This is a genomic window from Novosphingobium sp. NBM11, from assembly GCF_015390225.1.
Lineage (GTDB): Bacteria > Pseudomonadota > Alphaproteobacteria > Sphingomonadales > Sphingomonadaceae > Novosphingobium.
In genome coordinates, this window is the sequence record NZ_VUOG01000001.1 from 567,094 (window position 1) to 680,866 (window position 113,773).

At 64.9% G+C, this 113,773-nt stretch carries 112 protein-coding genes, 1 tRNA gene and 1 pseudogene (2 of these 114 running past the window's edge); 34 read left to right on the forward strand and 80 right to left on the reverse strand.

From position 1 onward, the window contains the following. The 5 genes from F1640_RS02715 to F1640_RS02730 all read right to left on the reverse strand — a co-directional run. Positions 1–145, reverse strand: partial view of a DUF1254 domain-containing protein gene (locus F1640_RS02715; protein WP_206694610.1) — the 5' portion only. Its footprint begins 887 nt before the window's first position; 145 of the gene's 1,032 nt are visible here — the first part of the coding sequence; it begins with the start codon at positions 143–145; its stop codon lies off the left edge, out of view. Continuing rightward, positions 58–522, reverse strand: coding sequence for a DUF1254 domain-containing protein (locus tag F1640_RS24800; protein ID WP_206694611.1), 465 nt, complete (start codon positions 520–522; stop codon positions 58–60). The genes F1640_RS02715 and F1640_RS24800 overlap by 88 nt, the downstream gene beginning before the upstream one ends. A 22-nt stretch (positions 523–544) precedes the next feature. Continuing rightward, positions 545–2,509 (reverse strand): alkyl/aryl-sulfatase, encoded by a 1,965-nt coding sequence (locus F1640_RS02720; RefSeq protein WP_194917599.1) that lies wholly within the window; start codon positions 2,507–2,509, stop codon positions 545–547. Between the two features lie 117 nt (positions 2,510–2,626). Further along, positions 2,627–2,932: a hypothetical protein gene (locus tag F1640_RS02725; protein ID WP_194917601.1), complete on the reverse strand. Its 306-nt coding sequence runs from the start codon at positions 2,930–2,932 to the stop codon at positions 2,627–2,629. A 165-nt stretch (positions 2,933–3,097) separates the two neighbouring features. Continuing rightward, complete coding sequence (locus F1640_RS02730; protein ID WP_194917602.1) at positions 3,098–5,407, reverse strand: TonB-dependent receptor; 2,310 nt, start codon at positions 5,405–5,407, stop codon at positions 3,098–3,100. Positions 5,408–5,615: 208 nt separating this feature from the next. Here F1640_RS02730 and F1640_RS02735 point away from each other — a divergent pair, with 208 nt between their 5' ends. Continuing rightward, entirely contained in the window at positions 5,616–6,593 is a 978-nt protein-coding gene (locus F1640_RS02735; protein WP_223806593.1) for a LacI family DNA-binding transcriptional regulator, read from the forward strand. A gap of 1 nt (position 6,594) precedes the next feature. Here F1640_RS02735 and F1640_RS02740 read toward each other — a convergent pair whose 3' ends face one another. Beyond that, positions 6,595–7,911 carry an MFS transporter gene (locus F1640_RS02740; RefSeq protein WP_309229180.1) on the reverse strand — a complete coding sequence of 439 codons (1,317 nt, stop codon included), beginning with the start codon at positions 7,909–7,911 and terminating at the stop codon, positions 6,595–6,597. 146 nt (positions 7,912–8,057) lie between these two features. Here F1640_RS02740 and F1640_RS02745 point away from each other — a divergent pair, with 146 nt between their 5' ends. Both F1640_RS02745 and pgmB read left to right on the forward strand, forming a co-directional pair. Further along, positions 8,058–10,253 carry a glycoside hydrolase family 65 protein gene (locus tag F1640_RS02745; RefSeq protein WP_194917605.1) on the forward strand — a complete coding sequence of 732 codons (2,196 nt, stop codon included), beginning with the start codon at positions 8,058–8,060 and terminating at the stop codon, positions 10,251–10,253. After that, the gene (gene pgmB / locus F1640_RS02750; RefSeq protein WP_194917607.1) at positions 10,250–10,891 is read left to right on the forward strand and encodes a beta-phosphoglucomutase; all 642 of its coding nucleotides are present in this window, start codon (positions 10,250–10,252) and stop codon (positions 10,889–10,891) included. The genes F1640_RS02745 and pgmB overlap by 4 nt, the downstream gene beginning before the upstream one ends. A gap of 4 nt (positions 10,892–10,895) precedes the next feature. On the opposite strand, the gene F1640_RS02755 is transcribed toward pgmB, so the two are convergent. Genes F1640_RS02755 through F1640_RS02765 form a run of 3 tightly spaced genes read right to left on the reverse strand, consistent with a single transcriptional unit; the run spans position 10,896 to position 13,703 of the window. Then, a complete protein-coding gene (locus F1640_RS02755) occupies positions 10,896–11,861 on the reverse strand; it encodes an AEC family transporter (RefSeq protein ID WP_194917608.1) in 966 nt (321 codons plus the stop codon). Positions 11,862–11,916: 55 nt separating this feature from the next. Further along, a complete protein-coding gene (locus F1640_RS02760; RefSeq protein ID WP_194917610.1) occupies positions 11,917–12,384 on the reverse strand; it encodes a GreA/GreB family elongation factor in 468 nt (155 codons plus the stop codon). Beyond that, a complete protein-coding gene (locus F1640_RS02765) occupies positions 12,381–13,703 on the reverse strand; it encodes an Hsp70 family protein (RefSeq protein WP_194917612.1) in 1,323 nt (440 codons plus the stop codon). Before F1640_RS02765 ends, F1640_RS02760 begins: the two co-directional genes overlap by 4 nt. A gap of 200 nt (positions 13,704–13,903) precedes the next feature. On the opposite strand from F1640_RS02765, the gene F1640_RS02770 reads away from it, so the two are divergent. Next, entirely contained in the window at positions 13,904–15,649 is a 1,746-nt protein-coding gene (locus F1640_RS02770) for an amidohydrolase (RefSeq protein ID WP_194917613.1), read from the forward strand. 37 nt (positions 15,650–15,686) lie between these two features. Next, positions 15,687–17,045, forward strand: a complete 1,359-nt coding sequence (locus F1640_RS02775) for an amino acid permease (protein WP_309229181.1) — start codon at positions 15,687–15,689, stop codon at positions 17,043–17,045. A 10-nt stretch (positions 17,046–17,055) separates the two neighbouring features. On the opposite strand, the gene F1640_RS02780 is transcribed toward F1640_RS02775, so the two are convergent. From F1640_RS02780 to F1640_RS02795, 4 genes are all read right to left on the reverse strand, one after another. Continuing rightward, a complete protein-coding gene (locus F1640_RS02780; RefSeq protein ID WP_194917615.1) occupies positions 17,056–18,444 on the reverse strand; it encodes an aspartate aminotransferase family protein in 1,389 nt (462 codons plus the stop codon). Between the two features lie 78 nt (positions 18,445–18,522). Continuing rightward, a complete protein-coding gene (locus tag F1640_RS02785) occupies positions 18,523–20,007 on the reverse strand; it encodes a bifunctional 3-(3-hydroxy-phenyl)propionate/3-hydroxycinnamic acid hydroxylase (RefSeq protein ID WP_194917617.1) in 1,485 nt (494 codons plus the stop codon). Between the two features lie 4 nt (positions 20,008–20,011). Beyond that, on the reverse strand, positions 20,012–20,854 hold the full coding sequence (locus F1640_RS02790) for a fumarylacetoacetate hydrolase family protein (RefSeq protein WP_194917619.1): 843 nt from the start codon (positions 20,852–20,854) through the stop codon (positions 20,012–20,014). Then, positions 20,851–21,870 carry a VOC family protein gene (locus F1640_RS02795; RefSeq protein ID WP_194917621.1) on the reverse strand — a complete coding sequence of 340 codons (1,020 nt, stop codon included), beginning with the start codon at positions 21,868–21,870 and terminating at the stop codon, positions 20,851–20,853. Before F1640_RS02795 ends, F1640_RS02790 begins: the two co-directional genes overlap by 4 nt. A 118-nt stretch (positions 21,871–21,988) precedes the next feature. Between F1640_RS02795 and F1640_RS02800 the strand changes: the two genes are divergently transcribed. Then, the gene (locus F1640_RS02800) at positions 21,989–22,636 is read left to right on the forward strand and encodes a TetR/AcrR family transcriptional regulator (protein WP_194917623.1); all 648 of its coding nucleotides are present in this window, start codon (positions 21,989–21,991) and stop codon (positions 22,634–22,636) included. Here F1640_RS02800 and F1640_RS02805 read toward each other — a convergent pair whose 3' ends face one another. Genes F1640_RS02805 through F1640_RS02825 form a run of 5 tightly spaced genes read right to left on the reverse strand, consistent with a single transcriptional unit; the run spans position 22,637 to position 27,686 of the window. After that, positions 22,637–24,067 (reverse strand): efflux transporter outer membrane subunit, encoded by a 1,431-nt coding sequence (locus F1640_RS02805; RefSeq protein WP_194917625.1) that lies wholly within the window; start codon positions 24,065–24,067, stop codon positions 22,637–22,639. Further along, positions 24,064–24,993, reverse strand: a complete 930-nt coding sequence (locus F1640_RS02810) for an HlyD family secretion protein (RefSeq protein ID WP_194917627.1) — start codon at positions 24,991–24,993, stop codon at positions 24,064–24,066. Before F1640_RS02810 ends, F1640_RS02805 begins: the two co-directional genes overlap by 4 nt. A 28-nt stretch (positions 24,994–25,021) precedes the next feature. Next, positions 25,022–25,231: a DUF1656 domain-containing protein gene (locus tag F1640_RS02815; protein WP_124809102.1), complete on the reverse strand. Its 210-nt coding sequence runs from the start codon at positions 25,229–25,231 to the stop codon at positions 25,022–25,024. Then, positions 25,228–27,216 carry an FUSC family protein gene (locus F1640_RS02820; protein WP_125956249.1) on the reverse strand — a complete coding sequence of 663 codons (1,989 nt, stop codon included), beginning with the start codon at positions 27,214–27,216 and terminating at the stop codon, positions 25,228–25,230. Before F1640_RS02820 ends, F1640_RS02815 begins: the two co-directional genes overlap by 4 nt. Next, a complete protein-coding gene (locus F1640_RS02825; RefSeq protein ID WP_124809104.1) occupies positions 27,213–27,686 on the reverse strand; it encodes a MarR family winged helix-turn-helix transcriptional regulator in 474 nt (157 codons plus the stop codon). The genes F1640_RS02820 and F1640_RS02825 overlap by 4 nt, the downstream gene beginning before the upstream one ends. A 200-nt stretch (positions 27,687–27,886) precedes the next feature. Between F1640_RS02825 and F1640_RS02830 the strand changes: the two genes are divergently transcribed. Continuing rightward, entirely contained in the window at positions 27,887–28,771 is an 885-nt protein-coding gene (locus tag F1640_RS02830) for an alpha/beta fold hydrolase (protein WP_194917628.1), read from the forward strand. On the opposite strand, the gene queA is transcribed toward F1640_RS02830, so the two are convergent. The 5 genes from queA to F1640_RS02855 all read right to left on the reverse strand — a co-directional run bounded on the left by queA (position 28,735) and on the right by F1640_RS02855 (position 32,317). After that, a complete protein-coding gene (queA, locus tag F1640_RS02835) occupies positions 28,735–29,769 on the reverse strand; it encodes a tRNA preQ1(34) S-adenosylmethionine ribosyltransferase-isomerase QueA (protein ID WP_124809106.1) in 1,035 nt (344 codons plus the stop codon). The genes F1640_RS02830 and queA overlap by 37 nt on opposite strands. 16 nt (positions 29,770–29,785) lie before the next feature. After that, positions 29,786–30,463, reverse strand: a complete 678-nt coding sequence (locus F1640_RS02840) for a peptidylprolyl isomerase (protein WP_194917630.1) — start codon at positions 30,461–30,463, stop codon at positions 29,786–29,788. A gap of 142 nt (positions 30,464–30,605) precedes the next feature. Then, on the reverse strand, positions 30,606–31,118 hold the full coding sequence (gene coaD, locus F1640_RS02845) for a pantetheine-phosphate adenylyltransferase (RefSeq protein WP_124809108.1): 513 nt from the start codon (positions 31,116–31,118) through the stop codon (positions 30,606–30,608). Next, positions 31,119–32,006, reverse strand: a complete 888-nt coding sequence (locus tag F1640_RS02850) for a polyprenyl synthetase family protein (protein WP_194921087.1) — start codon at positions 32,004–32,006, stop codon at positions 31,119–31,121. It lies immediately after the preceding gene. Between the two features lie 56 nt (positions 32,007–32,062). After that, positions 32,063–32,317: an exodeoxyribonuclease VII small subunit gene (locus F1640_RS02855; RefSeq protein ID WP_124809109.1), complete on the reverse strand. Its 255-nt coding sequence runs from the start codon at positions 32,315–32,317 to the stop codon at positions 32,063–32,065. 137 nt (positions 32,318–32,454) lie between these two features. On the opposite strand from F1640_RS02855, the gene purL reads away from it, so the two are divergent. Then, complete coding sequence (purL, locus tag F1640_RS02860) at positions 32,455–34,611, forward strand: phosphoribosylformylglycinamidine synthase subunit PurL (protein ID WP_194917631.1); 2,157 nt, start codon at positions 32,455–32,457, stop codon at positions 34,609–34,611. 30 nt (positions 34,612–34,641) lie between these two features. Here the strand turns inward: purL and F1640_RS02865 are convergent, their stop codons facing one another. After that, positions 34,642–35,223 (reverse strand): GNAT family N-acetyltransferase, encoded by a 582-nt coding sequence (locus F1640_RS02865; RefSeq protein WP_255530180.1) that lies wholly within the window; start codon positions 35,221–35,223, stop codon positions 34,642–34,644. Positions 35,224–35,243: 20 nt separating this feature from the next. Beyond that, entirely contained in the window at positions 35,244–36,077 is an 834-nt protein-coding gene (locus F1640_RS02870) for a ubiquinone biosynthesis protein COQ4 (protein ID WP_255504634.1), read from the reverse strand. Between the two features lie 111 nt (positions 36,078–36,188). Here F1640_RS02870 and F1640_RS02875 point away from each other — a divergent pair, with 111 nt between their 5' ends. After that, the gene (locus F1640_RS02875; RefSeq protein ID WP_194917633.1) at positions 36,189–36,779 is read left to right on the forward strand and encodes a hypothetical protein; all 591 of its coding nucleotides are present in this window, start codon (positions 36,189–36,191) and stop codon (positions 36,777–36,779) included. Here the strand turns inward: F1640_RS02875 and serB are convergent. After that, complete coding sequence (gene serB / locus F1640_RS02880; protein WP_309229182.1) at positions 36,769–37,653, reverse strand: phosphoserine phosphatase SerB; 885 nt, start codon at positions 37,651–37,653, stop codon at positions 36,769–36,771. The genes F1640_RS02875 and serB overlap by 11 nt on opposite strands. Before the next feature lie 31 nt (positions 37,654–37,684). On the opposite strand from serB, the gene miaA reads away from it, so the two are divergent. From miaA to F1640_RS02905, 5 genes are all read left to right on the forward strand, one after another. Beyond that, complete coding sequence (miaA, locus tag F1640_RS02885; RefSeq protein ID WP_255530181.1) at positions 37,685–38,635, forward strand: tRNA (adenosine(37)-N6)-dimethylallyltransferase MiaA; 951 nt, start codon at positions 37,685–37,687, stop codon at positions 38,633–38,635. Between the two features lie 258 nt (positions 38,636–38,893). Beyond that, entirely contained in the window at positions 38,894–40,642 is a 1,749-nt protein-coding gene (locus F1640_RS02890; protein WP_194917637.1) for an acetolactate synthase 3 large subunit, read from the forward strand. A gap of 43 nt (positions 40,643–40,685) precedes the next feature. Beyond that, complete coding sequence (gene ilvN / locus F1640_RS02895) at positions 40,686–41,201, forward strand: acetolactate synthase small subunit (protein WP_194921094.1); 516 nt, start codon at positions 40,686–40,688, stop codon at positions 41,199–41,201. 149 nt (positions 41,202–41,350) lie between these two features. Continuing rightward, positions 41,351–42,370 carry a ketol-acid reductoisomerase gene (gene ilvC, locus F1640_RS02900; protein ID WP_124809116.1) on the forward strand — a complete coding sequence of 340 codons (1,020 nt, stop codon included), beginning with the start codon at positions 41,351–41,353 and terminating at the stop codon, positions 42,368–42,370. A gap of 204 nt (positions 42,371–42,574) precedes the next feature. Next, positions 42,575–42,964: an I78 family peptidase inhibitor gene (locus F1640_RS02905; protein ID WP_194917639.1), complete on the forward strand. Its 390-nt coding sequence runs from the start codon at positions 42,575–42,577 to the stop codon at positions 42,962–42,964. Positions 42,965–42,982: 18 nt separating this feature from the next. On the opposite strand, the gene F1640_RS02910 is transcribed toward F1640_RS02905, so the two are convergent. Further along, complete coding sequence (locus F1640_RS02910) at positions 42,983–44,116, reverse strand: epoxide hydrolase family protein (protein ID WP_194917641.1); 1,134 nt, start codon at positions 44,114–44,116, stop codon at positions 42,983–42,985. 254 nt (positions 44,117–44,370) lie between these two features. On the opposite strand from F1640_RS02910, the gene leuA reads away from it, so the two are divergent. The 3 genes from leuA (at position 44,371) to F1640_RS02925 (ending at position 48,285) form a co-directional block, all read left to right on the forward strand. After that, on the forward strand, positions 44,371–46,041 hold the full coding sequence (gene leuA / locus F1640_RS02915) for a 2-isopropylmalate synthase (RefSeq protein WP_194917643.1): 1,671 nt from the start codon (positions 44,371–44,373) through the stop codon (positions 46,039–46,041). A 120-nt stretch (positions 46,042–46,161) separates the two neighbouring features. Beyond that, positions 46,162–47,211 carry an amidohydrolase gene (locus F1640_RS02920; RefSeq protein WP_194917644.1) on the forward strand — a complete coding sequence of 350 codons (1,050 nt, stop codon included), beginning with the start codon at positions 46,162–46,164 and terminating at the stop codon, positions 47,209–47,211. 93 nt (positions 47,212–47,304) lie between these two features. Beyond that, positions 47,305–48,285: a nitronate monooxygenase family protein gene (locus F1640_RS02925; RefSeq protein ID WP_194917646.1), complete on the forward strand. Its 981-nt coding sequence runs from the start codon at positions 47,305–47,307 to the stop codon at positions 48,283–48,285. A 48-nt stretch (positions 48,286–48,333) separates the two neighbouring features. On the opposite strand, the gene F1640_RS02930 is transcribed toward F1640_RS02925, so the two are convergent. The 3 genes from F1640_RS02930 to F1640_RS02940 form a co-directional block, all read right to left on the reverse strand. Beyond that, positions 48,334–49,071 carry a hypothetical protein gene (locus F1640_RS02930; RefSeq protein WP_194917648.1) on the reverse strand — a complete coding sequence of 246 codons (738 nt, stop codon included), beginning with the start codon at positions 49,069–49,071 and terminating at the stop codon, positions 48,334–48,336. A gap of 108 nt (positions 49,072–49,179) precedes the next feature. Continuing rightward, positions 49,180–49,659, reverse strand: a complete 480-nt coding sequence (locus tag F1640_RS02935; RefSeq protein WP_194917651.1) for a flavodoxin family protein — start codon at positions 49,657–49,659, stop codon at positions 49,180–49,182. Between the two features lie 6 nt (positions 49,660–49,665). After that, complete coding sequence (locus F1640_RS02940; protein ID WP_255530182.1) at positions 49,666–50,898, reverse strand: hypothetical protein; 1,233 nt, start codon at positions 50,896–50,898, stop codon at positions 49,666–49,668. A 200-nt stretch (positions 50,899–51,098) separates the two neighbouring features. Between F1640_RS02940 and recJ the strand changes: the two genes are divergently transcribed. Together recJ and F1640_RS02950 are read left to right on the forward strand one after the other, a co-directional pair. After that, the gene (gene recJ, locus F1640_RS02945; RefSeq protein ID WP_194917652.1) at positions 51,099–52,874 is read left to right on the forward strand and encodes a single-stranded-DNA-specific exonuclease RecJ; all 1,776 of its coding nucleotides are present in this window, start codon (positions 51,099–51,101) and stop codon (positions 52,872–52,874) included. An 80-nt stretch (positions 52,875–52,954) separates the two neighbouring features. Beyond that, positions 52,955–53,029: transfer RNA gene (locus tag F1640_RS02950), tRNA-Glu, on the forward strand. Here the strand turns inward: F1640_RS02950 and F1640_RS02955 are convergent. The 7 genes from F1640_RS02955 to F1640_RS02985 all read right to left on the reverse strand — a co-directional run bounded on the left by F1640_RS02955 (position 52,989) and on the right by F1640_RS02985 (position 62,604). Then, entirely contained in the window at positions 52,989–54,590 is a 1,602-nt protein-coding gene (locus tag F1640_RS02955; RefSeq protein WP_194921097.1) for a recombinase family protein, read from the reverse strand. The genes F1640_RS02950 and F1640_RS02955 overlap by 41 nt on opposite strands. A gap of 871 nt (positions 54,591–55,461) precedes the next feature. After that, on the reverse strand, positions 55,462–55,926 hold the full coding sequence (locus tag F1640_RS02960) for an SRPBCC domain-containing protein (RefSeq protein WP_194917655.1): 465 nt from the start codon (positions 55,924–55,926) through the stop codon (positions 55,462–55,464). 193 nt (positions 55,927–56,119) lie between these two features. Continuing rightward, positions 56,120–56,395: an HU family DNA-binding protein gene (locus F1640_RS02965; protein WP_119748262.1), complete on the reverse strand. Its 276-nt coding sequence runs from the start codon at positions 56,393–56,395 to the stop codon at positions 56,120–56,122. 75 nt (positions 56,396–56,470) lie between these two features. Further along, entirely contained in the window at positions 56,471–57,142 is a 672-nt protein-coding gene (locus F1640_RS24805; protein ID WP_206694612.1) for a lytic transglycosylase domain-containing protein, read from the reverse strand. 17 nt (positions 57,143–57,159) lie between these two features. After that, positions 57,160–60,120 carry a MobF family relaxase gene (gene mobF / locus F1640_RS02975; RefSeq protein ID WP_194917657.1) on the reverse strand — a complete coding sequence of 987 codons (2,961 nt, stop codon included), beginning with the start codon at positions 60,118–60,120 and terminating at the stop codon, positions 57,160–57,162. Beyond that, on the reverse strand, positions 60,117–62,162 hold the full coding sequence (locus F1640_RS02980; RefSeq protein ID WP_194917659.1) for a type IV secretion system DNA-binding domain-containing protein: 2,046 nt from the start codon (positions 62,160–62,162) through the stop codon (positions 60,117–60,119). The genes mobF and F1640_RS02980 overlap by 4 nt, the downstream gene beginning before the upstream one ends. A 157-nt stretch (positions 62,163–62,319) precedes the next feature. After that, the gene (locus F1640_RS02985; protein WP_375336174.1) at positions 62,320–62,604 is read right to left on the reverse strand and encodes a CopG family transcriptional regulator; all 285 of its coding nucleotides are present in this window, start codon (positions 62,602–62,604) and stop codon (positions 62,320–62,322) included. A gap of 527 nt (positions 62,605–63,131) precedes the next feature. Between F1640_RS02985 and F1640_RS02990 the strand changes: the two genes are divergently transcribed. Beyond that, positions 63,132–63,416, forward strand: coding sequence for a hypothetical protein (locus tag F1640_RS02990; protein WP_255530183.1), 285 nt, complete (start codon positions 63,132–63,134; stop codon positions 63,414–63,416). A gap of 145 nt (positions 63,417–63,561) precedes the next feature. Here F1640_RS02990 and F1640_RS02995 read toward each other — a convergent pair whose 3' ends face one another. The 7 genes from F1640_RS02995 to F1640_RS03025 form a co-directional block, all read right to left on the reverse strand. Next, on the reverse strand, positions 63,562–64,545 hold the full coding sequence (locus tag F1640_RS02995; RefSeq protein WP_194917664.1) for a DUF2493 domain-containing protein: 984 nt from the start codon (positions 64,543–64,545) through the stop codon (positions 63,562–63,564). A 462-nt stretch (positions 64,546–65,007) separates the two neighbouring features. Beyond that, on the reverse strand, positions 65,008–65,205 hold the full coding sequence (locus F1640_RS03000; RefSeq protein ID WP_194917665.1) for a hypothetical protein: 198 nt from the start codon (positions 65,203–65,205) through the stop codon (positions 65,008–65,010). Continuing rightward, positions 65,202–65,438 carry a DUF6117 family protein gene (locus F1640_RS03005; protein ID WP_194917667.1) on the reverse strand — a complete coding sequence of 79 codons (237 nt, stop codon included), beginning with the start codon at positions 65,436–65,438 and terminating at the stop codon, positions 65,202–65,204. Before F1640_RS03005 ends, F1640_RS03000 begins: the two co-directional genes overlap by 4 nt. Positions 65,439–65,497: 59 nt before the next feature. After that, on the reverse strand, positions 65,498–66,490 hold the full coding sequence (locus tag F1640_RS03010) for a DUF2493 domain-containing protein (protein WP_194917669.1): 993 nt from the start codon (positions 66,488–66,490) through the stop codon (positions 65,498–65,500). Between the two features lie 83 nt (positions 66,491–66,573). Then, positions 66,574–67,056: a DUF736 domain-containing protein gene (locus F1640_RS03015; protein ID WP_194917671.1), complete on the reverse strand. Its 483-nt coding sequence runs from the start codon at positions 67,054–67,056 to the stop codon at positions 66,574–66,576. A gap of 375 nt (positions 67,057–67,431) precedes the next feature. Then, positions 67,432–67,878 (reverse strand): hypothetical protein, encoded by a 447-nt coding sequence (locus tag F1640_RS03020; RefSeq protein ID WP_255530184.1) that lies wholly within the window; start codon positions 67,876–67,878, stop codon positions 67,432–67,434. Between the two features lie 214 nt (positions 67,879–68,092). Next, complete coding sequence (locus F1640_RS03025; RefSeq protein ID WP_194917672.1) at positions 68,093–68,743, reverse strand: cation transporter; 651 nt, start codon at positions 68,741–68,743, stop codon at positions 68,093–68,095. Positions 68,744–68,806: 63 nt separating this feature from the next. Here F1640_RS03025 and F1640_RS03030 point away from each other — a divergent pair, with 63 nt between their 5' ends. Beyond that, positions 68,807–69,211 (forward strand): helix-turn-helix domain-containing protein, encoded by a 405-nt coding sequence (locus F1640_RS03030; RefSeq protein ID WP_194917673.1) that lies wholly within the window; start codon positions 68,807–68,809, stop codon positions 69,209–69,211. 74 nt (positions 69,212–69,285) lie between these two features. Here the strand turns inward: F1640_RS03030 and F1640_RS03035 are convergent. Beyond that, positions 69,286–70,121: pseudogene (locus tag F1640_RS03035) on the reverse strand (hypothetical protein). Positions 70,122–70,200: 79 nt separating this feature from the next. Here F1640_RS03035 and F1640_RS03040 point away from each other — a divergent pair. Then, positions 70,201–70,926 (forward strand): ISAs1 family transposase, encoded by a 726-nt coding sequence (locus F1640_RS03040; protein WP_206694613.1) that lies wholly within the window; start codon positions 70,201–70,203, stop codon positions 70,924–70,926. A 12-nt stretch (positions 70,927–70,938) separates the two neighbouring features. Here the strand turns inward: F1640_RS03040 and F1640_RS03045 are convergent, their stop codons facing one another. From F1640_RS03045 to F1640_RS03065, 5 genes are read right to left on the reverse strand one after another with little or no spacing between them, the layout of a single operon-like run. Beyond that, a complete protein-coding gene (locus tag F1640_RS03045; protein ID WP_194917675.1) occupies positions 70,939–73,386 on the reverse strand; it encodes a DEAD/DEAH box helicase family protein in 2,448 nt (815 codons plus the stop codon). Beyond that, the gene (locus F1640_RS03050) at positions 73,383–75,290 is read right to left on the reverse strand and encodes a TniQ family protein (protein ID WP_194917677.1); all 1,908 of its coding nucleotides are present in this window, start codon (positions 75,288–75,290) and stop codon (positions 73,383–73,385) included. Before F1640_RS03050 ends, F1640_RS03045 begins: the two co-directional genes overlap by 4 nt. Continuing rightward, positions 75,287–76,417, reverse strand: coding sequence for a TniB family NTP-binding protein (locus F1640_RS03055; protein ID WP_194917679.1), 1,131 nt, complete (start codon positions 76,415–76,417; stop codon positions 75,287–75,289). Before F1640_RS03055 ends, F1640_RS03050 begins: the two co-directional genes overlap by 4 nt. Beyond that, complete coding sequence (locus tag F1640_RS03060) at positions 76,414–78,531, reverse strand: DDE-type integrase/transposase/recombinase (RefSeq protein WP_194917681.1); 2,118 nt, start codon at positions 78,529–78,531, stop codon at positions 76,414–76,416. The genes F1640_RS03055 and F1640_RS03060 overlap by 4 nt, the downstream gene beginning before the upstream one ends. After that, the gene (locus tag F1640_RS03065) at positions 78,528–78,812 is read right to left on the reverse strand and encodes a hypothetical protein (protein ID WP_194917683.1); all 285 of its coding nucleotides are present in this window, start codon (positions 78,810–78,812) and stop codon (positions 78,528–78,530) included. The genes F1640_RS03060 and F1640_RS03065 overlap by 4 nt, the downstream gene beginning before the upstream one ends. 181 nt (positions 78,813–78,993) lie before the next feature. On the opposite strand from F1640_RS03065, the gene F1640_RS03070 reads away from it, so the two are divergent. The 3 genes from F1640_RS03070 to F1640_RS03080 are packed head-to-tail and all read left to right on the forward strand — an operon-like array spanning position 78,994 to position 81,533. Beyond that, positions 78,994–80,556, forward strand: a complete 1,563-nt coding sequence (locus tag F1640_RS03070) for an ISL3 family transposase (RefSeq protein ID WP_194917272.1) — start codon at positions 78,994–78,996, stop codon at positions 80,554–80,556. Beyond that, positions 80,553–80,771 (forward strand): hypothetical protein, encoded by a 219-nt coding sequence (locus tag F1640_RS03075; protein ID WP_194917685.1) that lies wholly within the window; start codon positions 80,553–80,555, stop codon positions 80,769–80,771. The genes F1640_RS03070 and F1640_RS03075 overlap by 4 nt, the downstream gene beginning before the upstream one ends. A 45-nt stretch (positions 80,772–80,816) precedes the next feature. After that, a complete protein-coding gene (locus tag F1640_RS03080) occupies positions 80,817–81,533 on the forward strand; it encodes an ISAs1 family transposase (protein ID WP_206694614.1) in 717 nt (238 codons plus the stop codon). A gap of 134 nt (positions 81,534–81,667) precedes the next feature. On the opposite strand, the gene F1640_RS03085 is transcribed toward F1640_RS03080, so the two are convergent. Both F1640_RS03085 and F1640_RS03090 read right to left on the reverse strand, forming a co-directional pair. Then, the gene (locus F1640_RS03085; protein WP_033965283.1) at positions 81,668–81,856 is read right to left on the reverse strand and encodes a hypothetical protein; all 189 of its coding nucleotides are present in this window, start codon (positions 81,854–81,856) and stop codon (positions 81,668–81,670) included. Between the two features lie 31 nt (positions 81,857–81,887). Beyond that, the gene (locus tag F1640_RS03090) at positions 81,888–82,211 is read right to left on the reverse strand and encodes a hypothetical protein (RefSeq protein ID WP_194917686.1); all 324 of its coding nucleotides are present in this window, start codon (positions 82,209–82,211) and stop codon (positions 81,888–81,890) included. A gap of 203 nt (positions 82,212–82,414) precedes the next feature. On the opposite strand from F1640_RS03090, the gene F1640_RS03095 reads away from it, so the two are divergent. Further along, on the forward strand, positions 82,415–82,552 hold the full coding sequence (locus tag F1640_RS03095; protein WP_194917688.1) for a hypothetical protein: 138 nt from the start codon (positions 82,415–82,417) through the stop codon (positions 82,550–82,552). A gap of 88 nt (positions 82,553–82,640) precedes the next feature. Here the strand turns inward: F1640_RS03095 and F1640_RS03100 are convergent, their stop codons facing one another. The 5 genes from F1640_RS03100 to F1640_RS03120 form a co-directional block, all read right to left on the reverse strand. After that, positions 82,641–84,095 (reverse strand): ATP-binding protein, encoded by a 1,455-nt coding sequence (locus F1640_RS03100; RefSeq protein ID WP_255530187.1) that lies wholly within the window; start codon positions 84,093–84,095, stop codon positions 82,641–82,643. A gap of 421 nt (positions 84,096–84,516) precedes the next feature. Next, complete coding sequence (locus F1640_RS03105) at positions 84,517–84,717, reverse strand: hypothetical protein (protein ID WP_194917690.1); 201 nt, start codon at positions 84,715–84,717, stop codon at positions 84,517–84,519. A 55-nt stretch (positions 84,718–84,772) separates the two neighbouring features. Next, positions 84,773–85,420: a hypothetical protein gene (locus F1640_RS03110; protein WP_194917692.1), complete on the reverse strand. Its 648-nt coding sequence runs from the start codon at positions 85,418–85,420 to the stop codon at positions 84,773–84,775. An 82-nt stretch (positions 85,421–85,502) separates the two neighbouring features. Next, complete coding sequence (locus tag F1640_RS03115; RefSeq protein ID WP_194917694.1) at positions 85,503–86,636, reverse strand: phosphoadenosine phosphosulfate reductase family protein; 1,134 nt, start codon at positions 86,634–86,636, stop codon at positions 85,503–85,505. Positions 86,637–86,658: 22 nt separating this feature from the next. Beyond that, positions 86,659–87,135, reverse strand: a complete 477-nt coding sequence (locus F1640_RS03120; protein ID WP_194917695.1) for a hypothetical protein — start codon at positions 87,133–87,135, stop codon at positions 86,659–86,661. Between the two features lie 206 nt (positions 87,136–87,341). On the opposite strand from F1640_RS03120, the gene F1640_RS03125 reads away from it, so the two are divergent. After that, complete coding sequence (locus F1640_RS03125; protein WP_194917697.1) at positions 87,342–87,533, forward strand: hypothetical protein; 192 nt, start codon at positions 87,342–87,344, stop codon at positions 87,531–87,533. 58 nt (positions 87,534–87,591) lie between these two features. Here F1640_RS03125 and F1640_RS03130 read toward each other — a convergent pair whose 3' ends face one another. From F1640_RS03130 to F1640_RS03225, 21 genes are all read right to left on the reverse strand, one after another. Further along, entirely contained in the window at positions 87,592–88,290 is a 699-nt protein-coding gene (locus F1640_RS03130; RefSeq protein WP_194917699.1) for a hypothetical protein, read from the reverse strand. Between the two features lie 65 nt (positions 88,291–88,355). Beyond that, positions 88,356–89,228: a hypothetical protein gene (locus tag F1640_RS03135; protein WP_194917702.1), complete on the reverse strand. Its 873-nt coding sequence runs from the start codon at positions 89,226–89,228 to the stop codon at positions 88,356–88,358. A 54-nt stretch (positions 89,229–89,282) separates the two neighbouring features. Beyond that, positions 89,283–90,062 (reverse strand): PRTRC system ThiF family protein, encoded by a 780-nt coding sequence (locus F1640_RS03140; RefSeq protein WP_194917703.1) that lies wholly within the window; start codon positions 90,060–90,062, stop codon positions 89,283–89,285. Continuing rightward, positions 90,052–90,711 (reverse strand): PRTRC system protein A, encoded by a 660-nt coding sequence (locus tag F1640_RS03145; RefSeq protein ID WP_194917705.1) that lies wholly within the window; start codon positions 90,709–90,711, stop codon positions 90,052–90,054. Before F1640_RS03145 ends, F1640_RS03140 begins: the two co-directional genes overlap by 11 nt. Then, complete coding sequence (locus F1640_RS03150) at positions 90,708–91,544, reverse strand: PRTRC system protein B (RefSeq protein ID WP_194917707.1); 837 nt, start codon at positions 91,542–91,544, stop codon at positions 90,708–90,710. The genes F1640_RS03145 and F1640_RS03150 overlap by 4 nt, the downstream gene beginning before the upstream one ends. Then, positions 91,531–92,397, reverse strand: a complete 867-nt coding sequence (locus F1640_RS03155) for a hypothetical protein (RefSeq protein ID WP_309229183.1) — start codon at positions 92,395–92,397, stop codon at positions 91,531–91,533. The genes F1640_RS03150 and F1640_RS03155 overlap by 14 nt, the downstream gene beginning before the upstream one ends. Positions 92,398–92,491: 94 nt before the next feature. Further along, positions 92,492–92,716 (reverse strand): hypothetical protein, encoded by a 225-nt coding sequence (locus F1640_RS25070; protein WP_194917709.1) that lies wholly within the window; start codon positions 92,714–92,716, stop codon positions 92,492–92,494. Between the two features lie 2 nt (positions 92,717–92,718). After that, positions 92,719–92,925 carry a PRTRC system protein C gene (locus F1640_RS03165; RefSeq protein WP_194921100.1) on the reverse strand — a complete coding sequence of 69 codons (207 nt, stop codon included), beginning with the start codon at positions 92,923–92,925 and terminating at the stop codon, positions 92,719–92,721. A gap of 44 nt (positions 92,926–92,969) precedes the next feature. After that, entirely contained in the window at positions 92,970–93,389 is a 420-nt protein-coding gene (locus F1640_RS03170; protein ID WP_194917711.1) for a PRTRC system protein E, read from the reverse strand. Positions 93,390–93,422: 33 nt separating this feature from the next. Then, positions 93,423–95,060, reverse strand: a complete 1,638-nt coding sequence (locus F1640_RS03175; protein ID WP_194917713.1) for a PRTRC system ParB family protein — start codon at positions 95,058–95,060, stop codon at positions 93,423–93,425. A 123-nt stretch (positions 95,061–95,183) separates the two neighbouring features. Next, a complete protein-coding gene (locus F1640_RS03180; protein ID WP_033965418.1) occupies positions 95,184–95,450 on the reverse strand; it encodes a hypothetical protein in 267 nt (88 codons plus the stop codon). A gap of 59 nt (positions 95,451–95,509) precedes the next feature. After that, positions 95,510–96,703: a DUF932 domain-containing protein gene (locus tag F1640_RS03185; RefSeq protein WP_194917715.1), complete on the reverse strand. Its 1,194-nt coding sequence runs from the start codon at positions 96,701–96,703 to the stop codon at positions 95,510–95,512. A 90-nt stretch (positions 96,704–96,793) separates the two neighbouring features. After that, positions 96,794–97,069 carry a hypothetical protein gene (locus F1640_RS25765; RefSeq protein WP_309229184.1) on the reverse strand — a complete coding sequence of 92 codons (276 nt, stop codon included), beginning with the start codon at positions 97,067–97,069 and terminating at the stop codon, positions 96,794–96,796. Positions 97,070–97,102: 33 nt separating this feature from the next. Further along, the gene (locus F1640_RS03190) at positions 97,103–97,798 is read right to left on the reverse strand and encodes a hypothetical protein (RefSeq protein ID WP_309229185.1); all 696 of its coding nucleotides are present in this window, start codon (positions 97,796–97,798) and stop codon (positions 97,103–97,105) included. Positions 97,799–97,803: 5 nt separating this feature from the next. After that, complete coding sequence (locus F1640_RS03195; protein ID WP_194917716.1) at positions 97,804–98,277, reverse strand: hypothetical protein; 474 nt, start codon at positions 98,275–98,277, stop codon at positions 97,804–97,806. A gap of 236 nt (positions 98,278–98,513) precedes the next feature. After that, positions 98,514–99,215, reverse strand: a complete 702-nt coding sequence (locus F1640_RS03200; RefSeq protein WP_194917718.1) for a hypothetical protein — start codon at positions 99,213–99,215, stop codon at positions 98,514–98,516. A gap of 21 nt (positions 99,216–99,236) precedes the next feature. Then, positions 99,237–99,473 carry a hypothetical protein gene (locus F1640_RS03205; RefSeq protein ID WP_194917719.1) on the reverse strand — a complete coding sequence of 79 codons (237 nt, stop codon included), beginning with the start codon at positions 99,471–99,473 and terminating at the stop codon, positions 99,237–99,239. 1 nt (position 99,474) lies between these two features. Further along, complete coding sequence (locus tag F1640_RS03210; RefSeq protein WP_194917720.1) at positions 99,475–99,936, reverse strand: hypothetical protein; 462 nt, start codon at positions 99,934–99,936, stop codon at positions 99,475–99,477. A 115-nt stretch (positions 99,937–100,051) separates the two neighbouring features. Then, positions 100,052–100,219: a hypothetical protein gene (locus F1640_RS03215; RefSeq protein ID WP_194917721.1), complete on the reverse strand. Its 168-nt coding sequence runs from the start codon at positions 100,217–100,219 to the stop codon at positions 100,052–100,054. Further along, positions 100,219–100,722, reverse strand: coding sequence for a hypothetical protein (locus F1640_RS03220; protein ID WP_194917722.1), 504 nt, complete (start codon positions 100,720–100,722; stop codon positions 100,219–100,221). The genes F1640_RS03215 and F1640_RS03220 overlap by 1 nt, the downstream gene beginning before the upstream one ends. Next, complete coding sequence (locus tag F1640_RS03225) at positions 100,715–101,185, reverse strand: hypothetical protein (protein WP_194917723.1); 471 nt, start codon at positions 101,183–101,185, stop codon at positions 100,715–100,717. Before F1640_RS03225 ends, F1640_RS03220 begins: the two co-directional genes overlap by 8 nt. 175 nt (positions 101,186–101,360) lie before the next feature. On the opposite strand from F1640_RS03225, the gene F1640_RS03230 reads away from it, so the two are divergent. The 7 genes from F1640_RS03230 (at position 101,361) to F1640_RS03260 (ending at position 110,285) form a co-directional block, all read left to right on the forward strand. After that, positions 101,361–102,092, forward strand: a complete 732-nt coding sequence (locus F1640_RS03230; RefSeq protein WP_194917724.1) for a MucR family transcriptional regulator — start codon at positions 101,361–101,363, stop codon at positions 102,090–102,092. A gap of 140 nt (positions 102,093–102,232) precedes the next feature. Further along, a complete protein-coding gene (locus F1640_RS03235) occupies positions 102,233–102,595 on the forward strand; it encodes a hypothetical protein (protein ID WP_255530188.1) in 363 nt (120 codons plus the stop codon). Positions 102,596–102,875: 280 nt separating this feature from the next. Beyond that, entirely contained in the window at positions 102,876–104,123 is a 1,248-nt protein-coding gene (locus tag F1640_RS03240; protein ID WP_194917725.1) for a DUF6361 family protein, read from the forward strand. Between the two features lie 74 nt (positions 104,124–104,197). Further along, a complete protein-coding gene (locus tag F1640_RS03245; protein WP_194917726.1) occupies positions 104,198–105,898 on the forward strand; it encodes a phospholipase D family protein in 1,701 nt (566 codons plus the stop codon). Further along, positions 105,895–109,047, forward strand: coding sequence for a helicase-related protein (locus F1640_RS03250; RefSeq protein ID WP_194917727.1), 3,153 nt, complete (start codon positions 105,895–105,897; stop codon positions 109,045–109,047). The genes F1640_RS03245 and F1640_RS03250 overlap by 4 nt, the downstream gene beginning before the upstream one ends. A gap of 366 nt (positions 109,048–109,413) precedes the next feature. After that, entirely contained in the window at positions 109,414–109,698 is a 285-nt protein-coding gene (locus F1640_RS03255) for a hypothetical protein (RefSeq protein ID WP_194917729.1), read from the forward strand. Further along, positions 109,695–110,285, forward strand: coding sequence for a hypothetical protein (locus F1640_RS03260; protein WP_194917731.1), 591 nt, complete (start codon positions 109,695–109,697; stop codon positions 110,283–110,285). The genes F1640_RS03255 and F1640_RS03260 overlap by 4 nt, the downstream gene beginning before the upstream one ends. Here the strand turns inward: F1640_RS03260 and F1640_RS03265 are convergent. Next, the gene (locus F1640_RS03265; RefSeq protein ID WP_194917733.1) at positions 110,282–111,925 is read right to left on the reverse strand and encodes a hypothetical protein; all 1,644 of its coding nucleotides are present in this window, start codon (positions 111,923–111,925) and stop codon (positions 110,282–110,284) included. The two genes, F1640_RS03260 and F1640_RS03265, sit on opposite strands and share 4 nt — an antisense overlap. A gap of 1,609 nt (positions 111,926–113,534) precedes the next feature. After that, positions 113,535–113,773: the end of a tyrosine-type recombinase/integrase gene (locus tag F1640_RS03270; RefSeq protein WP_194917584.1), read on the reverse strand. It continues 766 nt past the right edge of the window; the window shows 239 of its 1,005 coding nt (coding positions 767–1,005); its start codon lies off the right edge, out of view; the stop codon is at positions 113,535–113,537.

Sequence of the window (113,773 nt, forward strand, 5' to 3'; positions counted from 1 at the left end):
TGGGGGAATCGATCCGCTCCACGCCCTTGGGCAACGCGCCCTTCCAGCCGGGCGCGACTACGGCAAACCGGCCGCCTTCCGGTGCCAGCGTCTCGCTGCCCGGCACCGCGAAGGTATCGGTCCACATGTCGTAGAGCGGTAGCATGTAGTACCGCCCCTGCGTGTTCCGATCGTCAGCAGGATCGGGCCGTCCGCCAGATCCAGCCAGGCGCTCGAATAGAGCGTATCGAAATTGGGCCGCACCACCGCGCGGAAATCGCCCGGCGGGAACGCCTGGTTATGATGGAACGTGTTGACCGGTGCGCCCATGCCGGTCGCGCCCTTCTGCGTCGCCTGCCGCCGCGTCACGTCCATCACCACCAGCGGGTAAAGGTAGCTGTAGGCTTCCCGCGCGATCTCCGCCTCGCGCGTGGGCGCAGCCGTAGCGGCCGGCGCGGCCTGCGCGAGCACGGCGGCGGAGGGAAGCGCGAAGGCCAGCGCGGCGGCACATGCTCCAACGGCACTCTTTCTGCGAACAGTCATCATCCTTCTCCTTCCGGTGCCGTCATGGCGTGACGATCGCGAACGGCGGCGTCGGTTTGTCTATCCAGCTCACCAATTGCGCGAACGCGGCCATTTGCCCTTCGATCCTGGCTTCGCCCGAGGCGATCTTGGGCGCGAGCGGCTGGCCGCGGAGCAGCGCCGCGACGAGATCGGCGTACTTGATCGTGAGCGTTGCATCGGGCGTACCGACCACGCCCGGCCGGTGGACCAGCACGCCGTTGGCGACCGTGACCGTCACTTGCGCATTCCGGTCGGGGAACACGAACGCCAGACGCAGCTTCGCATCGCCGGCCTTCTCGGCCGCAAAGCGGACCGAGAGCACATCGAACAACTGGTCCGGCGTCAGCGAGCCGGCGATTCCGGGCGAGATGGCGGATGCGGCCGGAGGCTGCGCCCCGCGCAATTCGTTCGCGCCCGTCAGGTACATGTTGCGCCACAGCGAGTTCTCGCTCTGCCAGGCAAGCTGCTGATAGCAGCGCGCCAGCAAATCGCGCGCGGCGGTGTCACCGGCATCGGCAAAGACCGCGCGGTTGAGCAGTTCCGCTGCCCAGGCATAGTCACCCTTGTCATAGGCCGCCTGCGCCAGCTGCCGCACCCGCGCCGCGCCGCCCAGCGCCTCGACATAACGGCGGCCGCCTTCCTCGGGCGGCAACGGAGCGAGATGCACCGGGTTGCCATCGTACCAGCCCATGTAGAATTGATAGACCGCGCGCGCGTTGAAGCTGAGCGAACCGTAGTAGGGCCGGTCGTACCATTCCTGCTGCAACGCCTTCGGCAGCGTCAGCTTCGCGGCGATCTCATCGCCCGTCAGGCCTTGATTCATCAGCCGCACGGTCTGGTCGTGCAGGTAAGCATAGGCATCGCGGTGCTTGCCGAGAAAGTCGGTGATTTCCGCCGCCCCGAAGCGCGGCCAGCCGTGGCTGGTAATCATCACGTCGGCACCGGCGAAGAAATCGATTGCCTCTGTCAGCCCCTGTGCCCACGCCTTGGCGTTGCGCACCACCGCCCCGCGCGGGGTCAGGATGTTGTGCTGGGTGACATTGGCGTTTTCGGCAAGATCGGCCACTTTCCAGTCCGGGAAGCCGATGTTCATTTCGGCCGGGGCTTCCGTGCCGGGCGTGACCTGAAAGCGCAGCTTCACCCCGTCGAGCACGATCTCCGTGCCGGTCTTCGCGATTTCGCGATTGGGCGGAACAAGCCCCTGCGTGCCGGGTGCCACGGCCATGCCGATCCCCGAGCCCATGTTGCCGGTGGGTCCCTTGGGCAGCGTCAGCCCGAACTGATAGATCGCGCGGCGCGCCATGGCCGGGCCGGCGATCACGTTTTCACCCACGGCGGCATCGGTGAAGCCTTGCGGCGCCAGGATCGGCACGTCTGGCACCGCGAAAGGCAGAATGCCGCCCGCGCCGCCGAAGTGGTCGATATGCGAATGGGTATAGATGATCGCGCTGACTGGCCGCTTGCCGAGATGTTCGGTCACGAGGTCATAGGCCGCACGGGCGGTTTCGTCGGCGGTCAGCGGATCGATCACGATCCAGCCCTTGTCGCCCTTCACGAAGGTCACGTTGGCGATATCGAACCCGCGCACCTGCCAGATGCGGTCGGAAACCTTGAACAGCCCAGCGCGCGAAAGCACCTGTGCATGGCGCCACAGGCTGGGGTTGACCGTATCCGGCGCCGGGGCTTCGACGAAGCTGAAGGTATTGAGATCCCACACCACACGCCCGTCGGCGGCGCGGATCAGCGGGTCCTTGCGCGTCGCCACGAAACCGCGCGCGGCGAAGTCGTAATCACGCCGGTCCTGAAACGGCGCGGCGGCGCGCGCGGCCTCATTGACCGCCCGTGTCGTCGCGCTGGGCGGATCGGCAGCCCGGGCGGCGGCCGTCTGAGCGAATGCCGCCGAACCACTCGAACAGCACCCAGCCGCCAGCACCACGGCCAGCCCTTTCAGCATCCTGCGCCCCATACTCTCCACCTGCGTCTTGTTATCGCATGTCGAGCCTAGAGCACAGGTTATGGCAATGAAAGCGCCAATTGTTTCCGCACCCGATGGGGGCCATCATCAATGGGCTGTCGGACGCCCTTACTGGATCGCGGCGAGTTCGCTTTGCGTCTTGGCCAGCATTTCGTCGGTGATCTTGCCGCTGGAATAGGGCTGCAGCGCCTTGAGGCTGATTGCCTTGAACATCTGGTATTCCGGCCGCGCGGTCAGGCCGGGGAAATTCCGCTCGATCACGGCCTTGCCCTGCTCGTTGGCCACGATGTCCTGAATCGGCGTATCGATCGTGAACTTCGCCGCCGTCGTCGCCGCAACCGCACCCGTATCGGCGGCATTTGCCGCAACCGGCGCCACCAGCGCCAGAATCATAGCCAACGCAACCTGCTTCATCGCAAACTTCCTTGCTTCGAATGCGCCCCCTGCGGGGCATAACCGGGCGGCGGCTGGCTGGCTATCCGCATCTCCGTCAAAAAAGCACGCCACAAAAGAAACGGGGCCGGAACCGAGGGAGGTTCCAGCCCCGAGAGGGGAGGGAATTGATGGCCAGGGCTTACGTCAGAAATCGTAACCCAGGCTGAACAGCACCGAACGCCCCAGGATCGGGCGGCCATTCGGCGTCGCCGGATTGCGCGGATCGCCTTCCGTCAGGCCATGGCTGTTATTGAGGTTGTCCGCCCGCACCGAGAAGAACAGGCCGGAATCGAGCTTCGCCTGCGCCCCGAGGTCCAGCTTCGTGTAGGCTGGCAGGCGCGAGGAGTTGGCCAGATCGCTCCAGCGCGCCCCGATGAACGACGCCGCGCCGAACAGGCTGACCTTCACCGCGCCGACGGTCACGTCATAGCTGGGCGAAAGGCGGACCTGGTACTTCGGCTGGCGGAGCACTTCGTTGCCCACCTGTCCGGGGGTCGACGAAGCGGTGACCTTGGCGTTCTGCAAGGTCGCGAGGGTTGCGAACCCGAAGGCGCCGAGGCGCAGGTTGCCGTCCAGTTCGAGGCCATAGGCCCGCGTCTTGAACTGCGAATTCGCCACCACCGAACCGACGGTGGAGTCGAAATTGTTGTTCTTGTTATAGAAAACCGTGGCGTAGAGCGACAGGAGCTGGCTGGAATACTTCACCCCGCCTTCCAGCTGGCTGACACCGAACACGTTCGGATTGCCGTTCCGCAGATCATCGAAGTTCGGGTAGCGATAGCCCTTGGAATAGCGCAGGAACACGCCAAGGTGCGGGTCGAACGCATAGTTGGCCGCCGCCGAATAGGCGAACTTCTTCGCGGTGACGTGGTTGCGCTGGTTCACCGTGCCGTCCGGATAGCCGTAGGTTCCGGAGTCGTTGGAATCGATCACGTAATCGAGCGCCAGCCACTGGTGCCGCACGCCCAGATCGATCCGCAGCTTGTCCGTCACCTGCACGCTGTCGGCCAGGTAGATGGCGTTGACCTGCGCATCGCCCGACGAGCGGATGCCATAGTGGAAACAGCTCGATCCCGATCCCGCGCTGGCCAGCATCCCGCAGGTGATGCCGCTTTGCAGCAGATCGCCGTTCTGCACGTTCTGGACCGGCACGGCGTTGCCCAGCGTCCAGAAATCATCGGCAGACCAGTCCGCGCGATAGTAACCCGCGGTGAAGTTGTTGATGCCGGAATGGAAATTGACGCTGAGATCGTTGGTGAAGGATTCGATCTTCTTCTCGACCACCCAGTGCCCGTAGTTCTGGATCCAGTCGTTGGCGTTCAGCGTCACGCCGCCGGCCGTCTTGATCGTGCCCAGGCCCGGATTGGCGGCCTGCAGGGCGCTAACGCGGATGGGCGAGCCGTCCGGCACGAAGCCGAGCGTATCGGCATTGCCGTTAGTGTAGGACAGGTTGTCGCGCACCGACCAGCCGCCGCCCAGATCGAACTTCAGGTTCAGGCCCGAAAGGCTGCCCTTCCAGCCGCGACCGCGCGCGAAGTCATAGGTCTTCGTCTCGTTCGGCCCGACCTGCAAGGTGGCATAGCGCGTGGCGTTGCCGAGCTGCGAGAACGTGCCCAGATCGTTGCCGGTGTTGAGCGCCATCGGCAGGTACCACTGGCCGTGATCGTCCGTCACGCGGGTCCAGATGCTGATTTCGCCGTTGTCGAACTTCTTGGTCAGCTGCGCGCTGATCTGGCGCCCCTTCTCCGACTTGAACTGCGCATCGCGGATGCCCGGCGATTGCTGCACATAGCCGCCGATCATGTAATAGAGATCGTGGCCCAGCGGACCGGAAATGACCGCGTCGGCCCGCGCCGAGCCGTAGTCCGTGGCCGAAAGCTTGACTCGGCCCTCGGTGGTTTCGCCGCCCTTCTTCAGGTTGAAATTGAGCGTAACGCCGACTTCGCCGTTGGAGAACACCGCGTTCGGTCCGCCGTGCGCGGCTTCGGTGGAGGCGATCGTTTCGTCGGTGCGGAAGATCGAGCTGTTGTCCATGAACGACAGCGATTCCGTGCCGTAGATCGGCGCGCCATTGAGCGACATCGTCACCCACGGCGCATCGCTGCCGCCCGGCAGACCGCGCACGTCGATGTTCGCACCGGCCACGCCGCTGGAGCTTTCGGCCCAGACGCCGGGAACGAGCGTGAAGACTTCGGCCGTGCTCTTGGGCGAAATGCGTTCGAGCGCGGCTTCGTTGATGGTGGTAATGGCGTAGGAAGCATCCTGCTTGCGCACGCCCGCGCCGCCGGGGGTACCGATCACGACGATGGCGTTGGCATCGTCAACGGTTTCGGAAGCGGCCGCGTCCTGCGGGGCTGCGGCGTCCTGGGCCTGCACGGCATTCGCCGCGAGCGCCAGCGCGATCGCGCCTGCCGCCACACCGGAACGCACCATGCCATTCATGGAAAGTCTCATGCACCTCTCTCCCTTGATCATCGCCTTTGCGGCGAGTGCAATGACAGCCCTTTAACGAGTCATGAAATGCATTTCAAGGGCAAGTTGCAGCTGTTCATTTTTAACCGGAACCCTGCAATAACGCGCGCGCAACACAAAAGGGCGGGAGCAACGGGTGGCGGACGAAGCGGGTATCCGGAAAAAACGGTCACGATCGATGGGGGTCAGCATGGCAGACATCGCCCGCATCGCGAACGTATCGAAGCCCACCGTCTCGCGCGTGCTTAGCGGCAGTCCTCTGGTGACCCAGGCCACGCGCGATCACGTGCTCGAGGTGGCCCGCGCGCACGGCTATGCGGTGAACCGCAACGCGCAGAAACTGCGGCAGACCCGCACCGACACGATCAGCGTGGTGCTCGACTTCGGCTCGCACCGGGGCGGCCGAATCGCCGACCCGTTCATCTTCGAACTGCTGGCCGGCGTTGCCGAAGCGCTGGCCGTCCGGAAGCTCGATCTTCTGCTTTCCCCGCCCGCGGCGCAGGACGAACGCGCCTATCAGGACCAAGTCAACGCACGCGTGGTCGACGGCTTCATTTTCCTGGGCCAGGGCGAACGCGATCCGATGCTGCGCGATCTGGCCAAGCTGGGCGTGCCGTTCGTGGTGTGGGGCGCGGTCGATCCGACCGAGCCCTATTGCGCCGTGGGCAGCGATAATCGCCTGGGCGGACGGCTGGCGGGCGAATACTTCCTGCGGTCGGGGCGCAAGGACTGGCTGTTCATCGGCGATACCAACCATGCCGAAATCGCGATGCGCCACGATGGGCTGAGCGAGGCGACGCACGGCAAATCCGCGTCCATCCGGGTGCTGCGCACGGGCGACATGTCGTACACCTCCACGCTCAACGATACCGCCGCCTACCTCGCCACGCATCCCGCGCCCGATGCCGTCTTCGCCTTTTCCGACACCGCGGCCATGGCGGTGATCGCCGCATTCAAGGAACGGGGATTGCGCGCGCCGGAGGATTTCGCGCTGGTCGGGTACAACAACATTCCGCCGGCGGCAGCCTTCACCCCGGCGATCACCACGGTGGAGCAGGAAACCCACATCGCCGGCGCGATTCTGGTCGAAAAGCTGATGCAGAAGATCGAAGGCGGCCGCGCCGCGTCCACCGTGCTGCCCACGCGCCTGATCGTGCGCGAGACCTAGGTCAGTCGACAGACACCCCTTCCTCGGCCAGCCTCTTCAGCACGATCACGCCGGCTGCGAGCAGCGCGATCGGCACCAGCAGGCTGTACAGAACGCGCGCGTCCGGAATAGCGGAGAACAACTCGGCGACAATCCGCGATCCGGTGGTACCGCCTAGCGCAGAGAACACCACGATCAGGCCGATCAATCCCGGCTGCCGCGCCTTGGGCACGCTGCTCAGGATCACCGAGTTGAGCGTGGGATAGATCGGCGCCATGAAGAACCCGATCGCGGGCAATAATAGCGCCGGAAGCGGGATATCGCGCCATGACGTGACCAGCGCATGGGCATCCGCCCCCACCATGCCTGGCACCGCCAGCAGGATCGCCGCCATGCCCGCCAGGCAACCGAGCATGAGCGGAAACCATCCTACTCGCGTCACCAGCAGGCCCGCAACGAGCCGCCCCAGCGCGATCGACATGGCGAAAGCCGACGCCGCCTGCACCGCGATCTGGCCGTCGAGCCCCAGCACGCGGTGGTTGATCGTGGGTAGCCACGTCCCCACGCCCTGCTCGATGAGCACGTAGAGAAAGATCGCGGCAATGAAGACCTGCGTCAGCCGCAGCCGCAACAGGGCGAGCATGGCCGGAAACGCGCGCGGCGCGGCTGCATCGCCTTCCGGCTTCGCCACCAGCCCCCGCTCATCGATACGCACGAATGCCGCAGCCAGGGCCGCGACCAGGCACAGGCCGGCAAGAAGCCAGTAGGTATTCAGCCACGAAGGCGACGACGGATCCGCGGGATCGATGAAAGCCGCGAAAATCCAGGAGCTGGAGACGACCGCGGCCATGAAGCCGGATTCGATGATCCCCAGCAAGCGCGCATGGCCGGATGCCGATCCGGTCAGCAGGCCGACCGACGAATAGACCGCCACTTTCATGAGCGCGAAGCCAAGCCCGGTGGCGAAGAACATCAGCCGCATCGCCCAGAAGGAATCGCCCAGCGGCACCGCCACGCATCCCAGCCCGGCGATGAGCAGCGCGGCAACCATCGAACGCCGGATGCCAAAGCGCGGCAAGTGCGATGCCAGCGTGAACGAGGCCACGGCGATGGTGATATCCTTGAACGCTTCCAGCGTGCTGGCCGCGCGGTTGTCGACTAGGAAATAGCCCGTCGACTGGAGAATCGCCGTTCCCACGCTGTTCAGGAGAATCGCGAACGTGGCGTAGCCGAGGCACAGCGCGAAGGTCACGAACCAGCCCGCCCGGGCTGCGGCGGCACCGCCGGCATTCCCCGCGGTTTCTTCCGGTTTCTGCGCACTGATCCCCGCAAATGCCACGCCTGCCTCTCCCTTATTGCGCATCATGCCGTCATGCGGCTTGAACGGAAGCTAGCATTTCGGTAATGAAATGCATATCATTAATGTGTTTCGGACCGTGTTCCGGCGCTTTCGTAGGCGCCTCAGGCACCCATGGGAGAGATGGAATGCACCCTGCCGACGGGGCTCGCGCAGACTTTTCGCAGGCCCGGATGATTCGCGACGGCTGGACCCTGGCCGCCCCGCTGGATCTGGGGCCGCAGGTTCCGGCGATCTTCGCGATCGGCAATGGCTTCATCGGCATCCGCGCCGAAACCGGCACGGACGATCTGCCGCGCGTCTATCTCAACGGCGTCTATGACCGGGTGCCGATCGACTACCACGAGGGCGCGCATGGCTTGCCGCGCGGTGGCGACGTGCGCCTTTCCGTTACCGACGGAACGAAGATCGCGATCGGCATCGACGGCACGCCGATCGCAATCGACGCGCCGCTCGAACTCGACATGAAGCGGGGCGTGCTGCGCCAGACGGTGCGGCACGGCGATGCGACGATCACGCTCACCCGTTTCGCCAGCATGGTGGAGCAGGCGCTGGCGGGCTGCGTCGTGGATGTCGTCGCCGGCGGGCGTGCCATCGACCTGACGATCGGCGGCGGGATCGAGGCCCCCCGGCTGGCCACGCCGCCGGCGGATATCGACGATCCGCGCATCACGCAGGCGATGGCCGACCCCTGGCACGAAGTGGCCGTGCCCGCCGATCCCCTCCCCTGCCGCGCCGACCGGCTCGAACGGAGCGGCTTCACCGTGGTCGTGGCCCGCAGCACGCCATTGCAGGTCCGCATCCCGGCGGGCGAGGCACGGCGCATCCCGGTGCTGACCGCCTATGTCGCCGAACGCGATACGCCCGCCGACGAATTGGCTGCGCGCGCGCGCGCGCTGGTTAGCGCAGCTACGGCAAACGGCGCCGACGCCCTGCTGGCGGAACAGGAGCAAGCCTGGAGCGCGATCTGGGCAGGAACCCGCTTTGCCCTGGCCGATCCGGTGGCCGAAGGTGCGCTGCGGCATGGGCTGTTCCAGATCGCCCAGGCGGTCCGGCGCGACGGGCGCGGCTCCATCGCCGCCAAAGGCCAGACCGGCGAAGGCTATGAAGGGCACATCTTCTGGGATGCGGAAACCTATGCCCTGCCCTTCCTGATCCATACCCAGCCCGCCATGGCGCGCGCGGCGCTGGCCTGGCGCGTGGCGGGGCTGGACGCCGCGCGCCAGAACGCGCGCGACCTGGGGCACGAAGCGGGCGCGGTGATGCCTTGGCGCACCATCGGTGGACGCGAATGTTCGTCGTATTTCCTCGCCGGGTCGGCGCAGTATCACATCAACGCCGATGTCGCGCACGCGCTGCGGCTCTACGTGGAATCCACCGGCGACCTCTCGATCCTGCGCGAAGGCGGGGCGGAGCTGCTGGCCGAAACCGCGCGCATCTGGCTGGCGACAGGTTGGCACGATCCGGCGCGCGGTGATGCCTTCGTGATCAACCGCGTGACCGGTCCGGACGAATACACCGCGCTGGTCGACAACAATCTCTACACCAACCTGATGGCGGCCGAGCACATGCGCTATGCCGCCTCGCTCGAACAGCGCCACGGCATCGATCCGGGGCTTTCCCCGGCGGAGCGGCAGGCCATGCTGCGCGCCGCCGACACGATCTTCCTGCCGTTCGACGAAGCCCGGCAGGTCTTCGCGCAGGACGATGCCTTCTTCGGCAAGCAGCCCTGGCCGATCGACAGCACCCCGCCAGGCAAGTTCCCGCTGCTGCTGCACTACCATCCGCTGCACATCTACCGCCATTGCGTGTGCAAGCAGGCGGACGCGGTGCTCGCCGTCGCGACGCTGCCCCACCGCTTCGCCCCGGACATGCGCAAGCGGATGCTGGATGTGTACGAAGCGCTCACCGTCCATGATTCCACGCTCTCCGCCAGCAGTTTCGCGGCGGCAGCAGCGCTGGCCGGCGAAACCGGACGCGCCGCGCGGTACTGGACCGACACGGTGCTGACCGACCTGCTCAACCTCCACGCCAATACCGCGCACGGGCTGCACATGGCCGCGCTGGGCGGTGGCTGGAACGCGCTGGCCTTCGGCTTCGCCGGGCTATCGACGCTCGACGGAGCGCTGGAGTTCTCCCCCCGCGCGCATCCCGTCGCCGGCGATTACGAACTCGGCGTGCGGTTCCACGGCCGCGCGGTTACGCTCACGGTCGCGAACGGCAAGGCCCGCTATGCGATCGAAGGCGAACCGCTGACCTTGTCCCATTGGGGCGAGACGGTGACCGTCGGCGCCACGCCGGTCACGCTGGATCTGCCGGCATGAGCGCGATCAAGGGCCTCGCCTTCGACCTCGATGGCGTGATCGCCGACAGCGCCACCCTGCACTTCGCAGCCTGGAAGCGGCTGGCGGACGAACTCGGCATCCCGTTCACCGCCGAGGACAACGAAGCGCTGAAGGGCGTCGACCGGATCAATTCGCTGCGGCACATCCTGAAGCTGGGGCAGCGCGCGCTGCCGGAAGACGAGATAGCGCGCCTGGCCGCGCGCAAGAACGGCTTCTACGTCGATGCGATCTCCACGCTGACGGCGGACGCCCTGTTGCCCGGCGCGGCCGCGCTGCTCGATGAAGCGGCCACGCGCGGATTGCGCATCGGCCTCGCTTCCGCCAGCCGCAATGCTCCCGCCCTGCTGGAACGGCTGGGCGTGGCCGACGCGTTCGAGTTCATCGCCGACCCTGCCGATCACCTGCCCAAGCCGGCGCCGGACCTGTTCCTGGCCTGTGCCCGGGCCTTCGACTTGCCGCCGCAAGCGATGATCGGCTTCGAGGATGCCCCGGCCGGGATCGAGGCGATCCGCGCGGCCGGCTTCCGCGCGATCGGCATCGGCGAAACACCCCTGCCCCGCGCCGACGTGCAGTTCGCGACGCTGGCCGACATCGACCTCGCCGCCCTGCTCGCCTGACCGTTCACACGGGCGGGAACAGCGCGAACACCACCGGCGTTACCACGACTGAAAGCAGCGTGGTGATCGCCGACGCCTGCGCCGGCCCCATCGGGTCCACGCCGTAGGATCGCGCCAGCAGCGTGGGCACCGCGCCTGTCGGCAGGGCGGAGAGCAGCACCGCGGCGCTGGTCCACACAGGCGGCAATCCGCATAGATGCGCCGCCAGCGCGGTCAGCGCCGGTTGCAGCACCATTTTGCCGGACACCACCATCCAGACCGCCAGCGATCCCGCGATCCGCGCGCCCGCCATCGCCGCACCGACCGAGATCAGCGCGCAAGGCGTCGCCGCGCCGCCCAGCAGCGACAGCATATCGTGCAAGGGCGCCGGCATTGGCAGGCGCAGCAGGGACCAGCCGATCCCCAACACCGCCGAGACGACCAGCGGATTGCGGAACGTCACGCCCGCCAGCTTGGTCGATAGCCCAGCCCTGCCGTCCTGCGATGGCAGCAGCACCAGCGCGGCCGCCACCACCGTCAGCAGAAGCACCATGCTGGCCAGCATCGCGGCGGAAATCCCGATCTGCCCCAGCAAGGCCCCGGCCAGCGGCAGGCCGAGAAACGCGGTGTTGGCATAGGAAGCGCTGAGTGCGCCAACGATCGCGCCCGACCGGTCATGAGGGGACAGGCGCCGCAGCACCATCAGCGACAGGGCGAAGGCCAGCATTGCCGCGCCCCCGAAGGCCAGCAGGAACCCCGGCTCGAACACCGCGCGCCAATCGGTATCCGCCCCCACCTTGAACAGCAGCGCGGGAAAAAACAGGTACATGACCGCCGTGTTGATCGCGGAAAGGCCCTCAATCCCCGGACGCGCGACGTTCCCGAAACCGAACCCGAGAGCGACCAGGCCAAGAATCGGCAGACAGGCGAACAGACTTTGCAGCACGGGAAACTCTCGGCAATCGGGAACGGCCGCGGACGCGTGGGCCATGCGGCGCGGTTAGCCAAGCGCAAAATGATGCCAGCGATTGCCTTTCCGCAGGAGATCAAGCAGCCGGAACGCGGATCTCCTGAATTTCGATCGCATCGGCCTCGCCGCCGAAGTCCGCGAAATCACCTTCCTCTGCGCCCATCATCGCGCGGCTGAGCGGCGCGGAAAACGAGACAAGCCCATCTGCCGGGTCAGCCTCGTCATCGCCGACGATGGTGATCGTCTTCACCTTGCCCCGCAGCGCGAAAGTCACGGTACAACCGAACTCCACCGTGGCGCCACCGGGCTGCGGCGCCAGTTGCGCGGTCGCCTGACGGGTGCTCCAGTACCGCAGTTCCCGCCGCACCTTCTTCACCTCCGCCTCGTCCGTCAGCGGCAGCAGCGCCGCCTCCAGCTCGGCCACCTTGCCGGCAATCAGCGCCAGGCCCCGCGCGGTGACGAGATTGGGACCGGGCGGGATCGGGATCTCGAATGTCGGTTCGAGATGCTCGTCATCGCTTTCCCTGCGAAATGCCACGCTCATGCCGGTTCCTCGACCTTCACCGTCCAGATCGACAGATCGGGCTCCTGCCCGATCAGCGCAAGCCCATGCGCGATCGAGGTCAGCTCCTCGCCGCTATCGATGCGCCCCGCATCGAACCGTTCGGTGAACAGGCGGCGCACGGCGGGAATGAGCGAGGAACCGCCGGTGAGGAACACATGGTCGATGTCCTGCGGCGCCAGCCCGGCGCTGGCGAGGGCCGCATCCACCGTTTCGCCGATCCGGGCCAGATCGGGCGTGATCCATTGCTCGAAATCCGCGCGGCTAACGTCGGCCTGCACTTTCAGGGCCGGGCTGTCGAACCGGAAGGTCGCCTGCTCCTCGCTCGACAACGCGCGCTTGAGCTGGCCGACCGCATCGTACAACGGATAGCCCAGCTCGTTTTCCACCACCGCGATCATCCGCCCGATCGCCTGCGGATCGCTGGCAGCGCGGCGCAGGCGCTCCAGTTCCTCCAGCGTCCGCCGGTTGCGCATCAGCGCCAAGCGCGACCAGTCGCCGAAATCGGTGAAGTGCCCGGCCGGGATTTCCAGCACCTTGTCGAACGAGCGATAGGTGCCGCCCTTGCCCAGCATCGGCAGCACAAGATGGTCCATGATGCGGTAGTCGAACCGGTCCCCGGCGATGCCGATACCGGCCGATCCCAGTGGCACGCACCGCTGCGCCGCGCCCGGCGCTTCCACCCGCACGATGGAAAAGTCGCTGGTGCCGCCGCCGAAGTCCGCCACGAGCAGCGTCGCGGGTTGGGTGAGACGCGCGGCAAAGCTGAAGGCGGCGCCCATCGGCTCGTACACGTAGTGTACCTCGCGCCCCAGCAGCGCGAACATCGCGTCGTACCGAGCGCGCGCCAGCGCGGGATCGGGTCGTGCCCCGACATAGCGCACCGGGCGGCCGACGATGATCCGTTCCGGCAGATCGCGCAGCGCGCCGGCGGAACGGGCGCGCAGGTGTTCCAGGAACACCTTGCCGAGATCCTCGAACCGCAGGCGCTTTTCGAAGATCGTGGCGTGTTCGAACAGGGCGTTGGCGGCAACGGACTTGAACGACTGGATGAAGCGGCTGCCATCGGGCATGTCGAGAAATTCGGCGATGGCCCACGGCCCGGCCTCGTGCGCCAGCCCGCCGCGCATGGCGCTATCTTCCCAGAAGCACAGGGCCGAACGGAAAACCGCGCTGGTCCCGTCGGGCGCGTCGAAGCGGACGAGCCCCGCCTCCCCAGCGCCGGCCGTCGTGGCGATGACCGAATTCGTGGTGCCGAAGTCGATGCCGACAGCGCGCGCGGTGGGCGTGCCAGTGGCCATGGAGGATTCCTTTGCAACGGGGTCGGGAAGCGGCCGGCGCCTATGGCAACGCCTGCTTCTATTGGCAACCATTCGTTCGCGGGCAAACGGGAATGCGGGCGCCGCAAACAAAGGTGGGCGGGGCCGATTGAACGCCGCGCGGATGCTGTTAGCATTCCGGACAGATGTTCAGTTTTTGGCGCAAGCGGGGGTAAGGGGAAATGACCAATACAACGGGGCGGCGGATCCGACTGCTCGGCACGGCTTTGGCGATCACCGCAGCATGGGCTGCGCCGGCCCTGGCAAAGGAGAAAGTCGATCTCCTCCTCCGCCACGGCCACGTGCTCACGGTCGACCCTTCGTTTTCCGTCCGCTCGGCGGTGGCCGTCCGCGATGGCCGCATCGTCGCCGTGGGGGGCGAGGAACTGGCGGATCGCTACACGGCCGATCGCACGATCGACCTGGCCGGTCGCACGCTGATGCCCGGCTTCACCGACACGCACCTGCACCCCAAGCCGATGGCGCCGAACGACATTGCCATCCAGAGCGCACACAGCGTGGCCGAAGTGCAGGACATGCTGCGCAAGAAGGCGGCGCAACTCGGCCCCGGCCAATGGATCACCGGCTATGGCTGGCAGGAATCGAACCTTGCCGAAAAGCGCAACCTGACGCGCGCGGACCTTGACGCGGCCACGCCGAACAACCCGGTGATGCTGGTGCGCGCCGGCGCGCATTCGGCGGTCAGCAATTCCGCCGCACTCAAGATCGCCGGCATCGATCGCGCCACGCCCGATCCCAAGAGCGGTCTGATCGAGCACGACGCGGCCGGCGAACCCAACGGGATCATCCGTGAACGCTTCGATCTGGTCAGCGCATTCATCCCCACGCCCAGCTGGGAATCGATGCGCCCGGCCTATATCGGCTGGCTCAAGAACATCCTCTCGCTCGGCATCACCAGCTTTCATGACGCCAGCGGCACGATCGACGACGAACCCGTCGGCAAGGGCGGCGCGGCCGGCACCGATCCCGGCACCTCGTGGGCCGGCGCCAACATGACGTTCCGCCGCGCGCGCGAAATCTATGCCGAAATGGGCGACCAACTGCCGCGCATCACCATGTACATCATCTATCCCGGCGCGGAGCGGCTGAAGGCCTTTCCCTATCACACCGGCTATGGCGACGAGCACGTCCGGCTCGGCGCGATCGGGGAAAACGCGGTGGACGGCGGCTTCACCGGCCCGACCGCCTGGCTGCTCGCCGACTACAAGGGCCAGCCCGGCTTCCGTGGCAAGGGGCGCTATACCGACGCGGAATTGCAGGAGATGGTGGATACTTCTGCCCGCCTCGGCTGGCAGATGGGCCTGCACTGCATCGGCGATGCTGCCATCGTCCAGACCATCCAGGCCTATGACAAAGCGCTGAACGCCATTCCCGATCCGGCGCACCCGATGGCCGACCGCCGCTGGTTCACCGACCATTTCACGATCATGCCGCCCGACGCGACGATGGCCACGATGAAGCGCGACAGCATCATGATCGCGCAGCAGCCGAACTTCCTCTACAATCTGGAGGACCGCTACATGCAGGTGCTCGACGACTGGCGGCTGGCGCACAACAACCCGCTGACCACGCCGGTCAAGAAGTTCGGCTTGTTCATGGCGTTCGGCAGCGACAATCTGCCGGTCAACCCGTTCGTGGGTCTCTACGCCGCGATCACCCGCAAGGGGCCGAGCGGACAGGTTCACGGCGCGGACGAGGCGATCCCGCGCGAGGACGCGATCCGCATGTACACCGCGAACGGCGCCTACCTTTCGTGGGAGGAGAAGACCAAGGGCACGATCGAGCCGGGCAAGCTGGCCGACCTGATCGTGCTGCCGTTCGATCCGCTGACGGCCAGCCCGGAGACAATCCTGGCGGGGCAGGTTGACATGACGTTCCTGGGCGGCAAGCTCGTGTTCCAGCGCTGACCGGCGCATCCCCCGCCCTGACCCTTCCGGAGACTCCGTGTCCGCCGAAAACCCGCGCAGCCTCAGCACCGCCCTGAAATCCCGCCACGTCTCGATGATCGCCATTGGCGGCATCATCGGGGCGGGCCTGTTCGTCGGCAGCAGCACCTCCATCGCGCGCGTGGGGCCGGCGGTGATCGTCAGCTACGGCATTGCCGGGCTGGTGATCCTGATGGTCATGCGCATGTTGAGCGAGATGGCCAGCCAGCATCCCGGCGCCGGATCGTTCACCGAACTGGTGCGCATCGGTCTGGGCCATCGCGCCGGCTTCGTCTGCGGATGGCTCTACTGGTACTTCTGGGTGGTGGTGGTCGCGATCGAGGCGATCGCGGGGGCGGTCATCCTGCACGGCTGGATAGACTTGCCGGTGTGGACGATCGGCGTGTTCCTTCTCGCCGGGCTGACGGCGGTGAACCTGATGTCCGCGCTATCCTATGGCGAGTTCGAGTTCTGGCTGTCGCTGACCAAGGTCGGCGCAATCATCGCGTTCATCCTGATCGCCGGGCTGTGGGCCAGCGGGATCACCTCGCCCACCGGGCCGACGTTCGCCAACCTCGTCTCGCACGGTGGCTTCGCGCCGAACGGGTGGGGCGCGGTGATCGCGGGCGTGACCAGCGTGATCTTTGCGCTGTGCGGCGCGGAGATCGCCACTGTGGCGGCGGCGGAATCGCAGGAACCGGCCAAGACCATCGCGCGCATCACCGGCAGCGTGGCGCTGCGCATCCTGCTGTTCTACCTGCTCTCGATCGGCCTGATCGTCTCGGTCGTGCCGTGGACCTCGATCGTGCCGGGCAAGTCCCCCTTCGCTGCCGCGCTCGATTACATGCACATCCCGCACGCGGGCGACATGATGAATATGCTGGTGCTGGTGGCCGTGCTGTCGTGCCTCAATTCGGGGCTCTACGTCACCTCGCGCGTGCTGTTCGTGCTGTCGGAAAAGGGCGATGCGCCCCGCGCACTTGTCGCGCTCAACCGGCGCTCGGTGCCCGCGCGCTCGACCATCTTCGCCAGCCTGTTTGCTTATCTCGCGCTCGCCGCCTCGGTGCTTTCGCCGGAACTGGTGTTCAGCTTCCTCGTCAACGCCTCGGGCGCGCTGATGCTGTTCATCTACCTGTTCGTCTGCTTCGCGCAGGTGCGCCTGCGCAACCGCAACCAACAGGAAGGCACGGCACCGCCCATCCGCATGTGGCTGCACCCCTACATCAGCTATGCCACGGCCGGGGCGATCCTCGCGGTGCTGGGCGCGATGGCGTTCAGCCCCAGCGCGCGCATCGAACTGGTCAGCAGCCTGGTGGTGCTGGGCATCGCCACCGCCGCCTCTTTCCGCGGCGATCGGCGGGCCAGGGCCGCTGCCTAGAGCCAGGCGCCTAACGCATCGCCGCGCGAATATCCGGCATCGCCAGCAACTGCTCCAGCGTGCGGTCGATCCGCGCGAAAATCTCGTCCATTTCGCCGTGCGAACAGCACAGCGCCGGCGCGAAGCCGATCGCGCCGTTGGCGAAGCAGCGGACGATCACGCCGTTGTCCCACGTCAGTTGCGCAAGCCGGCCAGCGACATCGAGCTCCGGCGCGAAGTTGGTGCGCGCCTGCTTGTCCGAAACCAGTTCGATCGCGCCGAGAAGCCCGCGCGAACGCACGTCGCCTACCAGCGGATGGTCCTTCAACCGCTCGAAATGGGCGGCGAACGTGCCGCCCACGTCCACCCCGTTCGCCAGCAGCCCGCCTTCCTGATAGAGCCGCAGGCATTCCAGCGCCACCGCCGCGCTGACCGGATGGCCCGAATAGGTATAGCCATGGCCGATCGGCAGGGCTTCGGCGCCACCATCGGCGATCCCCTGATAGACGTGATCGGCCATCATCACCGCGCCCATCGGCACGTAGCCGGAGGTCAGCCCCTTCGCCATGGTCATCAGATCGGGCGAGACGCCTTCCTCCAGACTCGCGAACATCGGCCCGGTGCGGCCGAAGCCGGTGATCACCTCGTCCACCACCATCAGGATGCCCAGCCGCGTGCAGGCTTCCCGCATCGCCTTGAGCCAGCCGCGCGGCGGCACGATCACCCCGCCCGATCCCTGGATCGGCTCGCAGAAGAACGCCGCGACGTTCTCCGCGCCCAGTTCCGCGACCTTGGCCTCCAGCGCACCGACACTGGCGGCGATCAGCGCGGCCGGATCGTGCCCTTCCGGGTGGCGATAGGGGAACGGCGAAGCAATATGGTGCTGCCACGGGCGCGGCAGATCGAAGTTGCGGTGGAAGTGCGGCAGCGCGGTCAGGCCGGAACCGAGGCTACTCGACCCGTGATAACCGTTCACCTGCGCAATGAAGTGCTTCTTTTGCGGCTGCCCCACCGCGTTCCAGTAATGCACGATATAGCGGATGGCGCTGTCGACCGCGTCCGATCCGCCCAGCGTGAAATAGACGTGGTTCAGCCCTTCCGGCGCCAGCGCGCAGAGCTCGCCGGCCAGCCGGATCGCCGGTTCGCAGCCATAGTGGAAGAAGCCCGTGGCATAGGGCAGCTTGCGCAGCTGTTCGGTCGCGGCCGCGACGATGCTTTCCTGCCCGTAGCCGACGTTGACGCACCACAGCCCGGCGAACGCATCGATCATGCGGCGGCCGTCGATATCGGTCAGCCACATGCCCTGCCCGGATTCCAGAATGCGCGGCCCGTGCTTTTCGTGGCCGCGAAACGAAACGACGGGGTGGATCAGGTTGTCGCGATCGATGTCGACAAGCGAGCGGTTGGATAACGAGTTCATGCGCCGGACACTACGTCGACAGGCCCCGCCGATTAAGCGAAATGTGCGAGCCATCCGCTTCCTTTTTTGCGCGTCGGCCTATCCCCCGGCGAAAACCGCGTTCCGCCACGCTTGCGCCAGCACGGCGGCATCGCCGGTGCCGAACACGTAGCGATCCGGCCGCACCAGCACGGCCGGCGCGTCATGCGCATCCAGCCATGTTTCCAGCGCTTGCCGGAACGGGGCGAGCGCAGGATCATCCAGTCCCGCCGAACGGATGCCCTCTTCCCCGGCAGCGTTGCCCCGCACCAGCAGCCACGCCCCGGCTCCCAGCGCATCGTCAAGCCGCGCGCCGTCGGCAATCGCCTGCGGGAAATAGCTGCCGGCACCCGCGCTTCCCGCCAGGACAACGCCGGTATCGAGCGGCGGATAGGCCGGTGCTCCATCGGGCGACTGGCCTGCCGCGCGGGCTGCCAGCATCTGCCGGTCGCGCTCCGCCGCCGCTGCCGAATCGGTGATGCAGACCGTGCGCCCCATCATGATCGCCATGCCGATGGTCGCGCGCAGGTTGGGCTCGCGCTCCGGCTGATAACTGTCGAGCAGGCTGTCCGGCGCTCCCTCGCGCAGGATCGCGCCCAGTTTCCAGGCAAGGTTCGCCGCGTCGCGAATGCCCGAACACAGGCCCTGCCCGGCGAAGGGTGGCGTCTGGTGCGCGGCGTCGCCCGCCAGCAGCAGGCGGCCCTTGCGCCACTGTTCCGCGATCCGGGCGCGGAACGTATAGACCGCCTTGCGCTCCAGCGTGACCGCACCATCCACTTTCCACGGCGCCATCAATCGCGCGATGGTGGCATCCGCGCTGATCTCCTCCGGCGTTTCCCCCGGCTTGATCATGAATTCCCAACGATGCCGCCCCTCGCCCATCAGCACGCAGGTTGTCGGGCGATCCGGATCGCAAATCTGGAGGTTCACCGGCGGCAGGCGCGAAAAGTCCTGCACGATGGTATCGACCACCAGCCAGGGTTCCTCGAACCCAAGATCCTCGAAGCCGATACCCGCCGCCTTGCGCATCGGGCTGCGCGCGCCGTCCGCCCCCACCAGATAGCGCGCGCGCACCTCCTGCTGGCCATCGGGCGTGTCGATATGGGCGATCACTCCATCGGCGTCTTCCTCGAACGACAGCACATCCCAGCGCGTCTCCAGGCGGGCCGCAGGGTAGTCCGCCAGCCTGTCCCGCAACACCCGCTCCACCGATGGCTGGTGGATCATGTTCGCGGCGGGCCAGCCACCCGGCCCGATCCGGTCCGATCCGGTGAACCGCAACAGGATATCTCCCGCCGCGTTGAGGAAATCGTAGCGGCTCGATTGCCGGCTCGACCGGACGATGGCTTCCGCCGCGCCCACTTCCTGAAACACGCGGATGATCTCGTGATCGAGATGCGCGGCGCGCGGCAGCGGATAGACCTCGGCTTCCTTCTCCGCGACAATCACCGAAACGCCCTGCCGGGCCAGAAGCAGGGCCAGGGTCACGCCGGTCGGGCCGCCGCCGGCGATCAGTACGTCACATGCGCGGGCGGCGGCGGTCATCGTCTCAGCCCTCCGCCGCCATTGTGCCCTCGATCGCGCCCAGGCCATCGATCTCGCACCGTACCACATCGCCGGCCTTCAGGAACTGGCGCGGGTCCATCGCCGCGCCCACGCCACCGGGCGTGCCGGTGAAGATCACGTCGCCCGGCTCCAGCGTCATCGCCTGCGAAAGATGCTCGATCTGCTGCCACAGGTTGAACACCAGATTCCGCGTGTTCGAATCCTGCCGCTTCTCGCCATTGACGAAGCAGCGGATGCCCAGCGCGTGCGGATCGGCCACGTCATCGGCGGTGGTCAGCCACGGCCCCATCGGGGCGTGCGTGTCGAAGCTCTTGCCGAGCGACCATTGCGGGCCGGCGTGCTGCCACATGCGCTCGGTCACGTCGTTGCCCACGCAATAGCCAAACACATGCTCCGCCGCCTTGTCCGCCGGGATATGCTTGCCCCCCTTGCCGATCACGGCGACCAGTTCGACCTCGTAGTCGTTGGTGCCCGTGCCCTTCGCTATCAGGATGGGATCGAACGGCCCGTTCACGGACGTCTGCGCCTTGGTGAACCATACCTGCCGTTCGGGCGTGCCCATGTTCGATTCCGCGATATGATCGGCATAGTTGAGGCCGATCGCGAAAATCTTGCCCGGCCGCTGCACAGGCGACGCCAGCCGCACCGAAGCCAGCGGGACGCCACCGCCCGCGGCCGCCTTCGCGGCCAGCCCATCCTTCACCGCATCCCAGTTTGTGATCAGATCGATCATCGATCCGGCGATGCCGGTATCGATCAGCGTTTCGTCCACCACGATCGCGGTACGGATCGCGCCATCGGCGGCGTGATAGCTGGCAAGTTTCATGCGGCTTGTCCTTTCGGGTTGCGGCGGAACAGCCGCCGGATGCGCAATTGCAGGGCCATGACGAAGGCGAGAACACCGGGCTTCGGCGCCATTCGCCCGGCCAGCATCGGATGCGGGCTGCCCCATTGCACCGCCAGCAGGCTCGCGACCGGCATCTTTTGCGGCGGATCGGCCGCCGTCAGCAAGTCGCCATCGGTCCAGTGTTCGAGTTCGTGGCCCCAGGGGTCTTTCCAGTAATCGAAGATCTGGCTCCCCATGATGTGCCGGCCCACGCCCCATGCCGCCGTGCGCTTGCGCGCCTTGAGGTGCTGGTGCCCCAGCATCAGGTCGTCGAAGTTGGAAACCTCGAACGCGGCGTGCAGGAAGCCCGGCTTCTGCGGCAGTTGCGCCAGGAACAGCGTGTGGTGATCGGCCGGCTTGTCGCCCCGGTCGCAGCGCATGAACGCGCCCAGCGGCAGGTTCGGCGCGGCTTCCACCTCGTCCGACGTCAGGAAGCCGAAGCGTTCCTTGTACCACGCCTCCGACGTGCGGAAATCCGCCACGTTGAGCACGCAATGGCCGATGCGCCGGACGTGCGCCGGCCCGCCTTCCAGCCGCACGAGCTGGCGGAAGCGCGGCTTCGCGCTGGCAGTGTTGCGCACGGGATCGGCCATGGCGGGGCTTTCCGATTCCTTCGACTGGCCCGCCACCACTTCCACCATGAAACCATCGGGATCGCGCAGGCGGACGACCGAGCCGCCGCCGGGTTCGTCGAGTGGTTCGGCCGCCACGCCTTCGGCGCGCGCCAGCACTTCCAGATCCTCGATCCGCTCCGCGCGGAAGCCCACGCCGCGAAAGCCCGGCTCGCCCGGTTCGGTCACATGGAGGAACGGCCGACCATCCCCGCCCCGGGCATAGAGCCGCCCATCCTGCTCGAAGCAGGCCAGTCCGAAATCTTCCAGAAAGGCGCGCATGGCTTGCAGATCGGGCGCGGCGAAGCGCACGTGGGCAATATCCTCGATGCGGATGATGCTCATCGCCATCGTCTCCCGGCATCCTCTGTCCGGCCGCGGTCTGAAGGCCGCGACTCAAACTTGACTTTTTAGTCAAATATCATGAATGACCAAACGGTCAAGAGCGCTTATGGACCGAACCATGATCGAACCCACGCTTTCCCCCCGCGCCGCGCGCACCCGCTCCGCCCTGCTCGCCGCCGGGCTGGAACTGCTGGCCGAACGCCCAGTGGACGCGATCGCCATCGACGAAGTGGTCGCCGCAGCCGGCGTCGCCAAGGGATCGTTCTTCAACCATTTCGAGGACAAGCACGATTTCGCCGGAGCGATCTCGCGCGCGATCCGCGTTGACGTGGAAGCCCTGGTGGGGCGCACCAATCGCGACATCGCCGATCCGCTGGAACGGCTGGCCGGAGGCATGATCGCCGCCGCCGCCTTCGCCCTGGCCGAGCCCAAGCGCGCGGCCGTGCTGACCCGGTCCTCCTCCGGCACCGTGGTCGAGGATCACCCGCTCAACCGGGGCCTGCTGGAAGACATGCGCGCCGCGCTGGCCGACGGCGTCGTTTCCCCCGAAGGCGGGCGGGCCGGCGTGCTTTACTGGCTGGGCTGCTGCCAGATCGTCATGGCCAGCAGCGTGGTGCAACGGGCCTCGGTCGATCACGCGGCCGGCTTCGTTGCCGACATGCTGGCGCTGGGCTTGCGCGGCCTTGGTGCATCGGCCAGCGCGGTGGCGCGCATCGCCGATCCGGACCGTGTACGGCAGCACCTCCGCGCGATCACAAGCGCCTGATTACACTGCGTCGGCCTGCCAGCCACCGCCCAGCGCAAGGAACACCGCCACCTGATCGCTGGCAAGCGCGGCATCCGATGTCGCCAGCGTCATTTCCGCCGCCGAAAGCGTGCGCGCGGCGTCCAGACCGGTCAGCGCGTTCTCGCGCCCGGCCGCGCGCATCCGCTGGACCTTGGCCAGCGCCGCCGCCGCCTTGTCGCGCGCCTCGCGCAACGAGGCGTTGCGCTGGAGTTCGTGGGCATAGGTGGTCAGCGCGCTTTCCGTCTCGCGCAGCGCGCCCAGCATCACGCCGTCGAAGCGTGCCAGCGCCGCATCGCGTTCGGCTTCAGCCGCCGCGATTTCGGCATGGGCGATCTTGCGGTTGGGAAAAGTCCACGACAGCAGCGGCCCCAAGCCGAACGAGAAGCCGCGTGGTGTTCCCGGAAACTTGAACGGGCTGACGTCCTCCACGGAAGCGCCGAAGCGCACGGTGGGATAGAGCTCCGATCGCGCCACGCCGATCCGGTCGAGCGAACCCGCGACCGTTCGCTCCGCCGCGCGCACATCGGGCCGGCGCCGCAGCAAGGCGGCACCATCGCCCACCGGCAGCACGCTGGTCACGCGCGGCGGTTGCACGCAGGTCTGGATCTCCCTGGGAAACTCGGCCGGCGGACGCCCCAGCAGCGTCGCCAGCCGGAACAGCGCGTTTTCCTGCGCTGTATCGAATCCCGGCATCTGCGCCTCCAGCTGCGCCACCAGCACTTCGGCGTTGTCGCGATCGAGCGGCGTTCCGCGTCCAGCCGCGATCAGCCGGTTGGTGAAGTCCAGATTGCGCCGCAGCAGACCAAGGCTATGCTGCGCCCGCGCGCGCAGCATTCCCGCAGCACAGGCATCGGCATAGGCCCCGGCCACGCCCGCGGCGACGTTGACGCGCGTCAGGTCATAGGCGGCCTGCGCCGCATCGCGGTCATGCCCGGCCGCCGCCGTCAGGCTGCGGATGCGCCCGCCTACGTCGAAATCATAGGTGAGCGAAGCGCCGCCGCTGACCAGCGGATAGCCCTGAAAACTTTCGAAGGCGACCGGATCGCGGTTGACCGTCGCCCCGGCGTTGAGGTTCGCCAGAACCGTTCCCTGTGCATGGGCCTGCCGGATCATGGCACTGGCGCGGTCGATGTTCGCCGCCGCCACGCGCAAATCGGTGTTCGCCTTGAACGCCTCCTCGATCAGACCGTCGAGCTGGGGGTCGTCGTAGAGCTTCCACCACTGGCCCGGCACGGGATCATCCCGGAATGGTCCCTTGTCCATGCTGACGAACGGCGCATTGGCGGCCGGCGCTTCGGAAAGCGCGGTCTGGGTCCGGTCGCGCTCCATCGGCACATGCACACAAGCGGACAGCACCAGGGTGGGCGCGAGCAGCACCGCCAGGCGAGTCAGGCGACCGATCCGGTTCACGACCGGCCTCCCGCATGGACGGTGCGCCCGGCGCCATCGATCACGTCGACGGTGGCGGTCCTGCCAGCGATCAGGCGGATATCCTGTGGCACCCTGACCAGCGCGATCCGCACCGGCACGCGCTGCGCCAGCCGCACCCAGTTGAACGTGGGATTCACGCTTGCCAGCTGGTTGCTGGCATTGGTCCGCTCGCGATCATCGATGCCCGGTGCGATGCTTTCCACCCGCCCTTCGATCGGGCTGGTTTCGCCCATCAGCAACACCCTTGCGCGATCGCCAACGTGGATACGCGGCAGCTTGGTTTCCTCGAAATAGCCGTCGATCCACATCGTATCGGCATCGACCACGGCCAGCCCCTGCGCGCCGGCTGCCAGATAATCGCCTGGCTTGAGCAGCAGGTTGGCGACGTAGCCGTTCACCGTCGCACGGACGAGCGTGCGCTCCAGGTTGAGGCGCGCCACGTTGACCGCGACCCGCGCCGCCTCAAGGCTGGCGCTCGTTGTCTCCGCCTTGGCTTCCAGCGCCTCGCGCTCCTCTGCGGAGACGAGATCGCCCAGCATCCGTGCGCGGCGCAACTGGGAATGCGCGTCGGCGGCAGTCGCCTGCGCGCTTGCCACGGCGGCCTGCGCCTGGGCCAGCGCCAGCCGGTAGCGGGGCGTGTCCACCTCGAACAGCACCTGCCCCTTCGTCACGCGGTCGTTCTCCCGGACGAGCACGCGTGTGACCAGCCCCGGCACGTCGGACGAGACCTTGACGACATCGGCGCGCACGCGGCCATCGCGCGTCCACGGATCGACCTCGTAGCGCTGCCACATCGCGCGCCCGGCCACGAACGCCAGGACGACCACCGCCAGCGTGATGGCAACGCGCAGGATGCCGATCAGGATCGGCCGGAACGAGGCAGGAGCAAGGGATCGGGGAGACATTTCGGGTTCGCCTGATGGGAAAGGAGTTTCAGTGAATGAAGGTTAGCGGAAGGCCGGAGACGGCGCCGGTCAGCGCCACGAACAGCGCGATCTCGAACAGCGAGCGGTGCCAGACGAAGCGGTAGAGCCGCCACCGCCGCATCGCGATCTGGATGAACAGGAACGGGACCAGCGCCACCGCCGCGGTCGCGAACAGGTGCGGGAAGAACACGCCGTAAAGATGCAGTTCGGGCGTCATGCGGCTTCGGTCCTGACGTCTGCGGGAACAAGCGTGCGGTCCAGCCCGGTCAGCGCCAGCAGCGCCTCGCGCCGGGCAGGCGTGGGTGGCGTGGCGGCCACTTCGCGGATAGCCTCGGCAATCCGGGCGTGCAGATCGCCCTCGCCGCGGCCGCGCCAGTAGCGGCGGAGCGCATCGAGCAGGCGCCCCACGGCCGGCGCATCGGCGCGCGGCGGCCCCACGCGGCGCAGCGTCAACAGGTTCAGACCGACACGCATCGTCCGCAGCGTCTGCGCCACCAGATCGTCCGGATCGCCCCGCACCGCCACGCGCGCGCCCAGCAGGCCCACGCGGTCCACCATCAACCCGGTCCAGGCCGGCACCGCGAGCGGCGGTTCGGTCCGCGTCTGGCTGGCAAGATCCCGTTCGGCGAGGCGGACGATCCGCCGCGCCGAGAAATCGGCCCCCACCGATCGCACCAGCCGAGTCACCAGCGAGGCTGTCAGCACGCCCACGACCGAGGCCAGCGAACTGTTCACGAAACCGGCGAAGCTGGGGGAGAAGCCCTCCTGAATGCCCAGCGTGCCGTTGATCCCCATCGCCAGGGGCACCATCCGCATGGTCCAGCGGGGAATAGCCATAAAATAGCCGATGACTAGGAACGTGGGCGCCAGCACGAGCATCAGCGTGGAGAAATCGTGAACCTGCGGCACGATGCCGAACAGGTAGATGCCGGTGACGACGGTGGCATAGCTCCACCAGATCGCCACCTTGTTGATCTCGCGCGAGGGATCATCCATCCCGGCAAAGAAGCTGGCGAAGATCGACGCCATCATCACCGCCGTACCGCCATCGGGCCAGCTCGTAGCGATCCAGAACCCGCAGAGCAGCAGGATCGCCAAACTCGCGGTGAGACCCGACCACACCGCCATGCCGTAATCGCGGTGCAGCCGGCGCGCGCGCTCGTCGGCGAGCACCGCGCGCAAGGGCGCCGGTGCAGTTCCGCCATCGCGCAAATGCCGCGCCAGCACCGCGCAATCGCGCCAGGCCTCGATCATTTCCGCGAGCCGCGCGTGAAAACTGGCGCGCAGCAATTCATCGTCGGAAGGCATTTCGCCCAGCACCGGCTCCAGCCCGCGCGCGCGCCGGGATAACGCCGCGGCGAGATCGAGCGAAGCCGTGTCCGCCGCAACCACCCATGCCCGGACATCGGCGATCAGCCGGTCGCTGGCGGGCGAGAGCACGCCCCCTCCCTGCCGCAACGCATCGAGCCGGTCCCCTACCGATTGCGCCAGTGGCAGCAGCATCGCCATACGTTCCGCCAGCTTGCCCACCTCAAGGCTGCGATCGTGGTAATGCGACGTGTCGAACGGCAGATGCGTGGCCAGGATGTGCAATTCGGTGATGTCGCCAGCCAGCTTGTGGACATCGCGGTTGTGCGGATCGTGAACGCCGGCCAGCGCATCCAGCACCCAGGCCTGCGCATCGTGCAGGAACCCGTCGATCCGCGCTTCGAGCGTGCCGGCAATGCCGCGCGGCAACACCACGCTGTGGATCAGCGTGGCACAGGTGATGCCAAGGCAGATTTCCTCGACGCGGGCCACGGCGGTGGTGAACACCGTGCCTGGCGCGCTGACCGAAGGGAAGCCGATCAGCGCGGCGGTATAGCCGCTCAGCATGAACACATAGGCGCGGGGCGTGCGGTCGAGCAGCGAGATGGCGAGGCACAGGCCGACCCATACCGCCAGCGTCAGGCTAAGCAGTTCCGGCGCATCCACCAGCAGCGGCACCGCGCCGACCGCAACGGCCGCACCAACCACCGTCCCGATCACGCGATAAAGCGCCTTGGAACGGACCGACCCGGCCTGAGGCTGGCTGACGATATAGACCGTCATCGCCGCCCAGTAGGGGTTCACCAGCCCCAGCCCCAGCGCGATGAACAACGCCAGCACCGCCGCCGCGAAGCTGTTGAGCGAAAAGACCATGCGGGAAGCATGCGCGTTCAAGCGCCAGCTCCCTCATCGTTTGACAGGAAGGCGCTGGCCAGATCGAGCCGGTCGAGCGCGGCACCAACCTTGTCGACCACCGACAGGAACACCGTCACGTCCTCATCCGTCACGTCGGCCATGATCACGTCGCGCAGCCGGTCAAGCGCTTCCTCAAGCTGGAACACCAGCGCCTCGCCCTTGGCCGTGAGATGCAGCCGGCGCAGGCGCTTGTCCTCTTCGTCGATGTGGCGCGTCATCAGGTTCATCGCCACCAGCCGGTCGACCACGCGCACGAGCGCCGGCCCGCCGATCCCGCTGCGCTCGGCCAGCTCGTTCTGACTCAGCCCGCCGCCGGAGCGCCCCAGGTAGATCAGCGGCGCCCCCAGGGATTCGGACAGGCCGAACGGGCGCAACGCATAGTCCACCGCTCTCCGCCAATTGCGGGCAAAGGGCAGCAGGGAGCCGGTCAGGATGCGTCGATGGTTCATGGGAAATCTCGCTCTCGCCAATTAGTTCGTTTGTAAACGAATTACAACGAGTCGGGCCGGCTGACGAGATGCAATGTGAAGCCGGTCAGTTGCAGAAAACGCGCGTGAGGCGATGATCGTGGCCGAGGCCGCCCTTCCATCGGCGAGAAGAGTTGCTACGGCCGCTTCAGCCCGCCCGGGCGGGGTTGGCAGGAGCTGATATGACCACAACGCTGTTTACCGCGTCCGGCGTAAGGCTACGCTGCCGAGGCAGGCAGACAGGCCTCCTCAACTGGCTGTTTCTGCCCGGTGGCCCCGGAATAGGTTCGGAAAGTCTCGAGGAACTGGCGTCGACGCTCGACCTGCCGGGTGCCGTATGGCTGGTGGACCTGCCCGGCGATGGCTCCAACCGGAAACCTCCGGGCGCTCCGGCCGATCCCTATTCGGTATGGCCGCAGGTCCTGCTCGAAGCGGCGATGGCATTGCCGAACGTTGTCTTCGCGGGGCATTCCACCGGCGGCATGTATCTCCTCGCCACGCCGGAGCTTGAACAGCACATATGCGGTCTGGTGCTGCTCGACAGCGCAGCGGACGCGGCATGGCACGCAAGGTTCGTCGGGATGACGCAGCGGAACCCCCTGCCCACGGTGGAGGCAGCAACAGCCGTTTACGAGGCTGATCGCTGCGACGAGAACATCGCCGCCATCGCGGTCGCATCCGCTCCATGGAATTTCACCCCGTCTGCCATTCCCGCCGGACAAGAATTGCTTTCCCGCATGCCATACAACAGCGCCGCGGTTGAGTGGTCCGACGCTCACTTCGATCATACCTATCGCGCGGCATGGTGGCCCCGGACGCTGCCGGTGCTGGTACTCGCGGGTGCGGAAGACCGGATCGTCTGGCAAGGTGGCTGGGATTCCCCGCGTTATCGCGGCGCCAACGTCAGCCACGCCTCGATCCCGTCGGCAGGGCATTTCCCCTGGATCGATAACCCCGATGCCGTCACCGAAGCATTCGGCACTTTTGCGGCAAGGATGACGAAAACGGCCCACGACGATGCGCGGCCTCCTCACCCCTCCGGCAGCAGCAGACTGGAATCGCCGTAGCTGTAGAACCGGTATGCGTTGGCGATGGCATGGGCATAGGCCGCTTGCATCGTCTCCAACCCCATCAGCGCACTGACCAGCATGAACAGCGTGGAGCGCGGCAGGTGGAAGTTGGTCATCAGGCCGTCGATCGCGCGGAAGCGGTAACCGGGGGTGATGAAGATCGAGGTATCGCCTGCGAACGGGCGGATCACGTTGTCTTCGCCCGCCGCGCTTTCCAGCAGGCGCAGGCTGGTCGTGCCCACCGCGATCACCCGGCCGCCGGCGGCGCGCGCGCGGTTCAGGCGATCGGCGGTGTCCGCCTCGATCCGCCCCCATTCGGCGTGCATCCGGTGATCGGCCGTGTCTTCCGCCTTCACGGGCAGGAAGGTTCCCGCGCCGACATGGAGCGTCAGCGTCTCGTGCGCGATGCCCGCCTGCGCCAGCGCGGCCATCAGCCCGTCGGTGAAATGCAGCGCCGCCGTGGGCGCGGCGACCGCGCCATCACGCGCGGCGAACATCGTCTGGTAATCGCGCCGGTCTTCCTCGTCGGTGGGCCGCTTGCCCGCGATATAGGGCGGCAGCGGCATTCGGCCAGCGCGCTCCAGCAGCACCTCCACCGGCTCGTCTCCGGGGAAGAACAGGGTCCAGCTGCCGTCATCATGGCGCTGTTCGGCCGTGCCGGACACATCGGCGCCAAAATCGATGACATCCCCTTCGCGCAGACGCTTGGCATTGCGGACGAAGGCCTGCCAGCGGCGCAGGTCGATCCGCTTGTGCAGCGTCGCCCCGATCTTCGCTTCGCCGCGCCGTCCTTCGAGTTGGGCGGGGATCACGCGCGTATCGTTGAACACCAGCACGTCGCCCGCCCGCAGCAGGGCCGGCAGATCGCGCACGACATGGTCGGCCAGCGTGCCGTCACCCTTGGCCAGCAGCATCCGCGCCGCATCGCGCGGCCGCGCGGGACGCAGCGCTATCCGTTCGGGCGGCAGCTCGAAATCGAAGAGATCGACGCGCATCGCCCGAGGCAGCGGATCAGTTGGACTGCGAGTGGCTCAGCATGTCGGCCGTGATCGCCGGCGCGGCAACGGGCGCGGCAACGGCCGGCCGAGCCTTGTTGTCGGCCGCGATCGAGGCCTGGACGACCTTGGTCGGATTCGACGGCGGTTCGCCGCGCTGGATCGTGTCGACGTATTCCATGCCGGAGATCACGCGACCGAAGTTGGTGTATTTGTGATCGAGGGCGAAACGCGGATAGAACACGATGAAGAACTGGCTGTTGGCCGAGTTCGGCTCGTTGGTGCGGGCCATCGATACGGTGCCGCGCAGATGCGGCGCATCGTTGAACTCCGCCTTGAGGTCCGGCAGCTTGGAACCGCCCTGCCCTGTGCCCGTCGGGTCACCGGTCTGCGCCATGAAGCCATCGATCACGCGGTGGAAGATGACCCCGTTGTAGAAGCCCTGCCGAGCCAGTTCCTTGACCCGCTCGACATGGTGCGGCGCCCACTGCGGCATCAGCCGGATCGCCACGCGGCCACCGTTCGACAAGTCCAGCAGGAGGATATTATCGGGATCGTCGTTCAGCGAGGTATCGACCGCGTACTGCATGGGCGGCGTGTCCGGCTTCACCGACAGTTGCTTCTTCTTGGCCATGGCGGGGGTGGCGAGAACCACGGCGCCAAGCGCGATCGAGGCAAGGAAGCGCGAAACCATCTGCAAGACCACCTTCAGCGTTCATCCGGGCAGAATAGAATGCGGGCCGGAAACCGCATCCGTGGCCGATAGGCCGGGCGCGCTGTCACTGCAATGAACGAATTGCAGTTCCGCACAGGACCAGCCCATCGGAATGGGGCGATCAGTAGTCGCCCAGCCGGCCCGTCGTTTCGATGCGGGCGATCACATCGTCCCGGACATCGGGCGTCACGAAGTCGGAAATGTCGCCGCCAAACATGGCGATTTCCTTGACCAGCTTCGACGCGATCGGCTGGAGGCTCACGTCCGCCATCAGGAAGATCGTCTCGATCTGGTCGTTGAGCTGCTGGTTCATGCCGGCCATCTGGTATTCGTATTCGAAGTCCGCCACGGCGCGCAGGCCGCGCACGATCACGGTGGCGCCCTGCCGTTCGGCGAACTTCATCAGCAGCGCGTTGAAGCCCACCACGGAGACGTTCTCGATCCCCTGTGTCGCCATTTCGCGCTCGACCATGGCGATGCGTTCGTCCGGCGTGAACATGGGGTTCTTCGACGGATTGGTGGTCACCCCGATAATCAGCCGGTCGACCAGCTTGGCACCGCGACGGATGATGTCGAGATGCCCCAGCGTGATCGGATCGAACGTGCCGGGGTATACCCCGATCCTCTCCCCCATTTAATGATCCCTTTCGACGATGAAGCGCGCCACGGCACGAAGCACGTCCGCCTCCGACCCGTAAGACGCAAGGTGCTGCACGGCTTGTTCGACCAGCATTTTCGCCTGTTCGCGCGCGCGCTCCACGCCCAGCAGCGAGACGAAGGTTTCCTTGCCGCGCTCGGCATCCTTGCGCAGCGCCTTGCCGGCCACCGCTTCATCGCCTTCGGTATCGAGCAGGTCGTCCGCGATCTGGAAGGCCAGGCCGATATCGCGGGCATAGCCGCGCAGATGCGTGCGCCCTTCCGGCGGAACGCGCCCGAGAATGGCCCCCATCTCGACACCGGCTGCCAGCAAAGCGCCGGTCTTCAACTGCTGGAGACGGGTAACCGTCGGCAGGTCGAAGCTGGCGGTTTCGGCGGCGATGTCCATCATCTGGCCACCGGCCATGCCGTTCGCGCCGCTCGCCATTGCCAGCGTGCGCACCAGTTCGATGCGCACGAACGGATCGCCGCTCATCGCGGGATCGGACAGCACTTCGAACGCGAAGACATGCAATCCATCGCCAGCAAGCACGGCGGTAGCCTCATCGTAGGCGATATGCACCGTAGGCTTGCCGTGGCGGGTCGCGTCGTTATCCATGCACGGCAGATCGTCGTGGATCAGGGAATAGACGTGGACCGCTTCCAGCGCCGTCCCGGCACGCACCGCGCTGGCGCGATCGACGCCGAACATGCTCGCGGTGGCGGTCAGCAGCAGTGGCCGCAGCCGCTTGCCACCGCCAATCGCGGCATAGCGCATGGCCTCGATCAAGCGATCGCGCGGGTCGCCGGCCACGGCCAGCAGCGCATCGAAGCTCGCATCGATATCCTCGGCGATCTGGACCAGCGCGGGCTTGAGCACCGCCATTGTCGCGTTCGCCTGGCCGGCGTCCTGTTCGCCGGCATCCTGGTCGGAAGTGGTCGTCATGCGGAGGCCGCCTCGTCAAAGGGGCGGGTGCCGGTGGGGCGGCCGTCGCGATCGGTGACGATCGCCTCGATCCGTGCCTGCGCCGCATCGAGCCGGGCCTGGCAATGCGCGCGCAGCTTTTCGCCGCGCTCGTAAAGGTCCATCGATTCGTCGAGCGGTGCCTCACCGCTTTCGAGCCGGCGCACAACGTCTTCCAGCGCCTTCAGCGCCTCCTCGAAACTGAGCGACGCGATATCGGGATTAGTAGCCATCGCACCCAGCTTTGGCGGCGGGAACGGCACCGGTCAAGCTCGGAACGGGACTTGCCCGTCAAGGCAAATGTTTCCGCCGCACGGCAACCGCCACGGCGGGGCTAGCGAGACTCGCCGCGCGCCGCTAAGGGCCGCGCATGGCCGAAAGCACCGCACCGCAGATCACGCCCGATGTCGTCGCCGCGCACGGGTTGTCCGAGGATGAATACCAGCGCGTCCTGAAAGCGCTGGGGCGCGAGCCCAACCTCGTGGAACTGGGCATCTTCTCGGTAATGTGGTCCGAGCACTGCTCCTACAAGTCGAGCCGCCTCCACCTGAAGAAGCTGCCCACAGAAGCGCCATGGGTGATCTGCGGCCCCGGCGAGAACGCCGGCGTGATCGACATCGGCGACGGGCAGGCCGCCATCTTCAAGATGGAGAGCCACAACCACCCGAGCTACATCGAACCCTACCAGGGCGCGGCAACCGGCGTCGGTGGCATCCTGCGCGATGTGTTCACGATGGGCGCGCGGCCCATCGCCAACATGAACGCGCTGCGCTTCGGCCGCCCCGATCACCCGAAGATGAAGCATTTGGTGCAGGGCGTCGTCGCCGGCATCGGCGGCTATGGCAATTGCGTGGGCGTGCCGACGGTGGGCGGCGAAACCAATTTCCACAAGGCTTACGACGGCAACATCCTGGTCAACGCGATGACCGTGGGCGTCGCCGATACCGACCGGATTTTCTATTCGGCCGCCACCGGCATCGGCAACCCGATCGTCTATGTCGGTTCCAAAACCGGCCGTGACGGAATCCACGGCGCTACCATGGCCTCGGCCGATTTCGACGAGAAGTCGGAAGAAAAGCGCCCTACCGTGCAGGTGGGCGATCCGTTCACCGAAAAGCTGCTGATCGAGGCCTGCCTCGAACTGATGGCGACGGACGCGATCGTGGCGATCCAGGACATGGGCGCGGCGGGGCTGACGTCCTCGTCGGTCGAAATGGCCTCCAAGGGCGGCGCGGGCATCCGGCTCGACATGAACAAGGTGCCCTGCCGCGAAGAGGCGATGACGCCCTACGAGATGATGCTTTCGGAAAGCCAGGAGCGCATGCTCATGGTGCTCAAGCCCGGCAAGGAGCCGATGGCCGAAGCGATCTTCCGCAAGTGGGAACTCGATTTCGCGGTGATCGGCGAAGTGACCGATACCGGGCACATGGTGCTGGAATTCGATGGCGAAGTGGTTTGCGACATTCCGCTGGCCCCGCTGGCCGACGAAGCCCCGCTCTATGACCGCCCGCACGTGCCCACGCCCAAGCCGGCGCCATTGGCGAACGTGCCCGAAAGCGCGGACATCGGCGCCGATCTGCTCACGCTGATCGGCTGCGCCGACCTTGCCTCGCGCAAGTGGATCTGGGAACAGTACGACAGCCAGGTGGGCGCGGACACCTTGCAGAAATCCGGCGGCGATGCGGCCGTGGTGCGGGTCCACGGCACCGAAAAGGCGCTGGCGATCAGCACCGACTGCACCCCGCGCTATTGCTTCGCCGACCCTTACGAAGGCGGCAAGCAGGCGGTGGCGGAGACCTTCCGCAACATCTGCGCGGTCGGCGCCACGCCGCTCGCCATCACCAACTGCCTCAACTTCGCCAACCCGCAGCGTCCGGAAATCATGGGCCAGATCGTCGGCTGCCTCGAAGGCATGGGCGATGCCTGCCGCGCGCTCGATTATCCGATCGTGAGCGGCAATGTCTCGCTCTACAACGAATCCAAGGCCACGGGCGGCGGTTCGGCCATTCTGCCCACCCCCGCGATCGGCGGCGTCGGCCTGATGCTGGACCATGAAAAGATGGTCACCGTCCGTTTCAAGGCACACGGCGACGGCATCTGGCTGGTGGGTGGCGAAGGCATGCACCTGGGTCAATCGCTGTGGCTGCGCGAAATCCACGGGCGCGAGGAAGGCGCACCGCCGCCGGTCGATCTGGCCGCCGAGCGCGCCCATGGCGAACTGGTGCGCGAATGGATCAGCGACGGCCGCGTGACAGCGGTGCACGACGTGAGCGATGGCGGCCTGCTTGTCGCGCTGGCGGAAATGGGCATGGGCAGCGGCCTTGGCTGCACGCTCGACATTCCGCTTACCGCCGCATCGGCGTTTGGCGAGGATCAGGGCCGCTACATCGTGACCGCACGCCCCGGCGTGACGCTGGAAGGCGCGGTCCGCATCGGCACGGTCGACGGCAGCACGATCGCGGGCGTGGAAGTGAAAGCGCTGAAAGCCGCCAACGAGGCGTTCTTCCACGACTGGATGGAAGCCTGACGGATTGTCGGCGCGGCCGGTCTTGAACGATCAGCCCGCCGGCCGCAGCATCGACCAGAACCGGGGGCCACCGCCCGACACCGTCCACGTGTCGATGACCTGGAAGCCCAGCCGGTTGTAGATGCCGATGTTCCCTTCGGTCGCGGTTTCGAGATAGCAGTCTTCCGTCCGCCCGACGCGTTCCAGACCCGCGCGGATTGCGCCGCCGCCCAGCCCCTTGCCCTGCGCCGCCGGATCGCAACCGGCGATGTGCAGATACCAGAACCGTCCGCGCGGCATGTGGCTTTCGATCGCGTGCGACACCCGGATCGCGCGCACCACCGCCGGGCCGAGCGCAGCCAGGAAAGCAGGGCCGCCGGCAACCGTTTCCATCAGCGGCACTTTCGATCGCCCCGGCCCGCGCCACAGCGTCGCCGCGCGCGTGCCTTCCGCCGCGAAGACCGTTCCCGCCCGGGCGTCACTGGCATAGAGCAGCCGAAACAGGCGCGGCATCCGGCGCGCACGGACGGCGGCGTCGGGAAAGATGAACGCCATCGCCGGATCGACCGCGAAGGCGCGGGCCAGCATCGCGGCGACGGGATCGCGTTCCGCAAGTCCCGCTTCGTGGAACATGGTCTGGGGCTGGACCGCGATCAGGCCGCCTGCTGGGCCGCCGCCAGCAGATCGTAGGGATCGATTCCGGCCGCGCGCCACTTGGCATGCGCTTCGGGATAGTAGCGCGCCGCGCGAATGCCGAGCATCCGGCGGGCTTCGTCCAGCGGCATCGCCAGGACATCGCGGATCGGCATTTCGGCCAGCCGTGAACACGCCTTGCCCATCTTGTGCCCTTCGCGCACCGCGCGGAAGATAGGCACCTTGACCCGGCCGCGCCGCGAAATCTCCATGGCTCCGGCATAGCCGAGGAACAGGTGCGCCAGGGCCGGCTGCTGACCGTAGGTGAACGCCAGCACGCACTGTTCGCCCAGCGCATCGCGCCCATAGCCGGACAGCACGTGCATCAGATCGTGCGTATCGCGCAGGCGGCGCATGTACCAATCGACCTGATCGTCGAACCGCGAATTGGCCGGGCGGTACTTTTCCAGTTCGTCGACCAGCCCCTGCGCCGACAGCCCCTCGCGCTCCATGAAGTCGCAATAGACCTGCCCGACAGACCCCGCCGGCAGCCTGCGCAGCGCTTCATGATCGTCGAGAATCGTGACCAGCGACGGCTCGCTCGCCCGGATACGCTGACCGCGCTCCGTGGACAGGAACGCGCGCGCGGCATCGTAGACCCCGCGCCAGGGCAGCGCCTCGAAGATGGGGAACACTTCGGCGGTGTTCTCCTTGTCCTTCACCAGTTCCCGGAAATGACGCCACGCCTTCGCGAAATCGTATCGCATTTTCGGGCGGCCGGGCAGCATGAACGGAAGATCGTTGGTCCCGCGCGTCGCGGTATCGGTCATCGAGGCGGTAGCGAGCGTAGCCATTCATGCACCTGCGAGTTACTTACACCACTGTCATTTAGCAATCTTGCCTCGCTATGGCAAATAGGTTTCAAATCGACTACCTAAATTCCGACAAAATACCGGGAGGGATCGATGAAGCAACGCTGGCAGGTGCTGCTTGGCATATCGCTGGGGCTCGTGGCGCTCGCGGCAGGCCTGCTGGCCGGGCGCTCCACCACGGAAGGCTGGCAGCTTGCCGCGCGCTGGACCGCACGCGCCGGCTTTCCGCTGCTGATCCTGACCTACAGCGCATCCTCACTGGCACGGCTGTGGCCCGGCCCGGAAACGCGGGCGCTGCTGCGCGAACGGCGTTACTGGGGCCTTGGCTTCGCCGCCTGCCACATGATCCACCTGGCGGCGCTGATCACGTTCCTGCGCCTGTCGGGCACGCAACGGCCCTTGCCGACCCTGCTGGGCGGAGGTCTGGCCTACCTGCTCCTCATCGCCATGACGCTGACCTCCACCGACGCCGCGATGCGCCGCCTGGGCAGGTGGTGGAAGCGGCTGCACACGTTCGGCATCCACTGGTTGTGGTTCATCTTCGCCTTTTCCTACGTCGGGCGCATCGCCCGGCCGGAAACGCGGATGACCGGGCTGATCGGCGGAGGCATCGCCATCGCCGCGCTGGGCCTGCGGATCGCGGCGCGGGTCAAGACCCGCCGCCCCGCTGCCCTCAGTCGTTGACCCATTCCTCGCGCGGGATGCCGAACAGCAGCAGGATCGCGGTGAGATCGCCGCGATCAATCCAGCCATCGGCCGCCGCGCGCGCCTTGGGCTTGGCGCGATAGGCAAGGCCCCAATGCGCCGCCTCGATCATCGGGATGTCGTTGGCACCGTCCCCGGTCGCGAGGCTGGTAGCCCCCTCGCCCAGCCGCGCGGTTTCCTCCAGCAGCACGGCTTTCTTCACGCCGCTGTCGGTAATCCCGCCGACAAGCCCGCCGGTCAGCGCGCCATCGCGGATTTCCAGCCTGTTCGCCACGACGCGCTCGAACCCAAGTTGTTCGGCCACGGGATCGGCGAAGCTGTGAAAGCCGCCCGTCACCAGCACGGTGTGGCATCCCCGCGCCTTGAGCGTGGATACCAGCGTGCGCGCGCCCGGCATCGGCGCGATCCGTTCGGCAAGGCACTGGTGGATCGCGGCTTCGGGCAGATCACGCAGCAAGCCCACGCGCTCACGCAAGGCGGCCTCGAAATCCAGTTCGCCCTGCATCGCGCGTTCGGTGATCGCGGCGATCTGCTCCTTGATCCCCGCGAAATCGGCCAGTTCGTCGATGCATTCGGCCTGAATCATCGTCGAATCCATATCCGAAACGAACAGGCGCGGCGCCGCGATCGGGTGGAGCGACAGCAGCAGGTCGCTGTCCGGAAAGTGCGCGTCGAGAATGCGGCGGACCTCGGCCGGATCGCCCTCCAGCACTTCGAGTTCGAGCACCTCCTCGCACCCGTCAAGCATTCCCGCGCCGGCCACTTCCCAGCCGCGTTCCTCGATCGCTTCCATCGCGCGCGCAAGATTGTCACCAAGCGTCTCAGGCTCTGCTATCAGGCGGGCGATGAGCACCGATAATTCCCTTTCATTCCACGATACCGGCATGGACGGCGGCACAGGCTCGCCGGTCAAGCCACGGCTGGCGCTCATTGCAGGGCCGACGGCCAGCGGCAAGAGCGATCTGGCGATAAAGCTGGCGCTGCACGAACGCGCACAGGGGCGCAAGGCCGTGGTCATCAATGCCGATAGCGCGCAGGTCTATCGCGATCTCGCCGTGCTGAGCGCGCGGCCAACCGAGCAGGAGATGCAGGGCATACCCCACCGCCTGTTCGGCGCGTGGGACGGCGCGGTGGCCTGCTCCGCCACTGACTGGGCCGACGCGGCACGCGCGGAAATCGCGCAGGCCCATGCCGACGACGCCCTGCCGATCCTGGTCGGCGGGACCGGGCTTTACATCCGCACCCTGCTCGATGGGATCGCGCCCGTGCCACCGATCGATCCCGCCATCCGCGCGTCGGTGCGCGCGATGCCGGTCGCTCAAGCGTGGGAAGCGCTGCGCGCCGAAGACCCCGAACGCGCGGCCCGGCTGGCCCCGGCCGATACCACGCGGGTCGCCCGCGCGCTGGAAGTGGTACGATCGACCGGCCGCCCGCTGGCCGCGTGGCAGGCCGAACGCAGCGGCGGGATCGGCGGCACGGTCACCTTGGCCCCGGTGATCCTGCTGCCAGATCGGCAGTGGCTCTATCACCGGTGTGACCTGCGCTTCCGCCGGATGTGGCAAAGCGGCGCGGTCGAGGAAGTGCAGACCCTGCTCGCGCGCGGGCTGGACCCGGCCCTGCCCGTGATGCGCGCCATCGGCGTGCCGGAGATCGCGGCATTTCTGCGCGGTGAAAGCGATGCCGAGTCGGCCATCGTCGCCGGACAACAAGCCACGCGAAACTACGTCAAACGGCAGTTCACCTGGCTGAAACACCAGAATCCGGCGGAATGGCCGCGCCTTGCGAACGAAAATTACCTTGACAGAGAAGATATAGCAGGATTATTTCAAACATAGCTGCTTGACATGGCATTTTATATCAAGTAGCAGGCCGTCAACTGCCCGACTTGCGTCGGGTGCCCGGAAGGGAGAGACGGCCCGGCGCAGCCAGCTCTGCGCCGGGCCATAATTTTTCGGCCGACAGTGTATTTCCGGCCCCGGTCGGAGCAAGTGCCGTCCTCTTCCGGGGATGGAAAAACGATACGTTGGATTGTTCGCAGAGTTGCAAGACAGGCGAGGCTGGAAACCAGATCGCCCAACAAGGGACGAAGTACCGTGAAAACCGAGCGCAGCGGCGCAGAAATCCTGGTCGAAAGCCTGGTTGCCAAGGGCGTCGAATTCGTGTTCGGCTATCCCGGCGGTGCGGTGCTCCCGATCTATGACGCGCTGTTCGGCGATGAACGCATCCGCCACATCCTCGTCCGGCACGAAGCCGGCGCCGCCCATGCGGCCGAAGGCTATGCCCGCGCCACCGGCAAGCCCGGCGTGGTGCTGGTGACGTCCGGCCCCGGTGCGACCAACGCGGTCACCGGCATCGCCGACGCGTTCATGGATTCGATTCCGCTGGTCGTCATCACCGGCCAGGTCGCCACCGCGCTGATCGGCTCGGATGCCTTCCAGGAAGCCGACACCATCGGCATCACCCGGCACTGCACCAAGCACAACTATCTGGTGAAGGACCCTTCGCAGCTCGCAGCGACGATCGACGAAGCGTTCCGCATCGCCACCGAAGGCCGCCCCGGCCCGGTCGTGATCGACATTCCCAAGGACGTGCAGGTCGCCTCGGCCACGTGGACCGAGGTCGCGCCGCAGCAGCGCAACCGCTATGCCCCGCAAACCGAAGGCAACCGGCAGGACATCGCCGAGGCGATCGCGATGATCGCGGCCGCGGAAGCGCCGATCTTCTACACCGGCGGCGGCGTGATCAATTCCGGTCCCGAAGCCACGCGCCTGCTGCGCGAGCTTCAGGCGCTGACCGGCGCGCCCGTCACCTCCACGCTGATGGGCCTGGGCGCGTTTCCGGCCGATCATCCGGCGTGGCTGGGCATGCTGGGCATGCACGGCACGTACGAGGCCAATCTGGCGATGAACCGGGCCGACCTGATCGTCGCGGTCGGCGCGCGCTTCGATGATCGCGTCACCGGGCGCCTCGATGCCTTCGCGCCCAACAGCAAGAAGATCCACATCGACATCGACCGCGCCTCGATCAACAAGACGGTGCGCGTGGACCTGCCGGTCATCGGCGATTGCGGCAAGGTGCTGGCACAGCTGATCGAGGCCTGGAAGGCTGGCGGCCACCAGAAGGCGGACCTTCAGGAATGGTACGCCCGCATCGACGGCTGGCGCGCGCGCAAGAGCCTGTCCTATCCGAAGCGCAGCAAGGATATCATGCCGCAGTTCGCGATCGAGCGCCTCTATGCGCTGACCCGCGATCGCGATCCGATCATCGCCACCGAAGTGGGCCAGCACCAGATGTGGGCGGCGCAGTACTTCCACTTCATGAAGCCGAACAAGTGGCTGACCTCGGGCGGGCTCGGCACGATGGGCTATGGCCTGCCGGCCGCGATCGGCGCGCAAGTGGGCTTCCCCGATGCGCTGGTGATCGACGTGGCGGGCGATGCCTCGATCCAGATGAACATCCAGGAACTGGGCACCGCCACGCAATACCGCCTGCCGGTCAAGGTCTTCGTGCTCAACAACGAATGGATGGGCATGGTCCGCCAGTGGCAGGAACTGACCTATGAAAGCCGCTATTCCAACTCGTACTCCGACAGCCTTCCCGATTTCGTGAAGCTGGCCGAAGCCTATGGCTGGAAGGGCATCCGCATCGAGGACGAAAGCCAGCTCGACGCCGGCATCCAGGCGATGATCGACCATCCCGGCCCGGTCATCGTCGATTGCCTCGTTGCCAAGGAGGCGAACTGCTTCCCGATGATCCCGAGCGGCGCCGCGCATACCGAGATGCTGCTTTACGGCGATGCGGTGAGCGGCACGATGGACGATGAAGCCAAGGCGCTGGTCTGACGGCGCGGACCGACGATTGCGCCCAGAGGAAAACCTTACAGTGATGAAGATCAAGGAACAGGCGTCCGAACGCCACGTCCTGACCGTCATGGTCGACAACGAAGCCGGCATTCTTGCCAAGATCGCCGGCCTGTTCACCGCACGCGGCTATAACATCGACAGCCTGACGGTGGCGGACATCACCGACGAGCACGACGTGAGCCGTATCACCATCGTGACGCACGGCCCGCCCGAAATCATCGACCAGATCCACGCCCAGCTGGAACGGCTGGTGCCGGTTCACAAGGTGACCGACCTGACCGAGGTGGGGCCTTACGTCGAACGCGAACTGGCGCTGATCAAGGTGGCCGGCACCGGTGACGCGCGCGTGGAAACGCTGCGGCTGGCCGACGTGTTCCGCGCCAAGGTGGTGGACACCACCACGCACAGCTTCGTGTTCGAACTGACCGGCACGCCGGACAAGATCAACACGTTCGTGGGCCTGATGCGCGAACTGGGGCTGGTCGAGGTCGGCCGCACCGGGATCGTCGGCATGATCCGGGGCGCGAACGCCGCCTGAACGTCAAACCGATCCTGCAACGGACATTCTGAAGAACTACGTCACCCCGGCTTGTTTCGGGGTCCATTTTTCCCGATAGGGCGGCGCTGAACGGCCCCGATGGATGCTGAACCCGCTTCAGCATGGCGAACTGGACGAGGGAAAGCACAATGAAGGTTTATTACGACGCCGATACCGACCTGAACCTGATCACGGGCAAGAAGATCGCCATCCTGGGCTATGGCAGCCAGGGCCACGCCCACGCGCAGAACCTGCGCGATTCGGGTGTGAAGGAAGTGGCCATCGCGCTGCGCCCCGGATCGGCCAGCGCCAAGAAGGCCGAAGCCGCCGGCTTCAAGGTGCTGGCGAACGCCGATGCCGCCGCCTGGGCCGACGTGCTCATGATCCTGGCACCGGACGAACACCAGGCCGCGATCTACGCCGCCGACCTGCACGCCAACCTGAAGCCCGGTGCAGCGCTCGCCTTCGCGCACGGCCTCAACATCCACTTCGGCCTGATCGAACCGCGCGCCGACATCGACGTGATCATGATCGCGCCCAAGGGCCCGGGCCACACCGTGCGCGGCGAATACGTGAAGGGCGGCGGCGTGCCCTGCCTTGTCGCCGTGCATCAGGACACCACCGGCAACGCGCACGATATCGCCCTCGCCTATGCCTCGGGCGTTGGCGGCGGCCGTTCGGGCATCATCGAAACCAACTTCCGCGAGGAATGCGAAACCGACCTGTTCGGTGAGCAGGCCGTGCTCTGCGGCGGCGCCACCGCGCTGGTCCAGGCCGGGTTCGAAACGCTGGTGGAAGCCGGCTACGCGCCGGAAATGGCGTACTTCGAATGCCTGCACGAACTGAAGCTGATCGTCGACCTGATGTACGAAGGCGGCATCGCCAACATGCGCTACTCGATCTCGAACACCGCCGAATACGGCGATATCAAGACCGGCCCGCGCATCATCACCGATGAAACCAAGAAGGAAATGAAGCGCGTTCTGGCCGACATCCAGTCGGGCCGCTTCGTCAAGGACTTCGTGCTCGACAACCGCGCCGGCCAGCCCGAACTGAAGGCTTCGCGCATCGCCGCCAAGCGTCACCCGATCGAGGAAACCGGCGCCAAGCTGCGCGCGATGATGCCCTGGATCGGCGCCAACAAGCTGGTCGATCAGACCAAGAACTGATGGCGAGGCACCGGGGCGCCGCCGCTGGCGCGCCCCGGCCCTTCCGGGCTTCGGTGTGCTGCCAATGCACGTATCCCAAGGGTGCGGGCACGGTCCGCACCGTTTTTATTCCACAAACATCTCCTCCATTCGACGAATGGCAATGGACCAGTAACTTCTGTCTGATTATCTCCATTCTGGAGACATCACGAAGGATAACTATCCATGGTTCGCGCACTGGCCGTTTCGGGCGGGCTGGTCCTGTGCAGCGCTCTTGGCGGGTGCGATTCCAAGCCGTCGCAACAAGCCGAGGAATCGGGCGCGAAGGCTTATGAAGCCGTCGGCGCTTTCGAAGACGCTCCCTCAAGCGCGGGCAGCGAAACGGCGGAACTTGTCGACCCACTGCCCGCGGCCAGCTGTGGCGCGGAAAAGGTGCAGGGTGTTCTCGGCAAGCGCGAAACGCTCGATCTCCACCTGGCGGTGCGCAAGGCGGTCAACCACGAAGTGATCCGCTGGGTTCACCCGGGTAACGTCGTGACCGAGGATTTCGCGCCCGAGCGCCTGAACGTGATGGTCAACGAGAACGGCTTGGTGGTCTCCGCGCGCTGCGGCTGAACCGCGCGGTCTGTCCGTTCAGCGCATCTTGCCGAATGCGATCCGCAGTTCGCGTACGAACGCTTCGGGCTGCTCCCATGCCGCGAAGTGCCCGCCCTTCTCCATGTCTCCCCAGTGGACGAGTTTGCGATAGTGCCGTTCCGCCCACTTGCGCGGCGTGGGCAAAATCTCCTTGGGAAACGCGCTGACCGCTACGGGCAGATCGATATCCTTTGCCGCGAAACTGCCAAAACTTTCCCAGTACAGACGGGCGGAGGAAGCACCGGCCGCCGGCAACCAGTACAGCATGATATTGTCCAGAATGGCGTCGCGATCGAGCGCGTCTTCGGCCCGTCCGGCATTGTCCGTCCACGCCCACATCTTCTCGTAGATCCAGCCAGCCAGCCCCACGGGCGAATCCACCAGTCCGTATCCCACCGTCTGCGGGCGGGTCTGCTGCTGCTTCGAATAGCCCGAATCCCAGTCCTGATAGTGCTGGAGCGCGGTCAGCGCGCGGACTTCGGCGGGCGAAGGCGTTGTCAGGTCCTCGGGCTGCGGCCGGGCGATCGGCATGTTGAGGTGGATACCGGCGCATCCCTCGACCTTCTGCAGCGCGATCGCGGTCGTCACCGCCGATCCCCAGTCACCCCCTTGCGCGAACCAGCGCGCATAACCCAGCCCGCGCATCAGTTCGCCCCAGGCCCGCCCGATCTTTTCGACGCCCCAGCCAGCCTGCGTCGGCTTGCCCGAAAAACCGAAGCCCGGCAGCGCGGGAATGACGACATGGAACGCATCCTCCGCCGTGCCGCCGTGCGCTTCAGGATCGGTCAGCGCCGCAATGCAGTTGCGGAACTCCAGGATCGAGCCCGGCCAGCCGTGCGTCAGCACCAGCGGCGTGGCGTTTTCGTGACGCGAACGGACGTGCAGGAAGTGGATCGACAGTCCGTCGATCCGGGCGGTGAACTGGCCGGTCGCGTTCAGCCACGCCTCGCACCGGCGCCAGTCGTACTCTTCGCGCCAGTAGCGGACCAGTTCGCGCAACGCCGCCAGCGGCGTGCCCTGCGACCAGTCGTCCACCGTTTCCCGTTCGGCCCAGCGCGTCATGTCGATCCGCCGGTGAAGGTCGTCGATCTGCGTCTGCGGAACGTGGAGCGTGAACGGTTCGATCTGCATGTGCGCGGGTATCCTCTCCTGATCGCAGGTGCAGCCCGCACCCGTCTTTCGTGCGGCATTCATTCTGGACAAGCGCTTGCGAATTGACCATAGGCTTGTGCCATGATCGCTCGGCTGGACCTTACCCTTCGACTTATTCGCCCTTGGGCGTGAGCTGACGCGTCGGTCCCACGGCGTGCGCGGCGCCCAGGGGACACAAATCGCACGTCACATTACAGGGCCACAGCGGCCTGCAAGCTCCGAGTTTTCCCGAGATGACCATGTTGAAAGACCCTTCGGTCAAGTACCGCCCGTTTCCGCAGATCGACCTGCCCAACCGCCAGTGGCCCAGCCGCACTATCACCAAGGCGCCGCGCTGGCTTTCCACCGACATGCGCGATGGCAACCAGTCGCTGATCGATCCGATGGATGCCGACAAGAAGCAGCGCTTCTTCGATCTGCTGGTGAAGGTGGGCCTCAAGGAAATCGAAGTCGGCTTCCCCAGCGCCGGCGCGACCGAGTACGATTTCATCCGCGGTCTGGTCGACGGCGGCCACATTCCCGATGACGTGTTCGTCCAGGTACTGACCCAATCGCGCGACGACCTGATCAAGACCTCGTTCGAAAGCCTGGCCGGGGCCAAGCAGGCGATCGTCCATGTCTATAACGCGGTATCGCCGTTGTGGCGCACCGTGGTGTTCGGCATGGAACCGGCGCAGATCAAGGATATTGCCATCGCCGGGGCCAAGAACCTGCGCGATCAGGCCGCGCGCTTTCCGCAGACCGACTGGCATTTCGAATACAGCCCGGAAACCTTCTCCACCGCCGAACTCGATTTCAGCATCGCCTGCTGCGAAGCGGTGATGGACGTGCTGAAGCCGACGCCCGAAAAACCGATCATACTCAACCTGCCGGCGACGGTGGAAGCGGCAACGCCGAACATCTACGCCGACCAGATCGAATATTTCTGCCGCAACCTGCCGAACCGCGAAAGCGCGGTGATCTCGCTGCACACCCACAACGATCGCGGCACCGGTGTCGCCGCCGCCGAACTGGGCCTGATGGCCGGCGCAGACCGCGTGGAAGGTTGCCTGTTCGGCAATGGCGAGCGCACCGGCAACTGCTGCCTCGTCACCGTCGCTCTCAACTTGTACACGCAGGGCGTTGATCCGGAACTGGATTTCTCGGACATCGACCAGGTGATCCAGACGGTCGAATATTGCAATCAACTGCCCGTGCCGGCCCGCCATCCCTATGGCGGCGAACTGGTGTTCACGGCCTTTTCCGGATCGCACCAGGATGCGATCAAGAAAGGCTTTGCCGCGCAGGAAGCACGCAACGACCAACTCTGGGCCGTGCCTTACCTGCCGATCGACCCCGCCGATCTCGGCCGCAGCTACGAAGCGGTGATCCGCGTCAACTCGCAATCCGGCAAGGGCGGCTTCGCCTGGGTGCTGGAACAGGACCAGGGCCTCAAGCTGCCCAAGAAGATGCAGGCGCACTTCAGCCGGCACGTGCAGGAACTGGCGGACGAGGTTGGCCGCGAACTGCAGGCGGGCGACATCTGGGACGTGTTCCGCAAGGTCTATCGCCTTGAATCCCCGCAGCACTTCCAGCTTGTCGACTATGAGGAATCGCGCGCGCCTGATGGCACCCGCGTGTTCGCCGGCAAGATCGAGATCGACGGCCAGATCCAGACCGTCAGCGGGCGCGGCAACGGCCTCATTTCCTCGGTGGTGGCGACGCTGCGCGAGGGGTTCGGCGTGGACATCGAGATTCGCGATTATTCCGAACACGCCATGGGCAGCGGCACCAATGCGCGCGCAGCGGCCTATGTGGAATGCGCGCTGCCCGACGGGCGCGTGATCTGGGGTGTGGGCATCGACGAGGACGTGGCGACGGCCAGCGTCCGCGCCATTCTCAGCGCGGCCAACACCGCGCGCTGACCGCGTTTCACCGATCGGTTAAAATTCCGACGACATCCCCCCTTGCCGCTCTTGCTTCTTGTGTGGCCTGCTCCATAGTTCGGTGCAGGCCCGCAAGAGGCCGTGCATTTGGGAGCCGACATGCCTGAAGCGATTCTGGAACCTGATCTTCCGATCATCGACCCGCACCATCACCTGTGGGATCTGTCGCCGCTTCTGGCCGCCTTTCCGGAACCGCATCACCCGTTCATCCAGGCGGCGGCGCTTTCCCCGCTCTACGTGTTCGATCATCTGCGCGCCGATGCGCAGAGCGGGCATCGCGTGGTAGGCACCGTCTATATGGAATGCGGCGCGTTCTATCGCGCCGACGCCCGCGCAGACTTGCGCCCCGTGGGCGAAGTGGAATTCGTGAACGGCGTCGCCGCGCAAAGTGCCAGTGGCATTTATGGCGATCTGCGCGCCTGCGCCGCGATCATCGGCCACGCCGACCTGACGCTGGGCGATGCGGCGCAACCCGTGCTCGAAGCGCTTGCGGCAGCCGGCAACGGCCGCTTTCGCGGCATCCGCCACCAGGGGGCGTGGGATGCCGACCCCGAGGTGCTCGGGCCGCCGTTCCACGCCCCGCCCGGCCTGCTCGCCAGCGATGCCTTCCGCGCCGGTTTCCGCCACCTCGCCCCGATGGGGCTGACGTTCGATGCCTGGGTGCTGGAACCGCAATTGCAGGACGTGATCGATCTGGCGCGCGCCTTTCCCGATACCACCATCGTGCTCGATCACTGCGGCACGCCGCTCAACATTGCCAGCTATCGCGGCAAGCTGCCGGACCGGTTCGATACCTGGCGGTCGGCCATCCGCACGCTGGCCGAATGCCCGAACGTGTCGATCAAGCTCGGCGGCCTTGCCATGGCCTTCTGCGGGATGCCCGAGGAAGGGCCGGCCAAGGGCTTCTCTTCGATCGCGCTCGCCGCGATGTGGCGGCCCTATATCGAAACCTGCATCGATGCGTTCGGGCCGCACCGCGCCATGTTCGAAAGCAACTTCCCGGTCGACAAATGGGGCGCTGACTACGTGACCCTCTGGAACGCGTTCAAGCGCCTGTCCGCCGGTGCTTCGGCGGCGGAAAAGCGCGCGCTCTTTGCCGGAACCGCCGCGCGGGTTTACGGGATCGAAGACGTCCTGCCGACCGGCTGAACGCCACGCCCGCGCGAACCTTTGACTTGACGCGCGCGACTGCATATGCAGCCGTTAATCGATCGATTAAACGAATTGCGAGAGAGCCGATCCATGCCGTTGCCCGCCCTGTTCCAGAACCTGCGCCTCCCCGTCATCGCTTCGCCGCTGTTCATCATTTCCGGGCCGGAGCTGGTGATCGCCCAGTGCAAGGCGGGCGTCGTCGGCAGCTTCCCCTCGCTCAACGCCCGGCCGATCAGCCAGCTTGACGAATGGCTGCACCAGATCACCGAGGAACTGGCCGCGCACAACCGCGCGCATCCGGATCGGCCGGCCGCTCCGTTCGCGGTGAATCAGATCGTCCACCGCACCAACAACCGCCTCGATGAAGACATGGCGTTGTGTGAGAAGTGGCAGGTGCCGATGCTCATCACCTCGCTCGGCGCGCGCGAGGACGTCTATCAGGCGGCGCACCGCTGGGGCGGCATCGTGCTGCATGACGTCATCAACGACATGTTCGCGCGCAAGGCGATCGAAAAAGGCGCGGACGGGCTGATCCCGGTGGCGGCCGGCGCGGGCGGCCATGCCGGCGCGCAGTCCCCCTTTGCGCTGGTGCGGGAAATCCGCAGCTGGTTCGACGGGCTGATCGCGCTGTCGGGCGCCATCGCCCACGGCAATTCGGTGCTGGCCGCGCAGGCGCTGGGCGCCGACTTCGCCTATATCGGCTCCGCGTGGATCGCCACGCACGAAGCACGCGCGATCGATGCCTACAAGCAGGCCATCGTCGACAGTTCGGCCAGCGACATCGTCTATTCCAACCTCTTCACCGGCGTTCACGGCAACTATCTGCGCAGCTCGATCCAGAACGCTGGCCTCGATCCCGACAACCTGCCTGTCAGCGATCCATCGAAGATGAACTTCGGTTCGGGCGGGAACACCGACGCCAAGGCATGGAAGGATATATGGGGTTCGGGCCAGGGCATCGGCGCGGTCAAGGCCGTCGAATCCGTGGCCGAGCGCGTCGCCAGGCTGGAACAGCAATACAAGGCGGCGGCCAGCGCGCTGGCGGCGAATACCGCGCCGTTCCTGCCCTGATTTTCCGGTAGCGCATCGGCCGGGCGGAAAGCCCGGTGCCGGGGCGTGTCAGCGGCTCCGCACCACAAGCCGGTCGCCGTCCGGCTCGATGCGCACGGCGCCGCCACCGCTGGGCAGCAATGCGTCGCACGGCGCATCCACGCGGCCATGCGCGACCAGCCAGTCCGTGAATCGCACCGCCACGCGTGCATCGTCATCCCACGAAGCGCCGGGCCGCGACCGCAGCGCGAATTCCTGCCCGGTCAGGAACGCCATACCCTCGCTGGCAAGACCGCCATCGTCCCCGGCATAGAGCGCCGTCAACGCCAGAGCCGGGAACGGTCCCCCCGCCAGCCACGCGCCACACGCCTCCCGGAACCACGCCGGCGACATCACGTTGCGCGCCGGGCACCACGCCACGGCCCGCAATCCCGGCAGGGCCGTCAGGCTGATCAGCAAGTCCGCCAGACCCCGCAGCACGGGCAACATCGTGGCTCCACCCGCCAGGTGCGGCGCCGGAAACACATCGATGGCGCAGAGCGCATCCACATCAAGGTCGTGCGGCATGTCCACCCGGTGGACCAGGTCATCGAGGTGAAGCGGCGCGGCCGGCTGCAAATGGCCAAGATCGAACGTCAATCCTCCGTGCAGCAATTCCACGGTGCCGGGCTGTTCATCGGACCAGTTGGAAATCGAAAACCGTCCGCTTAGCGCCGAAATGTCCGCGATCTGGCTGGCATCCGGCTGCATTCCCGGCTCGAACAGCAGCGCCGCAAGCCGGGTTCGCCCCTTCGTCCACTCGTCCATCAATACCTGATCTCCGGTAACCAATGCAGCGACTTAGCGTATCATCGCGCTGGCCCGCGTCCATATCGACTTGGACCGAGTTGAACAGCAATTCGGCCTTGGCGGGCTTCAGAATATCCCCATCCCCAGCCCGCGCGACAACGCCTCGCCAAGCGCCTCCGCCGCTGCGAGGTGCTGGTGCGGCACGGTCTTGGGGGCCAGAATGCGTTCGGGCGTCTGCGCTTCCAGCAGCGCCACAAGGGGATCGGCCACGCGGCGCAGCCGCCAGCCGGTGGCGATCCGGTCGATCTGCCGCCGCGCGCCTTCCCCGTCCGATCCGGCGGCGATGATCGTGGCATAGGGCCGCCCCTCGATCCGGCCCAGCAACGGGTAATAGGCGCAATCGAAAAACTCCTTCATCGCGCCGGTCATCGCCCCCAGATTTTCCGGGCAACAGAACAGATAGCCGCCGGCATCCAGCAGCATATCGGGCACGGCGTCGGCTGCGGCGATCAGACGAACCGGCCCGCCGCGCGACGCGCCGCCATACGCGGCGTGCGCCAGCGCCCGCGCCGCGCCGGTCCTGCTATGCCAGATGATCGCCAGCATCCGCAGTCAGCAGCCGTCCTGACCGCCCGTGGGTGCGCCCAGCGCGCCACCGATCAGCCCACCCAGCCCGCCGAGGCCACGCTTCTTCGGCTTGGTTGGGCATTCGCGCTGCGGCTGCGCCCCGTTCGCCGCGCCAAGGCCTTCCATGCCGACGAGGAAGCCGGTCATCGAACGGTGGCGAATGCGCGCGGTCCATTCCGGCTTCCACGCGATTTTGGGATCGGCGGGACGCGGCGGATAGGCGAAATCCTCCTCCGGGCCATAAGCGTAGATCGAGCCGAACATATAGTCGGGCGCGGCCTGCTTGACCTCTGCCGGCACGGTGCAGGTCGTCGTCTGTGGCGACAGCACGGTGCGGTTGGCAACCAGCCGCGCGACGGTGGAGGGCGCCAGCCAGTCCGCCAGGCCGCCGCCGAACTCGCGCGTCGCGCTGGACGACCACCACACGATATCCACCGGCTGGTTCCCACCCCGCGCGCCCTGCTTCCCGCCGATGATAGAGGCATGATAGCCGGTCGCACCGGGCAAGGCGTTCCAGCGCAGCAGCGTGGCCCCGCCCGGCTGCGCGGCGGACGATCCCTGCAAGGCGCCCATGAAGTCCTTGGTCAGCGTGAAGTTGATGTCGGGCGCGTAATTGCCGGCGATACGATGCGCGCCGATCAGCGAGCTGTCGGGCCGGGCCGACTTGCCATCATCCGACGGCCACTGGCCATAGGTCCGGCTGTTGGCCGGCGTGACATAGCGATCGAGCGGCACCGCACTGGACCACAGGCCCGGCGGCATCTGCCCCGCCGCGATCTTGGCGAAATCGATAATGACCGGCTGCCCCTTGGGCGCGTGTTCCCCGCAGCCCCAGAAGATCAGCATCCGTCCGGTGGGCCGCTCGAAATGCGTCTCGCCCGGCGCGGTCGGCGTGCGCTCCGGCGTCTTCAGCGCAACCGATTTGCCCAGCCGCGCGCCGGCCGGCATGAAATGGTCGGCCTTGGGCTTGCCATCGGGCGCGGTGCGGCTGGAGCCGAGTTCCAGCCACAGCTCATGCTGCGCGCCGCCTCCCCCGCCGCCAAAGGCCATGCCCAGCGCGGCGCCCATGCCGCCGCCGCGCATTCCGGCCATGCCGGATATGGTGCCGGCGCGCATCTCGTAGCGCGCGACCGGGGCGGCCGCGTTCTGCGCGGTCAGCACGCCGCCACCGGCGATCAGCAACAGGCCGCCGCAGGCCAGCATCCGCTTCGTCGTCATCAGATTGCCCATGTCATCCCCCGTGGTCATCCCTCGTGGCAGCGCGGGAACCGGAAGCAGGCTCCGGAAGTCCGCGTGTGATCCTGTGCGACCATCATGGCGTTCTTTTGCGCCGAATTATGTGACTCAAGGCATTGTCCGCCATTGATTACAGTCAACCGCTTTGCGGCCCTTTGGCAATAGGCTAGCGCATCCGGATCATGATCCCGATTTCCGCTGTCACCCATTCCTTCTCCGGCCTCGCCTGGCGCTGGCGCGGCGGCAACATGGACCTTGGCGGCTGGCACGGCAGCCTGGCCGATGATCTCGTCAACCAGCTTCTCCTGTCGCGCGGCGTCGCGCGCGAGGATCTGGAACGCCACCGCCGCCCCACGCTGCGCGATTTCATGCCCGACCCCTCGCTGTTCCGCGACATGGACGCCGCGGCGGAACGGCTGGCCTCCGCCGTGGCCGCGCGCGAGGCGATCACCGTTTATGGCGATTACGACGTCGATGGCGCCACCAGCGCCGCGCTGCTGATCCGCCTGCTGCGCGACCTTGGCGTGGAAGCGCGCGCCTATATCCCCGACCGCCTGCTCGAAGGCTATGGCCCCTCGGGCGAGGCCCTGGTCCGGCTCGCGCGCGAAGGCTCCTCGCTGATCGTGACGGTCGATTGCGGGGCGATGGCGCACGAAGCGCTGGCCGCCGCCCATGCCGAAGGCGTGGACGTGATCGTCGTCGATCACCACAAGTGCCCGCCAGAGCTTCCCATCACCGCCGCACTGGTCAATCCCAACCGGCTGGACGAAAGCGACGAGGCGGCCCTTCACGGACACCTTGCTGCTGTCGGCGTCGCATTCCTGCTGGCCGTCGCCACGGTCCGCACGCTGCGCGCGCGCGGCTATTTCGACGGTCGCCCCGCGCCGGACCTGATGGGCCTGCTCGATCTCGTCGCCCTGGGCACCGTGGCCGATGTGGCGCAGTTGAAGGGGCTCAACCGCGCGCTGGTGGCGCAGGGCCTCAAGGTCATGGCCAAGCGCGAGAACACCGGCCTTGCCGCGCTGATCGACGCCAGCCGGCTCAACCGCGCGCCCACCTGCAGCGATCTCGGCTTCGCGCTCGGCCCGCGCATCAACGCGGCGGGGCGCATCGGCGATTCCTCGCTCGGCGTCCGCCTGCTCACCACCAGCGACGCGGAAGAGGCGCGCGACATCGCGACGCGCCTGTCCATGCTCAACGACGAACGCCGCGCGATCGAACAGGCGGTGCAGGAAGCGGCCGAAATGCAGGTCGATGGCCAGCACAACCGCGCGGTCAACGTCCTGGCCGGCGAAGGCTGGCACCCCGGCGTGATCGGCATCGTCGCCGGACGTATCAAGGAAAAGACCGGCAAACCCACGCTGGTCATCGCGCTCGACGCCGACGAAGCCGGCAACGGCAAGGGATCGGGCCGTTCGATCGCGGGGGTGGACCTGGGTGCGGCGATCATCGCCGCGCGCGAGAACGGGCTGCTGGTGGCGGGCGGCGGGCACGCCATGGCCTGCGGCCTCACCGTCGATCCCGCCACCCTCCCCCGGCTGGCCGACTGGCTGGACGAACGGCTGGCGCGCGATGTCGCCTCGGCGCGCGCCACGCAATCGCTGCTGCTGGACCTGTCGCTCAACCCCGGCGGACTGACCCCCGATCTCGTCACCACGCTCGAAGCCGGCGGGCCGTATGGCGTGGGCTGGCCGGGGCCGCGCATCGCCGTGGGGCCGGTGCGGCTGGTCAAGTGCGACCTGGTTGGCACCGATCACGTCCGCATGATGGCAAGCGGGGCCGATGGCCGGTCGTTCAAGGCCATCGCTTTTCGCGCCGCCGCCAGCGAGCTGGGACAGACGCTGCTTCACGGCACCAGGGGCCGTCAACTCTGGCTCGCCGGACGCGCCCGGATCGATGACTGGGGCAGCCGCCCCGCCGCCGAATTGCACGTCGAGGACGCGGCATTCGCCGACTGAGGAAAATGATGAAATCGGCGCTTGACGGACCGCCCTCACCCCCGTAGAGGCGCGGTCCTGCCCAGCGGCGCTAGCCCAGTGGCCCCTTCGTCTAGCGGTCAGGACGCGGCCCTTTCACGGCTGAAACACGGGTTCGATTCCCGTAGGGGTCACCAAACTGTCAAAACCCTCATTTTGGGGTTGGTTTGGCGTGCCGAGAGTGAACGCGGCTCGTGATAATTCTTCAAGCATTCCAAAGGGCTGCCTGAATTCTACGGTCAGCCGATCATTGGCCCAGGTGCAGTTCGAAAGTACCAAATTTAGAGCTCGACGCCGGTATTCCGGGGCCATCTCCGCAAAGCCTTTGTGGGCGTTCCTGACGATATCGAGCAGCGCCACGCCATCATCAACATAGGCCTCGTCCGCATTATTGAGGTGCTCGAGTCCTCGGATCGCCCGCGCTCTCTCCTCCCGCCAGGTGGTAGCGATGCGATCGTGAAATTCCTTGGTGATACGTCCATCGATCTTGTCGAGGTAGATGGTGTCAAGACGCTCCTGGAGCTTGTCTGCCTCGGCAGCCAGCCGCGCCTTGGCTTCATCACGCTCGCGGCTCTCGTCGCCATGGCTCTCGCGGAGCGCTCGCTGTACGAGACCGAAAATTTCGTCGTCGAGGCGAAGCCGCGAAAGCATCTGTTCGAAATGAACGTCAAGCGCCTCCTGCCGGACGTAACGCTCAGGGCATTTTCCCTTAAAGCCGGTGCAATGGTAATAGACGTATTTCTGCTTCTTGATCTCCGCGACTATCGCACAGCCGCAATGGCCGCAGGTCATCAAGCCGGTGTAGACGAAATCTTTGGGACTCGCGCGGACGTTGGACGCGCTGCGGCCATCGATGACCTCCTGAGCTAGTTCCCAGGCCTCCAGCGAAATGATTGGGTCGTGCAGGCCTCGATAAAGCTTGCCGTCCCACTCATAGGAGCCGGTGTAGAGCCGATTTCTGAGTATATAGAAAATCGTACTCGTACTGCTGACGAGCTTGCCGCTTCGACGATACCTCAAACCAAGATTGCGCGCCTTCGCTGCCAGTTCGTTGATCGAGAAATTACCAGTTCCGCACAGCTCGAACAGGCGCGCAATGATCGGTGCGATCTCGGGATCGACCTCGATTACCTTCCGCCCCGCATCGTTGCGAATGTTGCGGTAACCGAGTGGAGCGAGAGTAGGCCAATAACCCTGCGCGGCCTTTTCTGTCATGCCCTTGCGCGCTTCCTCCGATAGATTGTCAATATAGTTCTTGGCCATCAACACCTTGATGCCGTGCATGAACTTCTCGGAAGACCTGGACTCGTTGGAAAGGACAACGCCCTCCTTGGCGAGGTGGATCTCGATATCCAATTCGTCGAGCGTCACCCAGTCCTTGAGGTTGCGGTACAGCCGATCGGTCTTTTCGACCAGGATCATTCGGACAGACGGATGGCGTCGTAGATAAGCCAGCATCGCTTCAAATTCGGTGCGGCCAGCCTTCCGTGCAGTTTCTACATCGACATGTTCGGCTACGATATCGATGTCGTGGATCGCTGCGTAGTCTCGGAGAAGTTTGAGCTGGGCAGGAATCGAGAATCCCTCGCGCTCCTGCTCCGACGTCGAGACGCGAGCGTAGAGAACCGCTTTCTTTAATGCGTGGCGGACCGACGCACGTGCCACCGTCCGTCTCAGCTTCGCTCTGGGTTTCACCATTGTTCCACACTTCCTTCTCTGCTCTCAATCACGATCCTTCCCCACTTCCAACCGCGAAACGCGCCTATCGCTGGGGAATTGTGGCTGTGCCGCCGTCCCGTTCTGTTCCCTATTTATTCCGCGACAGCACTGAACCGTCAAGCCGCCGATTCGGCGTAGGCAAAGCGCCTGGCTGGGTTATCGGGCATTCGGGTCGTCATCGCACTGTCTTGAGTCTTGACGGTTGTCGATCGACAATGGTCCGACGTCGGGCGATGGCGAGCTCATAATAGTCGGTCAGGTCGCCTAGCAGAATCCTCGCTTCGTCCTGAGAAACTGGCCGGCCCATCCGTCGTGCGAAGATCGCACTGGCATCCTCAATCAGCTGGCGTGAGAATTTGTCGCGTCTCGCAATGCGAGGTTCCCGTGGATCGTTCTGCGGAGACTTGCCCGCTGAGAATTCACACGCAGACTGAGTAGGCTCCTGATCCGTAGCCTGAGCCTTGGGGTGCAAAGGCGGGTTGGACTCACTACCAAGCGTTCGTGGCGCGGCCGAGGCATCAGCGGCGGTCCCGTACCTCGTGTTCGGAGATCGGGCACGCCTCATCGCCGGACGATGCGTTCATCGTGTAAGGGACATTCGCACTGTCTGAGGTGCCAAAGCAAGGCGCAACCGAGGCGCACGCCCATCGTTAACACGTCGCTGCTCCAATCGATGGAGCTCGGCGGGATGTCTTGAAGCAAGGTTATCGTACCTCGCGTGCCGTCGTTTATCAACAGTTCCCGCGCTCGAACCGACGCACAATGCTCAGCGTGTCGATGATGTCGCGGGCGGTCAGGCGCCATCTTCTTCGCTAACACCCATAGAAAGGCTCAAGCGGCGCCTGCGGGCCTATTCAACGAGATTGGCGAGGTTCTTCAATGATGAATCCATGCCGGCGCGATGGTCAACTTCGCTGATCCCTATAGGGACGTTTTCCGCGGTGAAAGTCACTTTCGTGCCGTTTGCGACCGCCGTGAATATCGCTGTCATCTTCATGGTGCCGGCAAAGGCTGGATCGGCGGACGCGAACTCGACGGCCTCGACAATTTTTTCATTCGGTATCAGTTCGATGAAGCGTGCCTCGACAACGTCGGTATCCTCCGTTGATTTGCCTCGGCCACGCTCGGTCTCGGAATAGACGAGTGTCATCCGATAGCCGCCCCCAACACGGGGGTCGAAAGAGAGGATCTTTGCAGTCATGCCCTTGGGCGCGCGCCATGACTCAACGGCCTCGGCGTCAAGAAAAGCCCGAAAAATGACTCGTGGTGGCGCAATGATGGTGCGAGAAGTGGTGTGAGTTCGAGGGTCTGTCATGAAACCTATTTGATAGAGGGCCGTCGCGTAGCAGCGCCAGCGGACGCTTGAGACACAAGGGACTTGAACCCGTCACTGCCGAACGCTGGTGTGGGAAACATCCGAAACCGGCCTCCGAGCGAGGAAAAACGACGGCCGGCTTTCTTGGTCCAGGCGCGATCGTTGGGGGAGGTGCCTGGGACCAAGAGTCGGTTCAACCGTTCAGCTTGTCCTTCACCGCTTTAGCGGGCGTGAATGTCAGCTTCTTCGAGGCCGCAATCGTGATGGTCGCGCCAGTCGAGGGATTGCGACCTTCGCGCTCCGCGCTGGCCTTCACTTTGAACTTGCCGAAGCCGTTGAGCGAAATCTCCTCGCCCTTCGCCGCCGCGTCCGCAATCGCCGCGAATACGGTATCGACGATTTTCTTGGCGTCGGCCTTGCTCGAGCCGGTGGCGCTGGAAAGATGGTCGGCGAGGTCGCTGTTGTTCATGATTCACTCCTGGTTGTTCCCCTGCTGATCTATCGAGGAGCGGATAGAGCGACAAGCCTGCTGCCACCGCGCCGCTTAATCTTGCACCTCTGACGATACGGAGCGCGCTACCACGCCGAACCCGAGCATTCGCTCCCGCTTGGCCTCGTTGGTGGGCGAGTCGGGCGATTGCGGGGTCGTCGCGACCGAAGCACCGCCAAGCCTAACAGGCCTTTCGGAGAAAATCGCAGGACCAAAACGCCGCGTGAGGTGGTCTGCGACGCTTAGGGCATAGTGCCTTTGGCGCCACGCTGTTGGGCTGTGATAGACCCCGATCGCGGCCCAATAGTCGCCGGTCGACCGCAACGCCGTGAGAAAGATCCAGCGGGCGACGTCGGCATTGAAGCAGGCATCAGATTTGAGCCACGTGCGAACGTCCCGTTCGGGCTGCCGCAGCACGGCCGCGATCTTCGGCACCCACCAGCTGTTGATCTGAAGCGGCCCCAGGTCATGCGACCCGTTCGTGTTGAGGATCTCGGCGCCGACCCAGCCCCCTTCCTGGTCGCGCAACCCCCAAAGCGTTTTTTCCAGCCAACTCTTGCCGCCGGCGGCGCGCGCAATGCAGCGTGCGATCTCGGTGTCCGGAGGTTTCGCCTCCGCTGACAGTGGAGTTGCGGCGGATGCCGCGAACACCACGCCAAGGCAGCCGGCGCGCAGAACCGATTTGAGGCGGCATTGGGCGAAGAATGAGGAGCCGGTGTGGTTCATCGAAATAGTCTCCGTGATCAATGTTCGGGACCGTGGGCGGGGTCGGCATCACGGGTGTCATGTACAGGGGCCGGTGTGGGGTCGGGTCGGGCGTCCGCGCGATCGGCGTCGGCAGGCGCGCGATCGACGACGGATTGCAGGAAGCGGTCGAGGACGTTGGCGATCCCGCGCGCATTTTCGGCAATCCGCTCTGGCAGTCCCCGTGGCGCATTGCCGCGCTGATCGAGTTGTCGGCCAAGGATCATGTCGCGCCGCTCGGAACGCTCCCGATCCTGGTCCGCGCGTGCTCGCTCTATGGGGTCTGCATGGCGCGCCGCGAGACTGTCGCGATTATCCCGGTCCAGCCTTCCCAGCCCTTCCAACGCGGATGTCTTTTCGCCCGAATGGGTCTCGAGCTTCTCGGCGAGGCGCTTCTCATCCTCGGTCCAGAGCTTCACGCCGAAGCGCGCGCGGGTGATCGCCGTATAATAATTCTGGCCGTTCACGAGCCCGGAATTGACCGGCGCCAGCACATACACCCGGGCGTAGGTCTTGGACTGCGCGGAATATACCGTCTCTGCGTATCCGTGATCCCAGTGCTTGTGCTCGGACAGGTCGATCTGCTGCACGCGCTCGCCTCGGTCCCAACGGATCGTGGCAACGGTTCCATCCATCTTTTCGACCGTGCCACGCTCGGCATTCTTGAGATCGAGCGCCTTGTTCACAAGGCGCCACTGGATCCGATCGCCCTCGGCGAGGTCGCGATTCTCGGTGTTGAAGACATTGATCTGCTTGACCTGGCTCTGCCGCGGATCCCAGCGGATGATGCGGCCATTTTCGTCGACCAGTCGCACGACCTGCCGCCCGTTCTCGGCGCGCCCGATACCGACAACGCGATACTGGACGTCGCGCGCGATCCCCGCTCCAAGCTGATCCTTTGTGAAGGTCACCACCTGCCCGCCGGAATAAAAGCGGGCATAATGTTTCTCCTGGTCGGACATGCCGCTCGGCGTCAGGACCTGGAGCCGAGCGTCTTCGGCCGCGATCGCGCTTTCCGATTTCAGGGTTTCGCGAATCTTTGAGTTCACGATCAGCCGGGTGGCATTGTCGAGTACGAGGATGTTGGTGGTTGCGCGGTTTTCAGGTTTCAACCGGGTCCATTCCGCGACCAGCCCTTTCGCTAGGGCCTCGGCCCCCTCCCCGCTCACGACCTTGTCGAGGTGCGACAGCGAGGCGGCATATTCCGCCGCCCGCGCATGCGTGACCGCGGCTTTCATGCTTTTCGTTTGCTGACGCATGGACTCGGTAAGTTGCGCGGTGGCGAGACCGAACCGCTGCATGAGCCAGAAGGGCTTGCCCTGTTCGATCGCGCCGGTCTGCTTGTCATCGCCAAGCAGGATCAACCGCGCTCCGGTCATCCGGCTGATCTCGAGGATCCGGATGGCCTGGCGCGTACCGAGCTGACCGGCTTCATCGAGAAGAAGGACATGACGGTCGGTGATGCCACGGCCGCCGCTGGTGAGGATGCTTTCGACCGTCCTCGATTCAACACCTGCGATCTGACCCGTGGTCGCGGCCGCTGACGATGTGGGGGCCAGCGCCACGAGCACCGTGCCAGGTTCAGCCGCCTGTCTCAGGGTATTCATCAACGTCGATTTGCCGGCGCCGCCGACGCCGTGGATGCCAGTGACCCGGTCCCGCGACAAGGCCGATTGAACGAGGGCCTGCTCCTGATGGGGCGTGAGGCCAGCGGTCTCCAGCGCGACCAGGAGGCGGTCGGCGGTGGCGATAGGTCGGGCATCATCCAGGGCCAAAGCGAGGTGCTGCGACAGCGCCATTTCCTGACGCGCGCTGCGCCTGCTGGTCCGGCCGCGGGTCAGAGTCTGATCGCCCGTCGGCGCACGGGTGACGAGGAGCTTGCGCTTCGACTCATGCTCGGCAAGCAACGGCCGGACATCGGCAAGCCTCACCTCTCCGACATGGCTGGCCAGCGCCAGCCTGTACATGCGGCCGAGATTGTTCACGGCTTCGCGGGTCTCCGCCTGCCGCAGACCGAACAGACTCGCGCGACCGGCGGTTCGGCGGTCGACATCGATGATCGACGTGCCCCGGTCCTCGACCTGCGCGGTGAGTTTGGCGAGGTCCGCCTCATAGGGTTTCGCGCGCGCGGCCCACTGGCTATGGAGCTCGTCGAGTGTCGCCTTCACCTTGGGACCGCGCGTCTGGTAGAAGGATTGGCGGCGCGCTGCCTGGCCGGTTAGCCCGTGTTCTTTAGCGTGGGCATCGATCTGCTCGGCGCGCTGGGAGGTGTCCTTGATGAAATCCTTGGGAACACCGACGATCTCGAACAGGCCGCGCCTCGGATCGAACTCGACTTCGTATCCGATCTGCCGAAGCTCGTGGGCGAGGTCGTTGCGATAGACCTGCCCTGCAACCATCTGCTCGGCGAACATCGCTCGTGTCTCGAGGCTAGCCAAGGACGAACCGTCCTCCCGGTTCGTGATGTTCATCACCACGACATGGGTATGGAGATGCGGATCGAGTTCGCGGCTGGCATGCTCGGTGAAGCGGGCGAAGACCAGGCGGCCGGTGGTCTCGTGAACGATCTGGCCATTGTCGCGTCGGCGCAGCGACGCATGTTCTTCAAGATAATCGAGTGCCGTCCCGACCGCTTTTTCATGCGCCGCGATGATCCGCTCATCGCCCATCACCAGCGCCATGATCGACACCGATTTGGGCGCGTTGACCGCGAAGTCCCAGCCGGGATGATGCTCAATCTCGCCATTGGCGCGGTGACGACCGAGTTGCTGGCCGCCGATTCTTCCGGCCAGCAACTCCTGAAAGATTTGGGGATCGACCGGACCGGATAGCCCTAGCTCATCCGCAATCCGGCCACCCCATTCCGAGTGTTCGTCGCTCCCTTTGGTGTAGTAATCGCCCACGGTATAATATCTGGCGATATTGCCGGGCGTGCCCTTCAGGCGGCGAGGATGGATCATGCCGGGTTAGCCGGACGGGCCGGCCCATTCTCGCGGTCATAGACATCAAGCTCGATCCGGATCCGTCCGCGCTGCGGGGCAAGCGTGAAGGCCGGAGCAGGTGCGACAGGGTCTGTCGGCGGGTTTTCGGCGAGTTTCGGTTCAACCCCCTCCCCCTCGGCGGCCCCAGTGCTGCCGCCCTCGAACAGGTCAGGCGATGTCGGCGGTGGCGGTGGCGGCACCGGTCGTGCAGCCTTCTTGCGTCGCGGCGGTGATGGCGGCTCGGTTGGCGTGGCTTCGGCATGGATAGCGGCGATCAGGGCCTCGCCATCCCGGTCGCGCACCGGCGGCGTATCGCGTTCGACAAAGGCGTCGGCGATGGTCGCGACGGTGTTGAAACGGTCCTGGAAATGCACCACCGGCAAGTTGCGGCCGAACCGCAGGAAACCCGACAGGTTTGGTAGATTGGTCACTTCGGTGTGCATGACCAGCGGGCGGGTCACCTGCATGCGCGACAGGTTCACGCCGTCGCGCATGTCGTTGACGCCGTAGGACATGCCCTCGTTCGCCTCGACCTGCTCGACCTGGCCCAGATTTTCCGAAACATGCTTGGCGGTGGGGGTGTCGTTGGCGCGCAATGCCACCCAGGTCGAGCAATAGCCGGTGATCGCAGCGGCATCCTGGATACCGTAGGTCGCCTCCAATTGCGGGTAGGACTGGAACCCCAGGATACCGCACCCGCCATATTTGCGGGCGCGCGCCAGGAAGTCGGACAGCGATGGCAGTTTCTGGAGCGTCGGGAGCTCATCGATGACGCAATAGAGACGTCGGCGGCGATCCGGCGCCAGGCTCATGATCGCCGAAATGGCGATATCGAGCCAGACCGTGATCAGGGGCCGAAGCGACGGGAGCTGGTCGGCCTTGACGGTGATGAACAGCCAGCCATCCCCCTTTTCGTTCGCCACCCAGTCCCGGATCGACAGTCCTTTGCGGGTGTCGTCGAGATAGGAGAAGCTGCGCATGACGGAGGCAAGTTCGGCCTGGATGCCGGCAGACGTGCGCTCCCCTTCGAGGCTGATGAAAGCCGCGGCGTCGGTACCAGCGGCGAAGGCTGCAAGATCCTTCAGCTTGGACCGCAACAGGCGATCAAGCAGGATCGAGACCAGCATTTGCTTCTGATGCGCGAGCTTGCGCATGACCGCGACGAGCGTGCCGCGGGCGGCCTTCGCCCAGAATGGATCACCCGCCTTGTCGGGGATCGTCGACTCAGCGATCTGGTCATAATGGTAATCGCGCGGGACGTCGCCCCAGGGCGACCAGCGGCTGGTGCGCTTGTCGAGTGGATTGAGGAGCACATCCTTGCCCGGGCGGTAGAATTTCTCGACGAAGGTGCCGGCAGTATCATAGATGATCGCCCGCTTGCCCTCCTTGCGGATGCCCTCGAGCATCTTGACGATGAGGTTGGTCTTGCCGGTGCCAGGCGCCCCGCAGAGCAGCACGTGTTCGGGTTCATAAGCGTCGGGAATGGGGACGCCGCCGATTGAGAAACTCCCCTTGCGCTGGCGGCGCAGCAGCCGCTTGACCTGCCGGATCGTCCCGAAGCGGGCACCGCGCAGATACTCGTTCGACCCGAGTCCCCTGCCCGTCCGCGTGAAGGTGAACCAGGCGAAGAAAAGAGCGAGCAGGGCAAAGGCACCGGCGATCAACGCGCCATGAATGAGGTCGAGCTCGACCTTGTGCAGGGTCTGCTTGGCAAGCTTGGACGCGAGCAGCCAATCGGCCGATGTCCAATATTGATGTCCCGAGGGCGTCTCGAACAACACCGGATCGTTGGTGCCGGCAGCCGCATCGACCTTGAAGCTCGCCTCGACCAGCTTGCGCAGGATGAACAGCTCATAGTCGGTCGACTTTTCGAGCGCGTACCAGATTGTGCCCATCACCCAGAGAACCAGCCCTGCGATGACGGTCTGGAAAAACACCTGCGTCGTCATCCGGACGTTGTGGACGATGGCCTGACCGCCCCGGGTCCAGGAGCCGAGCGTGTCGTTTCGAAAGATGCTCATCGCGGGTCTCCCGCGTCCAGCTGGGTGGGAAGAACCGAGCTGGGATGCCCGAGATACAGGAGGGGCAGGAAGCCGATGGTCCAGGGGATGGTCGGCAGATGCGGCGACGCCTGAAGCACGGCGGCGGGAACGGGATCAGTCCGTCGTTCGTCCCGGCTCATCGGTCGGCCTCCGGGTCGAGCAGCCCCCTCTCCCGCAAAATGCCGCGCGCCTCCGTCATCCCCTTCTGGAGGACATCGGGCGTGCGCTGGCCGATCGACGTGCCGAGGATGGTGAGGATCTGGATGCAGGTCGCGAGGATCTCATCCTGCGACGAATAGATATACCGACCGCGGGGGTCGGCCGCCTGTTCCAGCACCGATCGGACGAACACGGAAAGGGAAAGATCGGCGCCTGCCGCACGCCGACTGAGGCGGTCATGCAGGACGCTATCGACCCGCACGCTTATTCTGATCATGTCGTAGCTCCAGCACTGGGAGCTCGACGGGCAAGTCTTGAAGCATGGGGATCATAGTCCTGGTTCCCCTGTTTTTCAACGATTTACTGTGTCCGACATGTCCGACACGGAAAGGCACGCAATTCCAGCCGCTTGCGCTTGTGGCCTTCATCCGCGGGTGACATGTCAGACGGCGCCGCTGTTCCGCGTCTGACACGTCGGACAGAGCTATATCGTTGATTCATATGAATTATCGCCTCGCAGCACCCGTGCGTACGGTGCATTACAAACGGCCAAGGCCGTGAGTGCTCCCCTTCGCAGCGCTCTGCGCGCTGCGTTGTCTCGACCGGGCATGGGCGGACAATCCCCGGCAGGGGATTTCTTCTTCTCGCCGGCGGCACGCCGGCAAGCTCATCTCGATCGCGCTACCGTTGGTGTGCATGAGATCGATACCCCAAGTTCGGGATTGAACGCGCGCGAACCCAGCTTACAATCCGGGACGGCGGGCAGACCCATCACAAAGGACGATGGACATGCCCAAGATGACGGAACGTGAGCGACTTGCCGACCTCGAAGCGCGACAGCGCAAGGTCGCCGACGAAGTGGAAAGTGCCCGGCGCGCCCTGCGCGATCGCTATGCGGGGATGGTGACCGAACTCCCAATCGAGGCGCTGACCGAGCGGGATTTCAAAGACCTACTCAACCAGGCGATCCGGGTCGGTGGGAGTCAGGCCCTCGCCGCCCTGAAGGCGCTGCCAGTGGCAGCGGCCGAACCAAAAACTCGCCCGAAGGGTGGCCCAGCGACGAGCATGGCGTAGCCACGCGCAGGAGGCCGACAGCACGCTGTCGCACCGCCCCGCGACGGACCCGATCTCTGATCGGGCTCCCGAGCGGGGCGGTTCTCTACGCCAACAAAAAAAGGGATCGGCCGGGCATCATGCCCAACCGATCCCCATCACGATCTCAGGCGACAGCGCCGGCTGTGCGCTGATCCGAGAGCCGGAAGAAGTGCGCCGGCACCCGCTTGTCGCGGACCATCCGGGCGAGGTGCGACTGAAGTCCTGACCCCTCGCAGACCAGCGCTTCGACGGGGCGCAGTGCCAGCAGCCGCTCGTTGCGGGCGAACCCTGCCCGCTTCCCCAACCGTGCGTCGAGCGTGAAGGCCACCAGCTTCACACCCGACCGCGCCGCCCATGCCGCCGCGATCGCGTCGCATCCCTTGTTCTGGGCGGTCGTCGCCAGCACCATCGCCGGGATCCGGGCGTGGATCGCGTCGAGCTGATCCCACAGGAGCGGATGGTCCTCCCATTGCTGGCCGCCCGAGAAGATCACCACCGGCCCCTGCGGCGCGTGTTCCTCGATGCGGCGCTGGCGGCGTGCGGCGAGGAAGTCGGTGGCGGCGATGACCGAGGCGGTCCGCTTTCCCGACACCAACGTCGCGCGCGGTGCCGACCATGGCCGGCCGGTTTCGGCATGATACATCTGCGCCGCGTGATCGCGCATGCAGGCGACCGCATCCCGGGCTTCGTCCAGCGACTGGCAGAGCGTCTGGGCCTCCTCCAGTTCGCTCGTCGCGACCTCGCTCCCGTCGGCGGAGCGGATCAGTCCGTTGACCTGCTGCGCCGCGCGATCGGCTTCCCCGTCGAGCTGGTCGGCGACCTTGTGGAAGCTGTGAACGATGCCCCAGGCGAGGCGGTCGGCGATGCTCTCCAACCGGGTGTCGCGCAGGACGTCGAACAACGTCGTGATAAGGAGTTCGGTCGCGCGCTCGGCCTCCAGCGGATCGGGCATGCCGGCATCAATGCTGTCCTCGGCGCGGTCGATCCGGAACTCGCCCACCGTCTCGGTGAAGGCGACGGCGAAGCGGTCGCTGGGCTCGGCCGTCTCCTCGGCATAGTGCGCGGCGATGTCGGCGAAGCGGGAAATGGAACGGGGTGAATGCGTCATGATGGCCTCCTGAAATTTAAAGAGGCATTTTTCCCGGCACGGGCTCTGAGCGACGGGGTCAAGGATCGCGAAGCGACCGCGTAGCGGCGATGGGGGTCACGATTTTCTTTGGCGGCCACCGACGTCGACGCTGAGGCGCTGTGTTCGATCCGCAAAAGAAAATGGTGGGGCCCCGTCGTCCTTGAGGCCGGCGCTGTCCCCGTGCCATGCTTGGACTTCTTGATAGATAGAGAGAGGCTGTGATTCGGGGGGCTCGATGCCCCCCGAATCGCATCGGCCGGTGCGGACCCTTTGTCCGCACCGGCCGTCCCGCACGTCTGAGGATTGTGAGACGCTAGCCGCGCGTAACACCCTTCCACGGCGGTCAAGGAGAAGGGCCAAGCCTGTTTGTCACTCGCCGCCCTTGCATAAAAATAGGCCGGCACGCGGGAATGCGTCCGGCCTCACAGGAACTTCAGATCGTCAGGGGTTCAGCCAATCGAACCCTTCATGGTGCCCGCAATGATCGCAGGCGACCGTGCGGTAGATATTGAGCGAGCCTTCCGCGCGCTCGACTTGGCCGTGCTCGGCTGGTTCGCCACAACGTGGACACGGCGCTCCCCATCGCTCGTCGGCAAGCTCCACGCCGCCGGGCTCGATGCAACCTCCATAGCCGATCATGGCTGCTCCGATCTATCGGTGTCGGGAGGTAGATAGGCCTCATACGGGTCTCCATCGTGAAGATGGCCGAACGGCGTCATCACATAAGCACCGTCGTCCCGTCCCACGGCGCAGATAACGTAGCGCGGGACGCCGGTGACCGCGTCGGTGCACTCCATCAGGGCGAGATTACCGTCCTCGGCCGCGCGGCGCAGGGTTGCGAAATTGCGCCGGTACACATCTGGTATGGCCATGTCGGCCTCCTGTGAAACGGTGGGGAAGGAGGCGGGAGCGAAGCCCCCGCCCCCGATGCTCAGGCCCGCATCCGGCGTAACGCGGTATCGGCGATCTGATCGGCCTTGCGGAAGGCATGGATGGGCACGCCCGCCTGTTTCAGAGTCTGATAGAGGTTCGCCTGCAGCCCCGAGCCTTCGCAGAGCACCGCCTCGACGGGCTTCAGTTCGGCGAGCTTGCGGTTTCGGGTGAAGGCGGTTTTCCGACCCGAACCGTAGAGGCCAAACGCCACCAGCGGCACGCTATTGCGGGCCGCCCAGGCCGCCGCGATCGCGTCGGCGCCTTTGCGCTGTCCGGTGGTCACAAGCGACATGTGCGGTACGCGCTGATGGACCTCGTCGAGCCGCGCCCACAGGGTTTCCCAATCGTGCCACTGGGCGGGTCCGGAAAAGACGACGATCGGTCCCTTCGGACTGTGCTTCTCGCGGGCGGCAAGTTCGCGGGCACGCAGGAAATCCTGCGCCGCGATCTGGCTCGCTGACGATGCGGAGGATGCCCGGCTTCCCCGCGCCGGCGACCACGGCCAGCCCGACTGCGCACGGTACATCTCGGCCGCATAGTCGCGCATGCACTCGATCGCCTCGCGGTGCTCGGCGGTCGACTGGCAGAGGAGCTGCTTCTCCTCCAGCTCGTTATTATAGACCTCGCTCATGTCGGGATGTCGCACCAGGTCGCCGATTTCGGCGGCGAGGCTGTCTTCGCGGCGTTCCAGCTTCCCGGCGACGAAATGGAAGCTGTTGACGAAGCCCCAGGCGATCTCGGCGGACAGCGGCTCAAGCCGCGTGCCCGCGAAGAGATCAAAGATGGTGGCGATGATCGCCCCGCATTCGGCCTGAACGGCGAAGGGCTCGGGCATGTCATGCTCGCCGGGTTCATCGCCAAGCTCGACGATGCTGAGCGGCATGGGATCGCCGAACGCCGCCTGAAATTCCGGGGTGGCGATCATTTCGGCATAAAGCGTGGGCAGGTCGGCCAGGCGGCTGATGCTGTTTGAGGATGCGGTTCGAGCCATGATGGCGAACTCCTTGTCGAAAGGGGAAACAAAAAAAGGGCCGGAGGCGCTCGACGCACCCCCGGCCCTCGTTCACTTGGCGGTCAGAACGGGATGTCCTCGTCCACGTCCGCGTCCGTCCGGTCGCCGTTCAGGCTGCCGTCGGCGCCGGCGGTGCTGTCACCGAAGCCGTCCTGGGTCCGTGGCGCATAGTCGCGCTGGCTGGTGCCGAACCCACCGCTGCCGAAGCCGCCGCCGAACCCGCCGCCGAGATTTTCGCGACGCCAGGCGACGGTGAATCCACCCGCCTCGTTCGGGAACAGGGCGACCGGAAGCGGCTCGGGCAGGCTCGGATCGTCGATCTGGCCCGCGAGGAAGACCTCGCCGGTCTTCTTCGACACGGCTTCCCAGAGCGCCCCGATCTGCACCCAGCGCCGCGCGATGTTCAGCGCCACGATCTCGTAGATCGGCGCCTTCTCGCTCTGGCTCTGCACCGGGCGAAGCCCGATCCTCGGCAGGTCGATGGTGCGCGTGAAGACCGAACCCATCAGGCGGCCGTTCTCCTTCTTGAATTCACCAATGTTCATCGCCTCAACTCCTTCGAATGTCGCTCTCGAGACCATCTCGGCGACACTCCTCCAGATCCCCCTTTCCTCTGATCCCCGGCCTCCCCGCCCGCGCTGCCGCCCAAGAACAGCGCCGCGCCGCCACCAACTCCTCCCTCCCCCGCCCCGCCGCGCGCCCAACCGCCGACGCGCGCTCGTTCGCCCGCGCCCGTCGACAACTAGGCAAGGCTTCCGGGGCAAGTTTGGCGTGTGGGTTAGGGGGGCGCGAACGGGAAAGGCCGGCGGGGCACCGACGCGGCGGTGGATTCGAGGAAAGTGTGGGGCGATCGGCATCAGTCGCTGCGGCGCATGGCGCCGTTCGGGTATCCGGAGCTACACGGGCAGAAATGCCGTTGGCTAGGCGTGGCCTGCGGGATGCGCGGTGCCGATCGGTTTGACGATGACTGGGTGGTGTCGGCCGAGCGTAGTGAGAAGCCGGTCTTCGGTCTGATCGAGGGCGTCGATGCTCTCGAACATCTCGGTGGTGTAGCAACCGCGGGCAAAGGAATCGCTCGTTGGCGGCACCATTACAGTAAAGTTGGCGGGCCAATGGCAGAGAAGCAGGAGCGGCCAGCCCGGAGCCGGCGCGGCGTAGCGACAGAAGACAATGTCACCACCATTCAGCGCCGAAGGGCGTCGGTCGAATAAGTCTGGGACGACGGGGAAGTCCCGCTCGGCGGCGAGAAAGGTCTCGATCTCGTCGAGTTCGAAGCGGGTTTCGATGATGATGGGATAGTAGCGGCCGAGCGGTAGGCTGGGGGCCGCGTACCGCGGTGGTATATCAATCACCAGGATATCCGGCATGGTCGGAATCGGCCGACGATACAGTATTCGGCGAACGGCGAGGTCGTGGATCAGGCGCATCGTCACGGTAGAATGACGGCGTGGCTAGACACCGGTCAAGGTGAAGCTGCGCGGCCCGGGCGGGGCGAGAAACGGCTGTTATGCCGCGAGTCGGTCGACACCCTCATTGAACCGGTCGAGCCACTCACGCATCCGTGGGCGACGCTCGATCGGGCTACCGAGCGGTTGCTTGCGCGGTGTTGCCTGACCCTCGGTCCAGTTTGAATTCAGCGAGGGACTGGCGGATGATCTGCGCCCCGCCGGTTATGCCAAGGCCTGCGATGATCGCGGCGACCGCGAGATCCGGCCAGGCCGTACCCGTGCCGATGACGCCGGCGGCCGCGAGCAGCACCGCGAGATTGCCGATCGCGTCGTTGCGCGAGCAGATCCAGACCGAGCGCATGTTCGCATCGCCGCTCCGGTAACGATAGAGCATGAGCGCGACGCCGCCATTGGCAATCAGGGCGATCATGCCGACGATTCCCATCGTCCCGGCCTGCGGCACGCCCCGGCCCATAGCGGCAAGAATCGTCGTGACCAGGACATAGAGGCCGAAGGCGAGGATCGTGCCGCCCTTGAGCAAAGCAGCACGCGACCGCCAGCGCAGCGCCATGCCCGCGACGCCGAGGCTGATCGCATAGTTTGCGGCATCCCCGAGAAAATCGAGCGCATCCGCCTGGAGCGACCGCGATCCCGAGGCGATGCCCGCGCCGATCTCACCGGCGAACATCACGACATTGACGGCCAGCGCGATCCACAGAACGCGCCGCCAGCGTGTGTCTTCGATGCGCTGGGTTTCAGCACAGCATGATCCGCAACCGGCCATGTCGCCTCGCTTCCCTTGAGTCGAGGCGCTATATGCACCCTGTAGCAACTACAGGGTCAAGCGATGAAGATCGGTGAAATGGCGTCAACGACTGCGACCAACATCGAGACGGTGCGCTATTATGAGAAGATCGGCTTGCTGCCTCCGCCGGCGCGCACCGGCGGCAACTATCGCAGCTATGGACCGGAGCATCTGGCACGCCTCTCGTTCATCCGGCGGGCGCGCGATCTTGGCTTTTCGATCGAGCAGGTCCGTGCCCTTCTCGATCTGTCGCAACGGCGTGGCCATGACTGCGCGACAGTCGACGCGCTCGCCACGGCCCATCTTGTCGAGGTGGATCGCAAGATCGCCGACCTGACGGCGCTGCGCCGCGAACTGGGCGCGCTCATCGAGTCCTGCGCCGGCGGCACCGTCGCAGATTGCCGCATCCTCGAGGCGCTCGCGCCGAATTCGTCCGATATGGCGTAGGACAAATGTTTGATCAGGCCGGGGACCGCAGCGCCGTGTAGTTGCGCGGCCCAGGCGGGTCGAGAAAGCGGCAGTCATGCCGCGATTCGGTCGACACCCTCATTGAACCGGTCGATCCATTCACGCATCTGCGGGCGACGCTCGATCGGGATATCGGCGGCAACAAGCTGGAAGTCGACAAGGTCGACGGGAGCCCCGGCGATGATGGCATCGATCTCCGCGGGATCGAGCAGAGCGTTCGCACGAATGAACAGCGTCATGGAGCCGGGTCGAGACTTGGTAGAGCTTCGCCACAATCCCTCGACATTGCGCAGGCGCGGTGCGGCACGCGCCTCCAGGAGCACGATCAGTCGGAGGCACCAGCGCGGGAGTGTTATCAGTTCGTTCGGTTTTTGCGCCGCGCAGAAGAGCAAGCCGATTTGATCGGGATGGGAAGGCCCTCGGCGCGGATCCGTGCGGCACAACGCTGGCGGTCCCACCCCCACTCGCGAAGTGGATAGCGATAGTCATAAAGCGGTGAGACATGACCTTCGCGATGTGCATATCGCCGGGTGTCGGCGGGTGAGCTGTCATAACCGATAAGCTTCACCACACGCTGGCCGTGAGCCCATGCTCGTTGCGCTGGCTCCCAGTTCTCAACCCATTGATCTTGAGGCTGAATTTTCCATTTCGAGCTGCACGAATGGCGCCCGAAACTGATTGACGGCAGGGTCGCGTTAGTCAGGCAGTTCTCAAGTAACGTGAAGTAGGGCGGCCAATGTTTGAAGCGCTTCGGGACGTAACGGACGACATGATGCTCGATGCCGTGATCGTCCATCCATTTCTGGAAGATCGGGAGATACGCATAGGTTTCTTCGCGCTCGACTCCAGTATCGGCCGTCAAGACGACGGACAGGGGGAGGCAGGGCAATCGGGTGAAGAAGTTCGTGACAAAGCGCTGATGTGCTGAATCAGTGGGGCTCCTTTCTACAGGAGGAGCGGCAGGGAGGATGGCGAGCGGACGGGTGGATGAAGGGGCTTTCGCGGAAGCGGGTCTATTTCTGGGGTATTTTGAGGATCTTCCCGACGCGCGACAGCCGGGCAAAGTGCGTTATCCGCTAACCGAGGTTCTTCTGCTGTGCCTGCTGGCGGTGTTGTCGGGGGCGGAGACGATCACGGACATCGCCAATTTTGGAGCTCGCAAGCTGGCGTTCCTACGCCGGTTTCGGTCGTTTGCGGGTGGCACGCCGTCCCATGATCATCTCGGCGACATACTGGCGACCCTCGATGCCGATGCGTTTCAGCACTGTTTTGTCGCCTGGGTATCGTCACTGACCGGCATGGCATCAGAGGTGATTGCCATCGACGGCAAGACGGTGCGGCGATCCAAGGGTGCGAAGGCAGCGATCCACATGGTATCGGCCTTTGCCGCGCGCCAACGATTGGTGCTGGGTCAGGTCAAGGTCGCCGACAAGGCTAACGAGATTGTCGCCATCCCCCGGCTTTTGGAGATGCTGGAGATCGAGGGTGCGATCATCACCATTGATGCCATGGGCTGCCAGCGCGCCATCACGCGGCAGATCATCGATCAGAAGGCCGACTATGTCTGTGGAGAATCGATAAGCGCATATGACATTGGCGGTTGCAGGCAGTATCTGGCGGCCTTCGAGAACCATAAATCTCATTCGCAGAATCGGTTCTCGATTCGCCGGTGGCCCCCGAGAATCGATAAGTGATTCTGCCCCGGATTACTCGATGGTGTAGCCGAGCGCGCGATATCCGGCCTGACGCTTGGCGGCCATGCGTGAGAGCATCGGGACCGCATCGTCGACATAGTCATAGACGAGCACGTCAGTTTTCCCGGCGTGCCGCCGATGCAGGCGCCCGACATACTGCGCGAGCGTCCCTTTCCAGGAGATCGGCATGGTCAGGAACAGCGTGTCGAGACGGTCGTCATCGAACCCTTCGCCGATATAGCGGCCCGTTGCGAGGATGAGCCGCTCCTCGCTGTCAGGCACACGCAGTGCCGAGTCTGCCACCTTGCGTTCCGCTGCGCTCATCCCACCCCGCAGCACCACGAGATTACGCACGAACCGGGATAACCGGCCCTGCAGATATTCGAGATGGTCCTTGCGCTCTGTCAGGATTACTGGCGAGCGCTTCGCCTCCAGGGCACGGAGCACGTCATCGAAGATAAGATCGTTTCGGGCCTCGTCCTGCGCCAGCGCGGCATAAACCGCCGGCATCGGCGGTCTGTCCATGATCGCGAGCGGCTGCGGCAGCCGGAATGCTGTGCGTCGTTGCCGTGTGCGATGGGCGATCCCCCGGCGAGCGGCCTGGGTTCGCGCATCTACCCGATAGCGGATCGGGCCGCATTGCATGAAGATGATCGGCTGATGCCCATCCTTGCGCGCAACCGTGGCGGACAGGCCGAGCACGAACCTGGCCTTGGCGCGCCGGGCTACAAGTTCGAAGCTCGCCGCGGACAGGTGATGGCATTCGTCGACGATGAGGTGACCATAGTCGCCAACCAGATCCGAGACCTCGCCGTGCCTTACGAGGCTCTGTATCAGCGCCACGTCGATCACGCCCGTAGGCTTTCGCTTGCCACCGCCGATCGTCCCGATCAGCTTCGGATCGATATCGAGGAACGTTCGCAGCCGTTCGACCCATTGGCTGACCAGCTCCTTACGATGGACGAGCACGAGTGCATTGACCCGCCGCTTTGCGATAAGGTGTGCGGCCACCACCGTCTTGCCGAACGCCGTCGTCGCGGCCAGCACCCCGTCATCATGTGGATCGAGCGCCTCGACCGCCCTTTGCTGGGGTTCTTCGAGATCACCCTGGAAGGACAGGCCGTCCGGGAGCGGAGTCCCTGCCATTCGCTGGTCGTCGATCCTGACAGTGCTTCCATGAGCAGCTATAAGCGCAACCAGTTCGTCGAGGCATCCTCGCGGCAGCCCGATATGTTTCTGGTGAAGCTCCGCGCAGGAGATGATCCTCGGTTTGCCGAACGTCGGCAGGCGCATCGCCTGCGCCCGATAGAACTCGGGATTCTGGAACGCCGCGAGCCTGACGATCTGCGCGGTTAGCGCCGCCGGCAACCCAGTCCGGTCGATGTAGACCTGATCGCCCAGCACGATCCCAAGTGTCTCGGGCAGCGGTTCGGCCACAGGCAACAAGGGCGGCCGCCGGGACGGTGTCATCCGCCAGGGCTCGGCGGCATGCTCGTCCTCCACCGGCATCCGCACACCCAGCACCCGCCCGCGCATTTCCGCGTCGGCCACCATGCGCGCGGCGTCGTGCGCATCCAGCTGCGACAGCGAAGACAGGAACGCCCATTGATCGGGATAGGGGCGCAACTGCTCATCCACGAACAGGCTGTTTCCACGCCGGCGGGCATGCCCCTGCAGCGGCAGCGCGATCAGATTGCCGAACCCGCCGAGCGGCATGGTGTCCTGGCTCGGGAAGAAGCGATCATAGGAGCCGAACCCGATCTCCGGACGCCGCTCCATCGTGTCGGTCAATAGCGATGCGCCCAGCGCGCGGGCGGTTCGTGCCGGCACGGCGTCGGCGAAGAATATCCAGACATGGCCGCCATTGCCGGATCGGGATCGCTCGAGCGCGGCGGACACCCCTCGCAGGCGGCAGGTTTCCATCATGGCGAGCGCGTCCTCGGCCCAGCTCGCCTTGTCGAAGTCGGCCGCGAGGAACCGGCAGCTCTCGTCCGCAAGCAGCGGGTAAACGCCCGCCACAAAGTCGCCCGCGTCGGATCGCGATACCGCCCGCCCACGCAGATGTTTGTCGATCACCTCGTCCGTCACGGGCAGGAACGCCTGGTGCGCGCACTCGCCGCATTTGACCTGCGGCTTGTCACAGAGTCCGCGTTTCCACTCATTGCCGCAGGCGGGCGCATAGCCGCCGCGCCCGGTCTTGCGATTCTCCCAGCGCAGTGGGAAGACATCTTCACGACCGGCGAACAGCCTGCGGAACAACGCGACCTTCTTGCCTGTCGGCGATGTCGCAGTTACCGGAGGATCGGAGAACAGGGAGATCGCATCAGCTTTTCGGTGCTCGGTCGATTGTTGCGTCGCGACGGCATCCAGCGCTGCGATCACCGCCGCCCGCTCGTCATCCAGGGCCTTGAGCCGGGCCCGCAGCCGCGCCGCTTCATCTGTGCCGGCAGATCCGTTCACATCGCTGCAGTCGTTTCGGGCAACCGATCACGATAGACTCCACGGATCACTTTTTCGGCGCTCTCGCGGTGATAGAAGGGCTGCAGCTTTCGGCTTCCAACGATCGCCGGCACCAGACCGGCGCTTCGCAGATGTTGATGAACCCTGACGGCATGGGTAGCTTTGCTGGGGATACGCGCCAACTCGGCAGCACTGACGAAGCGCGCACCGAACGCTTCGACCTCCGCTCGCCGTAAGGCGGGCACGATCCTGAGCCGTGTCTGTTTCCTGTCGATTGTCAGCCATCCCATTTGTTTGAGCTTTGCAACCGTCGGGATGGTCACGCCGAGGTGGCGCGCGGCTTGCGCCATGAGCATGAACACCGGATCATCCTTATATTCGAGGCCGGCGATCACCGCGTCGGTATCGACCAGTATCTGCGCAATGCCTCGTTCGCTGCGTAAGCGGCCCGTTGCCCTGATCTGGCCGCGCAGCAGCCCGCCGATAATCGCCTCCGAGGACCGATAACAGATGCGCACGGCGCGCAGGATCGTCTCGCTGCCCGGTGGCGGCGCTGTGACGAAGGGCGCATCGCCGTGCAATGCAATGAGGAAGCGGTCGAGATCGGCCAGACGATACTGTGCCGGGATCGACGCTCCACCAAGCGGGAAGGCGCGGGGAAGATAGCGTCGCGTTATGAGCGCCTTGAACAGCCCGAGACCGACGCCGAGATAACGCCGTGCCTCCTCGGGAGAACAGGACTCGCGGAAGAAGGCCGTCAACGGCTCCTCGAGGGATTTCGGCACGACCATACCCCGGGCGTTGCTGGACAGCGAGTCGATCAACCTCAATGCCGCAGCTACGGTCGCGACCCGTTCAGCGGATACGCCGCAGAGCTTCGCCAGACCGCCTAGCGTGGTGAGATCGCCTTCTGTTGCGGGTTGGCGGAACAACATCGTGCCTGCTGTTATCGGCACATTCTTCACCACATGATTCTTGACGGTCTCCCGGATTGGCTCGAGAGCCGGATTGGTGGACAGGCCGAGCCAGTATTGCAGACGCCCATAGACACCCACGGGCGTCAGGCGCTTGAGCGGACATGCTGCCAGCATCCCGTCCAGCATCTTTTCGAACTGGTTGGGGAAGTCCTCGCAGACCGCAAAGCCCGCCGCCATGGTGCGGGCACGCTCCGCAGGCTCCTGCCGGCGCCAGCTGACGATTAATCTGCCCCAGCGTGCGACCGAGCCCACCCATTGCATGATCTCGGCGGCGTCCGCGAACGCCAGGCTGTCGAGGAACGCGTGGGAGATGCAGGGGCCATCGCCAAGCCTGCCGACAAGATAGGCATCGCCGATCTTGCCGTCCGACGTGATCGCTTCAGTACATTCCTGCGTCAGATCGTGCCCACATGTGCAACGCGCTGGTGACAGGTCCGAACGGCGGAACGCGTGCCGACAGGCAGGACATGTCGCCAGCAGCGCCCGACCATGATGAGGACAACTCGATACCTTCGCCAGATCCCACCAGGAGCGCCGCCACGGTCGACAGGCGACCGGCCCGTGACCCTGCTCGATATCCGATCGCATGCAGTCCGGGCAGATACGGGCGAAGTGACAACTATAGCTGATATTGCCGCTGCGGCTCACCAGCTCACCTGCAAGGACGCTCCCACCCTCGGTCTGCATTATCGAGTTACGAAGCAATGTTTCGAGCGGCACGCCGCTGAGCCGCGCGATATCGTGAAAGCGTCGCCCACGCTCCATATCCCGAACGAAGTCGGTCCGGTCGACCAGCGGCACCTGACGCGCAAATTCCAGCTGGGTTTCACAGCCATGCCGCAGGGCAAGCCGGTTGAACAGTGCCCAGCCTGGCTCGAACGCTGCCGGCCGCACCCGCAACGCAAGTCGAGTTGCCGATGCTGTCATAATCCCTCGCGCACGAAGGGCCGCAGGGGTTGCGCGCCGCTTCCGCGCAGCTTTGTGACGCGGCTCATATTCCTGGGCGACGGAGGTACGGTGTCGCGCAGCCAGATCTCGCGTAGGCGTTCGGCCGAACACAGGAAGGGGTTGTCGTGGCGGGCCGGGCCGCCGCTCGGAACTGACGGTTCATCCTCAAGGATCGCATCGAAGTCCAGCATATCCCTGACGTCGGGCTCATAAATCGGATGCCAACCCGCATGAACTTCTCCCAACAGGTTCAGATCGATCGACCGTCGGCCGATCGCCAGTGCCACGCTCAGCGCCTGGCTCAGATATTTGGAGACGATCCCGATCTCGCCGCCCGTCGCGACGTAGATGCGTTTCGCCATCTCATGCTTCGCGAGGCCGGACGCATCCGGCAACCCCATCATCTTCTCCATGACGCCAAGCACGCCAGAGAACATCGTGCGGCCGCTCCGGGTCGCCCAGTCATAGGGCTTGAGGATGATCGTCGGTTGCAACCGACGGCGCAGTTGCATCGTCTTCTCGCCCGGCACGGAGATGTCGAGCAGCCGGGGAAGACCCGCGATCACGATCTGGACTTTCACACGGTTGAGCAATGACTTGATGAACTCGGTCACTTCCGCCGTCATGTCGGGATTATTCTCGTTCACCATGTGATGCCCTTCATCGATGAAGATCATCTCGGTGCCCGTCTCCTCGGCATAGAAGGCGATCTTCTCGATCACCTCGCTGGTGTTCCAATGGTCCCGCGCACGATAGCCGTAGGCGCCGAGGATCGCCCCTACCAGCGCCCGTCGCGTCGTCCGTTCCGGTGCTTCAACATAAACAATGCGGCGGATATCGGCGTCCTCTGTGGCGCTGTCGGGATAGTCGGCCATATAGTCCTCGAGCGCCGTCGTCTTGCCGGACCCAGCAGAGCCGATGATGAGCAGGGCCCGGGCCTTGAAGCGTCGGCTGTCCTCGCGCGGGCGGTATCGGCCATGTAACTCGCGGATCGCCGCCTTCGCTTCCATGTGCCGCGTATGCGGGATCACCGTGGTCTCGAACGCAAGCACGGCGTCGGGCACCGCTGGCCGTGCCGATAACTTCGCGGCGCGATGATGTGTCATCGCCTCGGGTCCGACCATTGTGCAACCAGAGCCTCGATGTCCGCGTCGAGATCTATCACGGGAGGCGACGGCACCGGTGGCTGTTTCGTCGCACGTGGTGCGGTTTCTACCGCCGGTGCCTGCGTTCCTATTTCAGGCGGTCCCTTTTGGCCTTCGATCGGCGTGAAGTAGCGACCGTCGGTCTCGTACCGCGCTGCCCGCGTCTTGCTGCGGACTTTACTCGCCTCACTTTGCAGCTCTCCCGCCGTCTGTTCGGCAAAACCGCGCGCTGCTTCGAGATCGGCGACCGTCACCGGCGCATTCTTCGGCAGGCTTCGCTTTGCGATCGAGCGATGGATCTTGTGCTGATATTTGGAGACGCCCCGCGATATGCTCTGGTCGACACACGGGATCATCAGCCATTCGCCGCGCTCGTCGTCGAGCAGCCAGACCTCACCCAGATCATAGGGATCATAGCGTAACTCCCAGTCTTTTTCCAACCCGCCGCGGCGCGCCAGCAGCGGTTCGAGCTTCTCCCGATCAGCATAGAGCAGCCCCTCATATTGGATGCCGATGTTGGAGATGCGCCGGAAGAAGGTCTCTCCGGTCAGCCGTACAATATGGTCGAAGTCGGGAACTGGGCGCACCGGGTAAAGCGCGCTGAGTTCTCGCCAGCGCTCATAGGGCGTGCATTTCAACGTATCGTGGACGCTGTGATGATAGTCGTCGACGATCCACTTGAGGATACGACTACGCACATCCTCGAGCGACAGCCTTGCCCGCGCCACCGGATCATAGAGATCCATGGTCCGCGACAATGTCGTGCCTTCCTCATGGCTGAACACCTGCACGCCGATGGTCTGGAACACGCGCTCGACCGCGCCCTTCAACCATGGCATTTTCACCGGCAGATTGACGATGCCGATGTCGAGCATCCTGGCGGCCGACTGCAGCGATTGCGACCGGAACTCCTTGCCGTTGTCGCAGATCAGCCATTCGGGCACGCCGTGGCACGGCCAGTCATGCTCAATATCGGCGAGCCCGGAGAGATCCTTCTTCCACAGGGAATGGGCAAGCGCTCTCTGAAGTGAGGCATAGGACGGCGCCTCGAAGCTCAGATGCACCCCTATAATCATGCGGGTGGCGCGATCGAGAAGCGCGGTGAGCCAGGGCCGCCCCAAGGCGCGGCCGCTGTCCGGATGCACCACCACCAGATCGATCAGGCAATGATCCACCTCCACTTCTTCGAGCGGCCGTTCGGGCGGGCTCCGCCGCTCGAAGATGCCGAACTTCAGCCAGGCGGCGCGCCGGCCGAAGCGACGCTCATATTCCTGCCGCTCGGTATAATTGTCGCGGATAAACACGCGGAAGGTCCGGTCGCTGACCGCAGGAACATTCTGTTCGCGGCACAAATCGACATAGCGGCGATAGGCATAGTTCTTCCGCCGCCGCGGCATGCCCAAATACCAGACTTCGACGGCCTGCCGCATGAGCTTGTAGGTATCGGGATGATCGCCGTCCTCGCGCGCATAGCGGGGTTGGCGTGCCCCGCGCCGATGATAATGCGGGATCAGGAGCCGGACATCCCGGCCGTGCCGGCTCCATACGCTATACCACGCCCGCACTGTATAGGGATTGGGCCGGGCCGCTTCCTTGGTGCGGCGCGGCTCGCCGTTCCCTTTTCGCCGCTCCGCGGCCATCCGGGCCGCAAGCGCGGCATCCTCGCGTTCCCATTGTTCATGATGCGCGGCGAAGACAGCCTCAGCGGCAGCGGCATAGGCGCCCATGAGTGTCGGGTGCTCGCCGCGAATCGCGTCGACCATGCGTACATAGGTGTCCCTGCGCTCGGCCTCGCGGCGGATTTCTTCGGGCCAGAACTCCCAGGTTTTCTCCAGCGTCTCGGCGATCACCTTGGGCAGGCCGTCCGCATTGCAAGGATGATGCGCCAGCCGCCGGGCGCCATAGACGATGTCGATTTCATCGTCGCTCCATGTTCGCGCATCGCTGCCGCTCTGCGGTCGCAGAAGATAGCCACGGCGCTTGCGCTCGATCACCAACCAGAGCGCCACCTGACCTTGATCGTCCCGGATCGAGAGCGTGTCGCCTTGCTGGAAGCACATCGGCGTTGCGTTCATTTCGCATTCCTTCCCCGCATGAGGACCGTGTCGTCATCGAGCGGTCGATCGAGATCCACCACAAGCTCGCCGACTGCCACGAGGCCGAGCACAATGTTGACATGCACGGGTCGGCCGCCGAGTGCCTCGGCGGCTGCGCCCAGGTTCGACGGAAAGGGGAGGCGGGTGATTATGGTGTGTATCGCGAGGAGGTTTTCTGCCGCCAGCACCGCCACCGTTGCGCGCAGCCGTCGCGCATTCGATAAGCGTGGCTGTCGCCGGATATCGGTGTCGAGCCACATCTCGTGCCGGGCCCCACGTGCGACGCACTCAGCTTCGATTGCTGGCAACCGTCCGCCCAAGGTCGGATCAGCCGCCAATCGTGTGGCCAGTTTTAGGGTCTGACTCAAATTCCGTGCAGATTTGACATTTCTGCGCTGTGTGCGGCCAACTGGATTGGGGGTCAGCAAGGAGCACACGTCGATGGCCTCGAAAGCATGGGACAGTAGCCTGCAGTTACCGGGATTAATCGTGGAAAGCCGGACTGTGATCGACGGAATCGTCGAGATGTCGGGCCGATTGGCGGCCGTGGGAGCGGATTGCCCGGATTGCGCGATGCCATCGACGTCTCTCCACAGTCGATATGACCGCATGCTTTCGGATTTGCCGGTCAGCGGCAGCATCGTCAGGCTGAGACTGTCGGTTCGACGGTTTCGGTGCACGCATACCCTTTGTCCAAGGCGCACGTTCAGCGAGCCGCTGGCGCCGCCGGTTGGCCGGCGATATGGCCGCAGGGTGGGTCGTTGCGACGCGCTAGTGCGCGCGGTGGCGGTCGCGCTGGGTGGTAGGCCGGGCTCGCGCATGATGGCGCGTCTGTCGGCGCCTTGGTCGCGCGACACGATGCTTCGAGTTCTGAGACGCAGCGATCCTGCCTCCGTGCCGCCGCCACCTGCGCGGGTGGTTGGCATCGACGACTTCGCTTGGCGCCGCGGCCACAGCTACGGGAGCATCGTGGTCGATCTCGAACGACGCGAGGTGATCGACCTGCTTCCCGATCGTCAGCGCGACACGGTCATCGCCTGGCTGCGCCAGAACCCGCAAGTCGAAATCATCTGTCGCGACCGTGGTCCGGGTTATGGTGCGGCCGCAAGCGAGGCGGCGCCGCAGGCACAGCAGGTGGCCGACCGCTGGCACCTGTTCGAGAACGCCTCGGCAGCATTTCTGGCGGCAGTGCGTTCGGAAATGCCATGTTTGCGGCGCGCGCTGGCGCCGACGGGGCCGGTCGATCCGGCGACCCTGACCCGTGCCGAGCGCATCCAGTGGGATGGCTACCAATTGCGCGAGGCCCTCAACCGCCAGATTATCGATCTGGCCGGGCAAGGCGTGCCGATCAGGGTCATGGCACGCACGACCGGCGTGTCGCGCAAGACCATCCGCAAGGTCCTGCGCGGCCAGCGTCACGACACCTTCCGCACGCGCCAGAGTTCGCTCGATGTCTGGTCGCTGACCCTCGAGGCGGAGTGGAATGCAGGCTGCCGGATTGGGGCTGAACTGTGGCGGCGGCTGAAGGCTTCCGGTTTTGGCGGTTCGCTGCGCGTAGTCAGCGAATGGGCGACCCGTCGTCGTCGCGACGAAAAACTTGGCCACACCGGCGGTGCGGGGCTGAGTGCACGGACCATCGCGCGCAGCATGACCACCGAGCGCGACACCGGATCAGCGCAGACCGCCCTGATAAACGCGGTGATCGAAAAGGCCGTGCCAGCGCTAATCAGCGCACGCGAGGCTCTCGATTGCTTCCACGCCATGATGCGCTCAAAGGACAAGGCCCGGCTCGATCCTTGGATCGCCATGGCGGCCGAGACCAAGCTTGCTGGGTTCGCTGCCGGCGTCGAAGCCGACAAGGACGCCGTTGCCGCCGCGATCTCGACGCCGTGGTCCAGCGGTCAAGTCGAGGGCAAAGTCAACCGCCTCAAGGCCATCAAGCGCCAGATGTACGGGCGCGCCAAAATCGACCTTCTCAAAGCCAGAGTTATGGCGCCAGCGTGACCTGGATTGCACGGAATTTGAGTCAGACCCAGTTTTACCTGCCGGTAGATGACTTCGCCGCTCACCGTCTCCAATCGGATATCGGGGGTGTAACGCCGCTGTCGGCCTGCTTCCGTCCAAACGAACGTTGCCGGTTGCACCCCGAACTGCGCAACATCGGGATCGAAGTCGAGAAGCAGCAGCGCATCGCGCTCGAGCAGGCTCTCATAAGGTAGCGCATCGCCAGCCTTGATCGACTGATACCAGCCCGTGCACGATCTTTGCCCCGGCCGTCCTGCCGGATTTCGGGCGAACCGCACCGTTGCGCCAGAACGCAAACGGGCAGATTTGTCGGTCACGCCGGCATCCACTATTCTCCTTGCGGGAACGACTCGAATTGCCGGTTCAGTATAACTGCTTCCGCAAAGGGCGTTAATCGGTTCCGCTCAGACTATGTCCTCGCGCTCAAAGGCAATCAAAGCGCGCTTCACGACGACGTCAGGCTGTTCGCCGCCGAGCAGAAAACCAGGAATTTTGCCGACACCAAAATAAGCCGCCATGAGACGGTCGATGGCGATCACGGCCGGATCGAGACCCGGGTCGCCACGGTCATCCACGACATCATCTGGCTACAAGAGCGCCACAAATGGCCCGGATTGAAGACCATCGTCATTATCGAAAGCATCCGTGAAACCGGCAGCAAGATAGAGCGCGAAACCCGCTTCTATATCAGTTCCCTGAACCTGCCGGCCGACAAACTCGGGCCGATCGTCCGCAGCCATTGGGCCGTCGAAAACAGCCTGCACTGGGTTTTGGATATGGTGTTCCGTGATGACGAATGCCGCGTCAGAACCGACAACGCTCCCGCCAATTTCACCACCATCAAGCACATCGCGACCAATCTCCTGCGACTGCCCAACACCAGCGATTCGCTTCGATCGCGACGCAAAATCGCCGCATGGGACGATGACTTCCTCGCAGGTCTCATCGCCGCTTGATGCCTTCACCCGATTCCCCTGCAGGGGGAGGCTTCGAGCGACCCATTCAATAATGAGGGGTGCCGTAGAATCGAGGCCCATGCCCCAGGCCGCCACGACGGGCTGGTTCGGTGTAAAGCCGCGCGCAGCGTTCATCACGCCACCCAAGCCAATATCAGATCGTCGTCGGCGGGGCGACGGGCTGTTACCCGAAACGGCTGCAGCGGCGTGCCCGTGCGAATGACGAATTGATCGACATGGGTTTCGCGGCGCAATTGGGTTGCGACAGCGTAGCACCGTTCGAACGTGGTCAGTCGGTGGCGCAAGGGGGACAGCGCGGACATGGTCGGCTCCTGTGGCGAATATCGAGAACGGTCAGGCGTCCGGGCAGCGGGCGCGCCATGCGAGAAAGCGCTGGAGCGGTTGTGGCCCGTCCAGGGTTGGTGAAGGCGCGAAATAGCGCCGCGCGAGCTTTTCCCAGGTGCGCCTAGAAAAGGCAGCGCCTGATATGGCGTGCATGGGCGGCGGGTCGGTTTGAACGTCGACGCGCGCTGGACCCGGGTCCGCGTCGGGGTCAAACTCCAGAATGGCTGCCATCGACCGCTCCTCGTCGTTCAACGCGATGTCGAGCGTCGCGAGTTCGAGCTGGACGGTGGTGTCGTCATACGCTGCATGGCGGTCGGCTGGGTGCTGATGCATGGGCACATCCTGTCCTGCGAAAGGGTGATCGGGGGGACGGCTCGCAAGGCATCGTCTTCGAGAGTCGGGAATTTGCTGGAAGGTGGCTCGTCGCAATCAAAGGAGATCCAGCTGGCACCGGAATCATGGGCAGAGGCGAGTAAGCGCCAGAGGTCCGGCGACAGCGTGTCAGGACGTTCGAAAGGGGTATCAAGAAAGCCGAGGTGAACAGAGAAGCCATATTGATGCGGTTCGATCGACAGATCGGGATGATCGACGATTACGCGCCCGCGACGTCGCGGCGACCTCGCGATCAGCGCGTCGATTTCGGCACGTTCGTCAGCCGGAAGATGGGCAGTTGAGCAGATGCAGATGTGCAAGCGGCGCATGGCCATCTCCGCGAATCGGATTGAAACTGGCAAACCCGGTGACGTGCCTGGGTCCGGGCCGTCAGTTGGAGGCGGCTTCGGGAAGGAAGGATAGAGCCACGGCGCCAGCCCCTGCGATCAGGCTGATCGATCGGCCGGCGGGGATCAGCCAGACGATTTCGTCGGCGATCGCATCACGGATTCGTTCGAGCAGCGCCTCTTCTTCGCCAAGGAGGATCTCGTTGGCGATGTGCCGCGCGGCCTGTTCGAATGCGCGATGCTGCGTGTCCCAGCTATCGCTGTCGTGATCCTCGTCATAGCTGAAGCATGAAGCGTCGATCAGCCAGGCCAGCGTTCCGGGCGTGATCGCGGCGGTCCGGCTGACCAGGACCACCGCTTCGTCGAGGCTGCCATAGCCGCCGTTCCGACAGACCAATGCTTCGACCGGCAAGAGATGGTTCTGGCTCGCGTCGGACGCATCGGGGAGTTCGATCGTGACGTCGAGCGTGATCGAATCGACGCGTCCGGAGACAAATTCGGGGGGAAGAACGTCTTCGTCGGCGTAGCGCTGGATTCGGTCGCCCGTATCGATGGCGAACGCTATCTCAGCAACGCGCGGGAGCGCGTCATACCAGCTATAACCAGCGAAGGCGCCCCTGGCGCGAACGGGCCGTCGGCCGAGCGGCGAACCGTTGGAGAACGCCTGGGCGGCGCCCTGGTCAATATCCGGCTCGTAGTTGTCCAAGAGGACCATCGGTTCGTTGACGACAGGTTCGCCAGACGGCAGGCCGTGTCCATCTGCGGTCTGCGGTGCCCAGGCTTCGAGCCAGGCCGCGGCCTCCGGCATCTGGACGCCGAGGTCATTCGCGCGGCGCCACGATGCAAAGGATAACCTGTGGCTTTCGCGGGCAGCGAAGGCGCGGAAAATGGTGCGTTCAGCCACGATTTTGAGCGCCTCAAGGGCCTCATTCTGCACCATTTCCTTGCGGGCCGGGAGAACGAGCTGAAGTGCGGGCGAATCGACGATGTCGACCTTGACGCTCCAGGGCTCGTGATGATCGGCCTCGGAGACAATCGGGAAGTCGCACCCGACGGTGAGGCCGTGGAAATTGATTCGCGGGCAATCCAGCGGTCGATTACCGAGGCCGCTGAAGACGCCGATGCGACATCCCTCCCATTGTTCGACATGGATCGCTCCGCCAAGGAAGTCGGCGCGAGGCTGGACGTTGCCGTGCAAGAACACGGGAAGCGGATAATGCAGTGCGCAATGGGCGGCAGCGCCGTCGAGCGCAGTTTCCCAGCTCTCCGGGAAATCGATGAGGATTTCGGTTCCGGCGCCGATGTCGAACGGCTCGACGGCAAGCGGCGCGCCGGTCTCCCAGGCATCCGGGGTGATGACGACGCGCCAGCCCTGCGCGGCCGAACGGGAATAGGAACGTATCTCGACGCGGTGTCCCGCAAGGCTGAACACGCCCATGCCCGCCGGGTCCTCGCGGTCGGCGATCTCGGCATTCCAGCCTGAGTCGCCGAGCGTCACGAGTTTGACAGGATCGTCGATCCCCGAACCGTCGTCGCGAACGACAAGTGTCGGATGGCCGGCAAGATCATAGGAGCGGATATCGACATAGGTCGCGGCGGCGCGGCGTGAGTTCTGAAGTAGCTCGTGAGAACGTCGGACAGGCTTCCGTTGAATAGTCTCGACACCTTGTGGACCAGGGATTGGCCGACGGCGGCTTGAATGATGGTTGGGAGGGACATGGGCGTGCTCCAGATGGACAACGGACCGATTCCGCCGCCTCGCCCGTCGTCTCCTCCCTCCTCCCAGGCGCGAGCGGTGGCCCGCCGAAACAGGATCGGCCCTGCTTGATGCCGAGCGCAGGGTAGTAGCGGCCGGCGCAAGTTTCGGTCGGCGATCGGACCAGTGAAAGATTCTGGCGCGGGACGTGCGATGCAGCTGTTCACGCGCAGGATGCCGCCTCGGGCAAGTGATCGAGAGAGCGCTCAACGATCGTCGCGTCTGCTTCGCAGTCGGCGCAGAAGGCATAGTCGAAGAGCTCGCCCAAAACCCATGTCTGGGACGTGACGTCCCAGGTCGCCCATGCATCACGCATGATATCTTCGCCACCGCATTGGCCACAGTGCATGCTTTTCTTGGTCATGATATCCTCCAGGTTGAAGTTATGCGGATGTGCAGCGCCCGTGCGCCCATGTTCTTCAGGCGAAGAGGCGGTCAGGTACGGTGGAAGGTGCGGAGAGGCGCAGGTCACGGCGGATGCGCGCGGCGAGGCGCTCGGGCCGGACAAGCGCGTGGACTGACGTCCAGTGATTACGCTCGCCAACATGATCGTGGCGTCCCACGACGCGGCGGTACATGACCTCCTGGCCAGGGCCCATGCAGCCGAGACTCAGACGAACCTGGACCTCGGCACCGTGCAGGACCACGTCGCCGCTGACGGCAACGCCGCCATGATGGGAGCGAACATCATAGCTGTCCGGCACAAGTCCGAGGGCGTCGGCAAGACGTTTGAGTGCCTTGCGCCCATCGGAGTGGAACAGCGTCTTCGCCGGAGGATCGTAGGCGACGCCCTTGTACGCCAAGGCGATAAGGGCAGGATGACGCCTCAGTTCGGCGATGGCGTCCATGCAGGCGCGGCGCAATTGCATGTCGGCGGGTCCGATCCCCTGGGCGACGGCGCCGAGATGGCGCGCGAGGAGCAGGACGGCGGGATCGCTGTCGCGCGGCCTGCCGGCGTTGCGGCAATCCTCGATCGCGGCGGTCAAGGCGTGGAGGCAAGCCGGGAGCGTCGACAGCGCCGAGGGATCGAGGGCCTGGCTGAAGCGGAAGGCGACATCATACGGCATTGGGAAGCTCCGACGGCAAAGCGCACCGTTGCGCGCTCCTCTCGTCCCCCCTCCCTCCTCGACGAGGCCGGGCAATGACGGGTCAGGCGGCTCGGATCCTTTTGTTCGCGAGGAGTTCTGCAAAGCGTCGCTGAACCGACCACGCATCGGGATAGCGATCATCAAGGCCGTGCCGTGCCAATATCGGCGCGCGCGCGGTCGCGATCATGCCTGCCTCTTGCAGCGTCGGCAGTCGCGGCGGCCAGCCTTTGACGAACCGAAGGTCGGCCGGCATCGCACGCTCGATCCGCCACCGTTCGATCGCGTCCCGTTTGGCGTGCGCGACATCCGCTGCGAGAGACAGAGGAAGCAAGTGTGGGGCGACATCCGCCAGCCAGCGTTGCGGCTGGAATGAGAAGGTCGAGTCGGCCTCCATCGAGACGAGATGGCGATAGAGATCGAGATTGTCGGTCGCCTGCGTCGCCGCCTGAAGATCGTGTGCGGACCCGAGCACGCAAAAGGCGCAGGACAATCGTGTCGAGCGATAGCGGCAATAAGCCTCGTGCAAAGCGAGATCGTGACGCGCGTGGTAGGCGAAGATGTCGTCCGATGACCAGTCGACCCCGGGGTGCCAGCTGAGCATTCGCGTGCCGGCGGCATTGCCTGCTTTGGCGAACCGTTTTTCGGCGTGCGACACGGGCGTGAAGCGGCGGCTCGGGCTCTCCTCCCGCCGCAAACCAATGACGGAGACGATCGTCTCGCCTTTGTACCGCCGAGCAAGGTCGGGGCCGATGACCTGTATTTTCAGTTCGCTGGTGCAAAATCTGAGCGACGCCGAGGACCATGGTCCGATGAGATTGTACGTCGAAAGCGCTTCGTACCGGTTCTTGCCCGACGTGAAGCGTTGTCCCCAGCGGTCGACCATATCGCCCGCGCGCCGGCGCAGGATGAGGAGCGGAAGACCCAGCTGCTGCGCAACCCCTTCGACGAAGGACGGCGTGGATCGCCATTCTGCCTTTCCCAGGTCGGCATGGACGGCGATACGCCGCGTGCGGGGATGGCCGTGGTGGTCGAGCCAGGCCATCGCGGCATGACTTGTCGCCGTGGAGTCCTTGCCCCCGGAGAGGTTGAAGACGAACCATGCATTGCGGCGGACGGCGTCGAAGATCGTTGCGTCGGTAGCGACGTCGAATTCGGCGCCATTCGTGTGGCAGGCGGCGGTCATGGCGATGCTCATTTCGCGGTCCGAGGTGCTTTGATCAGCCGACTGCGATCAGGATATCGACCGCCCGGCGGAGGACAGCGTCGTCCGCGCCATCGACGATCACCGCGTCGGGATTGGTTGCGATGACCGCGCGGGTGACGATGGCGAGCGGCCGCTTGCGTAGCGGATATTGAAACACCTGGCCGCGCTCGATCGTCACGAGGTTCGTGCGCAACAGGCGCTTCAGGCGGCGATATTCGAGTTCATGGGCGAGGAGATCGCCGACCTCGGCTTCGAGGTCCGGCTCGAGGGTAAGGCCGTGGACCAGACGCGCCGGACGATTGGCCTTCAGCCATGCGTTGACCTGGGCTTCGGTCCATTGGCCGACCTGATGGTAGAAATCGCATCCGCCATGGCCCTGGTTACGGGCGTGGAAGGCGAGCTTGCCATCGATCCAGATGTCGGCCGTGAAAGCGCTCGTCTCCTGCGAGAGCGCGGCGCTGTAGGTGATGTTGCGCAGTTCGATCTTCATGAGGGAAACTCCAGGCGCACCTGTTCTGAGGAGCGCCCCACACCTCCCGCTCCCCTTCCGGTCGATTGCGGTCTTTGGGATCGTCCGATTCCGGCACGCACGGTCGACCAGATGCTATAATGGGTCCGCCGACTCAGCGTCGGCTGGATCAACTACAGCGCGCTGAACTCATCAGGCTGCGAGCGTCGCGATGGAGCGAGACTGCAATGCGTGAGCTGGACGATGAAGAGAAGTTGCTTTTGCACCAGCTGGATGGCGATATTTCAACCGGCGATCTGATCATCATGGTTCGGGATCTTGGAGAGATCCTGCGTGGGCGAGGCCATGTGATGCAGGCCAACGTCGCTGAACTCGCCGCTGACCGGCTCAGACTGCTCAGCGGCCGCAGGCAGGAGTGATCTCCGCGGCGAAGATTTGAATCTGCTTCTGGCGCGGATGGCGAGACCGCCGACGTTGCTACCAGCTGTGAACCGGTAGTCCGTCGGCGGTGCCGGCGTCGCAGTCGAAGAGGATGTGGTCGAAACCGCGGTCCCGGCCAAAGCAAATGGCTGCAAGCAGGTCGTTCGGAAGTTGGCCTTGTGTGTCCGGGTCGATCTGCCGGGTCGGCACGAACCAGCCATAGATGCTGCTGGCGATATTGAGCGGACGATCGGTCGCCTCTTTTGAACACCAATGGTCGAGCAAATCGGCGGTTGATGTCGAAAGATGCGCGGTGGCGAGAACGCAGTACCAGCCGGTTTCGAGAAGGTACCCGGCGACGGGAGGCGATGCGCCGAGTTCGATCCGATCGGTCGAGAGATGCTCGTTTTCATGGATATCGAAATAGACGCCGGCGACGGCTTCGTCGTCGAGCGTGGCGGGATCGCGAGGGTCACTGATTTCGGTCCAGCCCTCGCGGCAATAGGCTGCGACTGCGCCCATAAGCCCCGCTCGCGTCAGCGCGACATAGTGATTCAGGCCATGCCGATGTTCGACCGAGGCGATGTGAATCTCCAGCGACCACGGCATTGGCGATCCTGCGACGTGGGATTCGGCGCTGGCCAGTGCCCCCAGCAAGGCAGCGCGGTCGTGCTCGACAAGGCTGGCGGGGTCTTCGATGGCGCGACGCGCGCGCGCCAGCAACCGCGCGAGATCGCGTTTCGACGTGTCGGTCATGACAGTTCCTCATCGTATCGGGCGAGCAATCGCCGATTTCGGCCATGGGCGGTGCTCGGCTGAGGTCAGGCAGCCTCGGCAAAAAGCGGTGGAAGCGTCACGTCGCCTTCGAGCGCGCGCCGATCGAGGACAGGATATGCCAAATCGGGCACCTTGCGCGCCGCGAGCTTGGCGGCGCGGGTCAGTGGGAAGAGATAGGCGTGGCAGCCGGGATGGCGCTGTCGGCGAAGGAAGCCGGTCCGTTCAAGATCGGTGAGCCAAGCGGCGCGATCTTCGCCAAATCCTGGTGGTCGGGCGCCGGCGCGAACAAGATCGTCCATGGCGTAGCGTTGTCCGCATTCCGCGTTGCGGATCTTGGAGACCGCGCGCGAGGAGATTGGGCGGCCGTTCGGCAGGATGAGATCGGTGCGCGGGCTTGAGCGCCCGACGTATCGGCTTCCCATGACCGCATAGAGTCCACCCACATGTCCCGGCAGGAACACGTGCCCGCCCTCGTCAACCCTTCGAACGGGGTCGGCGTAGGAGATGACGGAAAGAATCTCCGGTTTCTCGCGGCGCAGGATGCGGAAAGCGCGGGATACGAGGAAAGATTCAGCGTTGCCGCCCTGACTTTGGTCGATCACGAGCCGGCCGAGATCACAGGCGGTGCGCGGATCGGTGAGCCCTGCCGTCTTGGGGACGCTGGCATTGTTCACCGGGTGCGAGAAGACGCAGACCCCGACAAGCTCCGATCGGCCACCCTTGCCATTGGCGAAAAGGCCAATCGAGAGGCGAGCGACCGGCATGGATGCGGCATAATGGTGCGCTTTGACGAAAGGTGCCGCGTGCAAGCGCGTGTCGATCACGTCGACGGAAAGGCGCGCGGGATCGATTTCGCTGGCGTTGGGGATCCAGCGGCAGCGGCGGTCGCGCCACCGCTGCGTGCGGGTGGTGAACATCGGGCGATCTCCTGGATGATCACCGTCTGCGCCCCCCTTCCCTCTCTTGAGCCATCATTGATCGGCGCGAGGGTTTGGAGGTGCGACCGAGGGCAGCGGGATTGGGACGACTTGACCGCTGGCCAGGTTGAGGAAGGCTCCGGCGTGGCCGATGGAACCGCGTCCGAGAAGATCGAACAGCAGCGCGAGAGCATGGCTCGCGAGGACCCGGTTGACGAACAGGGACTGGCGTTCGAGCGCCTCTGCAACCGAGCAGGACGGTGCATCGTCGTCGGCCACCCTCTCGTCGGCAAGTTCCGGAAAGGCCTCGAGCACGGTGGAAAGTCGTCCGGATCGTTCGTCGGCGCGCGACGGACAGCCGATTAGAAATTGCCCGTCGCTGGCGCGGTTTCCGAGATCCATCCAGTAAGCAGGCGCCGCCTTGCTATTCGCGATCGCCGTGCCAAGGGCTCGCCGTGCGGAGGCGGTATCGACGCAACTGATCAGGAGATCGATGCCTTCGAGCCCAATTGCACCAGGCGCGCGGCCATGAACCGCCCCCCAGTCAAGCCCGTGCGCGAGGTTGATCCGTTCGGCGAGTGTGCGCGCCTTCGAGTTGCCGATGTCGCACCGGTAGAATGGCTGGCGGCCAAGATTCGCCTCGGTGACGATATCGTCGTCGACCACAGTGACGTCGAGCGAACGCGAGGAGATCGCGCGCAGCGCCGTATCGAGTGAGGCGAGACCCATCAGCATTTGCCCGCCATTTCCGCCGCAACCGACCAGCAGGATGCGGATTGAGCGATTGTCAAAGGTGGCGGGCAGGTAGTGGCGCTGCCTGGTCTCAGTTTGCATGGGACTCTCCTGCAAATGGGCTGCGCGGCAGGGGCAGGAACATGCCGCCCGCGCAGAGGCGCGATGCCATCACTGGGCCGTCCGGCTGGTCGAGCCGGCCGAAAACCAGCGATATCTTGGTCGCATAGGCATCGTCGGCATCATCGGTCGCGCTGAAGAATGCGGACCCGCGACCATGGCTATGGATGTCGCAGACCATGTGCCAATCGGGCGGCAAGGCCGGCGTGCGGTAGACGAGGCGCGAGGGCGTGGCCTCGTCGATAGCGGGCAGGCTCACCGCGAACGCTCCGCTCGCCTCGTTCCAGAGGACGAACGCTGCCGCCTCGTTGGGCAGCGCCGCGCGAAAGTGGTTGAGGATCTCGTCGAGATGCCCGTGCGGGATGAGGCCGCAGCGCAGGTCGGCCCTGGGCGCGCCGACGCTGCCATAGGGAAGATAGCCGGCGATCGACTGCGTTATGGGCACATCGAGTGCGAGCCAGGGGCGGCGCAGGATGAGCATGACGCCGTCGGCCCCGACGGCAAGACCGTGGCCGGAGCGCGCGCTGCGAAGCGCATCGAGGGCGGGCGATCCTCCGTGCGGCGGGACCGGATGGCAGGGTACGGCGGCGAGCACCGCGGCTGCGGTCGGATCATCGGCGAGCATCGTCATACCCGTGCGCTCATGGAAATGAGGCTTGCCACGGTTATCTTGGCCGCGACCGCCGTTTTCGCCTGTGGTCGATTCTGCTGTCCACCACGCAAACCGAAGGGCTTGAGACGGCTGACCGGAAAGCGGGTCGCCCGGCGCGCTGCTAGGTCATCCCATAGACGGACGAGGCCGCCCTTTCCGCTGACCGTCAGCTCCTGCCCCGGATTGGGGTGCGTCGACCAGGAGTCGAACACCGCGCTCTCATAGGCCGGGATGGACGCGGTGCTGAGCGTTTTCGGCCTCGGGATGTTGCCCCAGCAGAGGCGCCCGTTGACGAAGACATTGAGGACCGGGGAGTGCAGGACCGGCGTCGCGGCGTTCGGACGCTCGCTTGCCGCCAGGGCGTAGACGCCGAGGCCGGAGCGCGTGGCGATGAACAGGTGCGCCGGATACGGAACCGGCAGGGTCGTTCGACCGGAGAGCGCCCTGAGGCCGGCGGGAGGAGCCGACAGGGCGAAATAAGCGTGGCGCACTTGTGCCGGGCTCCACCAAGCCAGCATGTCGGGATGAGCGACCAGGATATTGTCCGGCAGGATTTCGGGCACGACGGTACGGCCGAGCGCCTCGGTCCATTGGCGCAGGTGCGCGCGTGACAGCGGCACGCCCGCGGCGATCGTCGGCCGGCCGTCGCCATCGTGCTCGACCGCGTGAATGCTGGCGAACGCCGGACCGCTCTCGGACGAAGCGCCGTAGGGCTTGAGATTGCGTGGCGCCTGGTTCCTGTAGAGCAGGATGGCATTGGTCAGGACCAGGCCGCCACCGCTGGCCTCGAACTGGGTGCTATGGTCGGGCATGAGAGCCTCGAGGTTTGGGTGGGTCGAACTGGACGAGATCCTGGGCTGCGAGAAGGAATTGCGCGCCGAGACGCAGCGAGACGAACCAGTCGTCGATACGGCTCGCGTCGGGCAGCGGGCAGATGCCGGCGAGGTCCATGAAGCCCATTTCCATGCCCTGGCGCCCGACGTCGTCGAGCTCGCGCGTGAAATGCTCGAAGGGGACCAGCGTCAACGGCGGGAGCGAGGCGCATTCCTCGATGCCGGGAAGATATTCGCAGGCGAGCTGGGAATCGAAGTGCCAGGCGTTGCGTTCGGGCGTCAGGGATCCGAGGGCCTTGTGCGCTTCGCGGAGGCCGGCGAGCTTCCGGCGTAGAGCCGCTGGCAGCCGCGCAGAGGGCGCCACATTCGCCGCGATCATCCAGTCGGGCCGCCGCTCGTTCATCTCGGACGGCAGCGTCATCCCGTCGAGATCGTCCTCGTCCGCGCCGTGATATGCGATCAGGCACTGCCGGGCGGCTTCGTCGTCGGTTGCGCCTTCCCAATAATACATCGCGATCTCGTCGAAGAGATCCTGGTAGCCGAAGACGGGAAGCGCCCGGCCGAGGGTGTGCTCGAGCGCCCTATAGGCAGCAGCGCGCCAGCCGATGGGGGCATCGCTGGTCTCGATCCAGCCAAGGTCGAGCTGCCCCATGCTCTCGCAGACGATGGCGATCGCGGAGGGTCCATCCTCCTCGCTGTGAAGAACGGCGACGCGTAGATCGACAAGTTCGACGGGAGCCAGAATTTCGAGCACCGCGGCGTCGAAGGTGCGCTCGATGTGCCGGCGGGCCGCTACACGCGTATAGGACTGCGCCGAGTTCTCCCCCGACACGACCCATCGACCGATCAGCTTGTGATGCGGCGCGAGCGGGGCATCGAAGATGGTTGGGATGTCGGTTGAGAGCGCGACGGTGCGTCCTGCAAGCTCAGCCCAAGGGCGGAAGGGGAAGACCTGCAGGGGGCTGGAGCGGCTCGCGGGCGTCGCCCTTGCCGTCGTGCGGGTCGAGGACGATCCGCGCGTGAAGGGCTTGGGCCTGCGGGGTGCAGGCAGGATAGGTGAAGCTGGTCGTGTCGCCATCGTCGGTCTCGATCCATTCGAGGAGCGTCTTGCGGATGGTGGGCGCGATGGCCTCGCCAGGACTTCGGGACATGATCAGCCCTTGGTCCCGACGGCGCGCCGGTACTCGATGACGTGGGCTGTGCCCGACACGCCGGCATCGATCGTCTCGGCGTTGAGGATCGCCGGATAGAGCGTGGCATGGTAGGCGCGGAGCGCAGTCGGGTCGTTTGCGAGATGCGGCGGGACCGGAAGGTCGATGCCGTCATAGCGATACGCGCGGGTGAGGTGGTTGATCTGCATAGGAGCCTCGGACTGATGATCGTGAAGAAGGTCGCGGCGGTGCATCACCAGAGGCTGGCGGGCTCCTCGGCCGTTGCGTCGGCGGGCGGACTGGTGGGAGCGTCAACCTTCGCGCCGGCGGTGGCGGGCGTCGGCGTTGGCGCCTTGGCCTTCGCGGCCTCGGCAGCCGCGGTGCGCGCGGCGTCGGCCGCTTGCCGCTGCTCGGCGAGCTGATCGGCGAGTGCCTTGCGGGCCGCGATGAGCTGGCCGAGTGCGCCGTCCTGGCCCTTGGCGAGTTCGGCGTCGATGTCCGCGGCGCTCGCCGTGAGTGAGATCGGGCGGGTCTCGCCGGATTCGAGCTTGTCGGCCGCGCCTTCATGCCTGCGGGGAATGACGGTGAGGGTGACGGTGTCGTCGGGGCCGGCGACGAGATCGAAGCCGAGCGAGTAGCGCGCGAGCAGCGGGAGCAGGGTCGTGATCAGCATGGACGCGTTTCCTTGTATGGAGCGTGCGGGAAATCAGGCGGCGAGTTCAGTGATCGGCGCTTGGGCGAGCGGTGCGGCGTTGACCGGGGGTGGCCCGTATTGGCCGTCGAGGGTCATCGCGCTGGGCAGGCGGCCGGCCCATTCAAAGCCAGTTCGATTGAGCATGCCGGCGACAACATCCGCCTTCTTGGAGCCCAGGAGCTTGGCGAACGCTTTCTCGCCCATGTGCGAGACTAGGCCGGTTTCCTGGGCGATGAACCTGAGTTCGTCTTTGGTGTACCGCTCCAGGAATGCCTTATCGACCTGCCAGACGTCGCGCAGATCGACGTCGAAAGCGCGGGCGAGATCGGCGACGTGCCCGAAGTTCAGCACATCCTTGGCATAGGCTGCGCCGATCGCGGAAAGCACGGTCGCGGCTTGGCCTTCAGGCAGCGTGCGGATCTCGGCAATCTTGGCGCTGTACGTAAGTTCCGGGAAGGACGCGCCGACGAGCAGGCCCGCGCGTCCCTTCAGGGTTTCGCCCTTGATCTGCGAGAGCGTCCCGGACATCGCTGCGACGAGGACGGCAATATGCGCCTGTGCGGCATTGGCCGCGAGCGCCCGGGCGAGCGCGGTTCGCCACGTCGCTTCGCGAAGATCGCTGGTACGGCTTGCGATGGACTTGACGGTGACGGTCGGCTTGTGCGCGGTCGAGACGCCGCTCACGGAAGGGGGCGGCGTCGGGGTCGCTTGTGCGGACACGTGCGCCCCGGTCGTGCCGGGAGACGGGGCTCGCGGGTTCTTGGAATCGGCCCCGCTCTCGTCGATGGCATCGTCCTGCTCGTCATCCTCCGCGTCTTCGTCAGCGTCTTCGTCAGCTCGTGGAGCTGCGGCCCTTGCCGCTTTTTCGGCCCGCTCCTGCTCCTCGAAGCGGATCGCTTCGGCGGTTTGCGTCTTCAAATCGAAGCATCCGGGATTGGTGCAATGCCCGTCATCGACATGAGTCTCGAACAGAGTCCGCTGGGCGGCCGAGTTGAACGGGCAGGTCGTGCACTCGGTCTTGTCGAAACAGGCGGCGCCGAGGTTCTGCGTGACGCGCATGAGGAGGTCACGCGTTTTGTTCACATCGAGGCCCGAGCCGAGGATCGTCTCGAGGGCCTTGTCCTGCTTGTCGGCGGGGATGGCGGCGAGCAGCTCGGCATGGCCGACCTTGATCCGGCGTTCGTCGAGCGCGAGCTTCACGGCGTCGGAAAGTTCGGCGAGCGCCAGACGACGATCAAGCTTGGCCCGGGACCATCCGAGACGCCGTGCCGCCTCGGCGCGATCGTTCTGGCAGGCCGCGAGGTAGCGGACGGCGGCATCGGCCTGCTCGGTTTCCGAAGGATCATCGCGGTCGTCATTTTCAGCGATCGCGGCGTCGAGGGCCTCCTGATCGGTCATCTCGCGAATGATGACGGGCACTTCAGCATCGGGGCCGTAGGCTTCGAGGCCGGCCCTGTAGCGGCGTTCGCCGGCGACGATGGCGTAGACCTCGCCCTTCGGACGCAGCAGGATAGGCTGCAACATTCCGCGGAGGCCGATCGAGGCTACAAGCTCGTCATGCTTTTTCCGATCGAAATAACGGCGGGGGTTATCCCCCTTCGTGATGAGGGAGAGCGGCAGCGTGGAGCGGGTTGAATCTGGTGTGTTCAAGGCTGATCTCCTCAGGGAATGTGGCAGGGCCGTGGCTCGGGTCGTGCGTCCTCATTTTGACGCGCCCGATCCCGCTCCCTCCCCCTCATCTTCATGGCGGTTTGTCGCCGACGCCCGCAGCGGTCAGACCGGTGTCGGTGCGCCGCCGGATGCGGGCGGCGGCCCGGGGTCATCTGAATCGGGCGACGTGATCTCGATCGTGCGGCTGAGATCGGGAACCCGTTCGTCATGGTAGACGCTATGGTCGGCCAGGCCTTCGGCGGCAGCCTGGGGATCCTGGCCTTCGGGAAGGTCGATGATGAAGGTCTCGACGGCGAAGCATTCGCCGTCGGAGAAGAATTGGACGCATATGCGGAACGCGCGCGTCGACGTCGCCGAAATCTCGGTCATGGCTGGGCCTCCAGATAGCAAAGGAAGAAAAGGTGCCGGGCACGCCGGCACCGCACGTTTCAATTGGCGCGTTCGAGCAGTTTCCGCGCCTTGCCCTCGAACTCTAGGCGATCGTTCTGATGCGTCTTTCCGCGCGCGACGGCGGTGATCCCCTGGACGAAGTCGTAGAGCGAGGCTGCCGGATGGCCTTCCTCGTCCAACACCGTCGCGATGATCTTCGCGGTGTCCGACTTGGAAAAGCCACGCTTGCGGAGGAACGCCTCGCGATCGTCATCCTTGCGGGCGACGATACGTTCCCGTGCCGCGCGGACGCCCTGCACGAAGGTCAACGGGGAGGAGTCCGCGAAAGTCTCGAGCGCCGGTGCTGCCTCATGGGCAAATCGATTGGCCGCGAATTTGGAATGGCGGATGGAGATTTCCTCGAAATTCTCGACGCCCCACAAGTTGCGGTTCATGCACACCGCGCGTAGGTAAAAGGTAGCCATTCCCAACGTCTTGGAGCCAACTTCTGAGTTCCAGCAATAAAAACCGCGAAAGTAGAGATCGGGATCGCCATTGGGGAGTTTGCCGGCCTCGATCGGATGCGTGTCGTCAACGAGGAAGAGGAAGACGTCGCGATCGGACGCATAGAGCGTCGTCGTCTCCAGGCTGACATCGACATAGGGATTGTAGCGCATGCTCGACCAGTCGAGAACGCCCGGCACTTTCCAGCGCGTGTCGGATACGCCGTCCCCGGCGATTTTCATGACGGCGCCAACAAGCTCATGATCCCAGATGCGGCCATAATCGGGGCCGGTCACGGCGCGTAGTTCGGTGCGCCCATCTTCGGTCTGAAGCATTTTCACCTGTTCACCGCGGTGGGAGAGCAGGCCATGCTGGAGATTGATGCCGGCGAGCGCCGCCGGGAGCGTCCGCAGATAGGATGCCGGCGCGCCGACGAGGCTCGAGAGCTGGCCGAAGGACCAGTTGGTGGGTGCCACCGGCCGGTCATCGCCGGGGACGATGAGCGAAAGCCGTTCGGGATCTTCGCTGCGCGCTTCGACGCGAACGGACTTGCTCTCGACCACACGCGTCGTGGCGCGTTCCGCGCGGGAACGGACGCTGTCGTACAGCTCGGTCAGCGACAGGAACTTCTCGTCGTCAGGCCGCGAGAACCATTCGGAAGACACGCGCCCGACATTGCGACCGCGAGAAATGTCGACATGGTAGGCGCCGCCGACGGGACGGCCGGCGGCAAGAGCGAGACTGGCCATTTGGGGTTCTCCTGATGGGGACGATGGAGCAGCGGCGACAGGGGTTTCACCCGACCCGCGCCACCACCCCGTTCCCTCCCTCCCCTTCGATCAGGCCTCGTCGGGCAGATTCGCTGCCCATTCGAGTATCCACGCTTCGGTGATTTGCTCGAAGCCGATTTCGCCTTGCTCAATGAGGTCGCGAATTTGCTGGCGTGCGCTGGTAAGGGCCTGTTCCCAGGGACTGGAATTTCGTGGTTGGCCGATTGGCAGATCGAGCGTCTGTTGAACTGCCCGAACGGGTTCGCGCAGGCGATCGAGCTGGCGGCCTGTCCAACGCGCCATATGATCGGCGACGAAGCGGTTGGTTTTCGATTGTCCGGACATGAGTGCGGATTGACGGGCCGCGACCCCATAGGCCTAGCTGTCGATGCTGGCGACGCGATCGCCGAAGGCAGCGAGCGATGGAAGCGCATTTCCCTTCACGCCGAAGAGATGAAGTTGCAATGTCTTTGGGAGGCGGCGATCCAGGAGTTCGATGACGGCGATCATCCCTTCGGGGCCGTGAAGATGGCGGCGGCACATCGAGCCGACGCCGAGAGGTTGGCCGAGTTGGATGAGGTCGGCGATCGCCTCGAAGGATCGGATATAGTCCTCTGGGAGACGACCCTGTACGACCGGCATGAAGCGGTGCGCGATGCCGGCGTCGCATGCGCGTATGTGACAGGCGCGATTGAGCTGGATCGTACGGGCGATCCGGTCGAGGACCTCGTCTCGATCATGCGCGACTGCTTGTTCGACGCACAGATCGAGGCTGGCGAAGCGCCGGAATGGATGGCTTGAGGCAAGCGCAATGTAATCGTCGATGGTCCAGGGGATGCCGCGTTCGCGAACCGCCAGCACGAAGCCGGCGCTGTCGAGATCGATCGATGCCAGGCCGTGTGCGTTGGCGAGTGATCCCAACCGCCATCCGCGCCACTCGCGGGTGCCGTTGCGCCGGTCCCAGCGCGAAAAGCTGTTCGCCGAGACCAGGACGGGCACCTGCATGGCTCGGGCGCGATCGAGCAGCGGACCTTCCGAGAGTCCGGGAAGTCCGACGATCACCTCGATGGCCATGAGGGTCAGACGTCGCGCGACATCGGGCGGCCGTCGTCGTCATAGCGATCGGGGTCAGCGCCCGGTATGTCCCAGCCGAACATTGAGCCGGCTAGCATGGCCGCGAGCTGGGCCGGCTTCGCCTCGAAGGTCGTGTTGATCAGATCGACGGTCATGCCATCCGGTAGCGGCGAATAGCCGGTTTCGCCGCGTTTGATGACGATCGGTTCGCCCGTCTCGGGAAGATGGGTCGCGCACATCTCGGGCAAGCGGTCGAGTACGACCAACCTGCGCGCGGCCGCGTCGAGCGTCGCCTTTTTGAGATCGCATAGCCAGGATGGCCCGAGATGGTTGCGGACCATCCTGAGCGAGCTGCCAAAGGGTTCGTAATCGTCACCGCCGTTCATCCATTTGATCGACAGCGTTTCCTTCCAGCGACGTCCGTGGCGCGCACGGAAATCGACAAGGGCGCGCCACATGGCGTCGTCCGGTTCGATCATGACGATGTTCCGATATAGGCGACATTGCCGAGACGGTCTGTCGCCTTGAAACGAATCGGCTCGGACATCATGGGCTCCCATGGCTGAATTCACCCCCATCGCCCTCCCCTTTGCTCCTCGGGCAATCGTGCGGCGGCCGGGATCGCGGGCCGTCAGAAAGGCGAATGTTGAAGGGTCTGCCGGCCGGACGGGACGGGATCGCTGCGTGAACGCTCGGTCGCGGCACAGCCGAGCGGTCACTGCTCCGCTGGCAGCCACTCGTAGAGAAGATGCCGATCGGGCTCGTGCTCATTCCCATTGGCGAACCGCACGAGCCGGCCATCACAAGCGAAGCCCGCGGCGCGCGGGAAGTCGAGATAGACATCGCCTTCGAAAATGAGATCGCCGGAGCGGACGGCTTTTACGGACCTGGTCGTCCCAAGGGCGCGGTGTCCGTCGGGTGCGGCGATGAGTTGCAGGCGGTCGCCGGGCTTGATCCGCCGTTTGAAGGCCGCGAGCGAAACCAGCGGCTCGACCTTATTGGCGTTGCCGCGTCTTGCGGCGAGTGCCGACCAATAGGTTTTGCCGATCTGCACTTCTGAATGGAACGCGCATTGCTGATAATCCTGGTAGAAATTGGACCGATTGAAGCCGAAACGCTCGATCTGGTCTCGCACCATAAGAGTGAAGGCGCGGTGCTCGGATTCGTCAGTAAGGTCCGCGGGCGAATCGAGAAGCTCGACCGTCACCTTCCGACCGCCGGCATAGCGGTCGCCGCGGCTGGTGAATCGGGCATCCCCGATAAGACTATGGAGGTGGTTTTCGATCCTGGCACAGAGCGCGGGAAGCGCTTCGCCGGGGCGATAGAGATCGCCATCATAGTGGAAATTGCCCCGATCATCATGATCGGTCTGGCTGTAAAGGCGCGGCGGCGCGCTCGCCGGCTGGGCCTGCGTCATGAGCTTGTCCTTTCGAAGAGGTCAGGCGAGGAGCGCCGGATCGAGTCCATCGGTTTCGGAGCCGTCCGTACTCCAGAGGATGCGATCAATCAGCGCGATGCCGGCGGTGATGACATCCGTTTCCGGCAGGATCATGGGGGACGTGTCGCCGTCACGCCGGACAAGGCAGTGGTGGATACCAGTACTGACGTATCGCCCGATTGCTTCGGCCTCGGCGTCTCGTAGCGATCTGCCGGGACCGGCGTGGATGAATGCCATGTCAGGCAGCCGTGGCGACCGGTTCCGGGTCGCCCACGATTTCGACATACGCGCGGCTATAGCCATGACGGCCGAGCCAGGCGGTGGCGGCTGCCTCGCCGGCTGCGACATGGAGGAGCTCGCGGTGACCCTCCCATTCCTGAAGCACAAGCGCGGCGCCGGGTGGAGGTATTCGAACGATCTCGAATGTGCGGGCGTCACTGACCGAGAAGATCTTGTTGACCGAGAGGACGATGGTCTCGCCGCTCCCATAGTCACCCTCGTGCAGCGTGAAGGTCGCTGGGTGGGGATATTGACCGGTGCCAGCGGGCGATCGCTGGGTAAGTTGCCCTTTGCCGTTGCGCGTTTCCCACGCCTGAACCTTGCGCTTGAAGCGGTCCGGCGGCCGCGGTGTCCCGTCGGAATAGCGAATGATGGCGCCCAGCGGCGCTACGTCGAAGATCGATTGGGCGGTGGCGGTCATGGATAGGTCTCCAGGTGTTGAAACCCGGCGTCGGCCGGGCTTGGTTGGGGTCAGGAGAATGATTGCGTCGATCGTTGGGGATCAGCGGAAGCCTGGTCGGCCCGAGCGGCACGTCTCAATTTGGCCGAGGCGTGACCTGGTTTTGCGCATCGTCGGCGCGCGATGCGACCCACGCCCAATAGCCGAGCCGGATATTGTCATTGGCGACCTCGGCCTTCCAGCCATCGACGGGATGATCGGGATGTTCGCCCCAGGGTCCATACAGCTGCAGGAGGCGATCCATCAGATGATCCCTCTGCTGAGTGCGCGGCTGAGCGCCTCGCCGGTGCTTTCGATTTCGATGCGGTCCGCGAAGATGGCACACCATCCGCCGCCAAATTCACCGGCTCTCGGCCTGGAGCAGCTCACTGCCCATTCGAAGCCGATCGGTGCCTTCGTGAGGGTTTCGCGGCAGCACCGATAGATGAGCTGGGCTAACGGGTCCGGCTGGAAGTCGGTGTCGCTGAAGAAGTATATCGTGCAGACAGCAGGTGCTTCGAGACTGTTACCACCCTCGAAGTCGACACCGAAGCTGGGAAAGTTCGGGTCACTGAAAATCGCACGAAAGCCGCTCCAGCAATGGGCCGGATCGGTCGGGGGAAAGATGGCGAGGAATTCGGGCGTGGGATCTGGCGGTTCGCAATCGTCCATGAGATCGGCCGCGGCTTGAAATGCTTCCTCAATCAAAGCCATTTCGGCGTTGCTGCAGGTGAAGGCAAAGCTGCCCTGGATCCAGGTGTCAGCCATGATTGCCTCCGTCAGGCTGGCGGGCCTCGACGATGACGAGCGGCGGCACAGCAAGGTCAGCGGCCGCAAAATGCGTCTCGATGGAAGCGATCGAGCCGAGGCGGCGCACATCGTCGCGCGAGATCATGACCTCGTCGTCATCTGTGACGGCGAACGTCATCTCCTCTATGCCATTGAAGACGAGTCGTTCCGGTCCAAAGCTTCCGGCGCATCCGCCTGCCCAGCGAGCGAATATCAGCTGATTGTCGCGACAGAATTGTTCGATCGCCTCGAAGCTTCCCCAGGCCACTTCGTTGGCCATCAGGGAAAGGGGTTGATCGACCGGCAGTTCGGCGACGGTAAATTCAGAGCCTTGCCAGTCGGTCGAAGCGCCGTCGCTGATGATCGCCGCTTCGAAGTCGGCGATCAAGGACCGCGGAAGCTGTCCGCCAAGCTTGATCGCTACGGAAACGCGGTCTGCCATGTACTTCTCCAGGGAAAGACGGTGGTGCGCGGATATCTCCGGGACGCACCATCCTCCCCACCCTTCCCTTTGACTTCACGATCGGGCCACGGCAGGATTTGTGTTTACCTCTTTGAAAATTGGCGCGGTTAATGCGCTGTGCTGCTCATCTGTTCGCACAATGAAGGAGTATCCCATGGCCGAGGCCGAGACGCCCGATCTCACGACGCTGACAGTCCAGCTTTTGAGCGCTTATGTTTCGAACAATTTGGTGCCGAGCGCGGAGTTGGCCGGCCTTATTCAGTCGACGCGCACGGCGCTGTCGGGCAACGTCGCGGCCGTGGAACCTGCAGTGCCCGAATTTGCGCCGGCGACGACGGCTCGCAAGAGCCTCGCGTCTCGTGATCACATTCTCAGGATGATCGACGGCAAACCGTACAAGACCTTGAAACGCCATCTGTCGACGAACGGACTGACGCCTGCGGAGTATCGGGACCGGTACAAGTTGCCGAAGGATTATCCCATGGTCGCGCCAGGCTATTCAGAGCAGCGACGGGAGGTCGCGAAGCGATTGGGCCTTGGGCGCAAGCCAGCGGCGCCGGCAGTGGTAGTGAGCGAAAGCGAGGAAGCGCCGGCACCGGTGGAGACGGCGCAGAAGGCTCCGACCGTGAGGAAAGCGCGTGTCGCCAAAGCAAAGTCGGCCGTGCCAGCCAAGGATGTGGGACTGAAGGCGGGCCGCAAACCGAAAAAGTCGGCCGCGGCTGTACCAGCGGCTTCCGCTGCCGAGACCAATGAGGCCATCGTGAAACCGACGCGGGGTCGCAAGGCAAAGACAGAGCCCGTCGCGCAGGATGCGGCAGCTAAGCCTGCAGCGAAGCCGCGTCGCGGTCGGAAAGCGGCGGTGGAAGCGGTGTCGGAAGCAAGCTGACCATGGTGGGCGGGATCCTGTTCCCGCCCATCGACCAGGCTTCAGCCTGATGGGGCGGGGTCAGCGGAACAGGTATCGGGGGAGTTGCGCGTCTCGTTGGTTGCTTGCGATGATGATGCCCCACCTTTAGCTGTCGGGATATGCAAGCCCTGCGGAAGACACTGTCGATTCGGCCTCGTAGCGACGACGGTTCCGCAGAATTCGATGCCCTGGCGCTCCTTTCGCAGGCGATCCGCAATCAGTTATGCATTCGTGCCACCTATAATCGCGGCATGGTCATTCTAGCGCCGCACATTCTCTACACACGTCACGATGCGCCCTTCGTGGATGCCATCGTGATCGAACGGAACGGTGGAGCGCCTGAGGAGGCGAAACTGGCAAGTTTCAGGGTAGCTGGGCTCAAATCAATCGCGATGACGATTGAAGGCTTTGTGCCGTTTGCCGGTCTTGATCTAAGCGACGCGCGCTATGCTGAGGGCATCATGGCGCAACTGGAACCCTAGCGGTCTGGTGACGGCGTCGGACGTTTAGTAGGTAAGACCATATAGCCGAGACTGAGCGGACCAGGATGCGACGCGCGGAGTGACGGGACCGAGCCGGCTGGTTCAGAGATAGCCGATATCGGGAGTCTTCGCCTCATCGTCATCAATCCGTGCACACGGGTGGCATCGTGTTTGATGTTTTGCCGGTTGCGCGAATCGATCGATGACGGTGTCTCTTTGAGGTCGACCAGCTGCGTGGAAGACGACATGGTACAGGAGCGTGCGGAATCCGGGGATGTGATTGCGCAACGCCGTTGGGGGATATTTGAATTTTCTCGGATGGGTCGATCACGACAGCGAACATGAACAGTCGGTCCTGCGTGCGCTCGGCGCCGCCAAGGGGCATGACGCGCGTGACGAATTGGGGCTGGGCACAATTCGCGACAGCTTCGCCGACCTGTTCTTTCCGGGGCTCAGCACCATCCAGGAACGGGTCCGCTATTTTCTGTTCGTTCAATGGTGCTGTGAGGTCGCGGCCCGGCAGGGTGATCCTCAGCGGATTATCGACGAGTTGCGCAGGACGGAAGTCCTTCTCATCCAGCGTCTTTCCGTGCTGGGGGCGGGCGAAGGTGTCATCGGTATTCAGAGCCAGGAAGATCTGGAACGGATGCCGAGCGAGATCTATTGGAACGGCCTTGCGGTGCTGGGCATGCGCCGTGCAGGCGGTAGCCGTCTGCGCTGGGCCCGGCAGATTGCCAGTTCTCGGGAGCGCGTAAAACAGGCGGCACCGAGCGAGGATGGCGGCGGCAGCGCGTTCGATATCGGTTTCGACATGGTGCGCCCGCCACCTCCGGCGGGGTTTCCGTCGATCGAGGGTTTGAATTTCGGCCTGGATACCGACGAGGCGGCGTTCCTGCGCAACCGACTTCGCAATGCCTGTGTCGACCCAGTCGGGCGGGGTCATGAATATAATTTGTTCGGTCCCTTCAGCGCTTATCGGCGGAAGACATCGGCGAGCGATGCCTGGGACCATCCGCGGGTCTCGCGGCTCCGACCGGCGGCGCGCGATCTGCTGATGCTGGGTGCGGCGTTCTCGCGGCTGATGCACGGTGCGGTCATCCTCTACAATATTCGAGTGGCCGAGTTGATGTTGCCCGAGGGCGGCAGGCTCGATGTACGCGACGCGCATGTCGCATCGTTCACCACATGGCGCGACCGTCTGTCGCCTGCCGATGTCGATCTCGTGATCAGACGGATCGGCGAGCTGCCGGCGCTCGGTGCGATCACGCGGCACAGCGTGGACCCGCATGCCATCCTATTCGTCCGGCGTTGGGCGGAGAGGTGCCTGGGACCGGATACATTGCTCTCCGATTCCGGGGCGGCGGCGCTCGTGAGCGACAGAGAGGTGTTCCTCAAAGGCGCGTCGGGCACCTCCCGGATCGCATCGCGCAAAGCCCGCGCCCGGTGGCGTGGTGAGTCGGGCAGCACGCTCGATTATCGCTGGCATGTGGCGCGGCGTTGCCTCAACGATCTGGCGGCCGCACCTTGATGCTTGAGCCACAGAAGCGTCTGTCCATCTATGACATCGTGCGGCCACCCGCTGGGTTCGCGATCGATGCGCTTGTGGTCTGCGCCTATTCGGCGTCGCTCGATACCGTGCTTTCCTTGCCGGCAGCGATGCTCGCTGATCTGCCCGGTATGGCGAAACGGAAAGCCGGGATTTTTACGGCGGTCGAGTTGGCGGCGCTCAAGCGCGTATGCGATCGGACGCTGATCTTCTGCCAGCGCGGTGCGATTCATCCCGCTGAATATCTGCCTCCGGCGATTATCGAGGCGGAGCGCATGGTCCACGAGGTGAAGGCACCGATGGGCGGTGCCTTCCATCCGAAACTTTGGGTGATCCGGTTCGTCGATCCAGCGACGGGCCGTTCCATGTTGCGGATCGCCATTCTCAGCCGCAACCTGACCGGTGATCGTTCATGGGATCTAGGTATCGTCATGGACAGCCGCGGCGCTCCCGGATCCGGCAAGGGGAATGATATCGGCGCGCTCTTGCGGGCTATGCCGTCCTGGTGCGCACGGCCGCCCGATCAGGGGCAGCTTCGGCTGATCGCGGAGATGGCTCGGGACGTTGAAAGGGCGCGGTGGCGTTTGCCGGACGGTCTTGGCGCGGTGACCTTCCATGCTTTGGGAACCGGGCCTGGCCGGACATGGGTCCAGCCGAAGAGTGATCGGCTCGTCGTGATCTCGCCGTTCCTGACAGGTCTGGCGCTTCGCCAACTGGCGGGGTCGAGCAAGCAGCCGGTCATCGTCATTTCGCGGAGCGATGCGCTCGATCGGTGCTGGGCTGCCGCACGCGACGGGTTCGCGCGGCAGGCCGTTCTGGCGGTCCCCGACGATCCCCTGCTCGCAGGCAAGGTTGGAGAACTGCACGGCAAAGCCTTGATCTGGGAGTCAGGCCGGCAGGCGCGGATGGCGATCGGTTCGATGAATGCGACCGGCGCGGCGATGGACGGGCGCAATGTCGAGGTCATGGCGACATTCGACTGTGGGAAGGCGCTGGGCGAGTCCGGCGTCGATGCCCTGCTCGACCGCCATAGCCTCGGCGCGGTGATCGAGGATTTCGAACCGGCTCAACCGGTCGACGAGAAGCCCGCGCCTTTCGACGATCGCCCCGCGCGCGCCGCGTTGTGGGACGCGAAGCTCCATATCGCCTGCACGGCATCGGACGATGGCTGGCACATCGCGCTGGTGGCCGATGGCAAGGTCGACCCGGCTTTGCCAGAGCTTCTCCCGGCCCTGCGTTTTCGCCCGGCGACGCTGTCGGCCAACCGCGCCACCCGGTGCGGCCCGGGGCTTATCTCGGGATCGCCGGCAGCCTTTCCCGGCACGCTTGACCTATCAGAGATCACCGGCTTCACGGTGTTCGAGGCGGATGGCGCCGATGGGCTGATTTCGTTCACGCTGAACCTCGAGGTGCGCGGCGTTGACGAAGAGGAGCGACGACACGCGGCGTTACGGGCGCTCCTGCCCGACCGACAGCATTTTGCCGATTTTTTGCGAATCATGCTGGGCGATTTCACGGGCCTTGAAGGGCTGGCCGGGGGTGATGGGATGGACGGCGACCCCACAGCCTGGAGGGCGTCTGGTCAGGCGGGGCTTCTCGAACTGCTCATCCGCTGTGCGACGGACGATCCCGAGCGGCTGGGCTCGATCCGGCAGATGCTCGAGAGCTTTGGTCCCGAGGAGCTGGAGACTGTCGCGTCGGAGGATTTCACGGCCCTGTGGTCGTCGGTCATGCGCGCGGCGGGCCTTGTATTATGAGCGGTCCGACGCGCTTTCAGCAGCGGACTGCTGCTTACGTCGTCAAACGTTTCTGGGAAGATGCGCTGCCGGCACGGCGCTTTCTCGTCGCCGACGAAGTCGGTCTGGGCAAGACCGTCGTCGCACGCGAAGTGATAGCCGAGGCGCTTGGACGCCGCGAGGGCAAGGCGATCGACATCGTCTATCTCTGCTCGAGCCAGCCTGTCGCCAGCCAGAACCTCAAGCGATTAAAGGTCCACGGCCATGGTGGCGCGGTCAGTGCGACACGACTGACATTGCTCGCGACCGAGGCAAGGTCGGCCGACGGCGTGCGCTATTTCGCGTTGACCCCCGATACCTCCTTCAACGTGACCGGTCGGGCCGGCCATGTGCGTGAGCGGGCGCTGCTCTTCTGGTGCCTGCGCCGTCATTTTCGGAGTCCCGGCTTTCGCGTGATAATGCAGCAGGTGAGCGATGTCAGTTGGCAGGGACGGCTGCATGATCTTCACCGGCGCCCGCCCGATCCGCAGATCGTCGACGCCTTCGCGAACGCAGTATCGACGGATGAGGATCTGTCTGCCGAGATTCGGGCGATCGCATCCGAGGCGTCAGAGGCACGCGACGCCCTCGCGGAGCGCGTGTTCCGGCGGAAGCGGAACCAGGTCATTGGCCGGCTGCGCAAGGAACTCGCGATCGGCAGCGCCGAGGCGCTGGCGAGCAATGGATTGATCATCGTCGACGAATTCCAGCGCTTCTCGCATCTTCTCGATGTGAGCAGGATCGAGACCGATCTCGCGGTCCGGCTTGCCGAGCGTTTGCTAACCGACACGCTTCCGGGACGACGCGTGCTTCTTCTGTCGGCGACGCCATATCGCATGCCCGGCGGCGCGCTCGCCCCAGGTGAGAAGCCTTACGATGATTTCGTCGGACTGGTGCGGTTTCTGGCCGGAAGGGATGCGGCCATCGCTCTGGAGAGCGCGCTCGACGCATTTTCGCGTGCGCTCCGGGCGCATCCGCCAGTCGAAGCGGAGGTAATGCAAGCACGCGATGGAGCGCAGGCTATTCTCGGCAAGATCATGAGCCGGACCGAACGTACGGGATCGACGAAGCGGGCGGATGGAATGGTTGCCGAAGACGTGCGGGTTCTGGCGAGCGAGCAGGAAGATTTGGCTGGTGCGATTTCCGCGCGGCGGATCGCGCGGCGGCTGAAAACCCGCGACGGTGTCGAATACTGGAAATCGGCGCCGTACTTTCTCGATTTCATGCGTGAGTATCAGTTTCGGACCGCGTCCGTCGCAGCGACCGGCGGCGATCGACGGTTCGTCGCGAAAGAAGCGAAGCGTGGGAACCTGCTGCTCGATTTGCCCGCATTGCGTCGGCTCGATCCGATTGCGCCGCCGTCGGCGCGCCTGCGTGACTTGATCCGCGACGCGGTGCCGGCCGGTGCGGAGCGGCTTTTGTGGGTGCCCCCCGGCCTGCCCTACATTCATCCCAAGGGCCTGTTCGCCGGGGTCCCCATAGATCTCAAGCGCCTGATCTTCACGGAATGGCGGTTAGCGCCGGACGCGATCTCGGCGATGATCTCCTATGAGATGGAACAACGGCTTGCTGCGAATTTGCGCGGGACGCGGATCACGCGGATTCGTCGAAACAGTCGCGAAGTTGGTCAGCGGCACAAGCGGTTTGGCGAACTCGGCGATACGCTGCGTCTTGGCCGACCGGGTCGGGCTGCGTCGGACCCGACGCTCGGCATGGCACCACTTGCCTTGCTGCTGCCTTGTGCCGCGCTCGCGGCGCTGGGCGATCCGCTGTCTTTCGCGCTGAGCGAGGGGGCTGCGATCGAGCGGAGCGCGTTGCTGGGCGCCGTCCGGAAGCAGATCGTGCCGGTCTTGCGATCGCTCGGAGGCGGCGGCTCGGTCGGGCGAATCGATGAGCGCTGGTATTGGGCGGCGCCGCTATTGATCGAGGACCGGCAAGTGGTTGAAAGCTGGTTGAGCGCTGATCCTCTGCTCAGCGAGGGCGAAACCGGCCCGGCCGACCTCGATCGTGTCCGCGAGGCGATTCAGGCAGTCCTGGACGATCCGGGGCAACTTGGCCGGCGGCCGCGCGATCTGGCGGACATGCTTGCTCGCCTCGCGATCGGATCGCCCGGCATATGCGCCTTCCGCTCGCTGGCGCGAACATTGCGGGGAGAAGTTGCCGGCAGCATGCTCCGGCGGGGCGCTTACCATATCGCCCGTGGGTTTCAGACGCTGTTCAACCAGGGTGAGGCGACCGCTGCGGTTCAGCTGCAATATCCGGGGCGCAAGCGCGTCTATTGGCGTCAGGCCCTTGAGTATTGCATCGATGGCAATCTGCAGGCGCTGCTTGACGAACATCTCCATTTTGAAGCCGATGGGCTGTCCATGTTCGAAGGGACCGCGGAGGAAAAACTCGAGAAAGCTGCGAAGGCGGTCCATGGCGCATTGACGCTGCGCCGGGCTTCCATCGAGGTGCGCGGGCTGGAGCGGCGGCGGCGGCGCGGCAAGAATGGACAGGATGTCGAAGGGGTTCGGCTTCGGTGCCGGCATGCGCTGCGATTTGCCGAGATCAAAGAAGCCGATGGCGCGGTCAGTCGGTTGGATGCGGTCCGGTCCGCGTTCAACTCGCCGTTCCGACCATTTCTGCTGGCATCGACCGCTGTTGGCCAGGAGGGCCTGGACTTCCATCCCTGGTGTCATGCGGTCGTTCACTGGAATTTGCCGGCTTCTCCGGTCGAGCTCGAGCAGCGTGAGGGCCGTGTTCATCGGTATAAGGGTCATGCGGTGCGGCTGAATGTCGCGCGAGGTATTGGCCTGTCCGGCCTGGTTGCGGCTGGGGTCGCGGCTGACGAGGATCCCTGGAGCGGCATGTTCGCGCTTGCTGCGCAGCAAGATATGGAGAGCGATCTCGCGCCATGCTGGGTGTTCGAGCGCTGTGACGAGCCAGTCCAGATCAGAAGGATCGTGCCGGTGCTCGACTGGAGCCGCGAGCATGATGCATGGCCGCGGCTGCGCAACAGGCTGGCCACCTATCGCCTAGTGATGGGAATGCCGCGCCAGGATGATCTGCTCGAAACCCTGGAGCGCAACGGTATCACACCGGATCAAGCCCGGGCTTGGAAGATCGACCTGTCGCCGCCGAGGTGCTGAGCTCAGACTTCCGGCGGTTGCATGGCATATCTCAATGCCGAACTATATCCAGCACGCAATACGCCGTACTTTGAGGGACGTTCTTGCCGAGAAATATAATATGCGGCTTATCGAGCGCGCGGACCGTCGCTCCATGTGGTGTGAATTGTTCGAAATGTCTACGAGCCGAAGCAGACATCCCGCCGCGATCCACAAGACAGGACATTAGGAATTAGCGGCTGCCGCGGCTAAGCTGTCGAGCGATTGCCTGACACTGAAGATCCTGACACTGAAGATAAGGTCTCCCTGCCGATGCGATTGCTGGCCAGCATTGTCCTATCGAGCTGCGCCGTTCTTGCCTCGGGAACGGCGCTGTCGCAGGAGACCATGCCTGAGCGGCCTCTGGTCGTGACCGTTCGACAATTCGAATGCTTGCGCCGTCAGGCCGATACCCTGAAGATTGGTCTCAAGGGCGCGAGTGTCGACTATGGGACCTGTCCGCCGATCGTCGAGGAAGGCTATTACCCGGTGACGCCGAGCCAGACTAAGCGGCATTTCATGCCCGCCGACATGGATTGCCTGGTGCGCGCGCGGCGCGGCCGCAGCGGCGTTGCCTTTGCCCGGCCCGGCGGGAAGGTCGCGATCTATCTCAATCCCTGCGGCGTGCGATGACCGCGGGTGCGGGGCGAGCAGCGCTGAAGCGGCTGTTCGGCCGAATCGGCGGTTTTCTCAAGCGCGTCGTCAAGCACAAGGTGCTGGTGGCCACGGTCGAGCTGACCGCGGGTTTCGCGGTCATCGTGACGGTCGTCGTCATGTGGGTGATCTACCTCGACCAGCGCGAGGATGCGCGCGTGCTCCAACACAAACAGATGGCTGTGGAGATGCTGACGCTCAGCCACAATGAGAATATTGTCCGTGCGCGGTTCAAGGTCACGCATTTCGTGCTCGAGCACAGTCGGCAAATACATCTGGCGGCCGCGGCGCGGTCTGGGCAAAAGTCGATGGCAATCCCAATGGACGATGCGGCGCGCGAGGCGTTCGTCACGATGACGGACTTTTACGACGAAGTCCTGAAATGCCGCGAGAGCGGCGAGTGCGACGCCACGATGATCGACCTTTGGTTCCGTTACGACATCTGCGGCTTCACGGAGTTCGCGCAGCTCAGTGCGTTCCCCGCGCTCGTCGACGATTTCGGCACGGATTATGGTGAGCGGTTGATCCGCTATCGGCAAACCGCCTGTCCGCGGAAACCCGTCTAGGGCAGATCGAAGATCCAACCGGGTTCCTCGGCGAACTTCCTGCCGCTTTCGCGGCCGGCCGCGCGGCATTCGGCGTCATCCATCGGCTTCGGCGGAAGGCCGACCGTATCCCTCGCCTCGTTCAGGACGCGGCTCGCCTCCGCGCAATCACCGAGGATCTCGTCCATGCCGATCTCGACTTCTAGCCGGAAGGTGATGAGACGCAGCGCTGTGTCGGCATCGGCCTTGTTGAAGCGGGCGATGAATGCCTGCACCCGCATCGCCTCCTGGATCGGGGCGATCGCGTCGATCCGCCTGATAGCATCCCGAAACGTGCGAGTATTGGCGAGCAATGACGTTTTCGCGGGCTGGCTCAGGTAGGTCGTCGAGGCGGTGAGGAAGAGAAGCGAGGCAAGTTCGCTCGGCGCAAAATAGGCCCCGGGATCGTCGCCCAGAATCGAGCGGATATTCTCAAGTTCCGCAAAGGTATCGTGCATGTCCGCCAACGTCCCGGGCGTCGCCGCCGGCTTGCCGCCCAATGCCGTGAAATCGTAGCGCCGCATGGCGATCGCCATTCTGATCACCGCACGCAACCGACCGCCTGCCGCTGTTGCAGGTGCAAGTGCCGCCAGCCGACGGTCCGCAACGGCGAGATCCTTGATCGTTGCCGTGCCGTTGCCATAAGCGAGATCAACCGCGTCGAAGATCGCCTCGAGATCCCTCTCGACCAGCGCCAAGCGATGATCGTCCGCTGCGCCGCAATCTGACCGGGCCGGGCCGGTAAGCAGCGGCTTGTCGAGCGCCTTGCGCGATGCAGCGGCGGGACGCAGCGCGAACTGGTCCTTGTTCACAGAATTGAGCAGCAGTGCCGGCAGGCCGAGCTGCTCGATGACCGCACGGGTGCTTCCAAGCCTGCAGACGGTCGGACCATGCGGGCCATCCTTGCCGTCGTCGACAAGCGAGGCGGTAGCCAAGGCATAGAGCGGTGCCTCGACGATCGGTGAATCGCCGACCACCGAAATTTCGGCGAGGATGTCGGCCTCGGCCTCGGTATCGATCAGACGGAACTCCGTTGCCGAATGATTTGCCGCCGTGAGGATGTGGCCGGCTTCGTGGGCGAGTTGAAAGCGGATGGCGAAGATCGTCATCGAGAACAGGTCGGCTGCGCCATCGTCCAGCGCCTTGGGACTCACCTTGGGTTGAAGCGACGTGATGAAATCCGTGATCGCCGTGTCGAAGCATTCGGGTTTTGGGCGGTGCCGCGCGACGCAGTCGCGTGTGCGCAGGGCGATCTGGCCATAATCATGATCGGGATCGGCCTGATAGAGCAACTGCAACAGCACCATATTGCATTGCGCCTGGAAGTAGCGGGGTGGAATCAGAATGCCCTTCCAAGCTTCGACATAGCGCGGGCCTAGCAAGTTCACGTCCTTGCTTGCGAAAATGGTGATGGGCGCAAACACCTTCTCGTCATTAGTGGGAAGGCGGTCCTTCAGATCGGATTTGAGCCAGGCCCAATCCGCTGTGTGCAGCCGATCCGACAGTGATTGGCACGAGTCGGTCAGCGCTTTTGCCGGGCTGGCAAAGCCGAAGGCGGCAAAAACTACTAGCAGGAGGGGCGCGCCGCGGCGGCCTGCAATCTGAAACAAGAGGCGCAACATGGTGCCGTCGCCAATCTTTCTTCGTCGATGAAAAGGACCCAAGTGATCAAATCGGCGCGATCACCCGGAGCGAGAATGTCGGCCTGACGGCCCGGGGTCAACAACAGCGACTTGAATGCGGCTTGAAGGATCGGCTCGGCAAGCAGTTCTGGGCCTTCTTGTCCGCTGTAACTGGTCATCGTCAGCACCATCAAAGCAGGAGATACCGCGTTTGGGAAGTTTGCGGATGACGCCCGCAAGGTGACCGCACCGCTCGGACGTCGGGGGCCAACGGATGTACACTGGTCCGGTCTCGGGATTAAGCATCAGGATCAGATGAAAAGCATTCACGGTAGATTGATCCTCCTCGGCCAAGTCGCTGAGACGACGATCGAAGCATTTGCGCGGGAGGCTGGGGCCTTCATAAGAGGCGGTATCGACCGAGGGGCAGTGCCGAAATGGACAGGGAAAGACTAATCGAACTGCTACAAGGGATGCTCGAGGCCGATCTCCCACAGACACGGCGCATCATCGAAGGCGCCTACGAACAGCTTTGCGAACCTGGCGTCGATGACATGCTTGCGGCTATCGCCGCGGAAACGGCCGACGAGGGGCTGCGAGAAGCCGTTGCGTGGCATGCTGATCTTATTCGCGAGTGTCGCGACCTCGGCGTGGATGCAGGGGTCGGCGCGGTACAAGCGCGACAGACCGCGCGCGCCCTTGATGCAAGTGCCATGGAAATGGCGAAAACGCCACGCTGGCAGGAGATGCGCGCGACGGCGGAAGCCTATCCTGAAATCCTGACCGATGCCTTCGATCGCCACTTACGCATGATGATCGACAATATCCAGGCACACCGGGAGTTCATCGAGGATCATCGCACACACGGCGCGGTCGAGGCGAGCCGACTCTACGGCGTCGAGAAACCCCATGTGCGCGTCAATTTAGACATGCTGCCTGCGTTGGCTGGACAGATCATGGAGGCGTTAGAGGCGGAAGAGGCCCAGGACAGTATCTCCTCTGAGCGCAAGGCAGCGCTCATTCGACTTCTGCTCGGCGAGGTGGGTCCCGGTGAGCATCCCGAATTCTGGGGCGCGATGCAGGATCGCCTTGGTAATCTGTTGAGGCAATTGGCGGACCAGGGATCGACGATCGCGCACCTCGACGACGCGATCGCTGCCTTTGACCTGGCGCTTACGGTACGAACTGAGTTGGGGATGCCGGGCAGCTTTGCGAGTACGCAGAATAATCGCGGTATCGCGCTGCAGGCCAAGGCGGATGCGTCGAAAGACTTTGGTCTGTACAAATTGGTGTTCGCGGCATTCGAGGCCGCGATCCGGGTCTGGACGCCCGAGGCCTATCCCTATGACCACGCCATCGCTCTTAACAACCTTGCCGATGCGTGGCGGGCCTATGGCGACCAAACCGGAGACGCGCGAGCCTATTTCAATGCTCTTGAGATGCTTGAAACCGCCGAACGATATTGCACGCGGCGGAAATTTGCGGCGGCCTGGGCGATCTTATGCGCAGCTGCGCATAAGATCGCTTATCGCGAGGTCGCGGTAATGCGCAGGAACGCGGCGAACGCCCGTAATACCGGGGAACATTTCGCCACGTCCTTCACATTATTTCATAGGGTGTCGAGCCACTCTATCAGACTGGCATCCCGTTTCCACGACGGTGGCACGTTGCTCGCCACTGGCGCACCCACTTGTTCCAGCGCCTTGCGCTTGGTCTCCAGATTGGCCTGTGCGTAGTGGTTGGTGGTATCGAGGCTGACGTGCCCCAGCCAACTGCGGATGACGGTGATGTCCACCCCGGCCGCGACAAGGTGGACGGCGGTCGCGTGCCGGAAGCTGTGCGGAGTCA

Coding starts and splice junctions, on each gene's coding strand:
- F1640_RS24800 (WP_206694611.1), bottom strand. CDS start 522: ATGACTGTTCGCAGAAAGAGTGCCGTTGGAGCATGTGCCGCCGCGCTG.
- F1640_RS02720 (WP_194917599.1), bottom strand. CDS start 2,509: ATGGGGCGCAGGATGCTGAAAGGGCTGGCCGTGGTGCTGGCGGCTGGG.
- F1640_RS02725 (WP_194917601.1), bottom strand. CDS start 2,932: ATGAAGCAGGTTGCGTTGGCTATGATTCTGGCGCTGGTGGCGCCGGTT.
- F1640_RS02730 (WP_194917602.1), bottom strand. CDS start 5,407: ATGAGACTTTCCATGAATGGCATGGTGCGTTCCGGTGTGGCGGCAGGC.
- F1640_RS02735 (WP_223806593.1), top strand. CDS start 5,616: ATGGCAGACATCGCCCGCATCGCGAACGTATCGAAGCCCACCGTCTCG.
- F1640_RS02745 (WP_194917605.1), top strand. CDS start 8,058: ATGCACCCTGCCGACGGGGCTCGCGCAGACTTTTCGCAGGCCCGGATG.
- pgmB (WP_194917607.1), top strand. CDS start 10,250: ATGAGCGCGATCAAGGGCCTCGCCTTCGACCTCGATGGCGTGATCGCC.
- F1640_RS02755 (WP_194917608.1), bottom strand. CDS start 11,861: ATGGCCCACGCGTCCGCGGCCGTTCCCGATTGCCGAGAGTTTCCCGTG.
- F1640_RS02760 (WP_194917610.1), bottom strand. CDS start 12,384: ATGAGCGTGGCATTTCGCAGGGAAAGCGATGACGAGCATCTCGAACCG.
- F1640_RS02765 (WP_194917612.1), bottom strand. CDS start 13,703: ATGGCCACTGGCACGCCCACCGCGCGCGCTGTCGGCATCGACTTCGGC.
- F1640_RS02770 (WP_194917613.1), top strand. CDS start 13,904: ATGACCAATACAACGGGGCGGCGGATCCGACTGCTCGGCACGGCTTTG.
- F1640_RS02780 (WP_194917615.1), bottom strand. CDS start 18,444: ATGAACTCGTTATCCAACCGCTCGCTTGTCGACATCGATCGCGACAAC.
- F1640_RS02785 (WP_194917617.1), bottom strand. CDS start 20,007: ATGACCGCCGCCGCCCGCGCATGTGACGTACTGATCGCCGGCGGCGGC.
- F1640_RS02790 (WP_194917619.1), bottom strand. CDS start 20,854: ATGAAACTTGCCAGCTATCACGCCGCCGATGGCGCGATCCGTACCGCG.
- F1640_RS02795 (WP_194917621.1), bottom strand. CDS start 21,870: ATGAGCATCATCCGCATCGAGGATATTGCCCACGTGCGCTTCGCCGCG.
- F1640_RS02800 (WP_194917623.1), top strand. CDS start 21,989: ATGATCGAACCCACGCTTTCCCCCCGCGCCGCGCGCACCCGCTCCGCC.
- F1640_RS02810 (WP_194917627.1), bottom strand. CDS start 24,993: ATGTCTCCCCGATCCCTTGCTCCTGCCTCGTTCCGGCCGATCCTGATC.
- F1640_RS02815 (WP_124809102.1), bottom strand. CDS start 25,231: ATGACGCCCGAACTGCATCTTTACGGCGTGTTCTTCCCGCACCTGTTC.
- F1640_RS02825 (WP_124809104.1), bottom strand. CDS start 27,686: ATGAACCATCGACGCATCCTGACCGGCTCCCTGCTGCCCTTTGCCCGC.
- F1640_RS02830 (WP_194917628.1), top strand. CDS start 27,887: ATGACCACAACGCTGTTTACCGCGTCCGGCGTAAGGCTACGCTGCCGA.
- queA (WP_124809106.1), bottom strand. CDS start 29,769: ATGCGCGTCGATCTCTTCGATTTCGAGCTGCCGCCCGAACGGATAGCG.
- F1640_RS02840 (WP_194917630.1), bottom strand. CDS start 30,463: ATGGTTTCGCGCTTCCTTGCCTCGATCGCGCTTGGCGCCGTGGTTCTC.
- coaD (WP_124809108.1), bottom strand. CDS start 31,118: ATGGGGGAGAGGATCGGGGTATACCCCGGCACGTTCGATCCGATCACG.
- F1640_RS02850 (WP_194921087.1), bottom strand. CDS start 32,006: ATGGCGGTGCTCAAGCCCGCGCTGGTCCAGATCGCCGAGGATATCGAT.
- F1640_RS02855 (WP_124809109.1), bottom strand. CDS start 32,317: ATGGCTACTAATCCCGATATCGCGTCGCTCAGTTTCGAGGAGGCGCTG.
- purL (WP_194917631.1), top strand. CDS start 32,455: ATGGCCGAAAGCACCGCACCGCAGATCACGCCCGATGTCGTCGCCGCG.
- F1640_RS02865 (WP_255530180.1), bottom strand. CDS start 35,223: ATGTTCCACGAAGCGGGACTTGCGGAACGCGATCCCGTCGCCGCGATG.
- F1640_RS02870 (WP_255504634.1), bottom strand. CDS start 36,077: ATGGCTACGCTCGCTACCGCCTCGATGACCGATACCGCGACGCGCGGG.
- F1640_RS02875 (WP_194917633.1), top strand. CDS start 36,189: ATGAAGCAACGCTGGCAGGTGCTGCTTGGCATATCGCTGGGGCTCGTG.
- miaA (WP_255530181.1), top strand. CDS start 37,685: ATGGACGGCGGCACAGGCTCGCCGGTCAAGCCACGGCTGGCGCTCATT.
- ilvN (WP_194921094.1), top strand. CDS start 40,686: ATGAAGATCAAGGAACAGGCGTCCGAACGCCACGTCCTGACCGTCATG.
- ilvC (WP_124809116.1), top strand. CDS start 41,351: ATGAAGGTTTATTACGACGCCGATACCGACCTGAACCTGATCACGGGC.
- F1640_RS02905 (WP_194917639.1), top strand. CDS start 42,575: ATGGTTCGCGCACTGGCCGTTTCGGGCGGGCTGGTCCTGTGCAGCGCT.
- F1640_RS02910 (WP_194917641.1), bottom strand. CDS start 44,116: ATGCAGATCGAACCGTTCACGCTCCACGTTCCGCAGACGCAGATCGAC.
- leuA (WP_194917643.1), top strand. CDS start 44,371: ATGACCATGTTGAAAGACCCTTCGGTCAAGTACCGCCCGTTTCCGCAG.
- F1640_RS02920 (WP_194917644.1), top strand. CDS start 46,162: ATGCCTGAAGCGATTCTGGAACCTGATCTTCCGATCATCGACCCGCAC.
- F1640_RS02925 (WP_194917646.1), top strand. CDS start 47,305: ATGCCGTTGCCCGCCCTGTTCCAGAACCTGCGCCTCCCCGTCATCGCT.
- F1640_RS02930 (WP_194917648.1), bottom strand. CDS start 49,071: ATGGACGAGTGGACGAAGGGGCGAACCCGGCTTGCGGCGCTGCTGTTC.
- F1640_RS02935 (WP_194917651.1), bottom strand. CDS start 49,659: ATGCTGGCGATCATCTGGCATAGCAGGACCGGCGCGGCGCGGGCGCTG.
- F1640_RS02940 (WP_255530182.1), bottom strand. CDS start 50,898: ATGACGACGAAGCGGATGCTGGCCTGCGGCGGCCTGTTGCTGATCGCC.
- recJ (WP_194917652.1), top strand. CDS start 51,099: ATGATCCCGATTTCCGCTGTCACCCATTCCTTCTCCGGCCTCGCCTGG.
- F1640_RS02955 (WP_194921097.1), bottom strand. CDS start 54,590: ATGGTGAAACCCAGAGCGAAGCTGAGACGGACGGTGGCACGTGCGTCG.
- F1640_RS02960 (WP_194917655.1), bottom strand. CDS start 55,926: ATGACAGACCCTCGAACTCACACCACTTCTCGCACCATCATTGCGCCA.
- F1640_RS02965 (WP_119748262.1), bottom strand. CDS start 56,395: ATGAACAACAGCGACCTCGCCGACCATCTTTCCAGCGCCACCGGCTCG.
- F1640_RS24805 (WP_206694612.1), bottom strand. CDS start 57,142: ATGAACCACACCGGCTCCTCATTCTTCGCCCAATGCCGCCTCAAATCG.
- mobF (WP_194917657.1), bottom strand. CDS start 60,120: ATGATCCATCCTCGCCGCCTGAAGGGCACGCCCGGCAATATCGCCAGA.
- F1640_RS02980 (WP_194917659.1), bottom strand. CDS start 62,162: ATGAGCATCTTTCGAAACGACACGCTCGGCTCCTGGACCCGGGGCGGT.
- F1640_RS02990 (WP_255530183.1), top strand. CDS start 63,132: ATGCCCAAGATGACGGAACGTGAGCGACTTGCCGACCTCGAAGCGCGA.
- F1640_RS02995 (WP_194917664.1), bottom strand. CDS start 64,545: ATGACGCATTCACCCCGTTCCATTTCCCGCTTCGCCGACATCGCCGCG.
- F1640_RS03000 (WP_194917665.1), bottom strand. CDS start 65,205: ATGATCGGCTATGGAGGTTGCATCGAGCCCGGCGGCGTGGAGCTTGCC.
- F1640_RS03005 (WP_194917667.1), bottom strand. CDS start 65,438: ATGGCCATACCAGATGTGTACCGGCGCAATTTCGCAACCCTGCGCCGC.
- F1640_RS03010 (WP_194917669.1), bottom strand. CDS start 66,490: ATGGCTCGAACCGCATCCTCAAACAGCATCAGCCGCCTGGCCGACCTG.
- F1640_RS03015 (WP_194917671.1), bottom strand. CDS start 67,056: ATGAACATTGGTGAATTCAAGAAGGAGAACGGCCGCCTGATGGGTTCG.
- F1640_RS03020 (WP_255530184.1), bottom strand. CDS start 67,878: ATGCCGGATATCCTGGTGATTGATATACCACCGCGGTACGCGGCCCCC.
- F1640_RS03025 (WP_194917672.1), bottom strand. CDS start 68,743: ATGGCCGGTTGCGGATCATGCTGTGCTGAAACCCAGCGCATCGAAGAC.
- F1640_RS03030 (WP_194917673.1), top strand. CDS start 68,807: ATGAAGATCGGTGAAATGGCGTCAACGACTGCGACCAACATCGAGACG.
- F1640_RS03040 (WP_206694613.1), top strand. CDS start 70,201: ATGGCGAGCGGACGGGTGGATGAAGGGGCTTTCGCGGAAGCGGGTCTA.
- F1640_RS03050 (WP_194917677.1), bottom strand. CDS start 75,290: ATGACAGCATCGGCAACTCGACTTGCGTTGCGGGTGCGGCCGGCAGCG.
- F1640_RS03055 (WP_194917679.1), bottom strand. CDS start 76,417: ATGACACATCATCGCGCCGCGAAGTTATCGGCACGGCCAGCGGTGCCC.
- F1640_RS03060 (WP_194917681.1), bottom strand. CDS start 78,531: ATGAACGCAACGCCGATGTGCTTCCAGCAAGGCGACACGCTCTCGATC.
- F1640_RS03065 (WP_194917683.1), bottom strand. CDS start 78,812: ATGTGGCTCGACACCGATATCCGGCGACAGCCACGCTTATCGAATGCG.
- F1640_RS03070 (WP_194917272.1), top strand. CDS start 78,994: ATGGCCTCGAAAGCATGGGACAGTAGCCTGCAGTTACCGGGATTAATC.
- F1640_RS03085 (WP_033965283.1), bottom strand. CDS start 81,856: ATGTCCGCGCTGTCCCCCTTGCGCCACCGACTGACCACGTTCGAACGG.
- F1640_RS03090 (WP_194917686.1), bottom strand. CDS start 82,211: ATGCATCAGCACCCAGCCGACCGCCATGCAGCGTATGACGACACCACC.
- F1640_RS03105 (WP_194917690.1), bottom strand. CDS start 84,717: ATGACCAAGAAAAGCATGCACTGTGGCCAATGCGGTGGCGAAGATATC.
- F1640_RS03110 (WP_194917692.1), bottom strand. CDS start 85,420: ATGCCGTATGATGTCGCCTTCCGCTTCAGCCAGGCCCTCGATCCCTCG.
- F1640_RS03115 (WP_194917694.1), bottom strand. CDS start 86,636: ATGAGCATCGCCATGACCGCCGCCTGCCACACGAATGGCGCCGAATTC.
- F1640_RS03120 (WP_194917695.1), bottom strand. CDS start 87,135: ATGAAGATCGAACTGCGCAACATCACCTACAGCGCCGCGCTCTCGCAG.
- F1640_RS03125 (WP_194917697.1), top strand. CDS start 87,342: ATGCGTGAGCTGGACGATGAAGAGAAGTTGCTTTTGCACCAGCTGGAT.
- F1640_RS03130 (WP_194917699.1), bottom strand. CDS start 88,290: ATGACCGACACGTCGAAACGCGATCTCGCGCGGTTGCTGGCGCGCGCG.
- F1640_RS03135 (WP_194917702.1), bottom strand. CDS start 89,228: ATGTTCACCACCCGCACGCAGCGGTGGCGCGACCGCCGCTGCCGCTGG.
- F1640_RS03140 (WP_194917703.1), bottom strand. CDS start 90,062: ATGCAAACTGAGACCAGGCAGCGCCACTACCTGCCCGCCACCTTTGAC.
- F1640_RS03145 (WP_194917705.1), bottom strand. CDS start 90,711: ATGACGATGCTCGCCGATGATCCGACCGCAGCCGCGGTGCTCGCCGCC.
- F1640_RS03150 (WP_194917707.1), bottom strand. CDS start 91,544: ATGCCCGACCATAGCACCCAGTTCGAGGCCAGCGGTGGCGGCCTGGTC.
- F1640_RS25070 (WP_194917709.1), bottom strand. CDS start 92,716: ATGTCCCGAAGTCCTGGCGAGGCCATCGCGCCCACCATCCGCAAGACG.
- F1640_RS03165 (WP_194921100.1), bottom strand. CDS start 92,925: ATGCAGATCAACCACCTCACCCGCGCGTATCGCTATGACGGCATCGAC.
- F1640_RS03170 (WP_194917711.1), bottom strand. CDS start 93,389: ATGCTGATCACGACCCTGCTCCCGCTGCTCGCGCGCTACTCGCTCGGC.
- F1640_RS03180 (WP_033965418.1), bottom strand. CDS start 95,450: ATGACCGAGATTTCGGCGACGTCGACGCGCGCGTTCCGCATATGCGTC.
- F1640_RS03185 (WP_194917715.1), bottom strand. CDS start 96,703: ATGGCCAGTCTCGCTCTTGCCGCCGGCCGTCCCGTCGGCGGCGCCTAC.
- F1640_RS25765 (WP_309229184.1), bottom strand. CDS start 97,069: ATGTCCGGACAATCGAAAACCAACCGCTTCGTCGCCGATCATATGGCG.
- F1640_RS03190 (WP_309229185.1), bottom strand. CDS start 97,798: ATGGCCATCGAGGTGATCGTCGGACTTCCCGGACTCTCGGAAGGTCCG.
- F1640_RS03195 (WP_194917716.1), bottom strand. CDS start 98,277: ATGATCGAACCGGACGACGCCATGTGGCGCGCCCTTGTCGATTTCCGT.
- F1640_RS03200 (WP_194917718.1), bottom strand. CDS start 99,215: ATGACGCAGGCCCAGCCGGCGAGCGCGCCGCCGCGCCTTTACAGCCAG.
- F1640_RS03205 (WP_194917719.1), bottom strand. CDS start 99,473: ATGGCATTCATCCACGCCGGTCCCGGCAGATCGCTACGAGACGCCGAG.
- F1640_RS03210 (WP_194917720.1), bottom strand. CDS start 99,936: ATGACCGCCACCGCCCAATCGATCTTCGACGTAGCGCCGCTGGGCGCC.
- F1640_RS03215 (WP_194917721.1), bottom strand. CDS start 100,219: ATGGATCGCCTCCTGCAGCTGTATGGACCCTGGGGCGAACATCCCGAT.
- F1640_RS03220 (WP_194917722.1), bottom strand. CDS start 100,722: ATGGCTGACACCTGGATCCAGGGCAGCTTTGCCTTCACCTGCAGCAAC.
- F1640_RS03225 (WP_194917723.1), bottom strand. CDS start 101,185: ATGGCAGACCGCGTTTCCGTAGCGATCAAGCTTGGCGGACAGCTTCCG.
- F1640_RS03230 (WP_194917724.1), top strand. CDS start 101,361: ATGGCCGAGGCCGAGACGCCCGATCTCACGACGCTGACAGTCCAGCTT.
- F1640_RS03235 (WP_255530188.1), top strand. CDS start 102,233: ATGCAAGCCCTGCGGAAGACACTGTCGATTCGGCCTCGTAGCGACGAC.
- F1640_RS03250 (WP_194917727.1), top strand. CDS start 105,895: ATGAGCGGTCCGACGCGCTTTCAGCAGCGGACTGCTGCTTACGTCGTC.
- F1640_RS03255 (WP_194917729.1), top strand. CDS start 109,414: ATGCCTGAGCGGCCTCTGGTCGTGACCGTTCGACAATTCGAATGCTTG.
- F1640_RS03260 (WP_194917731.1), top strand. CDS start 109,695: ATGACCGCGGGTGCGGGGCGAGCAGCGCTGAAGCGGCTGTTCGGCCGA.
- F1640_RS03265 (WP_194917733.1), bottom strand. CDS start 111,925: ATGTTGCGCCTCTTGTTTCAGATTGCAGGCCGCCGCGGCGCGCCCCTC.